The 111,593-nt window shown below is 63.3% G+C and carries 111 protein-coding genes; 42 read left to right on the top strand and 69 right to left on the bottom strand.

Annotated elements, in window-relative coordinates:
• Nucleotides 1-429 precede the first annotated feature (429 nt).
• Complete coding sequence (locus AWB65_RS10415) at nt 430-720, top strand: hypothetical protein (protein ID WP_087657087.1); 291 nt, start codon at nt 430-432, stop codon at nt 718-720.
• A gap of 94 nt (nt 721-814) precedes the next feature.
• Nucleotides 815-1,081: a translation initiation factor IF-1 gene (gene infA, locus AWB65_RS10410; protein ID WP_035928093.1), complete on the top strand. Its 267-nt coding sequence runs from the start codon at nt 815-817 to the stop codon at nt 1,079-1,081.
• A 143-nt stretch (nt 1,082-1,224) separates the two neighbouring features.
• On the opposite strand, the gene AWB65_RS10405 is transcribed toward infA, so the two are convergent.
• From AWB65_RS10405 to zwf, 3 genes are read right to left on the bottom strand one after another with little or no spacing between them, the layout of a single operon-like run.
• Complete coding sequence (locus AWB65_RS10405; protein WP_087667077.1) at nt 1,225-2,115, bottom strand: Cof-type HAD-IIB family hydrolase; 891 nt, start codon at nt 2,113-2,115, stop codon at nt 1,225-1,227.
• Nucleotides 2,112-2,900, bottom strand: coding sequence for an ROK family protein (locus tag AWB65_RS10400; RefSeq protein ID WP_087667076.1), 789 nt, complete (start codon nt 2,898-2,900; stop codon nt 2,112-2,114). Before AWB65_RS10400 ends, AWB65_RS10405 begins: the two co-directional genes overlap by 4 nt.
• Complete coding sequence (gene zwf, locus AWB65_RS10395; RefSeq protein ID WP_087667075.1) at nt 2,897-4,444, bottom strand: glucose-6-phosphate dehydrogenase; 1,548 nt, start codon at nt 4,442-4,444, stop codon at nt 2,897-2,899. Before zwf ends, AWB65_RS10400 begins: the two co-directional genes overlap by 4 nt.
• A 218-nt stretch (nt 4,445-4,662) precedes the next feature.
• On the opposite strand from zwf, the gene AWB65_RS10390 reads away from it, so the two are divergent.
• The 6 genes from AWB65_RS10390 to AWB65_RS10365 all read left to right on the top strand — a co-directional run bounded on the left by AWB65_RS10390 (nt 4,663) and on the right by AWB65_RS10365 (nt 8,988).
• On the top strand, nt 4,663-5,499 hold the full coding sequence (locus AWB65_RS10390; RefSeq protein ID WP_087667074.1) for an arylamine N-acetyltransferase family protein: 837 nt from the start codon (nt 4,663-4,665) through the stop codon (nt 5,497-5,499).
• A 10-nt stretch (nt 5,500-5,509) separates the two neighbouring features.
• Nucleotides 5,510-7,216: a peptidoglycan D,D-transpeptidase FtsI family protein gene (locus tag AWB65_RS10385; protein ID WP_087667073.1), complete on the top strand. Its 1,707-nt coding sequence runs from the start codon at nt 5,510-5,512 to the stop codon at nt 7,214-7,216.
• A gap of 122 nt (nt 7,217-7,338) precedes the next feature.
• The gene (locus AWB65_RS10380) at nt 7,339-7,671 is read left to right on the top strand and encodes a hypothetical protein (protein ID WP_025527808.1); all 333 of its coding nucleotides are present in this window, start codon (nt 7,339-7,341) and stop codon (nt 7,669-7,671) included.
• A gap of 12 nt (nt 7,672-7,683) precedes the next feature.
• Nucleotides 7,684-7,962 carry a hypothetical protein gene (locus tag AWB65_RS10375; protein WP_087667072.1) on the top strand — a complete coding sequence of 93 codons (279 nt, stop codon included), beginning with the start codon at nt 7,684-7,686 and terminating at the stop codon, nt 7,960-7,962.
• 246 nt (nt 7,963-8,208) lie between these two features.
• Nucleotides 8,209-8,517: a hypothetical protein gene (locus AWB65_RS10370; protein WP_025527806.1), complete on the top strand. Its 309-nt coding sequence runs from the start codon at nt 8,209-8,211 to the stop codon at nt 8,515-8,517.
• A gap of 144 nt (nt 8,518-8,661) precedes the next feature.
• Nucleotides 8,662-8,988: a hypothetical protein gene (locus AWB65_RS10365; protein WP_087667071.1), complete on the top strand. Its 327-nt coding sequence runs from the start codon at nt 8,662-8,664 to the stop codon at nt 8,986-8,988.
• An 8-nt stretch (nt 8,989-8,996) separates the two neighbouring features.
• On the opposite strand, the gene AWB65_RS10360 is transcribed toward AWB65_RS10365, so the two are convergent.
• Nucleotides 8,997-9,851, bottom strand: a complete 855-nt coding sequence (locus AWB65_RS10360; RefSeq protein WP_087667070.1) for a formate/nitrite transporter family protein — start codon at nt 9,849-9,851, stop codon at nt 8,997-8,999.
• Nucleotides 9,852-10,067: 216 nt separating this feature from the next.
• Between AWB65_RS10360 and AWB65_RS10355 the strand changes: the two genes are divergently transcribed.
• From AWB65_RS10355 to AWB65_RS10335, 5 genes are all read left to right on the top strand, one after another.
• The gene (locus AWB65_RS10355; RefSeq protein ID WP_087667069.1) at nt 10,068-11,099 is read left to right on the top strand and encodes a fatty acid desaturase; all 1,032 of its coding nucleotides are present in this window, start codon (nt 10,068-10,070) and stop codon (nt 11,097-11,099) included.
• A 55-nt stretch (nt 11,100-11,154) separates the two neighbouring features.
• Nucleotides 11,155-11,970, top strand: a complete 816-nt coding sequence (locus AWB65_RS10350; protein ID WP_087667068.1) for a phosphate/phosphite/phosphonate ABC transporter substrate-binding protein — start codon at nt 11,155-11,157, stop codon at nt 11,968-11,970.
• Between the two features lie 119 nt (nt 11,971-12,089).
• The gene (locus AWB65_RS10345; protein WP_087667067.1) at nt 12,090-13,085 is read left to right on the top strand and encodes a luciferase-like monooxygenase; all 996 of its coding nucleotides are present in this window, start codon (nt 12,090-12,092) and stop codon (nt 13,083-13,085) included.
• 201 nt (nt 13,086-13,286) lie between these two features.
• Complete coding sequence (locus AWB65_RS10340; RefSeq protein WP_025527800.1) at nt 13,287-13,532, top strand: hypothetical protein; 246 nt, start codon at nt 13,287-13,289, stop codon at nt 13,530-13,532.
• A gap of 317 nt (nt 13,533-13,849) precedes the next feature.
• A complete protein-coding gene (locus tag AWB65_RS10335) occupies nt 13,850-14,167 on the top strand; it encodes an H-NS family nucleoid-associated regulatory protein (RefSeq protein WP_087667066.1) in 318 nt (105 codons plus the stop codon).
• A gap of 90 nt (nt 14,168-14,257) precedes the next feature.
• On the opposite strand, the gene AWB65_RS10330 is transcribed toward AWB65_RS10335, so the two are convergent.
• From AWB65_RS10330 to AWB65_RS35525, 4 genes are all read right to left on the bottom strand, one after another.
• A complete protein-coding gene (locus AWB65_RS10330) occupies nt 14,258-14,677 on the bottom strand; it encodes a hypothetical protein (protein ID WP_087667065.1) in 420 nt (139 codons plus the stop codon).
• Between the two features lie 20 nt (nt 14,678-14,697).
• Complete coding sequence (locus tag AWB65_RS10325; protein WP_235007573.1) at nt 14,698-15,651, bottom strand: SphA family protein; 954 nt, start codon at nt 15,649-15,651, stop codon at nt 14,698-14,700.
• A gap of 60 nt (nt 15,652-15,711) precedes the next feature.
• Nucleotides 15,712-17,043 carry a DUF1254 domain-containing protein gene (locus AWB65_RS10320; protein WP_087667063.1) on the bottom strand — a complete coding sequence of 444 codons (1,332 nt, stop codon included), beginning with the start codon at nt 17,041-17,043 and terminating at the stop codon, nt 15,712-15,714.
• Nucleotides 17,044-17,524: 481 nt separating this feature from the next.
• Nucleotides 17,525-17,704, bottom strand: coding sequence for a hypothetical protein (locus AWB65_RS35525; protein WP_125474107.1), 180 nt, complete (start codon nt 17,702-17,704; stop codon nt 17,525-17,527).
• Between the two features lie 47 nt (nt 17,705-17,751).
• Here AWB65_RS35525 and AWB65_RS10315 point away from each other — a divergent pair, with 47 nt between their 5' ends.
• Complete coding sequence (locus AWB65_RS10315) at nt 17,752-18,156, top strand: helix-turn-helix domain-containing protein (protein ID WP_087667062.1); 405 nt, start codon at nt 17,752-17,754, stop codon at nt 18,154-18,156.
• A 47-nt stretch (nt 18,157-18,203) separates the two neighbouring features.
• A complete protein-coding gene (locus AWB65_RS10310) occupies nt 18,204-18,812 on the top strand; it encodes a copper-binding protein (protein ID WP_087667061.1) in 609 nt (202 codons plus the stop codon).
• A 271-nt stretch (nt 18,813-19,083) separates the two neighbouring features.
• Here the strand turns inward: AWB65_RS10310 and rhaS are convergent, their stop codons facing one another.
• The 6 genes from rhaS to rhaM all read right to left on the bottom strand — a co-directional run bounded on the left by rhaS (nt 19,084) and on the right by rhaM (nt 25,031).
• Nucleotides 19,084-20,097 carry a rhamnose ABC transporter substrate-binding protein gene (gene rhaS, locus AWB65_RS10305; RefSeq protein WP_087667060.1) on the bottom strand — a complete coding sequence of 338 codons (1,014 nt, stop codon included), beginning with the start codon at nt 20,095-20,097 and terminating at the stop codon, nt 19,084-19,086.
• Nucleotides 20,098-20,165: 68 nt separating this feature from the next.
• A complete protein-coding gene (locus tag AWB65_RS10300) occupies nt 20,166-21,170 on the bottom strand; it encodes an ABC transporter permease (RefSeq protein WP_025527864.1) in 1,005 nt (334 codons plus the stop codon).
• Complete coding sequence (locus AWB65_RS10295; protein WP_125474105.1) at nt 21,163-22,203, bottom strand: ABC transporter permease; 1,041 nt, start codon at nt 22,201-22,203, stop codon at nt 21,163-21,165. The genes AWB65_RS10300 and AWB65_RS10295 overlap by 8 nt, the downstream gene beginning before the upstream one ends.
• Complete coding sequence (locus AWB65_RS10290; RefSeq protein WP_087667059.1) at nt 22,200-23,723, bottom strand: sugar ABC transporter ATP-binding protein; 1,524 nt, start codon at nt 23,721-23,723, stop codon at nt 22,200-22,202. The genes AWB65_RS10295 and AWB65_RS10290 overlap by 4 nt, the downstream gene beginning before the upstream one ends.
• Before the next feature lie 67 nt (nt 23,724-23,790).
• Nucleotides 23,791-24,681 (bottom strand): amidohydrolase family protein, encoded by an 891-nt coding sequence (locus AWB65_RS10285; RefSeq protein WP_087667058.1) that lies wholly within the window; start codon nt 24,679-24,681, stop codon nt 23,791-23,793.
• Between the two features lie 35 nt (nt 24,682-24,716).
• Entirely contained in the window at nt 24,717-25,031 is a 315-nt protein-coding gene (gene rhaM / locus AWB65_RS10280; RefSeq protein ID WP_087667057.1) for an L-rhamnose mutarotase, read from the bottom strand.
• Between the two features lie 148 nt (nt 25,032-25,179).
• Between rhaM and AWB65_RS10275 the strand changes: the two genes are divergently transcribed.
• Nucleotides 25,180-26,130, top strand: a complete 951-nt coding sequence (locus tag AWB65_RS10275) for a LysR family transcriptional regulator (RefSeq protein ID WP_087667142.1) — start codon at nt 25,180-25,182, stop codon at nt 26,128-26,130.
• Here AWB65_RS10275 and lra1 read toward each other — a convergent pair.
• The 4 genes from lra1 to AWB65_RS10255 all read right to left on the bottom strand — a co-directional run bounded on the left by lra1 (nt 26,117) and on the right by AWB65_RS10255 (nt 30,283).
• Nucleotides 26,117-26,899 (bottom strand): L-rhamnose 1-dehydrogenase Lra1, encoded by a 783-nt coding sequence (gene lra1 / locus AWB65_RS10270; protein WP_087667056.1) that lies wholly within the window; start codon nt 26,897-26,899, stop codon nt 26,117-26,119. The two genes, AWB65_RS10275 and lra1, sit on opposite strands and share 14 nt — an antisense overlap.
• Before the next feature lie 10 nt (nt 26,900-26,909).
• Nucleotides 26,910-28,088, bottom strand: coding sequence for an L-rhamnonate dehydratase (rhmD, locus tag AWB65_RS10265; RefSeq protein ID WP_087667055.1), 1,179 nt, complete (start codon nt 28,086-28,088; stop codon nt 26,910-26,912).
• 31 nt (nt 28,089-28,119) lie between these two features.
• Nucleotides 28,120-29,442 carry an MFS transporter gene (locus AWB65_RS10260; protein ID WP_087667054.1) on the bottom strand — a complete coding sequence of 441 codons (1,323 nt, stop codon included), beginning with the start codon at nt 29,440-29,442 and terminating at the stop codon, nt 28,120-28,122.
• Nucleotides 29,443-29,530: 88 nt separating this feature from the next.
• Nucleotides 29,531-30,283 carry an SDR family NAD(P)-dependent oxidoreductase gene (locus AWB65_RS10255; protein WP_087659563.1) on the bottom strand — a complete coding sequence of 251 codons (753 nt, stop codon included), beginning with the start codon at nt 30,281-30,283 and terminating at the stop codon, nt 29,531-29,533.
• A 202-nt stretch (nt 30,284-30,485) separates the two neighbouring features.
• On the opposite strand from AWB65_RS10255, the gene AWB65_RS10250 reads away from it, so the two are divergent.
• Both AWB65_RS10250 and AWB65_RS10245 read left to right on the top strand, forming a co-directional pair.
• Nucleotides 30,486-30,776, top strand: coding sequence for a hypothetical protein (locus AWB65_RS10250; RefSeq protein WP_087667053.1), 291 nt, complete (start codon nt 30,486-30,488; stop codon nt 30,774-30,776).
• Between the two features lie 203 nt (nt 30,777-30,979).
• Complete coding sequence (locus AWB65_RS10245; protein WP_087667052.1) at nt 30,980-31,834, top strand: helix-turn-helix domain-containing protein; 855 nt, start codon at nt 30,980-30,982, stop codon at nt 31,832-31,834.
• 7 nt (nt 31,835-31,841) lie between these two features.
• On the opposite strand, the gene AWB65_RS10240 is transcribed toward AWB65_RS10245, so the two are convergent.
• The 4 genes from AWB65_RS10240 to AWB65_RS10225 form a co-directional block, all read right to left on the bottom strand.
• Nucleotides 31,842-33,647: an ATP-binding response regulator gene (locus tag AWB65_RS10240; RefSeq protein WP_087667051.1), complete on the bottom strand. Its 1,806-nt coding sequence runs from the start codon at nt 33,645-33,647 to the stop codon at nt 31,842-31,844.
• The gene (locus AWB65_RS10235) at nt 33,644-34,126 is read right to left on the bottom strand and encodes a putative pterin-binding protein (RefSeq protein ID WP_087667050.1); all 483 of its coding nucleotides are present in this window, start codon (nt 34,124-34,126) and stop codon (nt 33,644-33,646) included. Before AWB65_RS10235 ends, AWB65_RS10240 begins: the two co-directional genes overlap by 4 nt.
• On the bottom strand, nt 34,126-35,763 hold the full coding sequence (locus AWB65_RS10230) for an ATP-binding domain-containing protein (protein WP_087667049.1): 1,638 nt from the start codon (nt 35,761-35,763) through the stop codon (nt 34,126-34,128). The genes AWB65_RS10235 and AWB65_RS10230 overlap by 1 nt, the downstream gene beginning before the upstream one ends.
• An 80-nt stretch (nt 35,764-35,843) precedes the next feature.
• Nucleotides 35,844-36,515, bottom strand: a complete 672-nt coding sequence (locus tag AWB65_RS10225; protein WP_087667048.1) for a glutathione S-transferase — start codon at nt 36,513-36,515, stop codon at nt 35,844-35,846.
• A gap of 130 nt (nt 36,516-36,645) precedes the next feature.
• On the opposite strand from AWB65_RS10225, the gene AWB65_RS36650 reads away from it, so the two are divergent.
• Entirely contained in the window at nt 36,646-36,816 is a 171-nt protein-coding gene (locus AWB65_RS36650; RefSeq protein ID WP_181505566.1) for a hypothetical protein, read from the top strand.
• Between the two features lie 52 nt (nt 36,817-36,868).
• Here AWB65_RS36650 and AWB65_RS10220 read toward each other — a convergent pair whose 3' ends face one another.
• From AWB65_RS10220 to AWB65_RS10195, 6 genes are all read right to left on the bottom strand, one after another.
• The gene (locus AWB65_RS10220; protein WP_087667047.1) at nt 36,869-37,282 is read right to left on the bottom strand and encodes a response regulator; all 414 of its coding nucleotides are present in this window, start codon (nt 37,280-37,282) and stop codon (nt 36,869-36,871) included.
• A 323-nt stretch (nt 37,283-37,605) separates the two neighbouring features.
• On the bottom strand, nt 37,606-38,331 hold the full coding sequence (locus AWB65_RS10215) for an AraC family transcriptional regulator (protein ID WP_235007580.1): 726 nt from the start codon (nt 38,329-38,331) through the stop codon (nt 37,606-37,608).
• A 169-nt stretch (nt 38,332-38,500) separates the two neighbouring features.
• A complete protein-coding gene (locus AWB65_RS10210) occupies nt 38,501-39,775 on the bottom strand; it encodes an FAD-dependent oxidoreductase (protein WP_087667046.1) in 1,275 nt (424 codons plus the stop codon).
• Nucleotides 39,772-40,020 carry a (2Fe-2S)-binding protein gene (locus AWB65_RS10205; protein ID WP_087667045.1) on the bottom strand — a complete coding sequence of 83 codons (249 nt, stop codon included), beginning with the start codon at nt 40,018-40,020 and terminating at the stop codon, nt 39,772-39,774. The genes AWB65_RS10210 and AWB65_RS10205 overlap by 4 nt, the downstream gene beginning before the upstream one ends.
• Nucleotides 40,013-41,131, bottom strand: a complete 1,119-nt coding sequence (locus tag AWB65_RS10200) for an NAD(P)/FAD-dependent oxidoreductase (protein ID WP_087667140.1) — start codon at nt 41,129-41,131, stop codon at nt 40,013-40,015. Before AWB65_RS10200 ends, AWB65_RS10205 begins: the two co-directional genes overlap by 8 nt.
• On the bottom strand, nt 41,128-42,081 hold the full coding sequence (locus tag AWB65_RS10195) for a 4-hydroxyproline epimerase (RefSeq protein ID WP_087667044.1): 954 nt from the start codon (nt 42,079-42,081) through the stop codon (nt 41,128-41,130). Before AWB65_RS10195 ends, AWB65_RS10200 begins: the two co-directional genes overlap by 4 nt.
• A gap of 187 nt (nt 42,082-42,268) precedes the next feature.
• Here AWB65_RS10195 and AWB65_RS10190 point away from each other — a divergent pair, with 187 nt between their 5' ends.
• Entirely contained in the window at nt 42,269-43,174 is a 906-nt protein-coding gene (locus AWB65_RS10190; RefSeq protein ID WP_087667043.1) for a dihydrodipicolinate synthase family protein, read from the top strand.
• Between the two features lie 60 nt (nt 43,175-43,234).
• On the opposite strand, the gene AWB65_RS10185 is transcribed toward AWB65_RS10190, so the two are convergent.
• Nucleotides 43,235-43,969, bottom strand: a complete 735-nt coding sequence (locus AWB65_RS10185; RefSeq protein ID WP_087667042.1) for a response regulator transcription factor — start codon at nt 43,967-43,969, stop codon at nt 43,235-43,237.
• 404 nt (nt 43,970-44,373) lie between these two features.
• Between AWB65_RS10185 and AWB65_RS10180 the strand changes: the two genes are divergently transcribed.
• The 3 genes from AWB65_RS10180 to AWB65_RS36310 all read left to right on the top strand — a co-directional run bounded on the left by AWB65_RS10180 (nt 44,374) and on the right by AWB65_RS36310 (nt 47,805).
• Entirely contained in the window at nt 44,374-45,675 is a 1,302-nt protein-coding gene (locus AWB65_RS10180; protein ID WP_087667041.1) for an MFS transporter, read from the top strand.
• A 125-nt stretch (nt 45,676-45,800) separates the two neighbouring features.
• Nucleotides 45,801-47,246, top strand: a complete 1,446-nt coding sequence (locus tag AWB65_RS10175) for an MFS transporter (protein WP_087667139.1) — start codon at nt 45,801-45,803, stop codon at nt 47,244-47,246.
• 403 nt (nt 47,247-47,649) lie between these two features.
• A complete protein-coding gene (locus AWB65_RS36310) occupies nt 47,650-47,805 on the top strand; it encodes a hypothetical protein (protein WP_159907594.1) in 156 nt (51 codons plus the stop codon).
• Between the two features lie 246 nt (nt 47,806-48,051).
• Here the strand turns inward: AWB65_RS36310 and AWB65_RS10170 are convergent, their stop codons facing one another.
• Both AWB65_RS10170 and AWB65_RS10165 read right to left on the bottom strand, forming a co-directional pair.
• Nucleotides 48,052-48,324 (bottom strand): hypothetical protein, encoded by a 273-nt coding sequence (locus tag AWB65_RS10170; protein WP_087667040.1) that lies wholly within the window; start codon nt 48,322-48,324, stop codon nt 48,052-48,054.
• Between the two features lie 91 nt (nt 48,325-48,415).
• On the bottom strand, nt 48,416-49,246 hold the full coding sequence (locus AWB65_RS10165) for a helix-turn-helix domain-containing protein (RefSeq protein WP_087667039.1): 831 nt from the start codon (nt 49,244-49,246) through the stop codon (nt 48,416-48,418).
• Between the two features lie 133 nt (nt 49,247-49,379).
• Between AWB65_RS10165 and AWB65_RS10160 the strand changes: the two genes are divergently transcribed.
• The 3 genes from AWB65_RS10160 to motB all read left to right on the top strand — a co-directional run bounded on the left by AWB65_RS10160 (nt 49,380) and on the right by motB (nt 51,793).
• A complete protein-coding gene (locus AWB65_RS10160; RefSeq protein WP_087667038.1) occupies nt 49,380-49,757 on the top strand; it encodes a nuclear transport factor 2 family protein in 378 nt (125 codons plus the stop codon).
• A 173-nt stretch (nt 49,758-49,930) separates the two neighbouring features.
• Nucleotides 49,931-50,800, top strand: a complete 870-nt coding sequence (gene motA, locus AWB65_RS10155) for a flagellar motor stator protein MotA (RefSeq protein ID WP_087659017.1) — start codon at nt 49,931-49,933, stop codon at nt 50,798-50,800.
• A 24-nt stretch (nt 50,801-50,824) separates the two neighbouring features.
• Complete coding sequence (gene motB, locus AWB65_RS10150) at nt 50,825-51,793, top strand: flagellar motor protein MotB (protein WP_087667037.1); 969 nt, start codon at nt 50,825-50,827, stop codon at nt 51,791-51,793.
• 6 nt (nt 51,794-51,799) lie between these two features.
• Here motB and AWB65_RS10145 read toward each other — a convergent pair whose 3' ends face one another.
• The 4 genes from AWB65_RS10145 to AWB65_RS10130 all read right to left on the bottom strand — a co-directional run bounded on the left by AWB65_RS10145 (nt 51,800) and on the right by AWB65_RS10130 (nt 56,296).
• Nucleotides 51,800-52,087 (bottom strand): DUF6723 family protein, encoded by a 288-nt coding sequence (locus AWB65_RS10145; RefSeq protein ID WP_374729740.1) that lies wholly within the window; start codon nt 52,085-52,087, stop codon nt 51,800-51,802.
• A 264-nt stretch (nt 52,088-52,351) separates the two neighbouring features.
• Nucleotides 52,352-54,559, bottom strand: coding sequence for a hybrid sensor histidine kinase/response regulator family protein (locus tag AWB65_RS10140; RefSeq protein ID WP_087667036.1), 2,208 nt, complete (start codon nt 54,557-54,559; stop codon nt 52,352-52,354).
• Nucleotides 54,560-54,695: 136 nt separating this feature from the next.
• Complete coding sequence (locus tag AWB65_RS10135) at nt 54,696-54,968, bottom strand: hypothetical protein (RefSeq protein ID WP_087667035.1); 273 nt, start codon at nt 54,966-54,968, stop codon at nt 54,696-54,698.
• A 125-nt stretch (nt 54,969-55,093) separates the two neighbouring features.
• Nucleotides 55,094-56,296 carry an ammonium transporter gene (locus tag AWB65_RS10130; RefSeq protein ID WP_087667034.1) on the bottom strand — a complete coding sequence of 401 codons (1,203 nt, stop codon included), beginning with the start codon at nt 56,294-56,296 and terminating at the stop codon, nt 55,094-55,096.
• Nucleotides 56,297-56,540: 244 nt separating this feature from the next.
• On the opposite strand from AWB65_RS10130, the gene AWB65_RS10125 reads away from it, so the two are divergent.
• Entirely contained in the window at nt 56,541-57,227 is a 687-nt protein-coding gene (locus tag AWB65_RS10125; RefSeq protein WP_087667033.1) for a phosphoribosyltransferase, read from the top strand.
• On the opposite strand, the gene bluB is transcribed toward AWB65_RS10125, so the two are convergent.
• A complete protein-coding gene (gene bluB, locus AWB65_RS10120) occupies nt 57,218-57,883 on the bottom strand; it encodes a 5,6-dimethylbenzimidazole synthase (protein ID WP_087667032.1) in 666 nt (221 codons plus the stop codon). The two genes, AWB65_RS10125 and bluB, sit on opposite strands and share 10 nt — an antisense overlap.
• Before the next feature lie 51 nt (nt 57,884-57,934).
• Nucleotides 57,935-60,637, bottom strand: coding sequence for an alpha-ketoglutarate dehydrogenase (gene mdeB, locus AWB65_RS10115; RefSeq protein ID WP_087667031.1), 2,703 nt, complete (start codon nt 60,635-60,637; stop codon nt 57,935-57,937).
• Between the two features lie 140 nt (nt 60,638-60,777).
• On the opposite strand from mdeB, the gene AWB65_RS10110 reads away from it, so the two are divergent.
• The 3 genes from AWB65_RS10110 (at nt 60,778) to AWB65_RS10100 (ending at nt 62,419) form a co-directional block, all read left to right on the top strand.
• Nucleotides 60,778-61,308: an Lrp/AsnC family transcriptional regulator gene (locus AWB65_RS10110; protein WP_087659009.1), complete on the top strand. Its 531-nt coding sequence runs from the start codon at nt 60,778-60,780 to the stop codon at nt 61,306-61,308.
• Nucleotides 61,309-61,408: 100 nt separating this feature from the next.
• The gene (locus AWB65_RS10105) at nt 61,409-62,221 is read left to right on the top strand and encodes a mechanosensitive ion channel family protein (RefSeq protein ID WP_087667030.1); all 813 of its coding nucleotides are present in this window, start codon (nt 61,409-61,411) and stop codon (nt 62,219-62,221) included.
• Nucleotides 62,222-62,254: 33 nt separating this feature from the next.
• Nucleotides 62,255-62,419, top strand: coding sequence for an FmdB family zinc ribbon protein (locus AWB65_RS10100; protein ID WP_087667029.1), 165 nt, complete (start codon nt 62,255-62,257; stop codon nt 62,417-62,419).
• A 6-nt stretch (nt 62,420-62,425) separates the two neighbouring features.
• Here the strand turns inward: AWB65_RS10100 and AWB65_RS10095 are convergent, their stop codons facing one another.
• The 8 genes from AWB65_RS10095 to AWB65_RS10060 form a co-directional block, all read right to left on the bottom strand.
• Complete coding sequence (locus AWB65_RS10095) at nt 62,426-62,794, bottom strand: DUF2784 domain-containing protein (RefSeq protein WP_087667028.1); 369 nt, start codon at nt 62,792-62,794, stop codon at nt 62,426-62,428.
• A gap of 27 nt (nt 62,795-62,821) precedes the next feature.
• Complete coding sequence (locus AWB65_RS10090; RefSeq protein ID WP_087659024.1) at nt 62,822-63,586, bottom strand: ParA family protein; 765 nt, start codon at nt 63,584-63,586, stop codon at nt 62,822-62,824.
• A gap of 159 nt (nt 63,587-63,745) precedes the next feature.
• Complete coding sequence (locus tag AWB65_RS10085) at nt 63,746-64,255, bottom strand: DUF1269 domain-containing protein (protein WP_087667027.1); 510 nt, start codon at nt 64,253-64,255, stop codon at nt 63,746-63,748.
• A 64-nt stretch (nt 64,256-64,319) separates the two neighbouring features.
• On the bottom strand, nt 64,320-65,438 hold the full coding sequence (locus tag AWB65_RS10080) for an ABC transporter ATP-binding protein (protein ID WP_235007571.1): 1,119 nt from the start codon (nt 65,436-65,438) through the stop codon (nt 64,320-64,322).
• Nucleotides 65,435-66,472, bottom strand: a complete 1,038-nt coding sequence (locus AWB65_RS10075) for a carbohydrate ABC transporter permease (RefSeq protein ID WP_087667026.1) — start codon at nt 66,470-66,472, stop codon at nt 65,435-65,437. Before AWB65_RS10075 ends, AWB65_RS10080 begins: the two co-directional genes overlap by 4 nt.
• Nucleotides 66,469-67,623: a carbohydrate ABC transporter permease gene (locus AWB65_RS10070; protein ID WP_087667025.1), complete on the bottom strand. Its 1,155-nt coding sequence runs from the start codon at nt 67,621-67,623 to the stop codon at nt 66,469-66,471. Before AWB65_RS10070 ends, AWB65_RS10075 begins: the two co-directional genes overlap by 4 nt.
• A 3-nt stretch (nt 67,624-67,626) precedes the next feature.
• Nucleotides 67,627-69,108 (bottom strand): ABC transporter substrate-binding protein, encoded by a 1,482-nt coding sequence (locus AWB65_RS10065; protein WP_087667024.1) that lies wholly within the window; start codon nt 69,106-69,108, stop codon nt 67,627-67,629.
• A 68-nt stretch (nt 69,109-69,176) separates the two neighbouring features.
• Entirely contained in the window at nt 69,177-69,914 is a 738-nt protein-coding gene (locus tag AWB65_RS10060) for a GntR family transcriptional regulator (RefSeq protein WP_235007570.1), read from the bottom strand.
• A 139-nt stretch (nt 69,915-70,053) separates the two neighbouring features.
• Here AWB65_RS10060 and AWB65_RS10055 point away from each other — a divergent pair, with 139 nt between their 5' ends.
• Nucleotides 70,054-71,352 carry an L-fuconate dehydratase gene (locus AWB65_RS10055; protein WP_087667023.1) on the top strand — a complete coding sequence of 433 codons (1,299 nt, stop codon included), beginning with the start codon at nt 70,054-70,056 and terminating at the stop codon, nt 71,350-71,352.
• A gap of 4 nt (nt 71,353-71,356) precedes the next feature.
• Here the strand turns inward: AWB65_RS10055 and AWB65_RS10050 are convergent, their stop codons facing one another.
• Nucleotides 71,357-72,811 carry a sensor domain-containing diguanylate cyclase gene (locus AWB65_RS10050; RefSeq protein ID WP_235007569.1) on the bottom strand — a complete coding sequence of 485 codons (1,455 nt, stop codon included), beginning with the start codon at nt 72,809-72,811 and terminating at the stop codon, nt 71,357-71,359.
• A gap of 166 nt (nt 72,812-72,977) precedes the next feature.
• Here AWB65_RS10050 and AWB65_RS10045 point away from each other — a divergent pair, with 166 nt between their 5' ends.
• The 5 genes from AWB65_RS10045 (at nt 72,978) to AWB65_RS10025 (ending at nt 78,360) form a co-directional block, all read left to right on the top strand.
• On the top strand, nt 72,978-74,072 hold the full coding sequence (locus tag AWB65_RS10045; protein WP_087667021.1) for an FUSC family protein: 1,095 nt from the start codon (nt 72,978-72,980) through the stop codon (nt 74,070-74,072).
• 64 nt (nt 74,073-74,136) lie between these two features.
• Nucleotides 74,137-75,027, top strand: a complete 891-nt coding sequence (locus AWB65_RS10040; RefSeq protein ID WP_087667020.1) for a LysR family transcriptional regulator — start codon at nt 74,137-74,139, stop codon at nt 75,025-75,027.
• A gap of 418 nt (nt 75,028-75,445) precedes the next feature.
• Nucleotides 75,446-76,138 carry a FadR/GntR family transcriptional regulator gene (locus AWB65_RS10035; RefSeq protein WP_087667019.1) on the top strand — a complete coding sequence of 231 codons (693 nt, stop codon included), beginning with the start codon at nt 75,446-75,448 and terminating at the stop codon, nt 76,136-76,138.
• A gap of 211 nt (nt 76,139-76,349) precedes the next feature.
• Complete coding sequence (locus AWB65_RS10030; RefSeq protein WP_087667018.1) at nt 76,350-76,823, top strand: ferritin-like domain-containing protein; 474 nt, start codon at nt 76,350-76,352, stop codon at nt 76,821-76,823.
• Nucleotides 76,824-76,998: 175 nt separating this feature from the next.
• Nucleotides 76,999-78,360, top strand: a complete 1,362-nt coding sequence (locus AWB65_RS10025; protein WP_087667017.1) for an MFS transporter — start codon at nt 76,999-77,001, stop codon at nt 78,358-78,360.
• Nucleotides 78,361-78,410: 50 nt separating this feature from the next.
• On the opposite strand, the gene AWB65_RS10020 is transcribed toward AWB65_RS10025, so the two are convergent.
• Nucleotides 78,411-79,067 (bottom strand): peroxiredoxin, encoded by a 657-nt coding sequence (locus tag AWB65_RS10020; RefSeq protein WP_087658994.1) that lies wholly within the window; start codon nt 79,065-79,067, stop codon nt 78,411-78,413.
• Between the two features lie 229 nt (nt 79,068-79,296).
• On the opposite strand from AWB65_RS10020, the gene AWB65_RS10015 reads away from it, so the two are divergent.
• Nucleotides 79,297-80,790, top strand: a complete 1,494-nt coding sequence (locus tag AWB65_RS10015) for an amino acid permease (RefSeq protein WP_087667137.1) — start codon at nt 79,297-79,299, stop codon at nt 80,788-80,790.
• A gap of 12 nt (nt 80,791-80,802) precedes the next feature.
• Here AWB65_RS10015 and AWB65_RS10010 read toward each other — a convergent pair whose 3' ends face one another.
• The 10 genes from AWB65_RS10010 to AWB65_RS09965 form a co-directional block, all read right to left on the bottom strand.
• Nucleotides 80,803-82,806: an acyl CoA:acetate/3-ketoacid CoA transferase gene (locus AWB65_RS10010; protein WP_087667016.1), complete on the bottom strand. Its 2,004-nt coding sequence runs from the start codon at nt 82,804-82,806 to the stop codon at nt 80,803-80,805.
• Between the two features lie 72 nt (nt 82,807-82,878).
• On the bottom strand, nt 82,879-84,804 hold the full coding sequence (locus AWB65_RS10005) for a potassium transporter Kup (protein ID WP_087667015.1): 1,926 nt from the start codon (nt 84,802-84,804) through the stop codon (nt 82,879-82,881).
• 131 nt (nt 84,805-84,935) lie between these two features.
• On the bottom strand, nt 84,936-85,772 hold the full coding sequence (locus AWB65_RS10000) for a shikimate dehydrogenase family protein (protein WP_087667014.1): 837 nt from the start codon (nt 85,770-85,772) through the stop codon (nt 84,936-84,938).
• A gap of 204 nt (nt 85,773-85,976) precedes the next feature.
• Nucleotides 85,977-86,711 (bottom strand): ABC transporter ATP-binding protein, encoded by a 735-nt coding sequence (locus AWB65_RS09995; protein ID WP_087667013.1) that lies wholly within the window; start codon nt 86,709-86,711, stop codon nt 85,977-85,979.
• A gap of 48 nt (nt 86,712-86,759) precedes the next feature.
• A complete protein-coding gene (locus AWB65_RS09990; RefSeq protein ID WP_087667012.1) occupies nt 86,760-88,697 on the bottom strand; it encodes a branched-chain amino acid ABC transporter ATP-binding protein/permease in 1,938 nt (645 codons plus the stop codon).
• 7 nt (nt 88,698-88,704) lie between these two features.
• The gene (locus AWB65_RS09985; protein ID WP_087667011.1) at nt 88,705-89,580 is read right to left on the bottom strand and encodes a branched-chain amino acid ABC transporter permease; all 876 of its coding nucleotides are present in this window, start codon (nt 89,578-89,580) and stop codon (nt 88,705-88,707) included.
• Nucleotides 89,581-89,674: 94 nt separating this feature from the next.
• Entirely contained in the window at nt 89,675-90,889 is a 1,215-nt protein-coding gene (locus tag AWB65_RS09980; RefSeq protein ID WP_087667010.1) for an ABC transporter substrate-binding protein, read from the bottom strand.
• Between the two features lie 306 nt (nt 90,890-91,195).
• On the bottom strand, nt 91,196-91,387 hold the full coding sequence (locus tag AWB65_RS09975; protein ID WP_087667009.1) for a DUF2934 domain-containing protein: 192 nt from the start codon (nt 91,385-91,387) through the stop codon (nt 91,196-91,198).
• Between the two features lie 145 nt (nt 91,388-91,532).
• Nucleotides 91,533-92,237, bottom strand: coding sequence for an anti-sigma factor family protein (locus AWB65_RS09970; RefSeq protein WP_087667008.1), 705 nt, complete (start codon nt 92,235-92,237; stop codon nt 91,533-91,535).
• Nucleotides 92,227-92,880, bottom strand: a complete 654-nt coding sequence (locus AWB65_RS09965) for an RNA polymerase sigma factor (RefSeq protein ID WP_087667007.1) — start codon at nt 92,878-92,880, stop codon at nt 92,227-92,229. The genes AWB65_RS09970 and AWB65_RS09965 overlap by 11 nt, the downstream gene beginning before the upstream one ends.
• Before the next feature lie 269 nt (nt 92,881-93,149).
• Between AWB65_RS09965 and AWB65_RS09960 the strand changes: the two genes are divergently transcribed.
• Nucleotides 93,150-94,118 (top strand): metallophosphoesterase family protein, encoded by a 969-nt coding sequence (locus AWB65_RS09960; RefSeq protein ID WP_087667006.1) that lies wholly within the window; start codon nt 93,150-93,152, stop codon nt 94,116-94,118.
• A gap of 5 nt (nt 94,119-94,123) precedes the next feature.
• The gene (locus tag AWB65_RS09955) at nt 94,124-94,447 is read left to right on the top strand and encodes a cupredoxin domain-containing protein (RefSeq protein WP_087667136.1); all 324 of its coding nucleotides are present in this window, start codon (nt 94,124-94,126) and stop codon (nt 94,445-94,447) included.
• Nucleotides 94,448-95,559: 1,112 nt separating this feature from the next.
• Here the strand turns inward: AWB65_RS09955 and AWB65_RS09950 are convergent.
• Complete coding sequence (locus AWB65_RS09950) at nt 95,560-96,330, bottom strand: PP2C family protein-serine/threonine phosphatase (RefSeq protein WP_087667135.1); 771 nt, start codon at nt 96,328-96,330, stop codon at nt 95,560-95,562.
• A gap of 131 nt (nt 96,331-96,461) precedes the next feature.
• Nucleotides 96,462-96,749 carry a hypothetical protein gene (locus tag AWB65_RS09945; RefSeq protein WP_087659917.1) on the bottom strand — a complete coding sequence of 96 codons (288 nt, stop codon included), beginning with the start codon at nt 96,747-96,749 and terminating at the stop codon, nt 96,462-96,464.
• A gap of 467 nt (nt 96,750-97,216) precedes the next feature.
• Here AWB65_RS09945 and AWB65_RS09940 point away from each other — a divergent pair, with 467 nt between their 5' ends.
• The 3 genes from AWB65_RS09940 to AWB65_RS09930 all read left to right on the top strand — a co-directional run bounded on the left by AWB65_RS09940 (nt 97,217) and on the right by AWB65_RS09930 (nt 99,328).
• Entirely contained in the window at nt 97,217-97,714 is a 498-nt protein-coding gene (locus AWB65_RS09940; protein WP_087667005.1) for a lecithin retinol acyltransferase family protein, read from the top strand.
• Between the two features lie 29 nt (nt 97,715-97,743).
• Nucleotides 97,744-97,980 carry a hypothetical protein gene (locus tag AWB65_RS09935; protein WP_087667004.1) on the top strand — a complete coding sequence of 79 codons (237 nt, stop codon included), beginning with the start codon at nt 97,744-97,746 and terminating at the stop codon, nt 97,978-97,980.
• A 244-nt stretch (nt 97,981-98,224) separates the two neighbouring features.
• Nucleotides 98,225-99,328 (top strand): 4-hydroxyphenylpyruvate dioxygenase family protein, encoded by a 1,104-nt coding sequence (locus AWB65_RS09930; RefSeq protein ID WP_087667003.1) that lies wholly within the window; start codon nt 98,225-98,227, stop codon nt 99,326-99,328.
• A 12-nt stretch (nt 99,329-99,340) separates the two neighbouring features.
• On the opposite strand, the gene AWB65_RS09925 is transcribed toward AWB65_RS09930, so the two are convergent.
• From AWB65_RS09925 to AWB65_RS09880, 10 genes are all read right to left on the bottom strand, one after another.
• A complete protein-coding gene (locus AWB65_RS09925) occupies nt 99,341-100,642 on the bottom strand; it encodes a sigma-54 interaction domain-containing protein (RefSeq protein WP_087667002.1) in 1,302 nt (433 codons plus the stop codon).
• A complete protein-coding gene (locus AWB65_RS09920) occupies nt 100,639-103,698 on the bottom strand; it encodes a peptidase domain-containing ABC transporter (protein WP_087667001.1) in 3,060 nt (1,019 codons plus the stop codon). Before AWB65_RS09920 ends, AWB65_RS09925 begins: the two co-directional genes overlap by 4 nt.
• A gap of 17 nt (nt 103,699-103,715) precedes the next feature.
• Nucleotides 103,716-104,468: a peptidylprolyl isomerase gene (locus tag AWB65_RS09915; protein ID WP_087667000.1), complete on the bottom strand. Its 753-nt coding sequence runs from the start codon at nt 104,466-104,468 to the stop codon at nt 103,716-103,718.
• 52 nt (nt 104,469-104,520) lie between these two features.
• A complete protein-coding gene (locus tag AWB65_RS09910; RefSeq protein ID WP_087666999.1) occupies nt 104,521-105,894 on the bottom strand; it encodes an HlyD family secretion protein in 1,374 nt (457 codons plus the stop codon).
• On the bottom strand, nt 105,872-108,358 hold the full coding sequence (locus AWB65_RS09905) for an FHA domain-containing protein (protein WP_087666998.1): 2,487 nt from the start codon (nt 108,356-108,358) through the stop codon (nt 105,872-105,874). Before AWB65_RS09905 ends, AWB65_RS09910 begins: the two co-directional genes overlap by 23 nt.
• Nucleotides 108,359-108,578: 220 nt before the next feature.
• Nucleotides 108,579-109,976: an efflux transporter outer membrane subunit gene (locus AWB65_RS09900; RefSeq protein WP_087666997.1), complete on the bottom strand. Its 1,398-nt coding sequence runs from the start codon at nt 109,974-109,976 to the stop codon at nt 108,579-108,581.
• Nucleotides 109,977-110,195: 219 nt separating this feature from the next.
• Nucleotides 110,196-110,474: a hypothetical protein gene (locus AWB65_RS09895; RefSeq protein WP_087659927.1), complete on the bottom strand. Its 279-nt coding sequence runs from the start codon at nt 110,472-110,474 to the stop codon at nt 110,196-110,198.
• A 53-nt stretch (nt 110,475-110,527) separates the two neighbouring features.
• Complete coding sequence (locus tag AWB65_RS09890) at nt 110,528-110,806, bottom strand: hypothetical protein (RefSeq protein WP_087659928.1); 279 nt, start codon at nt 110,804-110,806, stop codon at nt 110,528-110,530.
• Nucleotides 110,807-110,891: 85 nt separating this feature from the next.
• Complete coding sequence (locus AWB65_RS09885; RefSeq protein WP_087666996.1) at nt 110,892-111,167, bottom strand: hypothetical protein; 276 nt, start codon at nt 111,165-111,167, stop codon at nt 110,892-110,894.
• Nucleotides 111,168-111,214: 47 nt separating this feature from the next.
• Nucleotides 111,215-111,478: a hypothetical protein gene (locus AWB65_RS09880; RefSeq protein ID WP_087666995.1), complete on the bottom strand. Its 264-nt coding sequence runs from the start codon at nt 111,476-111,478 to the stop codon at nt 111,215-111,217.
• Nucleotides 111,479-111,593: the final 115 nt, after the last annotated feature.

Here is a 111,593-nt window from a genome sequence, read left to right as displayed (position 1 = left end):
ATTTTCCGGTTTACGCTGTCTAACAAGACTTGACGCGCCACGGCGCAGCAAACTTTCCCCGGCAGTAGCGACCACCCAGCATGTCAGCGCGCACGCGACACACCAGATTACAAGCGCTGAATGTCATCGCCCCGGCAATGTCGGCAGCAGTTTCGCGGCATTCGTCTTCAAGTTTGGCTCAGGTTTGAGCATTAGCGACGTCGGCGGTCATGTGACCTCCACGTTCTTCATCACCTAAAGCACATCGAGCGACCGCGCCCCAAGCGCTGCGCTCTTGTTTTTTTGCTCGCGTATCAACCGGGCCCCGGCAGGAGCCGCTTGTAGCCGTTTTGCCGCTTGGCGGACGTCTCGCGGCAGGAGCACCGTTCAATGCTCGCGCAAGAAGTGCGAATGGCCCCGGATCGAGCGCAACACAGGACACCAGGAAACATGAAAGACACAGTCAAGACGTATAAGGGTTACGAGATTCATCCGCTGATCTATCCGCGGGGGGCGCGTGATGGCGTCGCGGTGCGCGCGGCGGACGCGGGCTACGAGGCATCGGTGCGGATTCGCCGCGCGGTGCCGGAAGGCGAGGAAGCGGCGGGCGACAGCCGCGTCTTTCGCGTGACGCAGCCGGGTGCGTTCGAAAACGGCGGTCAGGCGCGCCGCGCGTGCATGTTGCATGCAGAGAAACTGATCGACGGACAAATCGACGGGCAGACGGTCGCCGATCTTTGATGTTGCGTTGAAAACGCAATACGCATAATGGCCGAGGCGTAAAGCCCGTGCGTCACCTACAATCTCATTATTATTGTTTAGTCAGGAGCTATATATGGCGAAAGAAGAACTCATCGAGTTGGACGGCATTGTCGACGAAGTGCTTCCCGATAGCCGCTACCGCGTGACGCTCGATAACGGCGTCGTGGTCGGTGCATACGCGTCGGGCCGCATGCGCAAGAACCACATCCGTATTCTCGCGGGCGACCGCGTGACGCTGGAACTGTCGGTGTATGACCTCACCAAGGGCCGCATCAACTTCCGGCACAAGGACGAACGCGCAGGCGGCGGAGCACCGCGCCCGCAAATGCGCCGTCGTTGATGCATTGCTGATGCATCGTCGCCCGCCCGGCATCCTTTAGCCGGCAGGCGCCAGGAAGAGCACGGTTCGACGCCGCTGGAGCACTCTGCCATGCAGCAGTGCGCGCGCGTCGAGGCCGCTCTCCGCTCTCCCTCTCTCCCGTTTTATCCCGTCACGGCATCGCGCGCCGCCAGAATCGCGTCGATCGCGACTGCAAATCCCTCTTCATCGTTGCTCGGCGACACCAGGCACGCCCGCGCCTGCACGGCCTCCGACGCCTGTCCCATCGCGATCGCGAGCCCCGCGACATCGAACATCGGGACATCGTTCGACATGTCTCCCAGCACCGCCACGCGCCCGAGCGGCACGCCCGCATGTCGCGACAGCTCGCGCGCCGCTTCGCCCTTGTTGGCGAGCACGCTTGTGATGTCGAGATAGTAGGTCTGCGAGAGCGCGGCGAGCGCCTGGCCGTGCAGCGTCGCCTGCAATTCGTGCTCGATGCGCGCGAGCAGCGGCTCGTCCGCCGTCGATCCGACGATCTTGTCGACCGCCGCGAGATCCAGCTCGTCGAAGCGCTTCACGACCACGCCGTCATAGCCGACTGTGCGGCGCTCGAGCGCGACATAGGTGCCCGCGGGGTTGGTCAGATACCAGTTGTCGCCGATGAACACCCACGCGTCGATGCCCTCGCCCGCCAGGCGCCCGAGCACGGTCTCGACGGCCTCGCGCGGCAGCTTATGCGCGCCGAGCACGTCCCACGACCCCGGCGCGACGATGTTGCCGCCGTTATACGACGCGAACGGCAAGTCCACATCCAGCGCCTCGACGATATGCCGCATGCCCTTGCCCGGCCGGCTGCTCGCGACCGCGAACTTGACGCCCGCCGCGTGCAGGCGTCGCACGGCATCGATAGCGGCGGCCGAGAGCGACTTGTCGGTGTGCAGGAGCGTGCCGTCGCAATCGGTGATGACCAGGTCGATCTGCGCGAGTTGATCGAACGCGGCCTGGCCGTCGCCGATCACCGGGCGCAATCCGTATTTACGGTAGGGACTCATTCGAACGCTCCCGTGCGCAGGTTGGCCGCTGGCAGTTGCCGCGATTCGCGCACCGAACGCGGATGCCAGAGCTTCGCGCCGCCCTCGATGCCCGCCGCGTTCGAGACGACCGCCACGTTCGGCGGCAGGTCGAATTTGAGATGCGCCGCATTGCCGCCGCCGATCCATAGCTTGTCGTAATTCACGAGCGACGCCAGCACGCCGATGATCTTCTCCACCCGTTTATTCCAGCGCTTGCCGCCCGCCTTCTCGCGCGCGGCGTTGCCGATATATTCATCGTAGGTCTTCTTTTTCGCGACCGGATGATGCGCGAGTTCCAGATGCGGCATCAGTTCGCCGTCACGGAAAAGCGCCGTGCCCGCGCCCGTGCCGAGCGTCAGGACGAACTCGATGCCGTGGCCTTCGATCGCGGCAAGCCCCTGCATTTCTGCGTCGTTGATCATGCGCACGGGCGGGTTGCCGAGGCGCTCTGCGATCATGTCAGCGAGCGGTATGTCGTGCCAGTTCTCGTTGCCGAAGTGCGGCGCCGTCAGCACGTGGTTGTTGCGCACGACGCCGGGGAAACCGATCGAAATATGCGTCGGCGGCGGGTCGGCGAGCGGTGCGACGAGCTTCACGAGCGCATCGACGATCACGTCCGGCGTGTACGGCGCAGGCGTCTCGACGCGCAGGCGCTCGGTTTGCATGTGCCCGTCGGCGCTGACGATCGCCGCCTTCAGTCCCGTCCCGCCTACGTCGATCGCCAGAATCCGCTCGACTTTCTTATGTCCCTTTCCGGTTGTCACGCTTTGTCCTCCTGTTTCTTATTGCTTTTGTCGATAAGTGACCGCCACGCGCGCCCGTCGGCCGCGAGCAGCGCGTCCGCTTCCGCCGGACCTTCGCTGCCGGCGGCGTACCCATGCACGTCGATCGGCGCGCCTTGCGGATGCAGCACCGGATCAACCGCGGCCCACGCCGTTTCGATGCTGTCGGCGCGCTGAAACAGCGTCTCGTCGCCGAGCATGCAGTCGTACAGCAGCGTCTCATAGCCGACGTTCGCCCGCTCGTCGAAGAAGTCGCCGTAATTGAACGACGACTGCACCGCGCCGACCTGCATCACCGGCCCCGGCACCTTCACGTTGAAATCGAACGTCGTGCCGTGCGCCGGATCGATGCGCAGCGTCAACACGTTGGGCGTCAGCGCATCGACGGGTGTGTCGCGAAACAGCCGGAACGGCACCGCCTTCAACTGCACCGACACCTCCGTGCGCCGCGCCGCGAGCCGCTTGCCCGTGCGCAGATAAAACGGCACGCCGGCCCAGCGCCAGTTCTCGACGTACACACGCGCCGCCGCGTACGTTTCCGTGCGGCTCTCCGGCGCGACGTCCGGCTCCTCCCGATACCCCGGACCCGCCGCTCCCTTCTCATACTGCCCGAACACGACGTCGCGTGCGCCGAGCGGCTGGATCGCGTCGAAGACTTCGGCCTTCTTGTCGCGCACGGTCTCGGCATCGAAGGAGTTCGGCGGTTCCATCGCGATCATGCCGAGCAACTGGAACAGGTGATTCGGCACCATGTCGCGGAACGCGCCGGTCTGCTCGTAGAAGCGCCCGCGCCCTTCCACGCCGATCGTCTCGGCCGCCGTGATCTGCACGTGATCGATGTATTCGCGCCGCCACATCGGCTCGAAAAGCGCGTTGGCGAAGCGCACGGCGAGAATACTCTGCACCGTGTCCTTGCCGAGAAAATGGTCGATGCGATAGACCTGCGATTCGCTCGCGTAACCGAGGATGTGCGCATTCAGGTCACGCGCGGAGGCGAGATCGGTGCCGAACGGCTTTTCGATCACGATGCGCCTGAAGTTGCCGCCCTCTTCCTTCAGCAGCCCGGCGCGGCCGAGATGCTCCACGATCGGCTTGAAAAAGCGCGCCGTCACGGCTAGATAGAAGACGACGTTGCTGGTTTTCATCGTCGCGATGAGTTGGGCGAGCTGGCTGAATGTTTCGTCCGATTCGAACTCGCCCGCGAAGTACTGCAGCCGCTGCGAGACCCAGTCCCACGCCTTCTCGTTCAGTTGCGATGTGTGGAACGTGCTCGCGCGGTCGGCGGCGAACTTGCGCAGCGACTCGGACAGTTCGTCGCGCCATTCGCTCGTCTCACGCTGGCCGTGATTCACGCCGATGATCTGCATCTTGTCGTCGAGCAGGCCGTCGGAGGCGAGGTTGTAGAGCGCCGGCATGAGCAAGCGCTTCGTCAGGTCGCCGCCCGCGCCGAAGATCACGAGCGTGCAAGGCGGCGCCGGATGCTTGCCGGCAAGCGGCGCGGCGGGTTGGTCTTTATCCGTTGGCATGGCGATGCGTTTTCCGTGAAGAAGTGATGAAGCGGACAAACCAAACTCGAATCAGGAAAGACCTCGTTTCGCGCGGCACAGTTCAATAAAGGCTCGACGACTGCTCGCAGCAAGCGGAGTGCCGTAGGTATTTTGTAATTTTTAACCTTACGTGTCGTAAAATATGCGCCATTTGGCGCTCGCGTTTCTCGCGCTTATTCAAGGGCAGGACTTCGAACATGAACGCAAAAACCTCTCCGATCGACCTTGACGCCTACTTCGCCCGCATCGGTTTCGACGGCCCGCGCGACGCCTCGATCGAGACGCTCGACGCGCTGCATCTGCTCCATCCGCAGGCGATTCCCTTCGAAAACCTCGATCCGCTGCTCGGCCGTCCGGTCCAGCTGGATGCGCAATCGATCCAGCGGAAACTCGTCGGCGCGCGGCGCGGCGGCTACTGCTACGAACACAATCTGCTCTTTCGCGGCGTCCTCGATGCGCTCGGGTATCGCACGCGCAGCCTTGGAGCGCGCGTCGTATGGGGCAGGACGGATGCCGAAATGCCGGCGCGCACGCACATGCTACTGCTGGTCGATCTGGAAGGCCGCACTTATCTCTCCGATGTCGGCTTTGGCGGCGTGACGCTCACCGCGCCGATCGTGCTGGAAACCGGCCGTGAGCAGGTGACGCCGCACGAACCTTTCCGCCTCGACAGCATCGGTGAGAACGACTTCCTGCTGCAAGTGAAGCTCAACGACGCCTGGACGCCGCTCTATCGCTTCGACCTCGAACCGCAGTTCGACATCGACTTCGAAGTGGCGAACCATTACGTATCCACCTACCCGCAATCGATTTTCCTGCACAACCTGCTGGTCGCGCGCGTCGCGGGTGAATCGCGCTACGGCTTGTTCAACCGCCGCCTGAACATCCACGGCGCGACTGGCGGCCAGCGCGAACTGACGACCGTCCAGCAGATGCGCGACCTGCTGCAAAACGAAATCGGCATTCGTCTGCCCGATGAGGCGGGCGATGTCACTTCGTCTGAACTCGACGCAATGCTCGCCCGCCTGCCCTGAAGAATCCGCAATGCTCAACAAGAATAAAACGCCCAGCCGCGACGTTTATCAGACGCCGCATCAGAATCCGATGCTCGCGAGCCGCCTGCCGAAGTGGCGCTCGACGCTCGTCGTCGTTTTCATGTCCTGCGCGTTCATCGCGCTCGCGGGCCGCGCGCTATGGGTCCAGGTGCTCAACCAGGATTTCTACATCAACGAGGGCCAGAAGCGCTACCAGCGCACGCTGGAACTCACGGCAACGCGCGGCCGGATCGTCGACCGGAACGGCGCGATGCTCGCCGTGAGCCTTGCCACGTATGAGGTCTGGGCGTCGCCCAAGCAGTTCGATACCCAGCACGCGCCCGATGTCGCCCGGCTGCTCGACATTCCGCCGAAAGAATTGTTGCGGCGCGTGAACGCGGGCCGGTCGTTCGTGCTGCTCAAGCGTCAGGTCGATGCCGACACCGCCACCAAGGTCGCCGGGAAGGCGCTCGCCGGCATTACGCTCGTGCCGGACACGAAGCGCTTCTACCCGGAAGGCGAATCGGCGGCGCATATCGTCGGCTTCACGAATAACGAGGACAACGGCCAGGAAGGCATCGAACTCGCGGCGAACGCCCGGCTCACCGGCGAGCAGGGCCAGCGCGAGGTGATCCGCGACCGGCTCGGGCGCGTCATCTCGGAAATCGGCGAATCGGACCCCGCGCACAACGGTGAAGAGATCCAGTTGACGATCGATCGTCGCATCCAGGCGCTCGCGCACGCGCAACTGAAGGCCGCGATCACGAAACATCAGGCGAAAGCGGGAAGCGTCGTCGTGCTCGATGCGCGCAACGGCGAGATTCTCGCGCTCGCGAACTATCCGACCTTCGATCCCAACGACCGCGCGCGCCTGACCGGCGAGCAGTTGCGCAATCGCGCGCTCACCGACACCTTCGAACCCGGCTCGACGATCAAGCCGCTCGTCGCCGCGCTTTCAATCGATCTCGGCAAGGCGCGGCCGGATACGCGCATCGACACGTCGCCGGGAAGCTTCAAACTCGGTCCGAACGTGATCCACGATACGTCGAATCACGGCGTGATCACGGTCTCGCAGGCGGTGCAGATGTCGAGCAACATCGCGCTTACCAAGCTCGCGCTGCAGCTTCGGCCTGAAACGATGTGGCAAAAGTATCGCGAGTACGGCATCGGCAGCGCGCCCGAGCTGACGTTCCCCGGCGCCGCGACCGGCCGGCTGCGCGCCTACGAGCGCTGGAAGCCGATCGAGCAGGCGACGATGGCCTACGGCTACGGCCTCTCGTTGTCGCTGTTGCAAATTGCGCAGGTTTACACCGCGTACGCCGGCACCGGCCATTTCCACCCCGCCACGCTCGTCCTCGACGACAAGCGCCATGCGCCAGTCGCCGTCACGAAGCCCGCGACGGCCGCCGCGATCCGCACCATGCTCGAACTGGCGATGGGCCCGGAAGGCACGGGCCGCGCGGCGAACGTGGAAGGCTATCGCGTCGGCGGCAAGACGGGCACGGCGCGCAAGCAGGTCGGGCGCGCGTACGCGAAGAACAAATATCGCGCGTCGTTCGTCGGGATGGCGCCGATGAGCGAGCCGCGCGTGATCGTCGCGGTGATGATCGACGAGCCGTCGGGCGCGTCGTATTACGGCGGAACGGTGGCGGGGCCGGTATTCGCAGGCGTCGTCGGAGGGACGATGCAACTGCTCGGCGTGCCGCCCGACGCGTGAGGCAGCAGAAAGCGGGCGCGGCCCTTGCTGCCCCGTTTCTGCCAAAACCGTAAGGGGGCTATGCTCTAATGTCATGTCCAGAACGAGACAATCGCGAAAATCGTCAACAACGCAAAGGGACCATGAAAAAACTCGTAGCCGCGCTCGCACTGCCGCTTCTGCTCAACGCGTGCGCCTATTTCCATAACGAAGACGCCGGCCAACCGGAAGTGGAAAAGGCGTCGTCTCAGAATAACGTCGACAGCATCGTGCAATGCATCAGCGACGAAGCGAAGAAACATGACGCCACCTTCAAGAAAACGTCGATTCCGCAGGGCGTGATGCTCGAATTTGGCGATTCGAACGTCGTCAAGGTCCGCTTCGACAACGGCGAAACGACCTATCGCTTCTATCCGGGTCAGCGCCACGCGTCGAATATGTGGATCGAAGGCGCCAGCAAGAAGTGCGCGCCCTGAGTCCCGTAGACCATGCGCTCCACCAAGGCAATCAACGCGGTCGAACGGCTCAAGACGCGTAGCGGCAATCCGCACTATGCGGCCGTCAGCCTGAGCGGCGGCCTCTTCTACCTCGTCGACAGAGCGGCGAGCGGCGACCAGAAAGTCTCCCAACCGCTGCCGATGGACGACTTCGTCGCATTCGTCAACGCGCTCAAGCCCGAAAAGCCGCGCAAGGTCAGCAAGCTCGACCTCGCGATGGAAGCGCAGATCAAGCGCAGCGGTAAAGCGCGCGAATCCGGCGAAAACTGACCTTTTTCACCCTTGCATCGCACCCGACGCACGGCACAGCATTGTGCTGCTCAATAGCCCTTCGGCGAAACAATGTGCGATGACAGACGGTGCACCCCCGCCTGCGTTGCGTACATTTTTGATAACGGTCGCAGAACCAAAGGGCCGCCCAGAACGACGACGAGCGTTCGGGCGAACGGGGTGCCTGCGCGGCGTCGGACGAGCTTTCAGCGTCCTCCGCCGCGTGGCTCGAAGGGTGACGAGTAAATGAAAAAGAAGAAAACCGAGACCACGGGCAGTTTGCTGCCTTCGGCCATGGCCGACGTAGAACTCCAGCATATCGAGCGCGCGCTCGCTCAGCTCAGAACGATGAGCAACCAGTCATCGGGAACCTTGAACGTCGAATACTGGCGCGAACGGCTGAACGCCGTCAGCGCCGGGCACGCGCTCGTGCCGGCGCAGAAGCGTCGCATCGAGTCGCTGCGCGCGGCGCTCGACGCGGTCGGCAAAGGTCCGCGCGACACGACGCCCGGGCGCCGAAAGACGACCAACAGGCTTTGGGCGAAAGCGGCCTGACCCGCCGCTTTCGCCATCTCGCGCCACGGCGCGACCAGGTTGCGCCGTCGCGGTTGCGACGGCGCGCGTACGCTTGCTGGAATGGTTTCAGGCATTGAACGTGCTGTACCGGAAGGGCCTTTAGCCGTCTTCCATGGAGCACGCATGACCCATTCCAATTCGATTCTCCGGTTCGTCACGCAGCGCCGCGTGGTGTCGGTCGCGCTCGCTTCGTCGATCGCGGTGTGCAGCACCTACGGCTTCGCGCAGATCACGAGCGGCGGCGGCTCCGAGCAGCAGGAAAGCCGCAGCACCGCGACCGGCACACAACCCGCCGCCGCGAACGCGACGGTCCACGAATCGCAGAAACCGCAATCGCAGGATGCCGCCGGCAAGAATCGCGGCGTCACCGCCGGCAAAGGCCACAAAACCGAAGGCGCCGGCGGTTTCAACAACGGCCTTTACGGCACCGGCGCGGGCAGCAACAAATAAGCGTCGAATCAATCCTGCCGCGTCGGCATGCCCGTGATCTCGGGCGCGATCGCGGCATGATTGATGATCGCGACGAGCGAAATCCCGCCGATCATGTTGCCGATGAACGTCGGCACGAGAAACACGCCGAAGTAGTCACGAATGGTCGCCGCCCCGATCATTACCGCGTACGACGCCTCCACCGATCCCGCGATCACGTGCGTCAGCTTGCTCACCGCGACCGTGTAGGTAATCAGCACGATCGTCAGCAGGCGCGCCGAGCGGGCGCTCGGGAGCAGCCACACCATCAGCGCGATCAGCCAGCCCGAGAAAAATCCGCGCACGACCGTCACGCCGAAGCTGCCGGAGAGCGGCAGCATCGCGACTTTGGCGAGCGAATCGTCGACCTCCGGTGAAAACACGCCGTCGATTTGCAGGATCGCCGCGAAAATCACCGTGCCAACCAGGTTGAACAACAGCACGATCGCCCAGAGGCGCAGCGTTTTGAAAAGCGTCTTCAGGTCGCGTCGCGTGAGGACGGGCAGCACGGCGGTCAGCGTGCTCTCCGTAAAAAGCTGCTGGCGGCCGAGAATCACGATCACGAAGCCGATCGTGTAGCCGAAACTCGACACGAGACCGCGCCAGCTCGTCTCGGGCAGCGCGCTTTCGAGAATTGACTGCACGAGAAACGAAAATCCCATCGACAACCCCGCCGCGAGCGCCGACCACATCAGCGCGGCGGCGGTGCGGTCCATCGCGGCTTCGCCCTCCTCGCGCACGATTTCGTGGACGACGAGCGCCTGCGGGATCGAATGCTCGGCGGCCTGATCCTGCTCTTCGCTGCTGAGGTTGGGGGAATTGGAACCGGCTTGCTGTTCTGCCATGACCTTCTTTTCTCCGGAGTGCCCGTCGCTTTTCGGCGGTGATCGGAGCCAGCTTTTTCGGCCGGCTTGTCCGCTCGTGCGGACGCATCGTTAAAGCACGAACGATGCCCGCGCGACGCCTTTTATCAGCCTGCGGCATATCGTCAGGCGCAATCGTTGGTTGGGGCGGGCGGGGCGCGTCGCTACTATTTGGGCTCGCCATGACTCCGACTGCCCATGTCCCTCTACCTCGATGACGCCCAACGCCAGGAAATCCAGCGCATGCGCGCGTCGATGCGCTGGCGCAGCGAATGGCCGACGTGGCTGTTGATCGCGGGCGTGTATGGCGGATGGTTCGGAGTCGCGCTGAACGCCCAGGCGCTTGGAATGCCGCTCGCGCTCGGAGCGCTGGCGCTTTTGTCGTGCTGGTACATGTCGCTGCAGCATGAGCTTCTGCACGGCCACCCGACGCGTTCTCCGCTCGTCAACGCGCTCTTCGGCATCGCGCCGCTCGCCGTGTGGTTTCCATACGCGGTTTATCGCGAGTCGCACCTGCGCCATCACGACGACGATCATCTCACCGACCCCGCCCGCGACCCGGAAAGCTATTTCGTGTCGCCGGAGCGCTGGGCATCGGCTGGCCCGACGATGCGGCTGTTGCTCGCGCTGCGCAATACGCTCGTCGGCCGCGTGCTGCTCGGCCCGGCGTTTTCGATTGCGGGTGCGTTGCGCGGCGTCGCCGTCGCAGTCGCGCGCGGGGACGTCCGCGTCGCGGCGAGCTGGGCGCTGCATCTCGTGCTACTCGCCGCGCTCGTTTACTGGCTGGAGCATCGCTGTGGCATCCGCTGGTTCGCGTTCATGTTCGGCGTCGGCTATCCGGCGCTCGCGCTCGGCGCGGTGCGCTCGTTCCACGAACACCGCGCAGTCGCCGATGCGCCGCAGCGCACCGTCATCAACGAAGCGGGATGGTTCTGGCGGCTGCTTTTTCTGAACAACAACTATCACGCGGTCCATCACGACCTGCCCGGCGTGCCGTGGTTCGCGCTCGGGACGGTCTATCATCGGCGGCGTGAGGCTTATGCCGAGCGGACGGGGCGGTTTGTGGTGCAGGGATATGGCGAGTGGCTGAAGCGGTTTGCGCTTGCGATGGTCGCGCCGGTCGTGCATCCGTTTGCGGGTCACAAGGTTCCGGCTGCACGCGTCACGCGCATCCGCGATACGTTCGCGCGGCCTACCGCGAACGATGCTTCGAATCGCCTTGCGGGATGATGCACCCGCTCGAGTACCTCATGGAGCCGCTCCAGTTTTTCAAGATAGCTCGCCTATGAACTGGGTCGCCGCCTTGCCGATGTACAACGTGACGCCCGCTCTCGCCGCTGACTGGCGCGCGTTGCTCGCGCACGTTCACACGGAACTCGCGGACTGGCTCGCCGCGCACGGCGAAACGCTCGAAATCGTCGATGCCGGCGCTGCGCTCGAACCTTTCTGGCTGCGCGACGATCTGCTGCTCTCGCAGACCTGTGGCTATCCGCTGGTCCACGCGCTCGACGGCCGCGTGCGCGTCATCGCGACGCCCGATTTCGCCGTCGATGGCTGCACGAACGGCACCTATCGCAGCGTGCTCGTGACGGGCGCGCACGTAGATGCGCCATCGCTCGAAGCCTGCCGGGGCGTGCGCGCCGCCTACAACGACGACGATTCGAACAGCGGCATGAACCTTCTGCGCGACGCCGTCGCGCCGCTCGCGCGCGGCTCGCGGTTCTTCGCCTCGGTGCACAAAACCGGCGGACATCTGGCGTCGCTCAGGGCGCTCGCGATCGAGCAGAGCGCGGACGTCGCCGCCATCGACTGCGTGACGTTCGCGTTCGTGCGCGAGCATCTGCCGGAACTGGCGGCCGGCGTGCGTGAAATCGGCGTGACGAAGAGCACACCGGGGCTGCCGTTCATCGCATCGAACGCGTTACCGGCCGATGCAGCCGCCCTCCTCGCCGATGCCCTCGACGATGCCGTCTCCGCCAATCCGTCGCTCGCGACACGCCTGAAACTCAAGGGTTTCGTGCGCCACCCCACCGCCGATTACGCATCGATCCTCGAGATCGAACGCGCCGCGATCGGCCTGGGGTATCCGCGCCTCGCCTGAAAAACCCTACCGCCCGCGCAATGGGCAGGTTTTCGCGACATTCGGCACAATCGGCTTTTAAGTACGCATTGCAGCGCGCATCGCACGCGCCTCGCAGCGTCAAGCCACCGGACAGCCGAATGATCCCCTTCTCAGTACTTGATTTATCCCCGATTCCCGCCGGCTCGACCGCCGCCGACGCCTTCCGCCACTCGCTCGACCTGGCGCAGCACGCCGAAAAATGGGGCTACCAGCGCTTCTGGCTCGCCGAGCATCACAATATGACGGGCATCGCGAGCGCGGCGACGTCGGTCGTGATCGGCCACATCGCCGGCGGTACGAAGACGATTCGCGTCGGCTCCGGCGGCGTCATGCTGCCGAACCACGCGCCGCTCGTGATCGCCGAGCAATTCGGCACGCTGGCGTCGCTGTATCCGGGACGCATCGACCTGGGCCTCGGCCGCGCGCCCGGCACCGACCAGACGACCGCCCGCGCGTTGCGCCGCGACCTCCAAGGCAGCGCGGACAATTTCCCCGACGACGTCGTCGAACTGCAGCGCTATTTCGCCGATCCCGTCGAAGGCCAGCGCGTGCGCGCGGTGCCGGGCGCGGGCCTGAACGTGCCGATCTGGCTGCTCGGCTCGTCGCTGTTCAGCGCGCAGCTCGCCGCCGCGCTCGGGCTGCCGTTCGCGTTCGCGTCGCACTTCGCGCCCGATTACCTGCTCACCGCGCTGCAGGTTTATCGCGCGCAGTTCAAGCCCTCGAAGACGCTCGCGAAGCCTTACGCGATGGTCGGCGTGAACGTCTTCGCCGCCGACACCACCGACGAAGCCGAGTTGCTCTTCACCTCGCTGCAGCAGCAGTTCATCAACCTGCGGCGCGGCACGCCCGGCCAGTTGCCGCCGCCCAGGCGCGACATCGCGTGGAGCGAGGCCGAGCGCGCGGGCGTCGAGCATTCGCTGGCGTGCTCGGTGGTCGGCACGCAGGAAGACGTGGAAGCGGGACTCGCGTCGCTGATCGAACAGACGCAGGCCGACGAGCTGATCGTCACGGCGCAGATCTTCGATCATGCCGCGCGCCTGCATTCGTTCGAGATCACTGCGGCAGCGCACGCAACGCTCGCACGCGCGAACTGAGCGCGCGCCGACGCCTTTTACTCCGCGCGGCGCTGGACGCGCGGAGTTTTGGCAAGCAATAATGAGATGGCCGCCTTGGGTAGGACAAATGGGATCGGCGCGCCACTCATGTGGCCATCATGTGCCACTCACGCGCACGCTCAGCGTGCATGCACGGCGCGGCGGCCACGACAACAAACGGAAACGGAACGGAGAATGCTGATGCCGATAAGTGCCGCCACAGGATCGATGACCTTGCTGACGGAGCTGGACGAAGCAAGCGGACAGGAATTGCGCACGCTGCGCCTCGTGCCGGCGGAGGACGGCAAGGCTGTTGTGCTGATCGAAATCGACGAACGCAAAGCCGGCATTCACCGTGAAGTGCGCTATGAAATCACGACGGCAGAATTGATTGCGGCGATTCGCGCGCATGGCGCCGAATTGCCGGGTGAACAACATAATCGCTAGAATCGATTTAGCGCTTACAATAAGCGGCATACAATAGAACACATCGAGGTTTTGAAGCGCCTTGGTGTCGCTGGCCGGCTTCCCGGATTTCGTAAAAAGCACCCTTTACGTGCCTGTCTTTCGCAACGCCCGCCAGCCGTGCCAGAGCGCCGCCGTCCCTTTTTCGGGGTATTTCGGCATTTGCGGTATTACACTAATTGACGCGCGGTTCGCCGCGCGCCACGCTTTGTAAAAATCACTTAACTCATCGAACCGCCCGGTCCGCGCGGGATATCGGTTCGCCCTCCAGAAAGTTAAAAAGCTGAATCAGGACAGCCGTGGACGAAAGAAAGCGAGACAGCATCATTGCCTATTTACGCAGCCGAATGGCTGAGTTCGGCATTACCGAAACCGCGCTGGCCGAGGCACTGGCCGAAGCACCCGTGGCGGCGGCACCCATTCCCTCGAAAGCCAACGGCAACGGCCTGCCCAAGCGGCCTATGCCGCAAATGCCTTCCCTGCCGCGCGCCGAGAATGGCGCGACGCCCGCATTCAGGAACGCCAGCGGCGATACGTGGGACGGCGTCGGCGATATGCCCGAGTGGCTCAAGCGTGCGGTTCACGCGGGGCAGGACATCGAGTTTTATCGCGTGTGACGCGGTTTTGAACGAAGGCTGTCAACAGGCATCCCGGGGCCCCGTGTTATCGGCGCGGGCGGTGGCTGCGTTGTTCCCTGCGATTTGCCTTTACGCGCACGCCCTTTCCGTGCGTCCCGCCTGCTCGCGCGCGTGCTCATAGACGCGCGCGCGTTCCGCCGATGCAATCAGCCGCTTCTGCTTCATCGTCACGTACTGAAGCGGCGACGATCCGACCACCGCCGCATATTCGCCGTTGCGAAATTTGCGAAAGCGCTGGAAGAAGTCGGGGCCGGGCAGGCCGTTGTCGCAGGCGAGCAGCACGCCGTAATCCACCGCCGATACATCCGCGAGCGTGCGCACCGCGCTCTCCAGCACGCGATATCGCTCGGTGAGCGGCACCGTGCGCTCGAACATCGCGTGGAATCTCACGTAGGGCAGCACGCCATCGGCGGCCGCTGCGCGTACGAGCGCGCGGGTGATGCGTTCGGCGATCGGCCGTGAGGTTGCCCCGTTCGTCGTTGTGTTCATGATGGCTCCTTTACGTGTTCTCACTCGAAGGTCGCGCTGACCGATAGCTGCACCGCGTTGCCGCGCGGGCGCTTGTGCGCCTCGACTTCGTTCACCCAGCGAAACGCCGCCGATACCGGCGTCTTGCCGACCTTGCCCGCCCACGTCACGATCGGCCCCAAGCCCACCGAGTTGCCGCTCGCTCCGCCCAGACGGTCCGCGAGGCCGCCGGTGTCGTCGCCGAGCTGCTGGATCCAGCCGCCCACGACGCCCACGCCCCAGCCGCCCTTGAAGCGTTTAAGCGCGAGCACGTCGAGGACGGAGAGCGGCGCGTTGTGGTAATCAGTCGCGTTGTTGGTCGTGTAGAAGTTCACGCCGTAGTTCACCGACAGTTCCACGTCCTGCGCCGGGAAGAGCTTCGTGTACGACACGGTCGGGATGAACGTCCACGTGTTTTGTCCGGCATTCGCGAGGCGGTTCTCGTTGTACGCGCCGCTCGGCGCATACATCTGCACACTGAACGCGATGTGGTCGGTCTTCGTCAGGTGGTAGCCCGCGATGACCGGCACGAAGAAGAGGTCGGCGAACTCGGTCGAGTGGTCGTTGGGCAGGATGCCGTTGAACGACGACGCGTTCGTGTACTGCACCGGCACACCGATTGACGATGCGAAGTTCCAGCCGCCCGCCGTGATTCCCCAGGTCTTGATGAGGTTCGCCTGCACGTAGACGACGTTGTAGTCGAGACCCGCCGTGACCGTGCCCGCGATCGGAATCGTCTTGCTCGCGCCGAGCTTGCCTTCGTAGAAGATCGTCGTCAGCGTGACGATCCAGTCGGAGGTCGGCGGCACGACGCCCGCGTAAGGCGTCACCTGCTGGCCGGTGATCGGCCGGCCGATGCCGCCTTCGGTTGCATGGAGCGGCATCGATGCGACGAGCGCCGCCGATACCGCCGTCGTCACGATTGCCGCCTTCGATGTTGAGCACCATGCGTTCATGACGACCTCCCGGGCCATCGGTTGGGATTCGAGCCAGAGTGCGTGCGTGGTTTCATTCGATCAACCGCCCGCCTTGACCGGCTTGACGATCTGCCAGCTGCCGTCGAAGACCGGTGCCTCCGGACCATAGATGCGCATGATCACCGTGTAGGCGCCGGCCGGCGCGGGCAGCCAGTTCGACGCCTTATCCTTGCCCGGCGAGACGTGCTGCACGTAGAGATCGAGCGAGCCATCGGCGCCGTACTTGAGGCCCCGCGTGCGATCGCCGATCGAATAGCGATTGATCGGATTCGCGACGAGACCGCGCCCTGGCAGTTCGTACATCGTCATCGACCAGAAAAAGCGCGCGGGCGGCAGGTCTTTCTTGTCGAAATGCAGCACGTAAGGCTGCGTGCCAACGAGCGGCCTGTGCTCAGCGTCCTCGTGATAGCCGACGTAGACCGCCTCGTCTTTCGTATTCCCGTAGATGCCCATCGCGGCCGCGACGGCGCGCTTCATGTAGTCGTTCTTCATCTCCTCGCGCGTGCCGAAGAGATCGTAGGAACTCGTCGTCGCCTTTATCGACGTGGCCAGCGCGGCCTTGCCGTCCTGCACGCCAGCCGCGATCGCGTCGCGCGTCGGTGCATCGAGCTTCGCGGCATCGAAAGGCCTGCCTGCGCCGATGCCGATCTTCTCGAAGCGCTGCATCAGCGCCACTTCAGACGCATTCGCCGGCTGCGTGAATTGCAGCAGGAAGTTCAGGTAAGCAATGAAATCGATGGACGTCGCGCGCGCCTCGTCCCACTTCGGAAAGCTGACAGCGGGCATGGGCGGCGGCGGCGCCTTGTGCTCGAACGCGGAAAGCGGCGCGACCTTGTACTGCTGCTGGATGCGCTGCACGTTCTTGACATCCGACGGACCATCGAGCGCGGTACGCCCGAGCGCGACGATAAAATCCGTTTCCGAGCGGAACACGCGGTCGATGCCCGGCGGAGTCTCACCGTTCCAGTGCGGTCCGGCGAAGAGATAGTGACCTGCCTTCTCACCCGTCGTGCGCGATCCGACGTACGCGAAGTTGTACGTGAAGAGGTCGATCCACTGAAACACGTAGTAGCGCTTGTCGGGAATCGCCGGCACGCTCAGCACCCACGGTTCGTGGCGCAGATCGAGCCACACCCATGAATAGGGCGTGTCGTTGTTAGGCGTGACGATGTCCTTGTTCTGCGGACCATACGGTTGCGAATAATGACGGAACCTCCCGAAGCCGCCAACGTACGAATTCGATTGCTTGTCGACGGTCTGCTGATAGAGCGTCTTGTAGTTGAAGAGCATCGGATACGCATAAATGAACGCTTCCTTTGCGGTTGCCCGCGTCTCATCCGGCGCGGCCTGCGCATGCGCCGCGCTGCTCATGATCAGGCATGCGCATAAAGCACCGAGCAATGGCGCGAATATTCGACTCAACAGTTCGAGTGCACTTCGTCGAATTGCGTTCATCTCGACCCTTCAGGTTTCCATTCGATCTTCGCAAATAAAAAGGCGCAGGAATCTACCCGTCCTTTTGAAAAGGGCGTTTAGAGAAATACGATCGAATTCTGGCGGCGCATGGCTGCGCCGATTCGGCAGAGGTCCGGCCGAAAGTGCTGCGTCAATCGAACAGCAGGTCCCGGCTAGCGGGCAGACAGGGAAGCACGGCCATACACGTTCCTCGGAAAACGTGGGCAGACGCGCGATTTTCAGCGTTCGCGCGGATGGATGCTTACAGCGAGCTTATGCTTGATTGTTGATAGATGCTAACAAACGTTTTTCGCCGATGCCAAGAACATTTTGTGACTGACGCCAAATTTGCAACGCGAGCGCTATCCATTTCATTAAGCGTTTTCACCTGCTTAATTCATTCGTTGACGCGGTACCCATAGGAAAAATGAAATGAAAATTCAAGAACAAAATTTAAATGCCATTTGCCCAAATCTCCGATAAAACGTTTATTGATACATGCTGTAAGGAGCTTCGGGAAATCGGCGTCGGCAATACGGAATGCGCTTCTTTCGACTCGCGGCATGGCGCTCTTCATGACCGGCGCCAGTCCGATGCAAGGCAATCACAACGGCGAGTGCGCAGATGCTTTCTCGACCAGAAAACCTTCCGAGCGTCGTGAGGCGAATGACCGCCGGCAGGATGCTGCTCGACGGTGCATCGGTCGAAGACGTCGCCGAGCGTCTGCATCTGTCGATGCAGACGGTCAAGCGCTATCAGGCGATCGTATCGGCGGGCGGGCTCGAAGCGCTGCAGAAGATGGGCGTCGGTGGACGCGCGTCCGCGCTCGACCAGCAGGCGCTCGAATGGATCGCGGCTGCGCTAAAAGGCTCGGCCCGCGAGCATGGCTTCGAAAGCGATGCGTGGACCAATGCGCGATTGCGCGCGTTGATCGAGCGGCGCTTCGGCGTGCGCTTCTCGCGCGTCTACATCTGGCAGATCGCAACGAATCTCGGGCTGGGGCATTTGCTGTCGAAATCACGGCGCTAGGCGGCATGGCGCCAAATCTTCTCTCACCTCCATCGAAGGAGCACCGCATGTCATTTCAAGCTCAATCACGCGTCCTGCACGCGGTCCTCGTCCGCAGCGTGGCTGTTGCTACGCTCGCGCTCGCTTACCCGGCGTTCGCGCAGGACGCGGCATCGGGCGCGAGTACCGATGCGCGCGGTGCTGCCGCGATTGCGGAGGTGCAGGCGCATGTCGTCGGCATCGATCCGGCGACGAACAGCGTCGCGTTGCAGGGGCCGCAGGGACGTATCGTCGAGATCGCGGTGAATCCGGAGGTCGGCGATGTGAAGAAACTGCGTATCGGCGATACGGTCAACATCCAGTATCGCAATGCGCTGCTCGTGCGCGCGACGAAGGTCAAGTCGAACGGTATTCGCGAGCGTGTCGAGACGGAGGCGGTGATTCCTGCTTCGGGCGGCGTGACGGCGACGGCGCGCAGTGTGCAGATCCTTGCGACGATTCAGAAAATCGATGCGAAGAAGCGGCTGATCACGATGCGTGGGCCTTCACGTACGGAGGTATTCGAAGTTTCGCCGGATGTTTCGCTCAAGGACTTGAAGGTGGGCGATTCGGTGCAGGCGGAGTTCGTGTCGGCCACGGCGGTACAGGTGCTGCGGAGTGGGACGGCGGTGAAGTGAGGGGAGTGGTCCGCTCAGCTGTGGGTACATCACACCCTGTGATTAATCGGCCTGCCGCATAAGCGTTTGCGGGCGGCGGGCGGGTGGGGAAAATTTTGTTCCCCACCGCCCCGTCAAGCATCCATTTCCCTACATTTCCCACAGGCTGCGGCGCGGGAAAACCACCGTCCTTAAGTTGCAAGCTATCTCAACTGCTAACGGAGCGCCGCCACCGGAAAAACGCAAAAGCCAACAGGTAAGCCGGAACAACCCGCTTGCCTGCTCAATCAGCCTAGAAATTGAAACTATCAATATTCGCGCTATCAAACGTAGTCGGCGGTCCGAGAATCACTTCGCCGCTCTTGCCGACCGTACGCTTGCCGAGCTTGCCCGCTTCAAACGACTCACCTTCCTTGCCCGAGATCGTCCCCGATGCGAGATTAGCCGCCGCGAACGCTGCGAGATAGCCGAGTTGACCCGGATCCCACAACTGGAAAGCCTTCACGGTACCGTTCTTCACGAACGCGCGCATCTGGTTCGGCGTGCCGAGCCCGGTCACCGCAACCTTGCCCTTCGACGGCGACGACTGGATATAACGCGCCGCCGCCGCGATCCCGACCGACGTCGGCGCCACAATCCCCTTCAGGTTCGGATAAGCCTGCAACAAGCCCTGCGTCTCGACGAACGACTTCTGATCATCGTCATTGCCATAAGCGATCTTCACGAGCTTCAGCTTCGCATACTCGGGCTTCTTCAATTCCTCCTGCATCCACTTGATCCACGTGTTCTGGTTCGTCGCATTCGGCGTCGCGGAGAGAATCGCGAACTCGCCCTCGCCGCCGACGAGCTTCGAGAGCAACTGGATCTGTCCGCGTCCGATCGATTCCGAATCGGCCTGGTTCACGAAGATCTGACGGCCTTCCGGCGCGGTATCGGAGTCGAACGTCACAACCTTGATCCCTTGCGACATCGCCTTCTTCAGATACGGCACGACCGCGTTGGCATCGTTCGCTGCGATCACGACCGCGTCCTGCTTCTGCGTGATGAGCGTGTTGATGTACGACACCTGCGACGACGCACCCGCATCCGAGGGCCCCACCACCTTGCCCTGCCCCTTCATCTCCTTGATGGCCGCCATGCCGCCATCGTCGGCGATCACTTCATACGGGTTGTTGATCTGTTTGGGCACGAAGGCGATCTTGAGACCGCTCTTGAGTTCGGCAGCGTTGGCCGTCATCGCCACGCACGCCGCCAGCAACGCAGCGGCCAGCACCGGCTGGCGGATCGATCGTAATGGTCTGAACATGTGCTGAGTCTCCTGATGTCGCGCGCGGCTTCTACGAAGTCTTCGACGCGCGGTTATGAAAAACTTCCTTAAAGCGTTTGCGCCATCAAGCGCTTTTCACGCGTCGCCCTCCAGCGCGCGACGAGGTTAGGGATCAATACCGACGAAAGCAGCAGCGCGCCGGTCACGATGGTGAGCGTTTCGCTCGATACGTCAGCGAGCGTCAGCGCGTTGCGCAACACGCCGATGATGAGCAGCGACAGCAGCACGCCGATCATCGATCCGCGTCCGCCAAAAATGCTCACGCCCCCGAACAGCACCGCCGCGATCACCGAGAGCTCGAAGCCTTCGCCGTTGTCGCCGCGCGCGCTCGTGAAGCGCAGCGTGTAGACGACGCCCGCAAGCGCCGCCATCGCGCCCGAAAGCATAAAGAGCCTGAGCTTGGTGCGCGCGACGTCGATGCCCGAAAACTGCGCGGCCACCGGGTTCGCGCCGATCGCATAGAGGCTGCGGCCAAAGGGCGTCGCCTGCAGCAGCACCGTGAAGACGATGGCGCCGAGTATCACAAGGATGAACGGCATCGGCAGGAAGGTGGCCGCAATCGTTTCGATGCCGAACGCCGTGTACGACGCCGGAAAATCCGCGATGGCCTGATCGCCGAGCAGCACGTAGGCGAGCCCGCGAAACAGCGCGAGCGTGCCGATCGTGACCGCGAGCGACGGCAGGTTGAAGCGCACGATCACGAGGCCGTTGAGCAGCCCGGCCAGCGTGCCGGCAACGAGCACGATCGCGATGACGAGCGGCATCGGCAACCCCATGTGCCACAGCACGCCCATCAGCGCGCTCGATGCACCGAGCACGGACGCCACCGACAAATCGATCTCCGCCGCGATGATGATGAGCGTCATCGGCAAGGCGATCAGCGCGATCTCGGTGAAATCCGCGAGCATGTTGGAGAGGTTGGCGCCGGAGAGGAACATCGGCGAGAGCACGCGTCCGCCGATCAGCGAGACGGCGAGCACGATCACGAGCATCGCTTCCCATTGCAGGTGGCGGCGCTTCGTGGTGGACAGAGCGGAATCGGGTTTAGCCATGATCGCGTTTCCTCATCATGCGTTTTGCGACGGAGCGGGCAAGCAGCGTATCGAGCGTGATCGCCGCGACGATCAACGCGCCTTGAATCGCTTGCTGCCAGAAAGGCGATACGCGCAGCACGACAAGCGCGATGTTGATCACGCCGAGCACGAGCGCGCCGAGCGTCGCGCCGGTCACCGTGCCCACGCCGCCCGTGATCGCGACACTGCCCACGACCGCTGCAGCGACCACCTGCAGTTCGATGCCCTTGGCCGTGCTGGCATCGACGGTGCCGAAGCGCGCAAGCCACAGCACCCCGGCAAGACCGGCGATCGCGCCCGACAGCAGGAAGCCGATCATCACGCGGCGCTCGACGCGAATCCCCGCGAGCCGTGCGGCCTCCGGATTCGAGCCGATCGCGTAATGCTCGCGTCCACCGCGATATTGCTTCAGATACACCGAAAGCGCGATGAGCACGACGAGCGCGATCAATACGAGGTTCGGCACGCCGAAGAGCGATCCCGTCGCGATGAGCGCGAACGCATCGGGCAGGCTCGTTGCGTTGATCTGGCCGCCGTGGACCCACGCATAATCAGCGCCGCGCACGATGTAGAGTGTGGAGAGCGTGGCGACGAGCGACGGCACGCGACCGAACGTAATGAGCACGCCGTTCACCGCGCCAATCGCAAGACCGATGCCGATGCCCGCGAGCATCGCGACGATCACCGGCATCTGCGGAAACATCACGAAGAGGCTGCCGACCGCATACGCGCTCACTCCAACGACCGACGCCACCGACAAGTCGATATGCCGCATCAGCATCACGACGGTCATGCCCGCCGTGAGCAAGCCGATGATCGACACATTGAGCAGGACGTCCCGCAGATTTTGCAGATTGAGGAACTCGGGCTTCACGGCAGCCGTCGCGGCGACAAGCGCGATCAGCACCGCAAAGAGCGTCGCTTCGCGGCTTCTTGCTAGTCCGCCGAGAAGGTTCGGGCGCTTGTGTTTCGGCGCGTGCATCGCGGGCATAGTTGAGGAATGTCGTGTCATGCTGCGCGTCCCAGGGCTTGCGGCGATGCGCCCAATGCGGCGCTCATCACGCGTTCTTCATTCGCATCGGCGCGCGCGATATCGGCGCTGATGCGGCCTTCGTGCATCACGAGCACGCGATCGGCCATGCCGAGCACTTCGGGCAGTTCGCTCGAAATCATCAGCACCGCCATGCCTTCGCGCACGAGATCCGCGAGCGTGCGATACACCTCCGCCTTCGCGCCGACATCGATGCCGCGCGTCGGTTCATCGATGATCAGTACCTTCGGGTTCGTCGCGAGCCACTTGCCGAGCACGACCTTCTGCTGATTGCCGCCTGAGAGCGTGCCGACCGGTGCATCGAGATCGCTCGCCTTGAGGCGAAGACGCTTGCCCCAATCGGCGGCGAGCGTCGATTCGCTTTTCGCGCTGATCAGCCCGTGCTTAACGAGCCTGCCGAGCACTGTGAGCGATGCGTTGCGCGCGATGCTTAACTCAAGCGCGAGTCCTTGCGCGCGACGATCCTCCGGCACGAGCGCGAGGCCCGCGCGAACGGCTGTCGCTGGCTTGCCCAGCGCGAGCGGTTTGCCCGCGATCCTGACCTCGCCTGCATCGACTGGATCGATCCCGAAAATCGCCCGCGCCACTTCGCTGCGCCCCGCGCCGACGAGCCCCGCCAAAGCCACGATCTCGCCCGCGTGAACGTCGAACGAAACGTTCTTGAACACACCCTCGCGCGTGAGACCGCGCACCGACAGCCGCACTTCGCCGCGTGCCACATCGGCTTTCGGATAGAACGTGTCGAGATCGCGGCCGACCATCTTGCTGACGATCGCATCGATGGTCATGTCGGCGGTGAGTGCGTCGAAGACCTTCACGCCATCGCGCATGATCGTCATGCGCTGCGTCAGCGCAAACACTTCGTCGAGCCGATGCGTGATGAAAAGGATCGCGACGTCGCGTTCACGCAGCGCGCGCACGATTGCAAACAGGCGCTCGACTTCGGGCAGCGACAGCGCGGCCGTCGGTTCGTCCATGATCAGCACGTTTGCATTCAGCGACAGCGCCTTCGCAATCTCCACCACCTGCTGATCCGCAATCGATAAACCACGCACGAGTCGCTCCGCGCGCAGGTTGACGCCGAGCGTAGAAAGCAGCGCATCGACTTCGCGATTCATCTCGTCATAACGAATGCGGCGCAGTCCATCGCGCGGCTGGCGGCCCATGTAGATATTCTCCGCGATCGAGAGATCGGCGAAGAGCGTCGGCTCCTGGTAGATCACAGCGAGCCCGGCATCGCGCGCCTCGGCGGGATTGGCGAAACGTCGCGCGATGCCTTCGACGAGCAGTTCGCCCGAGTCCGGCTGGTGCACACCTGCGAGAATTTTGACGAGCGTCGACTTGCCCGCGCCGTTCTCACCGAGCAATGCATGGACTTCGCCGGGCCATAGTTGCAGGCTGCCGTCGCCGAGTGCGCGCACGCGCCCGAACGACTTGCTCGCATGCCGCAGTTCAAGCCGCGGCGGTTTGTTGTCTGTCATGCTGTCTCCGTGTCGGCCAGAGTTGGCCCTTTAGGGCCTTACTCCGGCCCCACGCAACGAAGTTGCGCTAGATGCGGTAAATGCGTTCCGCGTTGCGCCTGAAGAGCGCATCCTTTTCGCTATCGGTTGCGTCTGCAACTATTGACGCATACGCGCTCCAAAGCGCGCCGTAGGAACCAAACAACCGGTCCACCGGAAAGTTCGATGCAAACATCGCGCGTTCGCAGCCGAACGTATCGATGGTTTCGAGCACATACGGCCGAAAGCTCTCTACGGTCCACGCGTGATCGAACATCGCGAGGCCGCTGATCTTCACCGCGACGTTTTCACAAGCGGCAAGCGTGCGCATGCCTTCGCGCCACGCGCGATAACCCTGCGGCGACGTCCGGTCGGCAAACATGCCCGCGTGATTCACGATGAACTGCGTCTCGGGATGTTCATGCGCAAGCGCCGCAGCATCTCCCATCTGCGACGGATATAGTTGCATATCGAACGACATCGCGTGCCGCTTGAGCAACGCAAAGTTCCGGCGCCACGCGGGCTCACGCATGTAATGACGCCCCACGTAGTCATAAAGCGGCTTCTCATGCACGTTGAGAATCTGCCGAATGCCACGCATATTGCGGAAACCCGCATGCGCTTCGAGCACGGCCTCGGCGTTATCCGCCGACAAATCCGCATACGCGACGATTCCATTCGGCATGCTGCGCCCTTCCCCGTCGGCGATGCCTTGCAACCAGCGCGTCTCTTCGACTGGATCGGCCGGATCGTGATTCGCATCGACGTGCACGACCTTGAGTACCTCGACCTCGCCTGCCTCACGCAGCAAATCGCTGATCAGGTAATCGTGCTTCAGGTCCCGCGCATCGCCGACGAACGACGTCTGAGGATTCGCGAGCCACGGATAGTGATGCGTCTTCAAGTCCCACAGGTGAATATGCGGATCGACAACCTGCATGTTGGTGCCCTCGTGCCGCTCGATGAAAGACAGGTTCAGGGAAGATGAAAGACAGGAACGAGCGGCGTCGTGACGGGCGAATTGTCCGCGTTCGTCTCCATCAGCTCGGCCATGTAATCCCACCATTTGCGCATGATCGGAAGTTGCGGCAGCGCATCGGTCGAATGCGATGCTTCGCGCTTGAACGTGGCAAACAGATGGTTCGTCGATTCGTCGAGAAAGATCCAGTAATCGCGAATGCCGGCAGCGACGAGCGCGTCGGCGAGCACGGGCCATATCTCGCGATGGCGCCGTTCGTATTCATCGCGTTTGCCCGGCTTGAGCGTCATTCGAAACGCAAGTGTCTCCATTGCGGGCCGCCCTTTGATCGTTTTTTCGACCGTTGAAAGTATGTTTATCCAGGCTCTTGTGCTGCGACTATAATGCGCCGACCGATAACATCACAATCCGATTGCAGGATTGGCCGATCGCAAAACCGTATCGCTCGAGCGCGCCGCAATGAACGAAAACGTCTCCCCGCTTGCACTCGTCAACCGCCTCAAATTCAAGCACCTCGCGCTGCTCGTCGCGCTCGACGACGCCCGCAATCTGCACCAGGCCGCCGATGCGATCAATGTCGCGCAGCCGAGCGCGAGCCGCATGCTGTCCGACATCGAAGAGGCCTTCGGCTTCCTGCTCTTCGAGCGCAACGCACGCGGCATGCAGCCCACGCCGCTGGGCACTGCGACGCTGGCGTACGCGCGCCGCTCGCTTGCGGACCTGACGCGCTTCGCTGCCGACCTCGACAGCAAGCGACGCGGCGGCCACGGCCAGTTGACGGTCGGCGCGATCATGGGCGCGGCCCCCGATGTTCTGGCGATGGCGGTGACCGAGCTGAAATCCGAGCGGCCGCTCCTCAACGTGCGCATCCTTGGCGAAACCAGCGACCAGGTCGTGCAACTGCTGCATCGCCGCGAAGTCGATCTTGCGCTCGGACGCCTTACCACACCGCTGCAACACAACGACTTCGATTTCGAGCCGCTCGCGCGCGAAGCGATGCGGCTCGTCGTGCGCGCATCGCATTCGCTCGCGGGCAAGGCGCCTCTCTCGCTCGACTCGCTCATCGCGTGGCCCTGGGTGCTGCAACCAATCACGAGCCCGGCGCGCGGCCTCTTCGAAGAAGAACTCGCACGCGCAGGGCTTTCGTCACCGTCGAACGTGGTCGAATGCGCATCGATCTTCGCCACGCTTCAACTGCTGCAAAACAGCGACGCCGTCGCGATGCTGCCTGAATCCGTCGTGCGCGATTATTTGCGCGCACACTTGCTGATCGAATTGCCCATCGAGATCGGCAAGAGTCTCTCGGGCTTCGGCCTCTTGCGCCGCAAACATGAAACGCTGAGCGAGCCCGCCGAATACTTCATCGCGCTGTTGCGCAAATACTCGGCGGCATCGCTTACTGCAGGTTGACGAACAAGCCGCCATCGACGAGCAGCGACGCGCCTGTCACATAGCGCGCGCGATCGGAGGCGAGAAACACCACGCATTGCGCAACGTCGTCGGGGGCGCCGAGCCGGCCGAGCGGGATGCGCTTTTCCATGTACTCGCGCTTCGACGTATCGGCGAGATCGTCGGCATTGAGGTCGGTCGCGATCGTGCCCGGCATTACCGAGTTGCAGCGGATGCCGTAAGGCCCAAGCGCAATCGCGCACGACTGCATCAGCGAATGCACGCCTGCCTTGGTTGGCGTGTAGTGCGTCTGCATGCCGCCGCCGACGAGCGCGCTGATCGAACTCGTCGCGACGATCGCGCCGCCCGTCCCCTGCGCCTTCATCTGGTTCGCGACCGCCTGCGTCACGTAGAACGCGCCGTTCAGATTGACCGCGACCGTCGTCTCGTAGACCGATGCGGGCATGTCGAGAAACGCATGAAACGGGCAGATGCCTGCGTTGCTTGCGAGCACGTCGACGTGTCCGAACGCATCGACCGTTCGCTGCACGAGCTCGATGCCCGTCTCGCGCTCCGCGACGTTGCCTTCGACCGCGATCACGCGACGCCCCAGCGCCTCGATTTCGCCGACCACTTCCTCGACCGCCGAAAGCCGTCCATACGATTTGTCGTTATCGCCCCAGTAATTGAGCGCGACGTCCGCACCCTCCTTCGCGCAGGCCACCGCGATCGCGCGTCCGATACCACGCGAGCCGCCGGTGACGATTACGACCTTGTCTTCAAGCAACACGATGTTTTCCTCAGTGTGAATAAGGCCGCGTCAACGCACATTCCGGATTCAGCCGCACGCCGAAGCCCGGCGTCTCCGGCACCTTCATGCGGCCGTTCACGGGCACGGGTTCGTCGAGCAGAAGCGGTGTGAACATCGGCACGACTTCATCGGCCTTGGGCGCCATCATCAGGAACTCGGCGAACGGCGAGTTGTGACGCGTAACGACGAAGTGATAGCTGTACACCGACGAGCCATGCGGCACGACGAGCACGTTATGCGCGTCCGCCAGCGCCGAAATCTTGATGAGCTCCGTGATGCCGCCGCACCAGCCCACGTCCGGCTGAATCAAATCTGCGCATCCCATCTCGAGCAGCATGCGAAAGCCCCAGCGCGTCGCCTCGTGCTCGCCGGTCGTCACCATCATGCCGCGCGGCACCGAGCGGCGCAGTTCGGCGTAACCCCAATAATCGTCTGGAGGAAGCGCTTCTTCGATCCACTTCAGGCCGTGTTCGCGCGCGGCGTTCGCCAGGCGCTTCGCATAGGTCACGTCGAGGCTCATCCAGCAGTCGAACATCAGCCAGAAGTCGTCGCCGACTTTCGAGCGCATGTCCGCGAGCTTCGCGATGTTCTTCGCCAACCCTTCCTCGCCTTCGGCAGGACCGTGCTGCAACGGCATCTTCCCGCCAATGAAGCCCATCTCCTTCGCGAGATCGGGGCGCGCGCCCGTCGCGTAGAACTGCAGCTCGTCGCGCACGGGTCCGCCGAGCAACTGGAACACCGGTTCCTTGCGCACCTTCGCGAGCAGATCCCACAACGCGAGATCGACGCCCGAAATCGCGTTCAGCACGATGCCCTTGCGCCCGTAGTAGAGCGTCGCGAAGTACATCTGGTCCCACATCTTCTCGATGTCGGTCACGCGCTGGCCTTCGAGAAAGCGCGCCAAATGCTTCTCGACGATGAACGCGCCGACTTCGCCGCCTGTGGTCACCGCGAAGCCGACAGTGCCGTCGCTTGCTTCGATTTCGACGACGAGCGAGCCGAGCACGTTGATGCCGAACGACTGGCGGCTCTGGCGATACTCGGGGTAGCGGGCCATCGGCGTGGAAATGTGATCGTCGATCCAGTGGCCGGCGCCCTGGTCGTGATAATCGGCGCCGCCGCCCCGGACGGTGAAGGCGCGCACTTGCCGGATGGTTGGCATGGACATGATGATCGGACTCCGTTTGTAGGATGTGTGGTTATGACGCTTTGGCGGCTTTGCTTTGCCGCGCAAAATCGGCGGCTTTCGGCTGGCGCACGAACACGACGATCACGAGCGCCGCCAGCACGCTCGCCACGCCGAGCACGACGAGCCCCGCACTCTTCGATGCATACGCCTGCTCCGCCGCCGTGCGCAGCATCGGCGCGACGAAGCCGCCCAGGCTGCCGAGCGAATTGATCAGCGCGATACCGGCCGCGGCCGCTGCGCCGGCGAGATAACGCGTCGGGAAGGTCCAAAAGAGCGGCTGTGCGCTGATGAAACTGCTCGCGGCGAAGCAGAGCGCGATCATCGAGACGAGCGGATGGCTCGCGAGCCCCGACACCGCGATGCCCGCGCCGGCGATCACGAGCAGCGTCACCGCGAGCCGCCGATGCAAGCCGGTGCGATCGGCGTAGCGCGGCACGAACCACGTCACGACGACGGCGCACAGCCACGGAATCGCGGTCACGAGGCCGACTTGCAGGCCGACTTTCGTGCCGAGGAGCGCCGCGACCTGTTGCGGCAGATAGAAGATCACGCCATACACCGCGATCTGGATGAGGAAGTAGACGCTCGAAAGAATCAGCACGCGCACGTCGACCAGCGCGCCGAGCACGCTATGCGGTCCGTGCGAGCCGGCCGCGCGTGCATCATGTTCGATGCGCGCGGTGAGCAACTGGCGCTCGTCGTCGCGCAGCCATTTCGCCTTCGACGGCTCGTTGTCGAGATACCAGAACGCCCACACGCCGACGATCGACGCCAACCCGCCTTCGACCACGAACAGCCATTGCCAGCCCGCAAAACCGAGCGCGCCATGCAGATCGAGCAACAAGCCCGACAGCGGACTGCCGAAGATGAACGCGAGCGGCGCGCCAAAATAAAAGACACCGAGCGCACGCGCGCGTGCCGATTGCGGAAACCAGCGCGTGAGGTAATAGACGATGCCGGGAAAGAATCCCGCCTCCGCCACGCCGAGCAGAAAGCGCAACACGTAGAACGTGGTCGATGAATGCGCGAACGCCATCGCCGCCGAGACAAGGCCCCACGTCACCATGATCCGGCACATCCAGAGCTTCGCGCCGACGCGATGCAACAGAAGGTTGCTCGGCACCTCGAAGAGCGCATAGCCGACGAAGAACACGCCCGCGCCGAACGCGAACGCGGCGTTCGAGAGCCCCGTGTCCTGCTGCAGCGCCTTCTGCGCGAAGCCGATGTTCGCGCGGTCGAGAAACGCGAGCACATACATCAGAAGAAGAAAAGGCAGCAGGCGGCGCATGACTTTGGCCGTGACTGCATCCTCCGCGCGTTGCGGATCGCTCATGCTTGTCTCCAGTGCCGGCCACAGTCAGCGCTTTGGCGCTTACCGTGGCCCCATGCAAGATGCTTGCTGTTTTTATGCAGGGCGGCGATCAGTACGTCGCGCGTCCGCCTGAAAGGTCGAACACGGCGCCCGTGCTGAACGCGCAATCCTCGGACGACAGCCACAGGATCAGCGACGCCGCTTCGTCAGGCTGGAGAAAGCGGCTCATCGGAATCTTCGAGAGCATGTAGTCGATGTGCTGCTGCGACATGGAATCGAATATTTCGGTCTTGGCCGCGGCCGGCGTGACCGCGTTGACGAGGATGTTCTTCGTCGCGAGCTCCTTGCCTAGCGACTTCGTGAGCCCGATCAGCCCGGCTTTCGAGGCGCTGTAGTGCGACGCGTTCGGGTTGCCCTCCTTGCCCGCCACCGACGCGATGTTCACGATCCGCCCGTAGCCGTTCTTCAGCATGTGCGGCACGATCGCGCGGCACGTGAGGTACGGGCCGATCAGGTTCACGTCGATGACACGGCGCCACACGTCGGGCGCGAGTTCCCAGGTCGTGCCGTTGCCGCCAGTGATGCCCGCGTTGTTCACGAGCACGTCGATCTTGCCGTGTGCGGCGAGCGTGTTCTGCACGGCGGCTTCGACGGAGGCCTCGTCGGTGAGCTCGACCACTGCCGTGCTGACTTTGCCCAAAGGTGCGAGTTCGTCGCTGGCGCGTTGCAGGCGCTCGGCGTCGATGTCCCACAACGCGACCTGCCCGCCCGATTTAAGCGAGCGCTGAGCGACGGCGTAACCAATCCCGCGCGCGCCGCCCGTGACGACGACCGTCCGTCCCGCCAGATCGATCTGGTTCATGTGTGTCTCCTTCGTTGTGTAGTTGGATTTCGAGTTGAAACAACTATAGAGGCCCGGCAATAGCGGAACAATTCGTCTTCCAGATGGCGTGATAGCGAAAGTGGATCGCATGCCGCGGACGCGGCACGACGATTGCAGTAGACAAACTGCGTAGTCGCATCGACCTCGCATGCGACTTCCAAATCAACTCAAGGAGATAACCATGAAACACGCTACGAAAAGCATGCTGATATCAGCACTTGTGCTGGGCCTGTCCGGCGCTGCCTTTGCGCAGGGCGCGGGCGGCGGTGCGGGCGGCGGATCGGCGGGGGGCAACGGCGCGGGCCAGGGCGGCACCGGTATGTCCACGCCCAATGCCAACGGCACGACAGGCTCCAACTCCACCGCGAGCGGCGGCAACACGATGGGACAGTCGAAGTCCTCCGGCATGTCGCACAAGAACATGAAGAAGAAAGGTTCGTCGACGATGGACGCCCCCGCTTCCGGCGGTTGATCGTCATTGGCTGTGAAGCCCGCGCGCGGCCAGTGCGCGGGTTCGAAACGGGGCACGCTCGTACCCCGTCCAGCACCGCGTTTTTTGCGATCTGTCAAACCGCTTTACAATGTGGCGGCATTCGATAACAACACCCTGCCGTGCGCGCATCGTCTGCACGCTGCCCAAGCAGGAAATCAAGCGCTCTCACCGTCGAATCGGCAATGGTCACTGAAACATCTTCATCGGAATCGCTCGCTGTCGCCGAGCGCGTGCGCGAGCTCATGAGCCGTCATGGTATCGGCAAGCGCCAGCAGACCGCCGAGCTTTGCCGCATCCTCGATCTCAGTTTTTCGCAGGGTCATCGGAAGCTGCGCGGCAACAGTCCGTGGACACTCACACAGATCCGCCGCGTCGCCGATGCCTTCGACGAACCCGCGCTCCAGCTTTTCGATGCAAAGAATGCCGATGTCGACGACACCGAAGGCACCGCGCACGACGCCGTGTTCAAGCTGGGATCGGCGGAGATTCCGTGCATGGCGTGGGTCGGCGCGGCGCTCGATGCGGGCAGCCGGCCCGATTTCATTGCGCAAAAGCTGAACAACCGCTGGCTCGTGACCAAGCATGAAGGCGTGCTGCTGCACGCTGCTTTCGACGTTCACAAGATCGAGATTCAGCCGCGCCGCGCCGATATGGAAAAGCCGGTGATCGCGGTCGTCGACGATGATCAGGCTTCCGCCGATAACCTGCACGACTACCTGGAATGCACCGGCTACACGGCGATCGCGTTCTACAACCTCGACGCGTTCCTCGAATCGCTGCAGACGCAGGTGTTCGACGCGGTCGTGATCGACTGGCTGTTCGGCGTGCATACCTCCGCGGGCGCGATCCGCGCGGTGCGCGAGTCCGACAACCCGGACGCGCCCGTCTTCGTTCTCACGGGCGAACTGACGACCGGCAAGGCAAGCGAATCGGATATCAGCCAGGTGATCCGCGATTACAACGTCGCTTGCTTCGAGAAGCCCGCGCGGCTGGCGATTCTCGTCGCTGATCTTTCCAAGCGGCTATTGCGCTCGTAAAAACCGCTCAGGAAATTCTCCGCGTCGCCGACACCGCGCGTGCCACGGCGCTTCTCAGCACCTCATAGCGCACCGGCTTCAGCAAATAATCGAAGAACAGAATGGCCGCGCCCGGATCGACGAGTTCCGGCGCGTACGCGCTCACCGCGATGATCGGCACGCTCGCGCCCGAGTCGAGCCGTCCGCGATATTCGTTCGCGAACGAATATCCGTCCTTGCCCGGCATGTGCAGGTCGGCGAGGATCACGTCGGCCTCGTTCGCAGCGAGCCAGGCGAGCGCGCTGTCCACGTCGCCCATCGCCACGACGGAATAGCCGAGGTGCGTGAGCATTTCGCTCAGCGATTCGCGGATCGATTCATGATCGTCGATCACGAGGACGCGCGATTTCTGCATCGGTTCGAGATCGGCGGCAATCTCGCGGCTTTCCGGCAGGCTTTCCACCGACGGCGCCGGCAAACTCACGCGAAACGCCGCGCCCTGCCCGACTTCGCTCGACACTTCGATCCTTCCGCCCAGCAGATTCACCAGCCCGCGCACGACCGCGAGCCCCATCCCGGCGCCGTCGAAACGCCGCGTGCTCGACGAATCGAGTTGCGTGAACTCCTGGAAGATCAGCGGAAGCTGCTCGCGCGCGATGCCCGGGCCGGTATCGATCACGGAAATATCGAGACGCTCTTCAAGGTGCTCGAAGCGCACGTCGATGGAGCCGGCGTCGGTATATTTGATCGCATTGGTGACGAGGTTCGTCACGATCTGCCGCAGCCGGTGCGGGTCAGATTCGATCAGCCCGCGTGGCCCGACGAACTGCCCGCGCAACGCGAGCCCCTTCGCGGCCGCGGCCGGCGTGTTCGCATCGACGATCGAGTCGAGCAGTTCGATCGGCTCGAACACCGATATTCGCAGTTCGAGCTTGCCCGCGCCGAGTCGCGCGTAATCGGTCAGGTCGCGCATCTGCGCTTCGAGATGGCGCGCGCCGGTTTCCAGCCGCTGGATGATCTTGCGATCGGCGTCTTCGTGCAGGTTCAGCCCGAGCAATTCCACCGACGATACGATCGCGTGCAGCGGCGTGCGCAACTCGTGGCTGATCATGCCGAGGAACGTGTCCTTCGCGACGCTCGCCTCGCGCGCCGCGCGCGTCGCCTGATGCTCGGCTTCGAGCGCGGCGCGCTGCTGGTCGATCAGGCGCGTGCGTCGATAGCCGTTGAGCAGCAGCAGCGTGGTCGCCGCCGCCGACAGCAGCGCGAGCAGAATGCCGCCGTAGATCAGATAGCGGCGCTTGGTCTCGAAGTCGCTCACGATGTGCTCGCGCTCGGCCACGTCCACCATGCGGCGGCCGTTGGACAGCTCGCTCACCGCCGCGAGGTTCTGACGCAGCACGCCGGTGATGCGCAGCGTTCGTTGCGGCTCCGTCCGGATGTTCTCAACATCGCCCGAGATCGACGCGAGCGCCGTGCCGAGCTGCCGCACGATCTCTTCCTGACGGCTTCTCAACGGCTCGTGCTCGGCCAGCATCTGCGTCGATGCAGCGGCCACGTTCAGCTTCGACTGGAGAATTTCGTAGCGCAGCATCACGCCGGACGCGTCCTCGTCGATGCCATTGCGATACAGCAGCACCTGATTCGCGAAGCGCCCGTAGGCGATCTCCAGTTGCGCGGCGTCCCAGTAGAAACCGTCGTACGGAATGATGACTTGCGGCGGCTGCTTGACCAGCAGGCCGGTATAGAGCATGTAGGCGACCGCGCCGATCGGCGGCGCGATCGCCAGCGCGATCAGGGCCGCGTACCAGAGGCGTCGCAGCGAGGGCGCCTTCATTTGAGAATGAGCGCTTTCACCTGCCACACGAATTTCGCGTCGGCCAGCGCGCCGGTCAGTTCGGACGGGTACGCGTCGCGGGGATAGATCAGAAAGAGCGGGCCGAAGTCACGCACCTCCAGCCGCTTGCCGTTCATGCTGTACGCGAGGATCGCGCCGTAGCGACGCGCGTCGGCGACAGTCACGCTCACCGTGTAGTCGTCGAGTGTGCGCAGTTCCACGACGTCGCCCGTCGCACCGACGCGCTTCAGCACGTCGGTTACGAGCGGGCCGGTGAAGGTCGACTTGGGCGTCCAGCGCGTCGAGGTCGTGATCGTGTGCACGGGCAGGCCCAGCAATTCCGTGTCGGTCATGTGATAGACCGTGTGCGAGACGTCGTTGCTCCTTGTAATTTTTCCCTGCACGTCGAGCGCGAGCGGCGTAGCGTGGGCAGCTTGGGCCATCACAACGAAAAAGAAGCAGAGCAGCCGCGGTTTCATCAGCGCGCCTCGTCGAAAGCCTTCGCGGCGCGTTCCGATGCCACCACGATCAGCTTCATGGTCGCCCGCGTCGAGCCGACAAAAAACTTGCGCGCGGCCTGTTCGTCGAGTGCGTCGAAATCGACTTCGGTCAGGATCACGCACGGCGCCGACTGCCCCTTGAAGCGGTAGATCGATTCGAGCAGCACGTCTCCCTCGCGATACTCCGGGTTGCCGAACAGGTCGTAGCCGCCGGTGAAGCTGCGCAGCCGATGCGGCCCGAGATGCTCGACGGCCGTCAGCACCGAGCCCTCGCGCCCGCGAAACGACAGCACCGCGATGTCCTGCTTCCTGAAGCCGAGCGAGAGCGCCTGCGTGATCGCGCGCTTGGTCGCTTCGATGACTTCTTCAGCGTGGCCGGGCGCGTAGGTCGAAACGCTCACTTCCGAGCCGTCGAACGGGCTGCCCGCGTCGAGCCGCACCCCGCGCCCGACGATTCGCCGGATATACGCGAGCAGATCGCGTGGACTGCGATAGTTGGTGGATTCGCGCAGCGTGGTCCAGCCGGGCAGCGGCACGCTTTCGCGGAAGTACAGGTTCTGCATCGGGTCTTCGAGCCACCACCACGCGCCTTCGGGCTTGAGCAGCCGCGCGAGCGCATCGACCCACGCGGCGTAGAAGTCCTGCCCTTCGTCGACGATCAACACGTCGAATTTCCAGTGCTCCGGCACCGGCACGTTCGCGAAGCGTTCTTCGAGCGTCGTGAACACGTTCGGCTGGCTGAAGTCGGGTGGACTTCCGGCATCGCGCGCGACCGCCGCGCTCAACTGGTGATAGTTCGCGATCTTCGCCTCGGGCGGCGCGACGAGCCGGATGTGATCGGCGAGCGGCCGGTTGAAGCAGATGTACAACACGCTCTTGCCCTTCGCTACCGAATCGCGCATCACCTGCACCGCGAGCTGCGTCTTGCCGGAACCCGCCGTGCCGATCACCCGCAGGCGAAACGGCTCGAATTCAAGGCGTCGCGCCCACGTCGCAAGGCCGCCCGACAGGCGCGTGACGAGCATGTCCGCCTGCCCGACGAGCGCGTTTGTGTCGGGCGTGAGCGCGAGTTCATCGGCGAGAAAATGGTGGATGCGCGCGGCCGAATCGAAGCGCGGTTCGTCGGGCGGAAGGATTTCCAGCACCACGGAAGCGAGCTTGCGCTTGCGGCTTGCATCGACGATGCGCGCGGCCGGTACGCCCGCGATCGACGCGTCCTTCACCGTGTAGTCCGGGCAATACAGCAGCTCTTCGATGCGATACGTGCCCGCGCCGAACGCGGCCGTGAAGCGCCGATGGAGGTTTTCGAGCGTGCGCGCGAGCTGGATTGCGACGTTGCGTTCCTTCTGCAGATAGACCTTGACCAGCCCGGCGCTGGTTTCGCGCAGGAACCCGGCCTTCACTTCGATGACGAGCACGCGTCCCGACGGCGCGACGACCACGAAATCCGCTTCGCCGAAAACAGAAAACCCTTCGTTGATGCGCGTCCAGTGGACGCCGTGATAAACCGTGTAGTCGTCGGGAAGCTTTTCGAGCAGCGAGAGCGTCTCGATTTCGCGAACGGCGGCGCCGGTTGCTTCGAGGTTTTTCCAGTCGTCGGGAACGATTCGAGCCATGCTCAGCCTTTGCGATCAACGCGCTACGTGAATGACGTGTGCGCCATTGTACGCAACGCGCTTCGCTCGCCGGAGCGGTGTCAATCGGCGAAATCGTACTTTCCGCCGCGTTCCAGCGCGCGCCGATACGCGGGCCGCGCGTGGATTCTTTCGAGGAATGCGCGAATGTGCGGCAGCTTCTTCGCACCCGCCCGGTGGCTCGCGGCTTCGAGCGGGAAGCTCATCTGGACGTCGGCCGCACTGAATTCGTTGCCGGCGAACCATTCCGACTTCGCGAGTTCGCCTTCGACGTAGCCGAAGTGCAGCTTGAGCTGCGGATCGATAAAGCTGCTCTGCATCGTCGCGGCGATGCGGCGCGCGACCGGCTTCACGAAGAATGGCATCTTTGCGCTGCCGATGCGCAGCGCGACGAGCTTGAGCAGGAGCGGCGGCATCGCCGAGCCTTCCGCGTAGTGCATCCAGTAGTTGTAACGCACGCGTTCGGGCGATACGCCGGGCGGCGGTGCGAAGCGGCCCTGCCCGTAACGGTCGACGAGATACTCGATGATCGCGCCCGACTCGGCGATGGTCATGCCGTCATCGGTGACGATTGGCGACTTGCCGAGCGGATGCACGGCGCGAAGCTCGGCGGGCGCGAGCATCGTCTTCGGGTCGCGCTGATAACGCTTGATTTCATACTCGACGCCGAGTTCTTCGAGCATCCAGAGCACGCGTTGCGAGCGGGAGTTGTTCAAGTGGTGGACGATGAGCATGGGGATGGGATGGAATGATGTTTGCAGAGCACCTTCCGGCGCCGCTGAACTTATCGCCGCGCAAGCGTCGAACAAGGGAAGGCCTTTCAATAATCACGAAAGACAACGACAGCATGAAAAGGAGAATTCGATGACCCTCGTCATTTATCTGGTGGGCTGGCTGATCTTCATCGGCGGCGTTGCGTGGGCGCTCGTCTCGATGCACGTCGCGCAGCACACGATCTTGATCGTCTGCGTGATTCTGCTCGGCATCGCCGTCATTACGGGCGCCACGCGAGCGCGCAACCGCGACCGGTCATAACCGGGTTAGCAAATAAAGCAGAAGGGGCGCCGCGGCGCCCCTTCTTCATGGCTTACGAAAGCACGCGCGAATTCAGCGAATTGTGGATCAGCGTGACGAGTTCATCCGGATGAGCGGGCTTCGTCATGAAATGCTGAAAGCCCTCGCCAATACTTCGCAATCGATACTCGTCACCGTTGTGGCCCGTCAGCGCGATCGCGACCGAAGGCGGCAAGTTGCCGCGAATCTCGTAGTCGCGCAAACGTTGTATCAGGTAGAAACCGTCCATCATCGGAAGGTCGATGTCGCAGATCACTGCATCGGGCATGAGGCGGATGGCGGTCTCGGCGCCCTCCTCGGCATCGGCGACGGCAACGACATCCGCGCCTTCCTCCTCCAGCAACATCTGCAACGCTTCCCTGCTCTCCGGATCGTCTTCAATCAGCACGATCCGGGCATGCCCCAGTCTTGCTACTTCGTTCATCATTTTGTTTTCAAACTGCCAAAAGCGGAATTCATATGCAAGCGATTCTACTGCGTGGCCGCTCGACCCTCCGTGTATCAGGGTCGCGACATGGATTCCGGCAGCACCATTGTTGATCGGTTGATGGGCCGCGCATGGCCGGTGCGAAGCTAGCGCGGTGCCAGGACACGGAGGTGTCCCGCATCTCTTGCAGCAAAAAGCAGGCCGGGATGGTCACGCGCCGCAAAGCCTTGTGGCGCGGGCGTCGGCGGGCTTCGCGCACACCCTGGGGAGGCGTCGATAAGTACGATCGTGTAATTCCGGGATGATCGTGCCCGCTTTTCTCGTCAGACTTTTTCGGACGTCGCGGCGGCGTGGAGAATCGAACGATATTCGGTGGGCGTGACGCCGACCGTCGCCTTGAACTGACGCGTGAACGCGCTGTGGTCCGTGTAGCCGCAGAGCGCGGCGACATCGGTGACCTTGTCGTTCGTCACCAGCAGCGCGGTCGCGGCATCGAGTCGCGTCTTCAAGAGCACCTGGCGCGGCGTCAGATGGAAGACCTTATGGAAATAGCGCTCGAGCTGCGCGATCGACATGTTCGCCATCGACGCCAGTTGCCGCATGTTCAGCGGCTGCACGTAATTTTCCTGGATGTGCTGCACCACCGCCGCGAGCCTGCTGTAGGCCGGATGCGTGGCTTCGGCCGCCTGCAGGTCGCGCGAAATGCCGACGACGCCGATCACGTTCCCTGATGGATCGTGCAGAGGCTGCTTGCACGTCATGCACCAGCCGGGCTCGCGGCCCGCGTAGAGATGCAATTCGAGTTGGTCGATCAACTGATCGCCCTCCGCGATGATCGCCTTGTCCTGCGCCGTGTAGATGCGCCCGAAGCGGCGCGGAAACACGTCCTCGGCGGTGCGGCCGATCAGCGCCTGCTTGTCCTTCTGGCCGCAGCGTCGCGCGAGCGTGCGGTTCACCATCGCGTAGCGCGCTTGCGCATCCTTCACGAAGAAGACGACGTCGGGCAGCGCGTCGAACACGGGCGCGAGCAGCATGAAGTGCTGGAGCATCGCATCGAGCGTCGATGCGGCGGCCGGCGCGTGCAACGCGGCTACGCTGAGTTCGTCGGCGGGGCGGTCCATCGTGATCGTCAATTCGCGTCTCGCGGGCGTCGTCGGGTCGTGGGGAACGGCTGCGCTCGATTATAGGGGCGCGGTCCGGCGGTCAAAAATTGGGGTTTTACGCGTCGATGCCGGCCGCCGCGATCAGCGTTTCGATGCGCGCGGGCGCCAACGGCGGGCGCGGGGCGGCGGTGTCCCAGCCGAAATACGTCGCGGCCGCCGCGCCGCAGACGCGCCCCTGGCACGGTCCCATGCCGCAGCGTGTATGCAGTTTCGCGTCGCGCCAGTTCGCGTGGCTCCCGACTGCGCCAACGCTCACGTCCTCGCAGCGGCATAGCAACGTCTCCGGCGACGGCAGCGCGCAGGCCGCCTCGCCGAGTTCGAACGCAGCGGCGACACGCGCCGCGAAGCGCCGCCAGCGCTCACGCTCGCGACGATCCCGCGCGGCGCGCTCATCGTCGATGCCGAGCGCCGCGTACGCCGCGAGCGCACCTTCGACGCTCGCCAGTTCCATCCCGCCGACGCCCGTGCATTCGCCCGCCGCGAAAATTTTCGTGACGGTCGTGCGCTGGCTTTCATCGACGCGCACCGCGCCTTGCGCATCGATCTCGCAGCCGAGCGCCTGCGCGAGCGTCACGTTCGGCACGAGGCCGTAGCCGCACGCGATGCGGTCCGTTTCGATCAAGCGCTCATTCTTGCCGACGCGAATCGTCACCGCTTCGACGCGGTTCGTGCCGTGCGCCATCACGACGACCGCGTCAGCCACATATCGCGACCAGCCGATTCCGCGTAACAACTGCACCGCCTGCGCGAGCTTGGCAGGCGTCGCCGTCAGTGACACGCCAAAGCGCAGCAGGCGATGCCACGCCGCCTGCTCGACCACCGCGCGGACGTCGGCGCCGCGCGTGACCGCCGTCGCTGCCGCCGCGAGCAGCAACGGTCCGCTGCCCGCGATCACTACGCGCTCGCCTTTCACCGGCATCCCGCCCTTGATCAGCGCCTGCAAGCCGCCCGCGCCGGTGACGCCGGGCAGCGTCCAGCCGTCGAAGGGAAGCAGGCGCTCGCGCGCACCGGTCGCAAGCAGCAACTGCGCGTATTCGATGCACGCGGGCGCGTCCTCGCGTTCGAGCAAAAGCCGCTTGCCGCCGAGCGTCGCGATGGCTTTCGTGCCGTGCAGAAGCGTGATATTCGATCGCGGCGCGGTGTCGGCGAGCCAGCGTTCGAGCGGCTTCGATGGCGCGAAGCCCGGTCCCTGCCGCCAGATTTGCCCGCCGGCGCGCGGGTTGTCGTCCATCAGCGCGACCCGCGCGCCCGCGCTCGCGGCCACTTCGGCCGCGCGCAACCCCGCCGGACCCGCGCCGACGATAGCGAAATCGAAACGTTCGACGTTCATCGCGCGGTCTCGATCGCGAGGCCGTCGCGGCAGAGCGTCTGGCACGCGAGCACGTGAGCGCGACCGTCGATGCTCACGCGGCATTCCTGGCACACGCCCATGCCACACAGCGCGCCGCGCGGCTCGCCGGACACCGAACGGCGCGTTTGCAACAATCCGTGGATCGCGAGCGCGGCGGCGACCGTCGTGAACGGTTCGACGCTGACCTTTTGGCCGTCGATCGTTATGCAAACCGTATCAGCCATGGGCGTTCTCCATCGAGAAGCGGGCGGGGGAAAACGCGGCGGGATCGATCGGGCAATCGTGCTTCAGCATTTGTGAGACGAGCAGTTTTGCCGTGCCGAGCGACGTCGTCACGCCAAGTCCTTCGTGCCCGACAGCCAGCCAGACGCCATCGGAATACTCGCCGACCAGCGGCAATCCATCCGGCGATGCCGCGCGAAACCCGGTCCACGCGCGGATCGCGTTCATCGCGGGCAAGTCCGGCAGATATCGCGCCGCGCGGGCAAGCATCGCGCCGAGTACCTCCATTTCGACGGCGCCATCGAGCGTGCCGAATTGTCGCGACGATCCGATCAGCAGTTGCCCGGTCGGGCGAGGCTGTGCATTGAACGCGACCGACGTGCCGGTCGCATGATGCGCGCTTTTGATATAGCCGAGTTCGAGCAGTTGATGGCGGATCACGCCGGGATAGCGGTCCGTTATCAGCAGATGGCCTTTTTTGGCTTCGAGTTTAACGCCTGAAATCAAGTCGCGCGCAGCAAGCCCGTTGGCGACGACCACATGCGTCGACGTGCGCGTTTCGCCAGTGGAAAGCGTCACGCGGCCGCGCTCGATCCTCACGGCTTCGCACCCCGTCGATACCCGGATGCGCCCCGCATGCGGCGATTGCGTCAGCAGCCATTCGGCAGCACGCGGCGCGTACACGATGCAATCGTCCTCGATCAGCAAGCCGCCCTGCATCGCGTGACTCAGCGCGGGCTCGCTCGCGCGCAACGCGGACGCATCCAGCATTTCCGCCCGCACGCCCTGCTCGGCGAACGCCTGCTGCATGTCGCGCGCGGCGGCGAGTTCCTCATCGTCCTCCGCGACCCAGAGCGTGCCGCAGCGCGCGAACGCGTCGCACGCGCGCAGTTGCGGCGCGAGCTCGAGCCACAAGTCGCGTGAATAATGCGACAGCGCGAATTCCGCCGGCGAATCGTTCATCACGACAATGTGGCCCATGCCCGCCGCCGTCGCCCCGCCGCCGATACCGCGCGCATCGAGTACCTCGACGTCGAGGCCGTGCGCCGCGAGTTCCGTCGCGCACGCCGCGCCGACGATCCCAGCGCCAACGACGATCGCATCCACGCTCATCGCGCGCCGCTTTTTGGGATGCCCCACGCGAACGGATCGCGCTCGTCGAAGCAGAGGCGGCCTTCGCCCATGATGTGCGCATGGCCGGTTATCGTCGGGATGACCTCTCCGGCGTCGCTCAACGCGTAGCTCGCCTCGAATACGCTGCCGATCACGCTCTCCTGCCGCCACACGCCGTCCGGAGCGAGCAGGCCGTCGGCGGCGAGGCACGCCACTTTCGCGCTCGTGCCGGTGCCGCATGGCGAGCGGTCGTAGGCGCTGCCGGGGCACAGCACGAAGTTGCGGCTGTCGATGCCCTCACGCGGCGAATCCGCGAACAATTCGATGTGGTCGATGTACGCGCCATCCGCGCCCGTGATGTGCTGCGCGTGCAGCGCGTCGCGGATGGCGTCCGTGAACGCGGTGAGCGACGGAATCCGTGCGGGCGCAAGTTCGCGCCCATGATCGGCGACGAGGAAAAACCAGTTGCCGCCCCACGCGATATCGCCCGTCAGCGGGCCGTGGCCCGGCACATCGACCTCCACCGCCCGCCGATGCCGGTACGCCGGCACGTTGCGCACGCTGACGCTGCCGTCGTCGTTGAGCGTCGCCTCGACAATGCCGACCGGCGTCTCAATCCGATGCCGCCCCGGCGCGATCCGTCCCATGTGCGCGAGCGACACGACGAGCCCGATCGTTCCGTGCCCGCACATGCCGAGATAGCCGACATTATTGAAAAAGATGACCGCGGCGGCGCACGTGGGGTCGTCGGGTTCGCACAGCAGCGCGCCGACAATCACGTCCGACCCGCGCGGCTCGGTGGCGATGCCCGCGCGCCAGTCGTCGAATTGCGTGCGAAAGACGTGAAGCCGTGCGCCGAGCGCGCCGCGCCCGAGGTCCGGCCCACCCGACACGACGAGGCGGGTTGGCTCACCGCCCGTGTGCGAATCGATGATGTCGAGGGTTTTCATGCCGTTATCGTAAAAACGCGCGCGCGAAGCGTCTTGGCATGGCTAGCCGGATTTGATGACGATTTCAGCACAACACGACGTGCCGGGAAGCTATGCCGAAATCGGCACGCGAGACGCAAGATTTGCGCAAGACGTGGCCTTTTGTGCTGCTTAAACTTGGCCGTACATTCACTTGAGGAGAGGCGCCGTGGCGCATATCTGGGAAGGCGTGATCCCCGCCGTCACCACCAAGTTCAACGCGGATTTCAGCATAGACCGCGTGTGGACGAAGAAGAACATCGAAGCGCAGATCGATGCGGGCGTCGACGGCATCATCGTGTGCGGATCGCTTGGGGAAGCCTCGACGCTCTCGCTCGACGAAAAGCTCGACGTGCTCGACATCGCCGTCGACGCCTCGCGAGGCCGCGTGCCGGTGCTTCTGACGATCGCGGAAAACAGCACGCTAGACGGCTGCCGCCAGGCCGAACAGGGCGCGGCGCGTGGTGCGTCGGGTTACATGGTGCTGCCGGGGCTGCGTTATCTGTCGGACCGGCGCGAGACGCTGAACCACTTCCGCATGGTCGCCGATGCGAGCCCGCTGCCGATCATGGTCTACAACAATCCGCTGGCCTATGGCGTCGACGTGACGCCGAAGATGTTCGCGGAACTCGCCGAGGAGAAGAAATTCGCGGCGATCAAGGAATCGTCGGGCGACGTGCGCCGCATCACCGACCTCATCAACGAGACCGGCGACCGATACGCGCTCTTCTGCGGCGTCGACAACCTCGCGATGGAAGCGATCCTGATGGGCGCGCACGGCTGGGTCGCGGGGCTCGTGTGCGCGTTCCCGAAGGAAACGGTCGCGATCTACCGGCTGCTGCGCGCGGGGCGCGTCGAGGAAGCGCGCGCGATCTATCGATGGTTCGCGCCGCTCCTCGCACTCGATGTCTCGCACAAGCTCGTGCAGAACATCAAGCTGGCGGAAGCGATCGTCGGATTGGGGACGGAGCCGGTTCGTCCGCCGCGTCTGCCGCTTGCCGGCGACGAGCGCAAGGAAGTCGAAGCGCTGATCCGCCATTCGATCGAAACCCGTCCCGCGCTGCCTTCCCTCTGATCGCACGTTCGACGTGGTCAAGAAAAATGCCGTCTCGCGACGGCATTTTCAGTTTCAGCTTCAGGCGACGATGACTCCATCCGCTTCAAGCTCGGTCTCGATGGCTTCATCGCCATACAGATGAAGCAGGCGATAGCCGCTCTTGTACACCGGCTGCAGCCGGAAATGGTTCACCGGCTCGATTTCCAGCGCAAGGCGAAGCCGCGAGACGTGGCTGTCGATCGTGCGCGTGGTTTCGCGGAATTCGCGGCCCCATACCATCGCGAAAATGTGATCGCGCGACAGCACGCGGCCGACGTTCGAGAAGAACAGCATCGCGAGGCGGAATTGCGTGCCGCTCAACTGCACCGGCTTGCCGCGCACGGTGACGGTCTGCTGGCGCGCGTCGAAGCGATAGCAGCCGACTTCGAGGCTAGTCGACGTCTGTTGTGGATACGCGCGCCGCAACAGTGCCTCGACGCGCGCGCCGAATTCGGCGGCGCGCACCGGGTGGACGAGGAAATCGTCGGCGCCGGCGGTCAGCGCGCGCACGACGTTGTGCTCGGCGCCGTCGGCCGTCACGAACAGCACCGGCACGCGCTCACCGAAGCTCGAACGCACCGACTTCAGCAGATCGAGTCCGCAGAGGCCGGTGGAATGCCAGTCGAGGATCAGCATATCGACGGTGGAGCGCGAGAGCGCCTTGGACATCACGAGGCCGTCGCCGAACACGTGACAGGTATGGCCCAGGCGTTTGACGAGTTCGCCAATGAGAACGCGATGGGTGGGATCGGTTTGAAGTACGGCAACACGCATGAAATCGGGCCCGGTGAGTCTGAAGGATGCGGCGACGTTCGTTTCCCGGGGGCACCGAAGAATTTTCACGAGACCGTGCACAGAGGGCGGATTCTGAACAAGGGCTGTACCGTGTCCCATTAGATAAGTCTTAATTTTTTACATATAAACGGGGCCGGATGATGCGTGAGATGGAGCGTTTGCATACATCCTGTAACATCCGGAGCTTGGCAAAAAACTCCCGCCTTCGCGTGGCCAACAGCCCTTCATGAAGGAAGGTTGCGCCGCGGCTTCCCGCCGCGCCCGCAGCCGCGGTCCTGGCGCTCACCCCGCGCCGCATTTCCGCAGTCGGACGATGCCTGTTCCTGCGCGCACACACTAATTAGTACGGCGCGCGGCTTTTCCATTTACCGACTACTTCAACGATGCAAGCAACACCTTTGGGCGGCACCGTTCCCGCCGCCGGTCGCGCGCTCACGCGCAGCGACTACAAGACCCTGGCGCTCGCGGCGCTCGGCGGCGCGCTCGAGTTCTACGACTTCATCATCTTCGTGTTTTTCGCGCCGGTGATCGGGCAACTGTTCTTCCCCGCGTCGATTCCCGACTGGCTTCGCCAGTTGCAGACATTCGGCATTTTCGCGGCGGGTTATCTCGCGCGGCCGCTCGGCGGAATCGTCATGGCGCATTTCGGCGACCTGCTCGGCCGCAAGCGCATGTTCACGCTAAGCGTGCTGCTGATGTCCGTGCCGACGCTGCTCATGGGCCTTTTGCCGACCTACGCGTCGATCGGACTCATGGCGCCCGTGCTGCTGCTCGTGTTTCGGGTGATGCAAGGCGCGGCGGTCGGCGGCGAGGTGCCGGGCGCGTGGGTCTTCGTCTCGGAACACGTGCCGAACCGGCACATCGGCTACGCGTGCGGCACGCTGACGGCGGGCCTCACCGCCGGCATCCTGCTCGGCTCGCTGATCGCGGCGGCCATCAACAAGAACTTCGCGGCCGCCGAAGTCGCGGAGTACGCGTGGCGCATTCCGTTCCTGCTCGGCGGCGTATTCGGCCTCTTTTCGGTGTATCTGCGCCGCTGGCTGCATGAAACGCCAGTATTCGCCGAACTTCAGAAGCGCAAGTCGCTCGCGGCGGAAATTCCGCTGAAAGCCGTGCTGCGCGACCACGGCCGCGCCGTGATCATCTCGATGCTGCTCACGTGGATGGTGTCGGCGGCGATCGTCGTCGTGATTCTGATGACGCCCACGTTGCTCCAAAAACAGTTCCACATCGCTCCCGCAACCGCGCTGATCGCGAACTGCCTCGCGACGCTGTGTCTGACCGTCGGCTGCGTGCTGGCTGGCGCGATAGCGGGCCGGATCGGCGCGGGCAAGACGATTTTCATCGGCGGCATCGCGCTTGCGATCTCGTACTACACGCTGTTCCAGCAACTGGCCGTCGACACATCCGTGCTGCTGCCGTGGTACGCGTTCACCGGCTTCACGGTCGGCGTGATCGGCGCGATTCCGTTCGTGATGGTCAAGGCGTTCCCGGCCGTCGTGCGCTTTTCGGGCATTTCGTTCTCGTACAACGTCGCGTACGCGATCTTCGGCGGACTCACGCCGATCGTCGTCTCGCTGATGATGAAATCCAATCCGATGGCGCCCGCGCTCTACGTCGCGGCGCTGTGCGTCGTGGGCGCGGTGACGACGCTGTTCATCCGCAACGCGCCGGAAACGCGCTGAGCTTTTCCATCGGCTGAGTGAAATGGCGTGCCCGCGTGGCACGCCTTTTTTTTGCCGCGACGCCGCGCAGTCACGTTTCACCGCAGCCCGAAACATCGGACGCAGCGCATCCGTACGATGGCAGCATGAACTCGAACCTCACCTCCTCCCCCGCCGCGCTCAGTGCGCGCCAGATGCTGATCGTCGGCGCGACGAGCGTCGGTTTCGTCGTGTCGCAGCTCGATGTGTCGATCGTCAATGTCGCGCTCGCGAGTCTCGCGCACGATCTCCACGCGAGCCTGCCGAGCCTCCAATGGACTGTCGATGCCTACGCGCTCGCCTTCGCTTCGCTGATGCTCTCGGCGGGCGCGCTCGGCGACCGCTTCGGCGCGCGGCGCCTGTTCGTCGCGGGGCTCGCGCTTTTCGCGCTGGCGTCGCTCGGCTGCGCGTTCGCGGCCGACGCGCCGCAGTTGATCGCGGCGCGCGCGTTACAGGGCGTCGGCGCGGCGGCGATGCTGCCGAACTCGCTCGCGCTCCTCAACCACGCATGCGGCGACAACCGGCGCTTGCGCGCGCACGCCGTCGGGCTGTGGACGGCGGCGGGCGCGGTTTCGATAGCGGCGGGGCCGATCGTCGGCGGGATGCTGATCGCGGGCTTTGGCTGGCGCGGCATCTTTTGGGTGAACCTGCCGATTTGCGCGCTGGGGATTGCGGCAACCTGCGCCTGGGTCGACGACACACCGCACTCGGGCGATGCACGCAGTATCGATCTGCCGGGCCAGGCGCTCGCGGCGGTCGCATTGGCGGCATTCGTCGGCGCGATGATCGAGTTGCGACCGCTCGGGATCGCGCATCCGCTGGTATGGGGCGGGATCGCGCTGGCGTTGGTCGCGGGCGGCCTTTTCATCGTCGTCGAAAAAAAGAGCGCGGCGCCGATGCTGCCGCTCTCGCTTTTCGCCGACCGCACATTCAGCGCGGCCGTCACGTTCGGCGTATTCGCGAATTTGACCTACTACGGGATGGTGTTCGTGCTGAGCCTTTACTTGCAGCGCGTCCTTGGTCATACGCCGCTTGCCACCGGCCTCGCTTTCTTGCCGCTGACGGGCGGGTTCCTGCTGTCGAATCTTGCGAGCGGGCCGGTCGTTGCGCGCTTCGGGTCGCGCGGACCGATGATCGCGGGCGCGCTTCTCGACGCCGCCGGGTTCGCCGCGCTCGCCTTCGTCGATGCCTCGACGCCCACCATCGCGTTGGTGATCCCGTTCCTGCTGATTCCGTCCGGCATGGGCCTGGCCGTCCCGGCGATGACGACCGCCGTGCTCGGCGTGGTCGCCCGGGAGCGGGCGGGAACGGCGTCGGCGGTGCTCAATACGGCCCGGCAGGCGGCGGGGGCGATCGGCGTCGCGGCGTTTGGCGCGCTGGCCAGTCACGGCGCGGGTGGGGCAGAAGCGGCGCAGATCGTCGCGGGCGTGAAATGGTCGGCGGGGATTTCGGTGGGGCTTTTGATATGCGGGGCGTTGACGGCGCGGTTGGTAGCGGTGCGGCAGACAGGCGGCGAAGGTTCATCCGGGCGGGCGGCGCGGCTGGGGGAATGAGGGATTCTGGCGCGAATTGCGGGTTACGCGGCGTCGACGGCGCGGTTTTCTCGCGGCGCGGCAGAGCGTGTGGAGCGCGCGTGGCTTTGCGGCCCGTGCCGCGCCTCACAAGCCCTCGCGCGTATATCGCGCCTGACACATGAGTCCGCGCATGGCGTCAGCTGCGCGTATTGAAATGCAATCGGCCTCATGGCAACGGGCATCGCATGCCATGCGAAGCCTGTCGGATTATGCTTATCAACGATCGATGGCGTCAGCTCGCGTGTTTCGCAACCGCATACCGCGTGGCAAGCGCATATCGCGGACCGCCTGACGACACCCTACGCGGGAACGCCTGTTGCGCCATCGAATCCGCACACGCCGTGCAACGCCCGGTCCGCAGGCCGTTACGAGGATAGCCACCATGTCAACGCCACACGATCCCGGCCAGCCGCTCGATCCCGATCCCGACACCCTGCTCGATCCGGATGCCGCGCCGAACCCCGACGACCCCGATCTGCCCGACGGTCCCGATTCCGCGACGCCTTTCGCGCCGGGTGACGCCGTGACAGGCGCGTAGTTCCGTCAGCGCGCCCGGGATGAGCGCAAAAACGCCCGCACTGCGACACATCGCAGGCGGGCGTTTTAATCAAAGGGCAATACCAACGCAGGCTCGGTCCAGCGACACCTGCTCATGTTCGATCGCGGGCGCACACGCCAAAACGCCCGCACCGCGAAAATCCGCGTGCGGGCGTTTTAGGTACAAAGCGGGTCAAAAACGCCACAATCAGCCTAAAAATTTAACTTTCCGCGCAATCTCGAATTTCTAAAGACTCGTCGTCTGCACTTCACCCGTCTCCAGCGCCCGTTCGATCAGCGCTTCCTGCTGCGCCTTCCTGACCGCATCGGCGACGAAATTCTCCGGCGCTTCCACTTCCGCCCGAATCGCGCCGATGATGCCCGTCGCATCGACGATCACGAGCGATTCCGCCGAATCCGCGCGGCTGATGATCACGCGGTGCGGCCCTCCGCCGTCGGCGATGCTGGCGCAGAACTGCATCGGCTGCCCGCCGATGGTTTGCTCGAATGTCTGGATCATCGCTCTTTAGCCTCTGGTTGATTGAATGAGGAAACCTGCCAGCGTGTCGGTCGCAAGTCTTGTTCCATTGATCGGCACGCGCGCCGGAGGTTCAAATTTTGTAAGAATCGGCCTGGAGGGACTGGCGCAAGGCGTCGGCCGTCGCGGCATCGGCGGGAAAGAATGCCTCGATCGCCAGCTCCGACAACGTGATGTCCACCGGCGTGCCGAACACGGTCGTCGTGCTGAAAAAAGACAGCACGCCCGAGTGCATGCGCAACTGCAACGGGACGACGACCGCATTGGTTTCGCCGCCGTGCGTCGGCGCGCCGGCATGCGCGGGCGCCGGATACGCCTCCAGTTCGCGCAGCAGCGCGCCGAGCGTTGCGTCGCCGGAAACTTCCACCTGACGCCGCACGCGCGCAAGCAAATGCGCGCGCCACTCGTGCCAGTTGACGATCGCGTTGGCCAGTCCCTGCGGATGCAGGCTCAGCCGCAGCACGTTCACCGGCCCTTCGAGCAGCGACGGATCGGCGAGCGCGACTAGCGGCGCGATCGCGGCGTTGGCCGAAACCATCGTCCAGTGGCGATCGACGGCGAGCGCCGGATACGGCTCGTGCCCTTTCAGCACGAGTTCGACGGCCCGGCGCGCGGCCGACAATTGTGGATCGCCCAGATGGCGCTCGCGGTACAGCGGCGCGTAACCGGCCGCGACGAGCAGCGTGTTGCGCTCGCGCAGCGGCACGTCGAGTTGTTCGGCAAGGCGCATCAGCATCTCCCGGCTCGGCACGGAACGGCCCGATTCGACAAAACTCAGATGACGCGTCGAAACCTCGGCGACGCCTGCGAGTTCGAGTTGGCTCATGCGTCTGCGCTGCCGCCACTCGCGCAGCAGAGCGCCGACGGGCGGGGGCGGCGCGGCGTGGGCAAGGGTCGAGTTCATGAGCCGATCTTAGACGAAGCAGGCGAGCTTTCCATTACTCGCCACGTAATCGACAGCCCGCCGCCGGTTTCCGATAGTGGAGCCACGCAGACGCAAAACGCCGCTGCGCCAATGTCTACTCAAGGAGCCGAGCATGAACACGCAAGCCAATGTCCACGACACGTTGATCGATCGCTACTTCGAAGCCTGGAACGAAATCGACGCTGAACGCCGCGCGTCGCTGATCCGCGAGAGCTACGCATCGAACGCGTCCTACCGCGATCCGCTGTTGCGCGGCGACGGTCACGACGGCATCGACGCGATGATCCGCGTCGTCCACGAACGTTTTCCCGAGCACACGTTCCGCCGCACGACCAGCATCGACGGCTTCGCGAACCATTTGCGCTTCAGTTGGGAACTGCGCACGCCGGACGGCCAATCGATCGTGAAAGGCACCGACTTCGCCACCGTCGATGAAAACGCGCACATCGTCTCGATGACCGGTTTCATCGATGAAGCGCCCGGCATGTAAAAGTAAAAATTACCGCGCAAACGTTCCGCGTAAAGTTTCTCTGTCTATCCCCTAAATCTCCGATTAACCGGGCCGTTAAGAACAAAGACGACTTCGCGCGCCGAGCATGCCTGCAAATGCAGACCCACACGCAGACAGCCCGCCGCGCGAAGCCCTGACTTCCCGGAGAAATCATGTTTGTCGCAATCGGATGGATCGTGGTGATCGCCTCGGTGATCGGTAGTTTTGTCGGCGTCGGCGGCCATCTTGGCGCGCTCGTGCAGCCGTTCGAGTTGCTGTGCATTTTCGGCGCGGCGCTCGGCGCGTTCGTCGTGTCGAATCCGACGGCGACGCTCAAGAAAACGCTCAAGGCCCTGCCGACCGCGTTCAAGGGCGGCGCGTACACGAAGGAAAAGTATCTTTCCCTGATCGCGCTGCTTTACGAACTGCTTCAAAAGGCGCGCAAGGAAGGGATGATGGCGCTCGAAGCGGACGTGGACGCGCCCGAATCCAGCCCGCTCTTCCAGAAGTACGACCACGTGATGAAAGACCATCACCTGCTCGATTTCATCGTCGACTATCTGCGCATGATGTCGAGCGGCAACGTGAACGCGCTCGAAATGCAGGATCTGATGGACGAAGAGCTGGAAACGCACCACACGGAAGCATCGGTTGCCGCGAACGCGATCCAGAAGATGGCCGACGGCCTGCCCGCGTTCGGCATCGTCGCGGCCGTCATGGGCGTCGTGCACACGATGGGTTCCGTGGGCGCCGCGCCCGCCGTGCTCGGCGAGATGATCGCCGGCGCGCTGGTCGGCACGTTCCTCGGCATTCTGCTCGCGTACGGTTTCATCGGGCCGCTCGCCGACCTGCTCAACGCGAAAGGCCAGGCCGAAGCCAAACCGTATCAGTGCGTGAAGTCGGTGTTGCTCGCGTCGATGAACGGCTACGCGCCGACGCTCGCCGTCGAGTTCGGCCGCAAAGTGCTCTTCACCGCCGATCGCCCAAGCTTCAAGGAACTCGACGACGCCGTGCGCGCCACCAAGTCGCCGAAATCGGCGTGACCCTGAGCCCGACGGAGCACGAACATGGCTGAAAAACCTTCCCGCGATCCGCTGCAATCCGTGCTCGCGCCGACCGTCATCGTGCGCCGCAAGAAGAAAGGCGGCCACGGCGGGCATCATGGCGGTGCCTGGAAGATCGCCTACGCCGACTTCGTTACGGCGATGATGGCCTTCTTCCTGCTGATGTGGCTGCTCGGATCGACGTCGAAATACGACAAACAGGGCATCGAGGATTACTTCAATACGCCGCTCGCGGCCGTGTTCGGCGGCAAGGACGGCAGCGGCGCGGCGCGCACGAGCGTGATCGAAGGCGGCGGGCGTGATCTTTCCAGCTCGCGTCCGGGCGAGGCCACCAAGAGCCAGACGCAGCCGGTTCCGCCGTCGATCGCGCGCGCGGCCGTCGCCGCCGAGGACGCGCAGCGCCTGCAGCATCTGAAGCAGAAACTCACCGCGCTGATCGAGAACACGCCGGCTTTGCGCGCGTTCAAGGACCAGATTCGTATCGCGATCACGAGCGAAGGCTTGCGCATCGAGATCGTCGATTCGCTCAAGCGGCCGATGTTCGCCTCGGGCAGCTCGCGTCTCGAAAGCTACGTGACGACGATCCTGTCGCAGATCGGGGCATCGCTGAATGACGTGGACAACCGCGTGTCGATCGCGGGCCACACCGATGCCGTGCCCTACTCCGGTGGCCAGACCGGCTATTCAAACTGGGAGCTCTCGGGCGAACGGGCGAACGCTGCGCGGCGCGCGCTGGTATCGGGCGGCATGAGCGAGAAGAAAGTGCTGCAAGTGCGCGGCCTGGCCGATGTGCTGCCGCTCAACAAGGACGTCGCCGACGAACCGACCAATCGCCGCATCAGCATTCTCGTGCTGAACAAGGCGGCCGAGCAGGCATTCTTCAAGGACGGCGGACGCACGACGGTCGACGAAAACGCGCCTGTGAACGGCGTAGTGCCGGTCGCGGCGACGGCGGGAGGCCGTTCGTCGTAAGGTTGGTCAAGCCTCCGGGTTGCTGATGTCCCCCGCGACGATCCGCGACCCGTAGGTGTCCGCCGCGACGCGCGCTTCCTGCCGCGTCGGAAACGGTCCGATGACCGGCGCGCCCGCAAACGGAAACAGCAGGCGCCCGTCGGTCTTGCGCACGACCTTCAGTGTGCCGATATACAACCCCGCCGCGTTCACCTGATACGACGCGTAGATCTCGAAATCGTCCTCGGTCGGCGGCGCGTGGTGCGCGCCCGGCTTCTGGGCCGCCTTCGAATAGGCCAGTTTGGGTTTTCTCACTTTCTCTCTCCTCAGCCCCTTTTTGCAGTAAGTCGCGCGTAACGCTCTAGCCGAATTGCGATAGCAAACGCTTGCGTCAAACGCACAAGGTCTGCTTTTCGTACGATGGAAAGCTTGGCCTATATGCCTGACGGAGCGATTCCCGCACACGCCGCGCGCCTCCTGCCTGCCCGGAATCGGACGCATGCGCCAAAGGAGATACGCACACAGCGTTCCCTCTCGCGCGATTGCGAGAGAGAACGGGTGCCAAAGGAGAAATTGGGTTTAGTGGACACCCGGCGCGACGAGTTCGCGCAGGTCTTCCATATCGAAGGGCTTCGCGAGAATCAGCACGCCGAGGTGTTTCGCGCGTTCGAGTTCGTCGGCGTAACCGGTCATCAGCACGACCTTCTGCGACGGCAAACGCAGGAGAATCTGCTCCGCGAGGTCGATGCCGTTCATGCTCCCCGGCATCTGGATGTCGGACAGCACGAGGTCGAAGCCGTAGCCCTGCCCGAGAAGTTCGAACGCGGCATCGGCGCTTTCGACGTGATGCACCGCGCAGCCGAAAACCTCCAGCACCGCCGAGACGGCCGCCGCGACATCGGCGTTGTCCTCCACGAGCAGCACCGACATGCCGCGCAGTTCGTGATGGCGATCCGCATCCTGTTCGAGCGTGTTCTCCGCGATGAACGGCTCGGCCTCAGCAGGCGGCGGCGCAGGAGGGAGCGGAACCTCAACCGCCGCCGCATGGTGATGCGGCAGATAGAGCCGCACCGTCGTGCCCGCGCCCGGGACGCTCGTGATGCGCGCCGTGCCGCCCGCCTGCTCGCACGCGGCGAGCACCTGCGCGAGCCCGAGGCCCGTGCCCGCGCCGCGGACCTTGGTCGTGAAAAGCGGTTCGAACGCGCGCTGGCGGACGTCGTCGCTCATGCCTTCGCCATTGTCCGAAACCGAGATCAGTACGTACTCGCCGTTCGGCAGCTCGCTCTCGCCCGCCTTCACGCGCACGTTCTGGCAGCGGATCACGATGCGCCCGCCGCGCGGCATCGCCTCGCTCGCGTTCACGACGATATTCACGAGCGCCAGCTCCAGCTCGACGGGATCGGCGCGCACGGTCCACAAATCCGGCGACAACTCGATCGACACGACGATATTTGCCCGCACCGATGACTTCATCAGCTCCGCGATGCCCGGCAGCCACGCGGCGGGATCGACGAGTTCCTGCTTGAGCGGCTGCTTTCTCGCGACGCTCATCAGGCGGCGCGCGAGCGATTCCGCGCCGGCGGTCGCGCGCTCGACGGCCAGCACTTCGGGTTCGACATCGCTGAAATTCTTGCGCCGCGCGAGCTCCATGTTCGACGCGACGACCATCAGCAGGTTGTTGAAATCGTGCGCGACGTTCGCGACGAGATTGCCGAGCGCGCCCATGCGCCGCAACTGCCGGCTCGACGCCTCGATCGACAGCCGAATCGCGACTTCGGCCTGCCAGCGCTCCCACGCGGCCTGCTCGGAATTCAGCCGGCGGATCGAGAACACGACCAGCAGCCAGACGACTGCGCACGGCACGAGCGCGATCGCCGCGACCAGCGCGCAGTTGCGCCACCAGTTCTGGTAAATCGATTCCATCGCGTAGCCGGCCGCAACGTAGAGCGGATAGTCGGCGACGCGCCGGTAGGCGAGCAGCTTGTCGATGTTGTCCACCGTCGACGTCATGCGCAGGCGGCCATACAGCTCATTGTTGCGAAACGCGTTGGTGAACGGCGTGTTGGTCGCGGGATGGGCGCCTGCGGGCTCCGGCGGATAGCGCACCATGATGCCGCCGTCGCGCCGGTAGAGGCCGATCGTGAGCGCCGGATCGCTCCCCGCGAGTTCGCGGTAGAAGTCGCTGAAGTAGTCGCGTTTCAACGCGATCGATACCGCGCCGAGGAATTGTCCGCCGTGCGACACGCGACCCATCGTCGTCGTGAAGACGTCGGCCTGGCCGACCTTGCCGCGCAGCGGCAGCGAGAAGTACGTGACGGGTGCCATCGCGCGGGTGGAGCGGAAGTCCTCGCGCCCGCCGACGGAAACGCGCGGCACCGGATAGTAGCGGCTGTTCGCGAGCAGGTCGCCGTTCACGCCAAAGACCGAGATCGCCGCCACTTGTGGAAAGCCGCCACCGATATCGTCGAGCGTGCGGTGCAACTGCGACTCGCGGCCCGAGATGTTCTGGTCGTCGCTTTCGCCGAGCATGTCGACGATGCGCGTGACGAGTTGCTGGTTCAGGTCGATGACCTTGACCGCGTGCTCGTTGGCGACACGCACGACGCGCTCGACCAGATCGTCCGCATTGGCGATGCGCCGCTGATAGTCGTAGTAGCCGTAGACGGCGAGGCACACGAGCGGCACCAGAATCGAACCGATGAGCACGAGCAGCAGCACCCGGCGCGTCTCGGCGAAATTGCGCGAGGGCAGCGGCAGGTCGAAGGTCGCAGTCTCTGTTGGATTCAAGCGTCGGCCCCCGGATATGGTCAGTCCATATCATACCGGCGCGCGGGCTGCCTTATCGGACACTCGCGCGTGGCGGAAGGGGATTTTTATGCGGGTTTTGAGAAGCCTCGGCCGTGAGTAGCCAAGGCCGTCGGATTTACTGGCCCTTCGTGTCGCTGCTGGCGTTGGCGCCGGGGAAGTTGGTCGTATCGGTGGCGGCTTTCTTGTGCATCTTGTGCGGCTTGCTCGTCGCCATCGCGCCGGATACGGGGTCGCCGTTTGCCGTCGGTCCGGCCGTCGCGGCGCCGTGCGCGTTGCCGCCTCCCGTGCCGCCCTGCCCGCCCGCGCTGCCGCCGCCGTTCTGCGCCATCGCCGCGCCGCAGCCAAGTGCCAGGAGCGCGGCAAGTGCCACCTTGTTTGCTTGTCTCATGTTTCCTCCGTTGGTTCGAGCGGCCGATGTCGAAAAAGCGCCGCTCCTGCCAAACATTTCAGCAAGCGATGTGCCGCGCGCGATTGGATCGCTTTTTTGAAAGATTCCCGGAGGCAAATGATCGCTCAGCCAGCCAGTTCGCGCTCTGGGGTCGAGGAAACTTGATGGATCGCGAGATCGGCGCCGTTGAACTCGTCCTCGCGATCGAGCCGCAGGCCCACCGTCGCCTTGATCGCGCCGTAGACCAACGCGCCGCCCGCGAGCGCGAGCACGATCGCCCCGGCCGTGCCGATCAGTTGCGACCACACCGACACCCCGCCAATCCCGCCGAGCGACTTCTGCCCGAAGATGCCGACCGCCACGCCGCCCCACGCACCACACAGTCCGTGCAACGGCCAGACGCCGAGCACGTCGTCGATGCGCCAGCGGTTCTGCACGCAGGTGAACATCTGCACGAAGAGCACCCCCGCCACGCCGCCGACGATCAGCGCGCCGAGCGGATGCATCACGTCCGAACCCGCGCAGACCGCGACCAGTCCCGCGAGCGGTCCGTTGTACGTGAAGCCCGGATCGTTGCGTCCGGCGAACCACGCGGTCAGCGTGCCGCCGACCATCGCCATCAGCGAGTTGACGGCGACGAGTCCGCTGATCTTGTCGACGGTTTGCGCGCTCATCACGTTGAAGCCGAACCAGCCGACCGCAAGCACCCACGCGCCGAGCGCGAGAAACGGAATGCTCGACGGCGGATGCGCCGCGATGCGTCCGTCCTTGTGATAGCGGCCGTGGCGCGCGCCGAGCAGCAGCACGGCGGGCAGCGCGATCCATCCGCCGAAAGCATGCACGACGACCGAGCCCGCGAAGTCGTGGAAGGGGGCATCGAATGCGCTTCTGAGCCACGCTTGCACGCCGAGCCGCTCGTTCCACGCGACGCCTTCCAGCAACGGATAGAGGAAACCGACGATCACGAACGTCGCGAACAGTTGCGGGTTGAACTTCGAGCGCTCGGCGATGCCGCCCGAGACGATCGCGGGAATCGCGGCGGCGAAGGTCAAGAGGAAGAAGAAGCGCACGAGCGCGTAGCCGTTGTGTTCGGCGAGGACGTCGGCGCTGTGCATGAACTGCACGCCGTACGCGATGTTGTAGCCGATGAAGAAGTACGCGAGCGTCGAAACCGCGAAATCGACGAGGATCTTGACCAGCGCGTTGACCTGGTTTTCCTTGCGGACCGTGCCGAGTTCAAGAAACGCGAAGCCTGCGTGCATCGCGAGCACCATGGTGGCGCCTAAAAGCAGAAAGAGCGTGTCGGTACTGGATTGAAGTGCCTGCATGGTTCGTCTGTGATTGGCAAAAAAGCGGCTTGATTTGCAAGTTCCGGACCAACGATGGTGCTTTGCGCTCTGCTTCGGTGCGTGACGGGCGTGAGCGCGGTTTGGAATGGTGCAAACACGCTTTACTTCGTGCATGCCGATGGTGCTTCGATCGAAATCTTCGTAAGACTCTGCACCTTATTCGAGCCTCCATGCCCCGCGATGGCGCCTTGCAATCCGTCTGCCGCGAACTAAGTTTCTAAGCATGGATACGGTCTTCGACAATCGCATCGACGCGGGCCGCGCGCTCGCAGCCTTGCTCGGCGCCTACGTCGGCCGCGACGACGTGCTCGTGCTCGGCCTGCCGCGCGGCGGCGTGCCGGTGGGCTACGAAGTGGCGCGCGCGCTCGACGCCGACCTCGACGTGCTCGTCGTGCGCAAGCTCGGCGTGCCGATCCAGCCGGAACTCGCGATGGGCGCGATCGCTTCGGGCGGCGCGTTCTATCTCGACGACAGCATCGTGCGCTACACGGGCGTGACGCAAGCCGAACTCGATGCCGTGATCGCGCGCGAACGCAACGAACTCGCGCGGCGCGAATCGGCATATCGCGGGGCGCGGGGACCGCTCGACGTGGAAGGTCGCGTCGCGATCGTCGTCGATGACGGCATGGCGACCGGCGCCACGATGAAGGCCGCCGCGATGGCGCTGCGCGACCGGAAGCCGGCGCGCATCGTGGCCGCGCTGCCGGTGGCGCCCGCGGATTCGGATGCGCGTATCGAAAGCGCCGTCGATGAATTCGTCTGTCTGAACCGGCCGCGCAACTTCTTCGGCGTCGGGCAGTTCTACGTCGATTTTTCGCAGACGAGCGATGAGGAAGTGTCCAGCTTGCTGAAGCAGGCCCGCGAGGATTCGGAAGCGCGTCGGCGGCGTAGAGGCACTAGTCAGCTCTGAATCGACGCAGGCCAGCGGTTTTCATCGACGCACAACGCCTGCGGCACGCGTTTCGCCCAGCCTTCGGCTTGCAGCATCGGCTCTTCGTAAAAGCGTTCGACGTGCCCGATGCACAGGATCGCGACTGGCTTGGCATCGGCGGGCATGTGCAAGAGGCGCCGCACGGCATCGACATCGAACAGCGAGACCCAGCCCACGCCGAGCCCTTCCGCGCGCGCCGCGAGCCACAGGTTCTGGATCGCGCACGCCACCGAGGCCAGGTCCATCTCCGGCATCGTCCGGCGCCCGAACACGTGGCGCTCGCGATTCTCCATCAGGCCCGCGACCAGCACCTCGCCACAATCGAGGATGCCCTGCACTTTCAGTTTCATGAATTCGTCGGCGCGTTCGTTGAGCGCCTCCGCGGTAGCGCGCCGTTCGGTCTCGACGATATCGTGCAGCGCCAAACGCAACGCGCGATCCGTCACCCGCACGAAACGCCACGGCTGCATGAAACCGACGCTCGGCGCGTCATGCGCGGCCTTTAGCAGACGCGCCAGTTGTTCTGCCGCGACCGGCGCGTCAGTGAAATGACGCATGTCGCGCCGCTCGCGGATCGCACGATAAACGGCGGCGATCTCCGCATCGGAAAAGCGATTGAAAGGCTGATCGGTCATCGGGCTAGGCGTGGACTCGGTGAGTCGCAGCCTAGCAGATTCATAGCGGCTTTAACGCTGCCACGGCGCGTTATCGTGCGTCTTGCCGTAGCGCTCGCGGGCCCGCGCGACGGTCGCCGCATCGATCTCGCCATCATCCGCCAGCGCTTTCAAAGCGGCGATCACGATCGACGCCCGATCGACTTCGAAGAACTCGCGTAACGACTGGCGCGTGTCGCTTCGGCCGAAGCCATCGGTGCCGAGCGTCACGTAGCGGCGCGGCACGTAAGCGCGGATCAGCTCGGGCACGGCGCGCACGTAGTCGGTCGCGGCGATCACCGGGCCGCGCGTTTGCGCCAGCGACGACGTGACGAACGCAGCGGCCGATTCGATGCCCAGCCGCGCGTTGCGCTCCGCCGCCGCGCCATCGCGATGCAGTTCGGTGAAGCTCGTTACGCTCCAGACGGCGGCGTCGATGTTCCAGTCGTCCTTCAGCATGGCTTGCGCCGCGATCACTTCGCCGAGGATCGCGCCCGCGCCGAGCAACTGCACCCGCGCGCGTTCGTCCGACGAAAGCCGGTACATGCCCTTGAGAATATCGGCGCGCAACGCCTCGCTCAGCGCACCGCCCGGCGCCGAAGGATGCGCGTAGTTCTCGTTCATCGCGGTCATGTAATAGAACACGTCGTGCTGGCGTTCGACCATCTCGCGCATGCCTTCATCGACGATCGCCGCGACTTCGTACGCGAACGCGGGATCGTAGGCGCGGCAGTTCGGAATCGTCGATGCCACGAGATGGCTGCTGCCGTCCTGATGTTGCAGGCCCTCGCCGCCGAGCGTCGTCTTGCCCGCCGTCGCGCCGATCAGGAAGCCGCGCGCCCGCTGGTCGGCGGCAGCCCAGATAATGTCGCCGATGCGCTGGAAGCCGAACATCGAGTAGTAGATGTAGAACGGCAGCATCGGCAGATCGTGCACGCTGTAGGAAGTCGCCGCCGCGATCCACGACGACACCGCGCCCGCCTCCGAGATGCCTTCTTCTAGAATCTGTCCGCGCGTGTCCTCGCGGTAGTAGAGCATCGAGCCCATGTCTTCCGGCTCGTAAAGTTGCCCGAGCGGCGAGTAGATGCCGACTTGCCGGAACAGGTTCGCCATGCCGAAAGTGCGCGCCTCGTCGGCGACCACGGGCACGATGCGCGCGCCGAGCGCGGCGTCTTTCATGAGGCTGCCGAGCATGCGCACGATCGCCATCGTCGAGGACATCTCCTTGCCGTTCGATTCGATCGCGAACTGCGCCCAGCTTTGCATCGGCGGGACGGCGAGTCCTTTCGACGCCACCTTGCGCCGGCGCGGCAAGTAGCCACCGAGCGCATTGCGGCGCGCGTGCAGATACTGCATTTCGGGGCTATCGTCGGCGGGTTTGTAGAACTTCAACTGCTCGACGTCCGCATCCGAAAGCGGCAGGCGGAAGCGGTCGCGGAACGCCTTCAGGTCGTCGAAATCGAGCTTCTTCTGCTGATGCGTCGTCATGCGGCCTTGCCCGCCCGTGCCCATGCCAAAGCCCTTCATCGTCTTCGCGAGGATCACGGTCGGCCGGCCTTTGTGCGCGAGCGCCGCCGCGTAAGCCGCGTGCAGCTTGCGCACGTCGTGGCCGCCGCGACGCAAGCGGTCGATGTCCTCGTCGGAGAGGTGCGCCGCGAGCGCGGCAAGCTCGGGATTCTGGCCGAAGAAACGCTCGCGGTTGTAACGGCCGTCGTTGGCCGAGAACGTCTGGAACTGGCCGTCGACCGTATGCGCGAACGCGCGCAGCAACGCGCCCGTGCGATCCCGTGCGAAGAGCGCGTCCCAGTCCGAGCCCCACAGCACCTTGATCACATTCCAGCCCGCGCCGGTGAATTGCGCTTCGAGTTCGTCGACGATGCGGCCGTTGCTGCGCACCGGACCGTCAAGCCGTTGCAGATTGCAGTTGATGACGAAGACGAGGTTGTCGAGTTGCTCGCGCGCGGCGAGTGACAGCGAGCCGATCGATTCCGGCTCGTCCATCTCGCCGTCGCCGAAGAAGCCCCACACCTTGCGGCCGTCGGTTTTTTGCAGGCCACGATTCTGCAGATAGCGCATGAAGCGCGCCTGGTAGATCGAATTGATCGGACCAATGCCCATCGAGCCGGTGGGGAACTGCCAGAAGTCGGGCATCAGCCACGGATGCGGATAGGAACAAAGCCCCGGCCCCGCTATTTCGCGGCGATAGTGCCGCAGATGCGCCTCATCGAGAAAGCCTTCGAGGAACGCGCGCGCATAGACGCCCGGCGACGAATGCGGCTGAAAGTACACGAGATCGCCGCCGTTGCTGCCCTCGCCATCCGCGCGGAAGAAATGATTGAACCCGACCTCGAAGAGATCTGCCGCCGACGCATAGCTCGCGATATGGCCGCCGAGTTCGCCATACGCGCGGTTCGCACGCACGACCATCGCGAGCGCGTTCCAGCGCAGCACGGCGGCGAGCCGCTCTTCGATATCGAGGTTGCCGGGATACGGCGGCTGCCGCGCGACGTCGATCGTATTGCGGTAAGGCGTGATCCGCGCCCGCATCGATTCCACTCCGACCGAAAGCGCATGATCCGACAACCGGTCGAACAGATATTGCGCGCGCTCCATGCCGACATGCTTCACGACTGCATCGAGCGCGTCGAGCCACTCAGCCGTCTCTTGCGGATCGCTGTCTTCGCGACCCTTGGCTATCGAAATGATCTGAGTGGTTCCGCTGGCTAAATCCGTCATGACGCGACTCCGCAAGTGTTCGAGGCGATCGAAACAGGATAGCCATCCTCGTACAGAATGTGCGTCTCTTTTGCCTGGCTGCCGCGCAGCCGATAGTGTATTTATTCTTTATCTCTCGCCATTCACGGAATATTTCGACTATGACGTCCTCGGCCAAGCAGCGGCTCGACCGCATCGATATCGGCATTCTCAATCAGCTTCAGCAGAATGCGCGCATTACGAATGCGGAACTGGCGAGCGCGGTGAATCTCTCGCCGACGCCCTGTTTCAATCGCGTGCGCGCGCTCGAAAAGGCGGGATTGTTCAAGCAGCACGTCACGCTGCTCAATCCTGAAGTGCTCGGGTTGCGCATCAACGTGTTTATCCAGGTGAGCCTGGAAAAGCAGGTCGAAGATGCGCTGCTGCGCTTCGAGGAAGCGATCAGCGCGCGGCCCGAGGTGATGGAGTGCTACCTGATGACGGGCGATGCCGACTATCTGCTGCGCGTGGTCGTGCCCGACGTAATGGCGTTAGAACGCTTCATTCTCGACCGGCTGACGAAGATACCGGGCGTGTCGAATATTCGCTCCAGCTTCGCGCTCAAGCAGGTGCGCTACAAGACCGCGCTGCCGTTGCCATCGGCAGGGCTGACACTTCCAGACCTGCAGGACTCAGCCACTGACTGGACCTGAAACGCCACCGTTCACGTTTCTTGCAGTGGCGCAACCGGTCGCCTATAACTCACCAGGCACAGGGGAAGTATTTCCGATCAGCGCGTAAGGTGAGAAAAATATGAACATCGAAACGGTGCGCGTTTTCATCATGACCCGTGGGGTCGATTTCGCGATCAACGTGATCGCGGCAATCGCACTGTGGATCGTCGGGCGCTGGCTGATCGGCCTCGTGATCGGCGGGATGCGCAAGGTTCTCGCGAAGAACGGCCGCGTCGACCCGACGCTCGCGCACTATCTCGGCTCCATCCTCGGCGCGCTGCTGAATCTCTTCCTGATCCTCGCGATCCTGCAGATTTTCGGCGTTCAGACCACCTCCTTCGCCGCGCTGCTCGCCGGTCTCGGTCTTGCGATCGGCGTCGCGTGGGGCGGGCTGCTCGCGCACTTCGCGGCGGGCGTGTTCATGCAGGTGCTGCGGCCCTTCAAGGTCGGCGACTTCGTGACGGCGGGCGGCGTGACCGGCACCGTCATGGAACTCGGCCTCTTCGGCACGATGATCACGACCCCGGACAACGTCGCGACCATCGTCGGCAACAACAAGATTTTCTCCGACACGATCTGGAACTACAGTCTGTTGCCGACCCGGCGCGTCGAACTGACGGCGAAGATCGCAAACGGCGTCGATCCGCTCGATGCGATCGCGCGCCTGAAGGTGGCCGTCGCGGCGATTCCGAACGTGGCGGAAACGCCGGCGCCCGATGTCGAGATCCTCTCGTTTACGCCTGAAGGGCCGCTCTTGTGCGTGCGTCCGTACACGAGCACGAAAGACTACTGGCAGGTCTACTTCGACACGAATCGCGCGATCGTCGAGACCTTCACGCAGGCGGGCTATCCGACGCCGGAAACGCCGGTCGTGCGTCGCTCGGCGGCCTAGAATGCTTTTTAGGGCTTGTGTTGGAGGAAAGTCATGCCGACCTATCAGTACCGATGCGAAAAGTGCGGCGCCACGTTCGAGCATGCGGAGCATCTCGCGGAGCACGCGACGGTCACTCTCCAGTGCCCCAAATGCGGCAGCGACAAGGTGCAGCACGCCCCGACGCCGTTCGTCGCGCGTACGACGAAGAAGAGTTGAAACGGGTCACATCGCGCGCCGCTTACGCACGATGACGAACGCATAGACCGTTGCGTTCACGGCGATCAGGAGCGACGCGAGCACGTAGCGCAGCGCGGGCGTGAGATCGACGGGATAGAGCACGCGCGAAATCATCCGCTCGATGAAACCGCCCGCATAGCCCGCCTCGCCGGAGAGGCGCAGAAAGTAATTTTCCAACGGCGTCAGCGGACACACCCAGCCCGCCAGTTCGATCGCGATACCCCACGCCAGCGCCGGCAAATGCAGCCAGACCAGCTTGCGATAGCGCAGCACGAGCACGCCGCCGAACACCACGAACAAAACAAACGCCAGGTGCAAGATCAGCACGAAATTGGCGAGCAGGAGGGAGTTCATGCTTCCCGCGCCCGCCTTTGCGGTGCTTTAACCGTTGAGCTCGTTATGCAGCGCGAGATATTCCTGCGCGAGCTTGTGACGAGGTTCCAGATAGATCATCGGCCGGGCATGCTGATGGCTCTCGCGGATTTTCACCGACAGCGAAATATGCGAGTTAAGCACGGGCAGGCTTTCGCTGCGCAATTCGTCGACGAGTTGCTGCGGCAGGCTCGCGCGCGGCTGGAACTGATTGATCACGATACCTTCCACCGCAAGACCGGGGTTGTGGTCGTGGCGGATTTCCTGCACGTTTTCGAGCACCGAATAGAGCGCGCGGCGCGAAAAATCATCGCAATCGAAGGGGATCAGGCAGCGCTCGACCGCGATCAGCGCCGAGCGCGTAAAGAAATTCAGCGCGGGCGGTGTGTCGATATAAACGGCGTCGTAATCCTGCAGACCCTTTAATGCGTCACGCAGCTTATAGATCTTGTAACGCGATTCGAGTTTTCCCATTAACGCATCCAGATTCGGATGCGAAGGAATGATGTCGAGATTTTCGAATGGCGTCGAATGGATGAACGAATTGATTTCGGGTTCGCGAAAGCTGTAGCTCAATGCCGTTTCGAAGAAACTCGCCAGATTCGGCTGGGCGTCCTTCGCATCGGCACCCAGCAAATACTGACTGGAATTACCTTGGGGATCGAGGTCGAGCACGAGCGTGCGCAAACCCTGGGACGCACTAATCGCGGCCAGATTGCATACGATGGTGGATTTTCCGACACCACCCTTCTGATTGAATACGACTCGGCGCATCGAATTATTCATCCTTGATTGAGAACCATCGTTGAAACGAAGTTCGACATTTATTTTCGTATTTTTTAGCGAAATGCTGACTGTTTCGGCGCGCAAGGCGATGCGCATCACGTGCCGGCACGTGATCTTAGCGCATCAGAAAAACCTCGCGGCGAAGGCCTACGGAAACGCGGGGATCGTCGGGTCCGTGCCCTCGACGTCCGCCTCGGGATGGTGGCTCTTGATGACTTCCTCGATCTCCTCGACGCGACCCTTCGGCACGTCGACCATCATCAGCAGCTCGCCGTTCTCGATGGCCTTCTCGAAGCGCCTGAGGCGCGTGTTCGGCACGTCGACGCCGATCATTGTCGCGGTCCATGCTCCGAAGCCCGCGCTCGCGAGCGTCATACACACCACCGCCCCGCCTGCGATCGTCAAGCCCGCCGGCGGAAACGCCATCGCGACGAGTCCCGCGAGCATGCCGGTGACGCCGCCCGCAGCCGTACCGCGCCCGAGCGCGTAAAGCAGGTCGCTGCGCTGCGCGAGCGTCGCCTGCGGCAGGTCTTCGAGCGGCATGTGCGGCCGCGCGAGCACGTGGATGTGCCGCCATTCGACCCGCTTGAGCAGCAATTCGTCGATGATGCCCTTCGCGCTTTTTACGTCGGGCAGGAGAAAATAAATGCGCCGCATGTTGCGCCTCCTTACAGGACGCGCCGTTCAGTCCTGCCCTTTAAATATAGTCGCTTTAGGGCGGTTATTTTTGCCGGATGCGCTGCCCGGTCTGCTGGTCGAAAAAATAAATGCGCTCGCGGTTCACGCGCACGCCCGCCTCGCTGCCGATCTCGCCGGCGAACATGTTTGACACCTTCACGATCACTTTCTGCTCCCCTACATTCAGCGTAACGAGCGAATGGTCGCCGATCAGTTCGACCGAATAGATGCGGCCCCGCATCTCGCCCTCCGATGCCGCGACGAGCGCGCACTCCTCTGGCCGCACGCCGAGTGTGGCATCGCCGCGATGGTCCACGTCGGCGGCGAGTGACAGGTCTTGCGCCTCGAAGCGGTGGCCTCCTAGCGTGCCGCGCAGGAAGTTCATCGGCGGCGAACCGATGAAGCCCGCGACAAACAGGTTCGCCGGGTCGGAGTAGATGCGCGCGGGGGTGTCGAGCTGCTGCAGCACACCCTTGTCGATCAGCGCGACGCGGTGCGCGAGCGTCATCGCTTCGATCTGGTCGTGCGTAACGTAGATCGTCGTGATGTCGAGTTCGTGCTGCATGTGCTTGAGTTCCGCGCGCATGTGGCCGCGCAGCTTCGCATCGAGGTTCGAGAGCGGCTCGTCCATCAGGAACGCCGCCGGCCTGCGGATGATCGCGCGGGCGAGCGCCACGCGCTGGCGCTGTCCGCCTGAAAGCTGGCGCGGATAGCGCGTGAGAAGCGGCTCGAGTTGCACGCTCGCGGCGACTTCGCGCACGGCCGCTTCGATCTCGCCCTTCGCGCGCTTGCGCACGATCAGCGGATACGCGATGTTCTCGAACACCGTCTTGTGCGGATAGAGCGCATACGACTGGAACACCATCGCCACGTCGCGATCGCGCGGCAGGTCGTTCGTTACGTCGCGTTCGCCGACGTGCACCGTGCCTTCGGTCGCCGACTCCAGCCCCGCGATGATGCGCAGCGCCGTGGTCTTCCCACAACCCGATTCGCCGAGCAGCACGAGGAACTCGCCCGCGTGCACGTCGAGCGTGAGATCGCGCAGCACACGCGTCTCGCCGAAGGTCTTGCCGACATTGCGCAGCGACACGCTCTTCGAGTGCTGCGAAGCCGCGATCTGGCCGAGCCTGGCGTCCGCTGCCGGCATGTGCATGTCCGTCATCCCTTGACCGCTCCCACGAGAATGCCCTTCACGATGAAGCGCTGCAGCGTGAGCGTCAGCAACATCACCGGCAGGATCATGATCAGAATCAGCACCGACATGTTCCACCATTGCGGACCGCGCGTCGCGTTCTGCGCAGCCACGAGAAGCGGCAGCGTCTGTGCGTTGGCGGTCGTCAGAAAGAGCGCGAACAGGTATTCGTTCCATGACAGGATCAGCACGAGCAAACTCGTCGCGACAAGGCCCGGCGCCACAAGCGGAAACACGATGCCGAACAGGATCGCGAAACGCGTCGCGCCGTCGATCTGCGCGCTCTCCTCGATCTCCTTCGGCACGCCATCGAAGAAGTCGAACATCAGCCACACGACGATCGGCACGTTCGCCGTCGCGTAGGTGATGATGAGCGCGAGATGCGTGTCGAGCAGGCCAACGCTCTTGAAGGTGAGATAGATCGGGATCACCGTGACGACAGGCGGCAGGATGCGCTGCGAGACGATCCAGAACAGGATGTCGTCGTTGCCGAGATGCCGGCGCGCGCGGCGCACGATCGGACGCAAGAGCAGCACGAAAAACGCGAGGCCCACGGCCGCCGCGATGCGCAAGTCGACTCCGCCCCAGCCCACCGCCGCGATGAGCGCCGCGATCATCACCACGCCGAGGCCAACGGCGGCCACAGGCGGCTTGTATGCAATGCGAGCGAGCGCATACGCCGCCATCGATCCGAAGAAGACGGACGCCGCCGTGCCGCATGTCGCGATGATCAGCGAGTTGAGGTACGGACGGAACGTGTCGGGCCCGAGGTCGACGAAGATGTAGTGCCACGCATCGAGGCTCGGCTTGAAGTCGATGAAGGGCAGATATACCGGGCCGCTCGATACGTCGATGGGCAGTTTGAATGACGTGATAGCCATCCAGTAGAGCGGAAAAAGCACGACGAGCGACCACAGCGCGAGCAGCGCATAAGCGATCACGCGCGAGCCAGGCGGCATCTCGTCGATGCGCGCGCGAACGAACCAGCGCTTGAGCACACTCATGCCGCCTGCCCCCTCGCGCGCCTGACGACGAGCTGAAAGAACGACACGCACGCAATCGTCGAGACGAAGAACAGCATGTACGCCACCGCCGAAGCACCGCCGAGATTCAGCGTGCGCCATTCGATGAACGCGTGCAGCGTCATCGATTCCGTCGCGATGCCGGGGCCGCCGTTCGTCAGCACGTTCGGCAGGTCCACGACCTTGAACGCTTCGATCAGACGGATCAGCACCGCGCTTGCGGCGACCGGCGCGATCGACGGCCATGTGACGTCGCGAAAGATGCGCCAGTTCGACGCGCCGTCGAGCTGCGCCGCTTCGATCTGATCGCGCGACGTGCCTTCGAGCGCGGCGAGCAGCACGAGGAACATGAACGGCACCCATTGCCACGTATCGCCGATCACGACGACCGAGCGCGCAAGCCACGGGTCCGCGGCCCACGCGATCTGCCCGAGCCCGAGCGCCGCCCAGAGCGGCGCGAGCGGACCAACGGAGGTGTCGGCCATCATGCGGAACATGTACGCAATGCCTACGGGCGTGACCATCAGCGGCAGGAAAAAAAGCAGACGGAAGAAGCGCCCGCCCTTGAGCGGCAACGTGCAAAGATAAGCGAGGCCGAGCCCGATGAGAAACTGCAAGGCCACGCCGAACACGACATAGAACATCGTCACCATGAGGCTGCCGAGCGCGCCGCCGTTGCCCGTCGTATTGGTCGCGAGCCAGACGAGCGCGAGGAACAGGACGGCTGAAATCGATCGTCCGATGAAGCCGATGATCGACCGGCGAGCGCCACGCAAATAGCGCACGAACCACCACGCGACGAGCAGCACCGCAACAACCATCACCGCGATGCTTGCGATGCCGGGCGGCCTGAACACGCCGACGAAATGAAACTGCTGCGTGCCGCTGAAGAGCCGCACATAGTTGCGCAGCCCGACGAACGTCAGTTCATAGCCGCCCTCGCCCAGCGAAAAACGCATCAGTGACAGATACGCCGAACTCACGAGCGGAAAGATCGAGAACGCGAGTATCACGAGCACCGTCGGCAGGACGAAAACATACGGCGCCTGCCGGTCGAGCCAGTTCGATACCGACGAGCGCCGCCACGCGCGACGCGGCGCGCCCGCCGACGATGCCTGCGACGAAGATTGCATACGCTACTTCGCTCCGATCGACGCCTTGTACGCGCGCAACTGCGTGTCCTTGTTGAGGTCCTCGGTGATTTCGTCCCAGCCGCTCTGGATCGCCTTCATCGTCGCATCGGCATCGAGTTCGCCCGCGAGGAAGCGCGCCACCGCCGTGTCGAGCACGACCTGTTCATAGCGCTGATTCTGCGGAATGCGCAAGTCGATGATCATGTTCGGGCTTTCCAGGCTCGACTTGATCGCGCCGAGATACGAGTTCGCCGCCGGCTCGCTCATGCCCGCCTTTTTCCACATCGCCATATCGGTGAACTGTGAGCGGCGATACGGATTGAAACCCGTCGCGCCGATCGTCACGTCCACGTTCGATTGCGCCGGCTGGCTCATGTATGAGAGAAACGCGTAAGCGGCCTCCTTCACCTTCGGCTTGGCCTTCGAATTGACCCCGCCCGACCACCCGCCGAACGCGGCGAACGGCGCGTGATTCACGCCATCGACGGCATACGGACACGTGCTCTTGTCGCACGGCACGAGCTTGCCGGTATCGCGGTTCAGCACTTTCGTCGAGCCCGGCAGGATCACGGCGCCGACCTTGTCGATCACCTTCGACTGCTTCGGATCGATCGCCAGCACGCCGACGTCGCCCCAGTCGAGCGTCAACGCACAATGCCCGGAGATGAACGCGCTGCGCGTATCGCCCACATCGAGATTGATTTCGTTGGGCGGCCCGTAGCTCGTCGATTCCTTAAGCACGTTGAGCGCGGCCTTGAACGCGTCGTTGTTCACGAGCGGCTTGAACGTGCGCGGATCGAAGAATGCGCCTTGCGCCGTGCCTTTCGATTGCAGATAGCCGCCCGCGATCGAAATGATCGCCCAGTAAGCCTGCGCGTTGCGCTTCTTCGAAATGCACGATCCCGCTACCGGCTTGCCGTCGCCGCCTTCGAAGGTCTTGCCGTTGGCCGCCTTCGCGATGTCGAGATAGTCGTCCCAGGTTTTCGGCGGCTGCTTGCCGAGCGCTTTCAGGATATCGGTGCGGTAGTAGACCATCTGGAAGTCGCCGTCGAGCGCGACCAGATACGTCTTGCCGTTGAACTTCTGCGAGAAGTCGACGAAGAACGGCATTACGTCGCCCTCCTTCAGCGCCGCATCCTTCGCGATGCGTCCCGAGAGGTCTTCGAGGAAATTGCCCTTCGTGTAATCAACCATCCATTGCGGCGCGAACACGGCGGCGTCCACCGAGTTCGTACCGGAAGCCCAGTCGGTTAGCAGCTTCTGATAGAGATCCGAGAACGGCACCGTCAGGATGTTGACCTTCGCGCCCGTCAGCTTTTCGAACTCGGGCGCACGGCGCTGCAACGGCTCCGCGATCTGCGGTCCGACGAACGTCATCACGTTAACGGTCACGCCCTTGAAATCCTCCGCGGCTTGCGCTGTGCCCGCGATAAGTCCCGCGGCCGCCATTGCAACGGCCGCGCTTGCCAGTCTTAGCAACTTCATTTTTTGTCTCCTCCACACCGGGTTGACTAACTGAGTCATCTCCTCAGTCATGCGTTATGCGTTATTCGTCATTCCCTGAACAAATCCGGCCGTTCGCTGGCGAAGCGCCGCAACTCCGCGACGACTTCATCCAGGTGATGGTGCATCGCATGCGCGGCCGCTTCCGCATCGCGTGTTCGTATGGCTTCGACGATGCGCTCGTGCTCGGCAAGCGTATGCGCGTGGCGTTCGGGGCTCGCCATCAGGCGCCGCGCGCGATCGAGCGCACTGCGCGACACCGCGACGATTTCCTTCACGCGCGGCAAGCCGGTTGCATCGAGCAGAATCTCGTGAAACGCGAGATCGAGCGTATGGAACTCGGGCCGCAAGCCCGCCGCTACGATCTCGCGCTGCCGGTTCAGATTTGCGTCGAGTGCACCGAGCACTTCAATCATTGCATTGGGTGAAGCACTGGTCAGCGTGCGTACCGTTTCCACTTCGAGGGCGCTGCGAATGAACAGATGCTGGCGGATGTCGTGCATCACGATTGGCATCACGCGCGTGCCGCGCTGCGGCAAGACTTCGACGAGTCCCGCCGCCGCGAGCTTCGCGAGCGCCGCCGATACCGGAAAGCGCGACACGCCCATGCGTTCGCACACGGCGAGCTTGTCGATCATCATGCCGGGCTCCATCGCGAGGCTGATGATCGCGCCGCGCAACGCTTCCGCCACGGCATCGGTAAGACTGCCGCGTCCGGCGCCCTGGAGCGTTTCCAGCGCGCGATAGGGGTCGGCGGCAAGACTCGCATCGTCGGTCGAATCGCTCACGCGGCCCCTGATTTCGAACTAACATGCTAGCAGGCTAGGAGGCGGAATCGCGCTTGTCAACGTCGTCCTTCGCGCCGTCATTCGCCTGAACAAATCGACGCGGCTTGCAAGCCGTCATGGTGTTTTCAAGGAGCCGACAATGACCACGATCACCCATCTCTCCGTGCGCGACATTCGCTTTCCGACTTCCCGCTCGCTCGACGGCTCCGACGCGATGAACGCCGCGCCCGACTACTCGGCGACCTACGCGATCCTCGAAACCGATGCGCCCGGAGGGCTCGCTGGTCATGGACTCACGTTCACGATCGGGCGCGGCAACGAGGTGGTCGTGCAGGCCGTGAAGGCGCTGGCGCCGCTCGTCGTCGGCAAACGACTGGAGGACATCGCCGCCGACATGGGCGGCTTCTGGCGGGCGTTCACGTCCGACAGCCAGTTGCGCTGGATCGGCCCGGAGAAAGGCGTGATCCATCTCGCGACTGCAGCGGTGGTCAACGCGGTGTGGGACTTGTGGGCGAAAGCGGAGAAGAAGCCGCTCTGGATGCTGCTCGTCGACATGAGCCCGGAAGAGCTCGTGCGCTGCCTCGATTTCCGCTATGTCACCGATGCGCTCACGCCGTACGAAGCGCTTGCGATCCTGCGCCGTCATGAGCCGACCAAGCGCGAGCGCGAACGCGAGATGCGGGCCGACGGCTATCCCGCGTACACGACATCGGCCGGCTGGCTCGGCTACGACGACGACAAGATCCGCCGCCTCGCGCGCGAAGGCGTCGCGCAAGGCTGGACGCATTTCAAGCAGAAAGTCGGTGGCGATCTCGATGAAGACGTGCGGCGCGCGCGCATCCTGCGTGAGGAGATCGGGCCCGACCGCAAGCTGATGATGGACGCGAATCAAGTCTGGGAAGTCGATCAGGCGATCGCAAACATGCGGCGTCTTGCCGAATTCGATCCGTGGTGGATCGAAGAGCCGACGAGCCCCGACGACATCCTCGGGCACGCCGCGATCCGGCAACGCGTGGCGCCTATCGGCGTCGCGACGGGCGAGCATTGCCACAATCGTGTGATGTTCAAGCAGTTGCTGCAGGCGCAGGCGATCGATTTCTGTCAGGTGGACAGTTGCCGGCTCGGCGGATTGAATGAGGTGCTGATTGTGCTGCTGATGGCCGCGAAGTTCGGCGTGCCGGTGTGCCCGCATGCGGGCGGCGTCGGGTTATGCGAGTACGTGCAGCATATTTCGCTGTTCGATTACGTGTGCGTGTCGGGGTCGCTGGAAAATCGCGTGCTCGAATACGTCGATCATCTGCATGAGCATTTCATCGATCCCGTCGTGATCGCGAATGGCCGCTACATGCCGCCGCAAGCGCCGGGCTACAGCATCGAGATCCATGCCGAATCGCTGGAGCGCTTCACGTTTCCCGACGGCGCGGCGTGGCACGCGTGAGTTTTCACGCCGCGTCTTCTTCCGCCGCGAGGAGGGTCTGGTCGCCGAAAGCGTGCCACGTCGTCGTGCGTCCACCACGGCCGCCCTGCTTCGCCTCGTACATCGCATGATCGGCCTTGCGCACGAGATCGTCGGCCGTCTCGCCGGCGGCGAGCACCGCGACGCCCAGGCTCGCGCGCATGACGTACGGCTTGCCGCGCACACTGATGTCGGCGGCGAGCGCATGCGCGATCGCGTCGGCCGTGCGTTTGGCCGCGAAGAGTGCGTCGTCACATTCGAGCACCACGAGAAACTCGTCACCGCCCAGACGGCCGATCACACCGCGCTCGCCCACCGCCGCGCGCAAGCGTTCCGCGAGCACGGTGAGCACTTCGTCGCCGCATTGATGCCCGTAGGTATCGTTAAGCTGCTTGAAGTTGTCGAGGTCGACGAAGATCGCCGCAACCCTGCCGCATGCATGCTGCCCGGCGGCCGCGTCCTGCAGAAGGTCCTTGATGCGTCCGCGGTTGTAGAGGCCTGTCAGCCGGTCCGTTTCCGAGAGACGGCGCAGCAAGTCCTTGCGGCGATGCAGCGTCGAGACGAGCGCCATGATCCAGATCGCGAAACCGATCAGCATCACGGAGATGACGGCGGCCATCGTCACGTAGACGCGGCGCATGCGGTAGTAGTCGTCGAGCGCTTCGTCGAGCGAGAGCCCCGCGATCACGACGATACCGTAACGATCGATCGTGCTGCTCGCGACGATCCGCTCGATGCCATCGACCGGGTCCACGATCGTGCCGTTCGGCGCGCGTGCAATGTCCTGATAGCTTTCGAGTTGCGGGCCGCCTGTGACGCTGCGCGATTCGCCCGCACGGCGCGACAGCGTGAAGCCCTTGTTCGACACGACCGCGATCAAACCGTGCTTGCCGAGCGCCGCGCTGTTGTAGAAGCCATCGGTGAGATAAGCGGGGTCTTCGGAGATGACGACGACGCCGGCAAAGCTCCCGTCCGGATTATTGAGGCGCCGCGTCGCCTGCACAGACCATTGCTTCGACACGCGCCCGATCACGGGCTTGCTGATGAACAGCCCGACCGAGTCACTCGCGCGATGCACGCGAAAATGCTCCCGGTCGCTGAGATCGACGATACCCTTGACCGGCAATGTCGAACTGAGCACGTGGCCGTTCGGGCCGACGATGGTCACCTGCAGCGCCGTATCGGCGGTGATCAGGCCGTAGGATTGGTAACGCGTGAGATCGAACGTAAGCGGGGAAGTCTCGTAGCCGAACTTCATGAGAAGCGCGATCACGTCGACGTCGTGAATGGTCTTCAACGTGTGCGTCTGGAGCGAATGCGCGATGGTGCGCGCCGCGTCCTGCGTGTCGCGCACGACAGACTCTTTCTCGATCTGCAGTCTCACGAGGATCGTGACCCACAGCACACACAAAACGAGGAGGGTCAGAGCGGGAACGAGCACGAGTGCTCGAAGCCGTGCTTTTTCCCTGTCAATGCCCGGCTGATTCGATTGCATAGTAGCCTTTGGTTCTCTCCCTCGTTGACAGATTCTGCCCACATCGCCGTTGGTGCGATCCGCCAAACAGCGCCCCGTTTGGCGGCTTTTTCGATGAATTGACGACTGCTCGATGAACCCGACCGACGACGACCAATCTGCTCTCAACGCACGATCGTTCGTGACACGTGGCATCGCGTGGATCGAGCGCATTGATCCCGGGACGCATCGCCGGATCAAGGGGCTGCGGCTCGTTACCGCTTACGGCATCGCCGCCTCGCTCGGCACCTTGCAGGACATCACGCACGGCCTGTCCGGCGGCGTGCTGCTCGGCACGCTCGCGAGCGGCTTCGCGCTGTGGGCGAGCGTGTCCGAGGCGCGCACGACGCGCTTCGAATCGAGCCGCGATCTGGCCGTGCTCTGTTTGGCGGCGGGCTTCGGCGCGGCGTTGTTCGTGATCCTCGCGCCGCTGCTGCACGGTGTCGCGCGCGCAGGACCGGAACTCATGCTCGTGACCGGCGCGTTTCTCGTGGGCTATCTGAAGCGCTTCGGCGTGCTCGGCGCGGGCCTCGGCTCGCAGATCTACATCGGGCAACTGCTCGCCTATGGCGTGCAACTCGGCACGGCCGATCTGCCGACGATCGCCGTCGCGTCGGCGATCGCCGCGCTTGCGTCGATCGTGCCGCGCGTCCTGAGCGGCCCTGCCGAGCGGCCGGCGAGCGTCGCTGCGCTTTCGCCTGGACCACCTGCGGGGCGCAACGGGCTATCGGCGGAATTCATCATGGGATTGCAGGCGGCGTGCGGCGCGCTCGTGGTCGTCGCGCTGAACGAGGCGTTCGATCTCGCGGAGTCGGCGTGGGCGATCACGGCCTGCACGTATGTCGTGGCGGGTTCGGCGACCGGCACGGTCGAGCGCGTGCGGCGCAGAATCATCGGGACGCTCGTCGGCGTGCCGATCGGGCTCGCGTGCCTGCCGCTCGCCCTGCACGCGCCGCTTTTGATCTGGTGCGCGGCCGCGATCGCGATGATCATCTACGCGATGGCGCTGCCTGAGCGCTACGACGTCGCGTGCGGAGCGTTCGCGTTCACGCTGATCGTGACGATGGCGGTGAGCGGCCTCCATTCCGTGCCGCTGCTCGCCGCGCGCGCATGGGAGACGCTGATTGGCGGGATGCTCGGCATTATCGCCGCGACGATCATTTTTCCGCTGCGCCTGCCGCGCCAATAATCGCCGCGCTGCGCTACCATCGCTCGGTTTGCTTCAACAATCAGAACGCCAACCAAGAGCACGCATGGACCGCTTTCAGGAGATGCAGGTTTTCATCCGCATCGCGGAGAGGAGCAGCTTCACGCAGGCCGCCGACGATCTGCAGATTCCGCGCGCAACCGTCACGAACCTGCTCAAGCGGCTCGAAGAACGGCTCGGCACGCGCCTCATCGAGCGCACGACGCGTAGCGTGCGCCTCACGCACGACGGCGACGCGTATTACCAGCGCTGCGTGCGTCTCATCGCCGACATGGAGGAAGCCGAGGGATCGTTCCGTCACGTCGCGCCGAAGGGTCTGCTGCGCGTGAATTTGCAGGGCACGCTGGCGAAGAACTTCGTCGTGCCCGCGCTGCCCGGTTTCATCGCGCAGTATCCCGGCATCGAATTGCAGATCGGCGAGGACGACCGGTTAGTCGATCTGGTGCGCGAAGGCATCGACTGCGTTTTGCGCGCGGGCATCCTGCAGGATTCGTCGATGGTCGGGCGGCGCGTCGCACTGCTGGAACAGGTGACGGTTGCGAGTCCCGCGTATCTCGCGCAATTCAGCAGGCCGCAATCGCTCGATGCGCTCGACGGCCATCGCGCGGTGAACTACGTGTCGAGCGCAACGGGCCGCATCCTGCCGATGGAATTCACCGTCGACGACCGCGTGGTGGAAATACCGTTGCCGTCGGTCGTCTCCGTCACGGGCGCGGATCTTTATGCGGGCGCGGCCATCGCGGGGCTCGGCATCGTGCAGGTGCCGCGCTATCGCGTGCTCGGCGAATTGTCGGCGGGCACGCTCGAAATCGTGCTCGATGACTTTCCTCCACCGCCGATGCCGGTCTCCGTGCTGTATCCCCAAAGCCGTCAGCTATCGTCGCGCGTCAGGGTTTTCGCGCAGTGGCTCAGGGACATCTTCCAGCACGTGCGGTGAGCTCGAAATACGCGCAAACGCTTGCGCGACGGGGCCTGGCACGACCTGTGTGGGTTCACGAACGCTCCACGGACGAATCCCGTGTGCACCGTATTGGCAACGAAGCCGCGCGTTGATAGTCTTGCTTTTACCGAACCGCTGACGGTGGACCGAATAAAAATTACCGCGCGGCCCGGTGCTCGTTTGGGGATGTCCGGTCGCGCTTCGCCGCGACCGGATGGCCTCGAAGCCGGTTAAAACAATATAGGGAATACAAGGCGCGACGTCCTCCGTCTGTTCGGAGGAGAACGGCGCTCGCCAGTGGAATACCGCAGCATGTGGCGGCAGAAAAATTTCGCGCCGGCGTTCAGGACCACAGCCACTTCGGGGGAAGTGGCGAACGAGCGGCGCGCGGGGATGACTCTATGAGAAGAAGAACATGAACCATGGATACGAAGCATCGCTCGTGAAGCGTGTGGTGAATCAGTTAGTCACAGGCATCGTCAATGGCGAATACGCGGAGAACCTTTTGCCGCCGCAGGTGATCCTGTCGAAGAAGTACGGCGTCAGCAGGACCATCATGCGCGAGGCGCTGAGCATCCTCATTTCGCGCCGGATGCTCGACGTCCGGCCGAAAACCGGCACGCGCATCAAGCCGTCGAAGGAATGGCTGATCATCGATCACGAGGTCGCGGAGTGGCGCCTGCGCGCGACAACCGACCCCGAGTATCTGCGCGGGCTGATGGAGTTCCGCGCGCTGGTCGATCCGCGTGCTGCGTCGCTTGCGGCGATGCGCGCGGGACGCCAGCAAAGGATCGCGATCGCCATCGCCTATCAGAACCTGGCGCATGCAAGCGCGAATAGCGCGGATTCCTGCGCGGCCGAAGACGCGCTGCTTTGCGCGATCGTCGATGCGAGCGGTGACGAGTTGCTCAAACAGATGAGCAGCGTCGTGCGCATGGGCATGCGGGCGCGGCCGGCCATTCACCCGCACGCGCTCGCTTGCGAAGTGCATCTCGCGCACTTCGCGAAGGTGGTGCGCGCGATCGAGGCGGGCGATGCCGAAGGCGCGAAAGCCGCCATGACGCAATTGCTCGCCAATGCCGCAGAACGTTTGATGGAAGCCGCGTAAAGCGCTTCACCTGGTTCGCTGCACGCCCGCCCTATCTCGCATACGGCGGGCTTTCGTCGTAATGTTGCCTGCGTGGCGCATATATTGCGCACCTCACGTCGCCTGCCGCACGCCTACAATGTCCTGATGCCCTGTCAGGTAGCAACGGCAGCCGAACCAGCGGCGGACCGCGCGATGGCATCCGCCACGGATACACGAACGGAGGCAGCAAATGGCAGAGATCGACAAGGAAAAAGTCGTCGCGGTGCTGAACCAGATTCTCGAATCCGAACTGGCCGGCGTCGTCCGATACACGCACTACTCGTTTCTCGTCTTCGGCTTCGGTCGCATTCCGATCGTGTCGTGGCTGCGCGAGCAGGCCGACGAATCGCTGCTGCACGCGCAGCAGGTCGGCGAATGGATCACGACGATCGGCGCGTATCCGTCGCTTGCGATCGGGCCACTACTCGACTCGCACACGTTCGACATCGCGTCGATCCTGCGTGAATCGCTGCAATCTGAGAACGTCGCGCTCGGCCTCTATCGCGATCTGCTCGCCCTCGTGGAAGACCGCTCCGTCGCGCTGGAGGAATTCGCGCGGCAGATGATCCATACCGAGGAAATGCACGCCGGCGAAGTCGACAAGATGCTGCGCCGCCCTGGCGAGATGACGACATCGGTCGAGCGGCAAACCGGCAAGGCCTGAGTTCGCAGCAGACGAAGCCGCGCTCGTCCGGCGCGACTTCGCGACAATTCAATTAGGGTAATCCTGTGCCGCGGGCGATCGACGCGCATGGAGCCGCCGCTGCACAATCCGGGGAGCAATCGCATCGCCTGATATCTGACCGACCACGTCACCGCTAAACCCACGGGCTATAAAAATGGATAAAGACACGACCGTCAACATACAGACGTTCCTGAACGAGCACCCGTTCTCCGGGTTTCAGTGGCTCATCTTCGTGATGTGCTTCGTGGTCGTTCTGCTCGACGGCTTCGATACCGCCGCGATCGGCTTCATCGCGCCTTCGCTCGTGACGGAGTGGCACATCAGCCGCCCCGCGCTCGCGCCCGTGCTGAGCGCCGCGCTCTTCGGGCTGGCGTTCGGCGCGCTCGCCGCGGGCCCGCTCTCCGACCGTCTCGGACGACGGGTGCTGCTGATGGTCTCAGTGACGATCTTTGGCATCGCGTGTCTCGCCTCCGCATTTTCCGCCGACCTCACGCAGCTCACCGTGCTGCGCTTCGTCACGGGCCTCGGCCTCGGCGCCGCCATGCCGAACGCGGTCACGATGATGAGCGAGTACTGCCCCGACGGCCGCCGCGCCACGATGACCAACCTCATGTTCTGCGGCTTTCCGCTGGGCGCGGCCTTCGGCGGCTTCCTTGCCGCATGGATGATTCCGCACTTCGGCTGGCGCAGCGTGCTCATGCTCGGCGGCGTGACGCCGCTGATTCTCGCAGTGTTCCTTCTGCTCGTCTTGCCCGAATCGGTTCGCTACATGGTCGCGAAGAACCAGCCGGTCGAGAGGATTCGCGCGGCGCTCTCGCGCATCTCCGCAACGGCCTCGCGCGCGACCGCCTTCGTGATGACCGAGCAGGCGCCGCGCACCGATGCGAAAGGCGGCTTGAGCGTCGTGCTCTCCCCGTCATACGTGGTCGGCTCGATCATGTTGTGGCTCGCTTACTTCATGGGCCTCGTGATCTTCTACGCATCGATCAACTGGATGCCGATCCTCTTCAAGGAAGCCGGCCTCGCCCCGCAGCGCGCGACGCTCATCTCCGCGCTCTTCCCGCTCGGCGGCGTGGGCGCCGTGCTGTTCGGCATGTTGATGGATCGCTTCAACCCGAACCGCGTGATCGCAGTCGGCTATGCACTCACGGCCGTGACCGTGTATGCGATCGGGCAATCGATCGGCAACGTCGGCTGGCTCATGGTCAGCGTGTTCGCGGCAGGCATTCTGATGAACACAGCGCAATCGTCGATGCCAGCGCTCGCGGCCGCGTTCTATCCGACGCAAGGGCGCGCCACGGGCGTCGCGTGGATGCTCGGCATCGGGCGCTTCGGCGGGATCGCGGGATCGTTTCTCGTTGCCGAACTCACGCGCCGTCAGTTCTCGTTCGCGGGCATCTTCACGGTGGTCGCGGTGGCGGGCGTGGTCGCGTGCGTCGCGCTGCTGATCAAGCAGGCCGTGCATCCCGTCGATGCCGCCGCGGCGCCTGTCGATCGCTCGGTTTCGGCGCACTGAAAAAAAATGGCCGCTCCTTCCGGAGCGGCCATTGATGTGTCGAGCGCGATTTACTTCGGCTGCTCGACAGTACGCAGATACGGCTTCAGCGTCTTGAAGCCTTGCGGATACTTCTTCTTCGCATCCTCGTCCGACACCGACGTCGGGATGATCACGTCCTCGCCCGGCTTCCAGTTCACCGGCGTCGCCACCGCGTGCTTCGCGTTCAGTTGCAGCGCGTCGAGCAAGCGCAGCACTTCGTCGAAGTTGCGGCCCGCGCTCATCGGATACGTGAACGTTGCCTTGATCTTCTTGTCCGGTCCGACGATGAACACCGCGCGGATCGTTGCGTTGTCGACCGCGGTACGCGGACCGCTGCCGCTAGCATTCGGATGGATCATGTCGTAGAGCTTCGCGACGTTGAGGTCCGCGTCGCCGATCATCGGATAGTTCACCGCCGTGCCTTGCGTTTCCTCGATGTCCTTCGCCCACTTCGCGTGGTTGTCGACGGGATCGATGGACAGGCCGATGACCTTCGTATTGCGCTTCTCGAATTCGGGCTTGAGGCGCGCCATGTAGCCGAGTTCGGTCGTGCACACAGGCGTGAAATCTTTCGGATGCGAGAACAGGATCGCCCACTGGTCACCGATCCACTCATGAAAGCGGATGGTTCCTTGAGTCGTTTCTGCGGTGAAGTCAGGCGCTTCGTCACCGATACGGATGGTCATATTCATTCTCCACAATGTGATTGAACCGGCGCCTTCCAGGAGCTTCGCCATGAACGCGACAGGGCGCCGGGGCCGGGTTGATCAAACTGACAAACAGATTATAGTGCGCGCCGGGCGCAAGTCTTGCTGCCTTTTAGACCTCGAATTCTCCGATGAAATCTGCTATCACGGAACTGGGGCGCATTCGGTCCCGATGACTCCATCGAAGGGAGAACCCATTGTGACCATGATGCAAAGAAAGTCCATCGATTCATTGCAGGCCGAAGCCGATGAAACAGACGAAGCGTTGCAGGAGCATGGGGCGCATACGCTGAAGCGTTCGCTTTCGGGGCTGGACCTGACGATGCTCGGCATCGGCTGCATCATCGGCGCGGGGATTTTCGTGCTCACGGGTCACGCGGCCGCGACCAATGCGGGCCCTGGAATTACCATCTCGTTCGTGCTGGGCGGCATCGTCTGCGGCCTCGCAGGATTGTGCTATGCGGAAATGGCATCGACCGTGCCCGTGTCCGGCAGCGCGTACACGTATGCGTACGCGACGATGGGCGAGTTCATCGCGTGGCTCATCGGCTGGGACCTGATTCTCGAATACGCGGTGGGCGCAACGACCGTTGCGATCGGATGGTCGGGCTATGTAGTGAGCTTTCTGCATTCGCTCGGCATCGACATACCGGCGGCGCTCGCGCAGGCGCCCTTCGTCTTCGATCCCGCTCACGGCTGGAGCCATTCGGGCGCGCTCTTCAACGTGCCGGCGATGCTGGTGGTCGGGTTGATCACGATCCTGCTCGTCTTCGGCATTCGCGAGTCGGCGCGCGTGAATAGCGTCATCGTGATCATCAAGGTAGTGATCGTGATCGCGTTCATTGCGGCGGGCCTCACGTTCGTCGACACCCGCAACTGGGTGACGGGCACCAATCCGCACGGCGCGTTCATACCGCCTAACACGGGCGAATCCGGCGTGTATGGCTGGAGCGGCGTGATACGCGGCGCGGCGGTCGTGTTCTTTGCGTACATCGGCTTCGATTCGGTATCGACGGTCGCCCAAGAGACGAAGAATCCGCGGCGCGACATGCCGATCGGTTTGCTCGGATCGCTTGCGATCTGCACGCTGCTTTACGTGCTCGTGTCATATGTGCTGACTGGCATCGTGCCTTACGACAAACTTAACGTTGCCGACCCGATTGCCGTCGGCGTCGATGCGATCGGCATGAAGTGGCTCTCGCCGATCGTCAAGATCGGCGCGATCTTCGGGCTGACGTCGGTGGTACTCGTGCTGTTGTTGAGCCAGCCGCGCATTTTCTATTCGATGTCGAAGGACGGCTTGCTGCCGCCATTCGCATCGAAGATCCACCCGCGCTTTCGCACGCCTTACATCACGACGATCATCACGGGCCTCATCGTCATGGTGCTCGCGGGGCTTCTGCCGATCGGGCTCGTCGGAGAACTGGTGAGCATCGGCACGCTGTTTGCGTTCGCGGTCGTGTGCATCGGCGTGATGGTGCTGCGCATCACGCAGCCCGAACTCAAACGCGCGTTCAAGACACCGGCCGTGTTCATCGTGGCGCCGCTCGGCGCGCTGTCATCCGTGTTCCTGATGGCAGGCCTCCCCGGCGATACGTGGATACGGCTCATCGTGTGGATGGCGATTGGAGTCGCGATTTATTTCGGTTACGGCATCCGGCACAGCAAGCAGCGCGCGAAGGCCGAAGGGCGTCTGCGATAAAACGCTGAGCCGTCACTGCGATGACGGCTTCGCCGCATGCTCCTGCGCTTCCTCCGGGCTCTCGTAGATGTATGCCGCGACGCCGCGCTTCTTCAGCGCGTCGCCGAGCTTCAGGCGCAGGAAGCTGCTGGTCGTGTAGCGCGTCACGCGTTCGTAGAAGTTGTTCACGAGTTTCATCACCATCTCCGAATAGGCATCGAGCATGTCGGGGCGGATGGAGAAGTTGTCGTAGTTCACGATCGCGTGCGGCTTGAGCGCCAGGCCGCCGACCTTCGCCACGACTTCGCGCCGGATCGCTTCGACGTCTTCGAGCGTCGCGACCTCATGGCCTTCGAAGTTGATGAAGATCATGTTCTTTTCGGCGTCGTAGCTGAAGCGCTCGCTAAGCCGCAAACCCAGCAGGATATTGCGCAGGCCCATCGGCGCATTCTGGAAGATGCGCGCGTCCATCAGGCGCGGCGGCGTGTTGATGATCGGCGCGAACCCCATCTGCGCAACGATGTCCCGCTGCACGTCGACACCCGGCGCCACTTCGATCAGTTCGAGGCCCGCAGGCGTCAATGAAAATACGCAACGCTCGGTGATGTAGAGCACCGGCTGCCCGCGTTCGGCCGCATACGTGCCGCTGAACGTGCGATGCTCGACCGCATCGACGAATTTCTGGCAGTTGCCATCGCGCACGATTTTAAGGCGCCCGCCCTCGATCGCGATATCGAGCTTGCCCGCGTTGAACGTGCCGACGAACACCACCTTCTTCGCGCTCTGGCTGATGTTGATGAAGCCGCCCGCGCCCGCGAGCTTCGGGCCGAATTTGCTGACGTTGAGATTGCCGTCGCGGTCCGCCTGCGCCAAGCCGAGGAACGCGATGTCGAGGCCGCCGCCGTCGTAAAAGTCGAACTGGTAGGGCTGATCGATGATCGCCTGCGTGTTGGTCGCGGCGCCGAAGTTGAGGCCACCGGCCGGAATACCGCCGATCACGCCGGGCTCGGTCGTCATCGTGAAGAGATCGATCACCTGCTCTTCGTTCGCGACGCTCGCGATGCCCTCCGGCATGCCGATGCCGAGATTCACGATGCTGTTCGCCATCAATTCGAACGCTGCGCGCCGCGCGATCACTTTGCGTTCCGTAAGCGGCATCGGCGGCACCGAACTCGCGGCGACGCGCAGTTCGCTGGAAAACGCTGCACTGTACGGCTCGCCGAAGGTCTGCCAGTGATGTTCATGCGGCGCCACGACGACGCAATCGACCATCACGCCCGGAATCTTCACCTGCCGCGAGTTGAGCGTGTTCGACTCGGCGAGCCGCTCGACCTGCGCGATCACGATGCCGCCCGAATTGCGCGCGGCCATCGCAATCGATAACCCTTCGAGCGTCAGCGCTTCCTTCTCCATCGTGATGTTGCCGTTGACGTCAGCAGTGGTGCCGCGCACGATCGCGACATCGATCGGGAAGGTCTTGTAGAACAGATACTCGGCGCCGTCGATGTTAATCAGCGTGACGAGGTCGTCTCTCGTGCTCGCGTTGAGCTTGCCGCCGCCGTTGCGCGGATCGACGAACGTGCCGAGCCCGACCGTCGACAGATGCCCCGGACGATGCGCGGCGATATCGCGAAAGAGCTGTGATATCACGCCTTGCGGCAGGTTGTACGCCTCGATGCGGTTTTCGATAGCGAGCCTTTGCAGCCCCGGCACGAGGCCCCAATGTCCGCCGATCACGCGGCGCACGAGGCCTTCGTGCGCGAGGTGATTGAGCCCTTTCGTCTTGCCGTCGCCCTGGCCCGCCGCATATACGAGTGTCAGGTCACGCAGCGCTTCGCCGCCGGGCACGTCGCCTTCGAGGAAGCGTTCTTCGAGCGCGATCGCGACCGCTTCCGCAAAGCCGATGCCGACGAAGCCACTCGTCGCGAGCGTATTCCCCGAGCGGATCAGTCTCACCGCCTCGCGCGCCGTGACGATCTTGCCGCGCTCGACCGTGCGTGCCGTGGCGGGAAAGTGAGGCCGGGACCCTTCGCTCATGATGTCTCCGTTGCGCACGTATGAGGCGAACCTCCGTGCTTTTCAGTGTTCGATAGACAGCAACCGCACGGCTCAAATCTCGACGCGCGCGCCCAGTTCGATCACCCGATCGGCGGGCAGTTTCAGATAAGCGGCGACGTTCCCCACATTGTGCAGCATCACCGCGAAAAGGCGCTCACGCCACAGCGCCATGCCCTTGCCCGGCACCGGCACGACGGTCGCGCGACTCAGGAACCACGATATCTGCGTCCGATCGAACGTGAGGCCCGACGACGCGCACGCTTCGAGTGCGGCGGGCAGATCGACTTCGTCCTTGAAGCCGTAATGCACCGTCACCTGATAGCAGCCCTGGCCGAGTGCCTGCACGGCGACACGCTCGCTGGCTGGCACCCACGGCACTTCGCTGCTCGATACCGTAAGAAACACAACCGTCTCGTGCAACACGCGGTTATGCACGAGGTTGTTCAGCAGTGAATGCGGCACGCCGTGCGGATCGGCGTTCATGAAGATCGCCGTGCCTTCCACGCGTACTGGCGGGCGCGCCAGCAGCGTCGCGAGAAACGGCTTGAGCGGCGTCGTACCGGCGCGCAGGCGCGCTTCGGCGAGCATCATCTCCCAGCCGCGTCCCCAGGTCGCCATGATGGTGAACATGAGCAGGCCGATCGCGAGCGGGAACCAGCCGCCCTGCCCGATCTTCAGCAGGTTTGCGGAGAAGAACGTCGCGTCGATCACGAAGAAGAAGGCTGTCGCGAAGATGCACAGCCCCCAGTTCAGGTGCCACGCATAGCGGATCACGAAGAAGGTCAGCACGGTCGTGATCAGCATCGTGCCCGTGACGGCGATACCGTAAGCGGAGCCGAGCGCCGTCGACGAACCAAAGGCCAGCACGGCGGCCACCACCGCGATCAGCAGCGTCCAGTTGATGCCGGGCACGTAGATCTGGCCGATCTCCTTCGCCGACGTGTACACCACGTTCATGCGCGGCAGGAAACCGAGTTGCATCGCCTGTTTGGTCATGGAATATGTGCCGGAGATCACGGCCTGCGAGGCGATCACGGTCGCGATCGTCGAAAGGCCGACCATCGGATAGAGCATCCATCCCGGAAACAGGCGATAAAACGGATTTTGCAGCGCGGACGGGTCCGCGAGCAGCAGCGCTCCCTGTCCGAGATAGTTGAGCGCGAGAGCGGGAAAGACGACGGCGAACCACATCAGGCGAATCGGCCGCGCGCCGAAGTGGCCCATGTCGGCATAGAGCGCCTCGGCACCCGTGAGCGACAGCACGACCGCGCCCAGCGCAACGAACGCGAGCCAGCGATGATGCAGGCAGAACGCAAGGCCCGCGAGCGGATCGAGCGCTTCGAGGATGCGCGGCGCGTCGAAGACGTTGATCAGGCCCGAGATCGCCAACACGACGAACCACACTACCATCACAGGCCCGAACACCGCGCCGATGCCAGCGGTGCCGCGCTTTTGCATCACGAAGAGCGCGATCAGCGCGACGAGCGTGATCGGAATGACGTAAGGCTTGAGCAAGGGCGTGGCGACTTCGAGCCCTTCGACCGCGCTCAGCACCGAGATGGCGGGCGTGATCACGCCGTCGCCGTAGAAGAGCGCGGCGCCCATCACACCGATGGCGAGCAGCAAGTGACGCAGCCGCGGCTTGTTCGCCACCGACGATGCCGCGAGCGCGAGCAGCGCCATGATGCCGCCCTCGCCGTGATTATTCGCGCGCAGGATGAGCGTGACGTACTTGAGCGAGACGACCACCGTCAGCGACCAGAAAATCAGCGAGACGATGCCGATCACATTGAGGGGTTCCAGCGGCAAGCCGTTCTCGGAATCGAAGACGGTCTTGAGCGTGTACAGCGGACTCGTGCCGATATCACCGTAGACGATGCCGAGCGCCGCCAGAGAAAGGCCGAGGAGGGCTGGATGATGTGGAGCGGGCTCGCCCGCCTTGCCGCCTGCCGGCGCGCCGGATGCAATCAATCCCATGATGCCTCCCAGATTTACGCTTTTCCGCGCGCCGGTTTATTCGTCAGAGGATGAGCGCTGCTGCGTTTGCTTTGGGTATCAGTATAGGGAACGGTAGAGCGCGGTGTGCTCGTACACCGCGCTCTATGGGTTTACGCGTACTTGATCTGCGATACGGCGCGCAGTTCATCGGCCGTTGCCGTGCCGAAGCCGAAGAACTCCAGGTACGCCGGGATCATCTCGTAGAGCATGTCCGTGCCCACTTGCACGCCGCATCCCTTGTCCTTCGCCGCGCGCAACAACGGCGTGTACTCCGACTTCATCACCACTTCCCCAACGAACGTGCTCGGCGCGATGCGGTCGATGTCGAACGGCAACGGGTCGCCTTCGTTCATGCCGAGCGGCGTCGCGTTGACGATCAAGTCGAAGCCCGCCGGGTCTTTCGAACCCGTCGTCACGACGAGCTGCGCATAGTGCTCGCGCAGCCGCCCCGCGAGCGCCTCGACCGACGGCGTATTCGTATCGAAGAGCGCCATCTCGCCAACCCCCGCCGCCGCGAGCGATGCAGCAATCGCCGAGCCCACGCCGCCGCTGCCAAGCACGAGCACGCGCGCGCCTTTCAGTGCACGGCCTTTGCGCTCGACGCCGCGCACGAAGCCCGCGCCGTCGAACTGGTCGCCGACGAGCTTGCCGTCTTCGCGCTTGAGGATCGCGTTACATGCGCCCGCGATACGCGCGGTGGGCGTGACTTCATCGACGAGGCCGACGGTGGTGACCTTGTGCGGCATCGTGACGAGCGCGCCACGGATGTTGCTCAGGCGGAACAGCAGCGGCAGGAACGCCGCGTAGTCCTCGGGCTTGACGCCCATCGGCATGACGACGGCATCGATGCCGTTTTTGTCGAACCAGGGGTTGTAAATCATCGGCGCCTTGAACGCCTCGGTCGGGAATCCCAGATGGGCGATTAGCGTCGTCTTTCCGCTGATCATCGCAGCGCTCCTTTTCTAACGAGTTCCTGGATCAGGCTTACGATTGCCTGCGGCTCGTGCCGGCCGCGGCAAACGTCATAGTGCGCCTGCCAGCAATGGCACGCCAGTCATTTGCATGCCGGCACGCCATTGTGTACCAGATGGTACATTCTGTGCAAATCGCATCGGCCCTTTCTCAAGACATCGCTTTAAGCGTCTGCCGAATTAGTGACTCGTCCCCAGATAAGCCGCCTTCACCGAAGGATCGTTGCGCAACTGCTCGGCCGGGCCGTGCGTCGCGATCCGGCCGTTCTCCAGCACGTAGCCGTAATCCGCGACGTTGAGCGCGGCAGCCGCGAACTGCTCGACGAGCAGCATCGTCACGCCTTCTTCCTTCAGCCGCGCGATGATGCGGAACACTTCTTCGACGAGAATCGGCGCGAGGCCCATCGACGGTTCGTCGAGCAGCACGAGGTCCGGGTTGAGCATGATCGCGCGCGCCATCGCGAGCATTTGCTGCTCGCCGCCCGAGAGCGTACCCGCGAGTTGATGACGGCGCTCTTTCAGGCGCGGGAAGAGTTCGATCGCGCGTTCGAGGTCGGCTGAGACATCGCCCTTCGGACGCGCCCACGTCAGGCGCGGGAAGGCGCCGAGGATGAGGTTGTCGGTCACCGACATCGTCGCGAAGACGCGCCGGCCTTCGGGTGAATGCGCAAGACCCAGGCGCGCGATCTTGTGCGAATCCATCGCATCGATGCGCTTCGCGTCGCTGCCGAGGCCCATCGTGATCTCGCCTTCGGTCGCCTTGATCATGCCGGAGATGGCACGCATCGTCGTGGTCTTGCCGGCGCCGTTCGAGCCGATCAGCGTGACCACTTTCGCCTTGGGCACATCCATTGATATGCCGTGCAGCACTTTCACTTTGCCGTAGCCGGCGTGCAGGTTTCTGATCGATAGCATTTTTTATTTGGGTCCGTGTTGGGTGGTTGAGCGCCGGCGTCGCTGGCCTTAAACGACCTCTGCCGCCTGCCCGCCCAAATAAGCCTCGATGACCTTGTCGTTCGCCTGAATCTCCGCAGGCTTGCCTTCCGCGATCTTCTGCCCGAAGTCGAGCACCGACACCGTATCGCAGACGCTCATCACCACGTCCATGTGATGCTCGATCAAGACCAGCGTGATGCCGTGATCGCGCACCTTGCGAATGATCGCGACGAGTTCGCGAATGTCCGGCGCGGTGAGGCCCGCTGCCGGTTCGTCGAGCAACAACAGTTGCGGATCGAGCGCCAGAGCGCGTGCGATTTCCAGCAGCCGCTGCCTTCCGTAAGGCAAGTTGCGCGCTTCCTCGGTCGCCACGTCTTCGAGGCCGACGAAGCGCAGCAGATTGAACGCCCGTTCGCGCGCGAACCGCTCTTCACGTCGATAGCGCCCCGTCATCAAGCCGACATCGGCAAAATTCGACTTGAACGTGTGATGCAATCCGACCAGCACGTTCTCCAGCGCAGTCATCTCGCCGAAGAGTTGCACGTTCTGGAAGGTCCGCGCGATACCCGAGAGCGCGATATTCGCCGACGTGCGCCCGGCAAGTGAATTTCCGTCGCATTCGATCGAACCCGCGGTCGGCACATAGATACCGGTCAGCACGTTCATCATCGTGCTCTTGCCCGAACCGTTCGGTCCGATCAGGCCGTGAATCGTGCCGCGCCGCACTGTCAGATTGACGTCGTTGAGCGCCTTGAGGCCGCTGAACTGCATCAGGATGTTGCGCAGATCGAGAATCGTCTCCGCTCCTTCGGGACGCACCTTGAGCAATGCATCGGCTTGTGCGTTCTTCAGATCGGCGGGATCGATCTTCGTCACGCGCACGCGACCGAGGCTCAGAATCTTGCGCACGAAACCGACGATGCCGTCCTGCAGGTAATAAACGACCAGCAGGATCATCAAGCCGAAGATGGTCAGGCGCCAGTCGGTCAGCGCGTCGATCCAGTACGAGAAGATCGCGAGACCCGCCGTGCCGATCACCGGAATGGCCACCTTCTGCGGCGTGCTGATGCGGCGCGCGAGCGCAATCACCGCGCCGATCACGACCACTACCGCGAGCGCGGTCGAGACCATGCGGAACATCGCGATATCGTCGAGCAGTTTCGGCAGGAGCACGATGATCGTCGAGCCGAGCACGGCGCCCGTGCGCGTCTTGCGTCCGCCCATGATGATCGCGAGCAGGAACAGGATCGTCAGCTCGAAGTTGTAGGTATTCGGCGAGATGTATTGCTCCGAATACGAATAGAGGCAGCCGGCGAGACCCGCGAAGCCCGCGCTGATCACGAACGCGTAGACCTTGTACTTGTAGACCGACACACCCATGCAGTCCGATGCGATCGGGCTGTCGCGCAACGCCTCGAACGCGCGCCCGAGATGCGACTTCAGCACGCGATGCACGACCACGAGCGACACCACGAGCAGCGCCGCGACGAGCCAGTAGTACTCGACTTCGTTCAGCGCATGACCCGCGAGCGTGGGCTTCGGAATCTTGAGGCCCATCGGTCCGTTGGTCAGGAAGTCCATTTCGTTGATAAGGATCTGGATGATCGTCCCGAACGCGAGTGTCACCATCGCGAGGTACGGTCCCGAGACACGCAGCGCGGGCAACGCGAGGATCGCGCCGAACGCCGACGTCACCACGATCGACAGCGGCACGGTGACGTAGAACGGCATGCCGAGCTTGATGAAGAGCACACCCGCCGTGTACGCGCCGACACCGAAAAGCCCCGCGTGCCCGAGCGACACCTGCCCCGTGTAGCCCACGACGATATCGAGACCGAACAGCAGGATCGCGTAGATCATGATGGTCTCGACCAGGTGGATGTAATACGGATTGCCCGAGAGCACCGGGAACACCGCGAGTGCGGCGAGCCCGACGGCGGCCGCGACGATTTTGCTTGTTTTCACGCTGGCCTCAGACTTTCTTGATGGCGGTCTTGCCGAAGAGACCGGCAGGCTTCATCGCCAGCACGATCAACAGCAGCACGAGTCCCGGTACGTCCTTGTAGCCGGTCGAGATGTAAAACCCGGTCGTCGTCTCCGCGATGCCGAGGATCATCCCGCCCACGATGATCCCCATGCCGCTCGACAACCCGCCGATGATCGCCACCGCAAATGCCTTGAGGCCGAGGACCGCGCCCATCGTCGCGCCGGTCAGCGTGAGCGGCGCGATCAGCACGCCCGCGAACGCGGCCGTCAACGACGAAAGCGCATACGAAAACGTGATCACGAGGCCAGTGTTGATGCCCATCAGCGAAGCCGCATCGCGATCATTCGCGGTCGCGACCACGGCCTTGCCGAAGATCGTCTTGCGATTGAAGAACTCGACGGCGAGCATCAACACAAGCGCGCCGCCGACGACCAGCAGTTCCATCGGCAGCACGTTCGCGCCGAACACCTTGATCGGCGCTTCGGGCAGCGGCGAAGGAAAGCGCAGGTCGTCGCGGCCCCAGACGTTTTCCGCGACGTTCTTGAAGATGATGCCGAGCGCTATCGTCGACATGATCCAGCCGAATTCGGATTTGATCTTGATCGCGGGCCGCACGCCGATGCGTTCGACGAACGCGCCCTGCGCGAGACCGAAGAGGCATACGAGCGGAATCATGAGCCAGTAGTTCACGCCCATCGTGACGAGCGTGAGGCCGACGAGCGCGCCGAGCATCAGCGCATCGCCCTGGCCGAAGTTCAGCGTGCCGGAAGTGGCGAAGGTGAGTTGATAGCCGAACGCGATCACGGCGTAGATCATGCCGAGCGCGATGCCGCTATACACAAGCTGTAAAAGGATGGCCATCGTCGAGTCGCCTACGGTTCGAACGGTCAGACAACAAAGCAAAGCCGCGCCCGCCATCAGGCGGGCACGGCTCCAACATGCACGAAGAACGGCCTTAGTTCGAGGCGGTCGACTGCTTGGCGCGCAGCGTGCTGCCGCCCTTCTTGTCCGTGTCGTACGCGTAGACCACGCGGCCGCCCTTCACTTCGCCGACAACCGGCACGTTCGGGCTGATCGCATCGTGATCGCCCTTCGTGAAAGGCTTGTCGTAGACCATCACGACGCCTTCCACTTTCGTGTTCAGGCTCTCGAGCGCCGCGCGGATCTTCGGACCTTCGGTCGAGTTGGCCTGCGTGATTGCCGCTGCGAGCAGGTAGATGGAGTCATAGCCTTGCGCCGCCGACACCGGCGAATCGATGCGGTTGTTCTTCGGCTTGAACTCTTTCAGATAGGCTTCGATGAACGCCTTGCGCTTCGGCGTGTTCTCTTCCTGAATGAAGGTCTGCGGCATGCGCGCGCCTTCGCCGTTCGCGCCGGCGTTGTCGATGTAGTTCGCCATCGAAAGCGTCCAGCTACCGATGAGCGGCACCTTCCAGCCGAGCTTCGCCATGCCGTTCGCGATCTGCGCGAGTTCCGGTCCGATGCCGTAGGTCAGCACGGCTTCGGCGCCCGCTTCCTTCGCCTTCAGCAACTGGGCCGTCATGTCGACGTCTTTGATGTTGAACTTCTCTACGGCCACCGGCTTCACGCCCTTCGCCGACAGCGCCTTTTCCAGGTCTTCGCGGCCGAGCTGGCCGTAGTTGGTCGAATCGGCGAGGATCGCGACCTTCTTGAAGCCGCGCTTCGTAACGGCTTCCTCGACGATCATCGGCGCCTGAATGCGGTCAGCGGCGGAATTGCGGAACACATAGTTGTCGGGTTGATCGTCGAATTGACGCGTGATGACGGTGCCCGTGGCGACGTTGTTGAAGACCGGCACCTTCGCTTCCTGGAAGAAGCGCTGCGACGCGAGCGCAACACCCGTGTTGATGTAGCCGACCACCGCGACGACCTTCTCCTTGTTGATCAGCTCCTGCGCGATCTGCACGCCGCGCTCGTTCTTCGCTTCATCGTCGCGTTCGACCAGCACGATCTGCCGGCCGAGCACGCCGCCCGCCTTGTTGATCTCGGCGGTCGCGAGACGCACGCCGTCGCGCATGCTCACGCCCATCGACGACGAACCGCCGGTGAACGGCCCGTCGACGCCGATCTTGATCGGGTCCGCAGCAAAGGCCGAGGCGAACATGCCGAACGCGAGCGCACCCGCGATGAGCTTCAGTTTGATACCCATTTTTTCAGTCTCCGTCGCATGAATCGATTACAGCGTGACGCGGTCGCATCACTCGCTGCCTGTCGCTTTTTTAATCCGAACGTTTGTTCAATACTTATCGGTGTCCGAGTGTAGAAATTGTAAGAATCAGACAATATTCGGAGTTACCCGAGTGTAGGGAGTGCTGGCGCACATTGAAAAAGCGGCGGCTCCGCCGGGGAGTCGCCGCTTTTGCTTGATTCAATTCATTTCGAGCGAAGGCGTTTAGGCGTGCACTGTCTGTGCGCGTCTCAGGCTATGCGATGCGCGGCGTCCGCGCGATGCGTGTCACGTCTTCGTCAGGGCCTCGCCGGCGGGTCCGGTGTCGCTTTGATCCGACGACACGGGTTCCGCATCGTCGCCCACTGCCGCACGCGCCTCTTCCCAAAACTCTTCGGAGCGTCCTTCCGGGCTGCCGGCCTCCTCCCAAAGTTCATACGCTTTCCTGCGAATTTCCTCGTCCTTCGACGTATTGTCCATGCGGCGCTCCATTCAGACATTCGGGACGGATGCACGTTTCGTCGACGTCCGCGAGCCGCTGGCTTTCGGGCGTGCCGCGACGCCATCCGGGATCGCTGCGGCGTAGCCACTACAGCAATCGCTATGCCGATGGAGTCACGTGGGCTCAGCGCGCCTCGTCCGCCTGGAGCGCCTGCGCGAACTGGCGCAGGACAGAGGTCGACGCGTCGCTCACCGCCCAGTAGCTCATGCCGTTGCTATGCCAGTTCGCCAGGCCGTAGCCGTCGTCGGATTGCGTAACGGCGGTCGTCGGCTTCGACGGGGCGTTCGGCGCGCGGCTGTTGTCCGGGAATACGTAGACGTCGATCGGATGCTTCAGGTAGTGGTACACCAGCACCGCGACCGGCCGATGCCCGACGTAGTCGAGCCGTCCGCCGACGAGCGCGAACCCCGGCGTCGCCGGATCGACCACAGGCGGCGCGTAATCGATACGCCCGTTGAACCACGGCTTCACCGTGTGCTTGTCGCTCGATTCGACGTCGATCGTGCGCGTTGAAAGCAGCGCGCGGACGTGGCTCGACACGATCTCCTGCGCGATGGGGTCGGTGGGTGCCGGGCGCTGGAACGTGAGCACGGCGGTGAAAATGAGCGCACAGAGGGCACCACCCGCCAGCCCGCCGCCGGCGAACTGCCACGGCATGCTCCAGGCGGGCCACATCCAGCGCGAGCGAGCGCGCGCCGGACGCGCGGGCGGGGCCTCATTCCAGATACGCGTGAGCACTTGCGCGCGCAGGTGGTCCGGTGCCCGCTCGTAGAGCGAGCCGTCGCGCAGTCTCGTACCGAGCGACGCGATGTCGTTGTCATTGTCCATTGCGCGATTCCCCCGATTCGGCCGATCCCGCCGATGGTTTTTTTACGAGCCTGACACCCGGCCGTTCTCCCGCCGCACCCTGCGCCGCGCGCACTGCCGCGGCAAGCAAGGGCCGTGCACGCGAAAGCCGCGACATCACCGTGCCGATCGGCACGCCGATGACCGCCGCGACGTCGCGATAACTCATGTCCTCCAGTTCGCGCAGCACGAGCACCTCCCGATAGGCGACCGGCAGCGCCTCCAGCGCGCGATGAATCAGATGGATCTCGTCGCGCCTGACGGCCAGCGTCTCCGGATCGTTCCCCGATTCGTCGATCCAGCCGGGCAGCGAGTCGTCGGTGTGCAGTTCGTCGTCATAGGAGACGCTGTCCGCCTTGTGCAAGCGGCGGCGCCATTCCGTAAACCACGTGTTGCGCACGATGCGCAGCAGCCACGCGCGCGCGTTCGCCGCTTCTTCGCCCTCGAAGCCATCGAAAAAGCGGAACGCGCGCAGAAACGCTTCCTGCACGACATCGTCGGCGTCGCTTGGACTGCCGGTCAGCCAGCGCGCGAGGTTGTACGCGGCGTCGATATGCGGCAGCAGCGCCGCTTCAAAGCGCGCCGGCTTCGCGTCCTTCTCCTGCGCGGATTTCTGATGCCACATCGCGCGGCTCTCCAGTCGCCAAGCATGTTCATCGGACGGCGCGAGGCGTAGCGTGCCGCGCGTTCTCATCGATCAATACTGCCGCCGCACCCGGTTTATTCCCGAATTTCATCGCCGATACAAAAAATATATCCGGAATAAGCGCGTCCCGCCGATGGTTCGATGGACGGAAGCCGCACGTCTCGCTCGAAACGGCTCCCTCGTGCCGAAGCTGCTGCGTGCACGAGCCCCACATTTCATTGTTGCAGCCCGCTTCGAGGAGAACAGACATGACCGACGATACACCCCGCGTCCCAGGCGCGGACGAAGAACTCAGCGCGCACGGCCAGCGACGCCGCACGGCGCTCTCCTGCATGGCGTGGGCCGGCGCGGGCGTCGTATGGACGTTGAGCGGCGGCATTCCGGGCTCGCGGCTCATCGGCGGCGCGGAAGCCGCGACCACCGACAGCCGCGCGTTCAGCTTCGTGCAGATCAGCGACAGCCACATCGGCTTCGCGAAGGACCCGAACACGGAGCCGACGAGCACGCTTGCCGACGCCATCGGCCGGGTCCGCGCCATGCCGCAGCGGCCCGCGTTCATGATCCACACCGGCGACATCACGCATCTGTCGAAGCCAGCCGAGTTCGATACTGCCGCGAAGATCATCGACGGCGCTGGTCTCGACGTGCACTACGTGCCGGGCGAACACGACGTGCTCGTCGACAATGGCGATCCGTATTTCGAGCGCTTTTCGAAGCAGAACGGCGGCACGAAGTGGTACAGCTTCGACCAGGGCGGCGTGCATTTCATCGGCCTGGTGAACGTGATCGACCTGAAAGGCGGCGGCCTCGGTTTTCTCGGCGACGAGCAGCTCGAATGGCTCAGGCGCGATCTCGAAGGAAGGTCGAGCAGCACGCCGATCGTCGTGTTTGCGCATATTCCATTGTGGTCGCTGTATCCGCAATGGGGCTGGGGCACGGATGACAGCGCCCGGGCGCTGGCTTATCTGAAGCGCTTCGGGTCGGTGACGGTATTGAACGGCCACATTCACCAGGTGGCGCAGAAAGTGGAGGGCACGCTGAGCTTCTACACGGCGATGTCGACGGCGTTTCCGCAACCCGCGCCGGGCGCTGCGGCCGGACCTGGGCCAATGAAAGTGCCTGCGGACAAGCTGCGTTCGATGCTTGGGCTGCGCTCGGTCAATTACGTGGCCGGACGTGAGCAACTCGCGATCGTCGATTCGACGCTGGGAGCGTGATCATCATGAAACGTGTGACTTTGCTTGCGTTCTTTACGGCGCTCGTGCTGTTCGGCAGCGCGCCCGCCCGTGCCGCCGATGCGACGATTCATATCGACAACTTCGCCTTCAATCCGCCGACCTTGCGCGTGTCGGCGGGGACGAAGGTAACCTGGGTGAATCGCGACGACATGATCCATACGACCGTCGATGCGGCTACGCCAAGGTCGTTCAAGTCGGACCCGATGGATACGGATCAGTCGTACTCGTTCGTCTTCGCCAAGCCCGGCACTTATCACTATTTTTGTTCGATGCATCCGCAGATGATGGGGACGATCATCGTGGAGTAACGCTGCGTTTGCACTTCGCTTCGGGGTTTGGGGACACCGTTTGATGCACTCGTGCTTCGATGGAGCTTGTTTTCTGAGCGGTCTATCTGCTCTGCCCCTGTCCGGGGCGGGAGTCACTTTCTTTGCACGAGGTTTTACGCTCGCGCTTGAGGTGGTTTAGTTTTTTTCTTAGCACCGTTTGATGTGCTTGAGCTTCTAGGGAACTTGCTTTCTTAGCGGTCTATTTGCTCTGTCCCTGTCCGGGGCGGGAGTCACTTTCTTTGCACGAGGTTTTACGCTCGCGCTTGAGGTGGTTTAGTTTTTTTTAGCACCGTTTGATGCGCTTGTGTTCCGATGGAACTTGCTTTCTTAGCGGTCTATTAGCTCTGCCCCTGTCCGGGGCGGGACTCACTTTCTTTGCTGCTGCAAAGAAAGTAAGCAAAGAAAGCAGCTTCCAACCGCCAGTGCTACCAAACCCTCACTTGAGCCTTGACGGATTGGCGCTGGAGAGTAAGTGTCGCCCTCACGGTAGAACCCGGCTTGGCTCGCGGACCCACTGTGTCAACTCGCAGTACACCGGACCGGTGCAGCAGTCATACATCCGTCCTCGCGCTATGCGCTCAGACGTCGGGTGCACCGCGCAGGGAAGCAAGGCAGGCAGGGAGCTTGAGTTTGTGAACCCCACATCTGCGCGAAGCGAAGACGGCGCGATCCTCGCGCTACGCGGTCAGACGTTGGGTGCACCGCGCAGGGAATCCAAGGTAACAGGAAGCGCAAGCACAAGATGGTTTTGGTGAACCCGACGTCGGAGCGAAGCGAGGACGGAGCCAAACGGAGTGCATACCACTCAGAGGAAGTGCGCGTTGTCACAGTGGGTCCGCGAGCCAAGCCCGGTTCCACCGTGAGGGCGACACTTACTCTCCAGCGCCAATCCGGTTTTACGCGAGTGATGGACCGTTAGCACTGGCGGTTGGAAGCTGCTTTCTTTGCTTACTTTCTTTGCAGCAGCAAAGAAAGTGAGTCCCGCCCCGGACAGGGGCAGAGCTAATAGACCGAAAAGAAAGCAAGTTCCTTAGGAGCACAAGCGCATCAAACGGTTTAAACCCCACTCCCCACGCCAACACCAACGAACTTCAAACCGCCGGATTCAACTGCGTCTTATCGGAGCAAAAAAGATCCTGCGCATGGACGACGACGGCAGAAATATTATCTCGCCCCCCGCGCGCCAGCGCGATATCGACCAGTCGTTCCGCCGCCCTCTGGCAATCCCCCGAAGCAAGCTCCCCGAGAATCTCCTGCTCGGACAGCTCGTTACTCAGCCCGTCGCTGCAAAGCAGAAACGTATCGCCATCGTTGAGCGCGACGGCATCTTCATCGAGCTGAAGCGTATCCATCGCACCGACCGCGCGCGTGATCAGATGCTGTGCCGGATGATGCAGCGCTTCCTCAGCGGTAATCTGCCCACGCGCCTTGAGCTCTTCGACATGACTATGATCGCGCGTCAACTGACGCAAACGCCCGTCGCGGCAAAGATAGATGCGGCTATCCCCAGCCCACAAATATCCGCAGAAACGCTCGCGCGCCACCAGCAGCACGACCGTGCTTCCGATGCGCTGAACCTGTCGCTTGGCCGCCTCAAGACGAAGCTGTCCATTCACCCGCACGAGCCGGTCGCGCGCATCGGCGACGAGGCTCGCAAGCCCGTCCGGCGACGACACGCCCGTCAAACTCTCGATGACAAGACGGCTAGCGAGATCGCCGACCGCGTGCCCGCCCATGCCGTCGGCAACGGCCCAGACGCCCAGATCGGGCTGATCAAGGAACGCGTCCTCGTTGATGTGCCGCACGCGCCCAGCATCCGTGCGAGCGGCCGACGTCCATCGAAACTCAGTGGTAAAGGTCACGACAACCTCTCCGATCTTCAATAGCGCGTGACGGCAAACGGCACCGGCAGCCAGTCAATTGTGCACCAACGCGCCACGCCACGAATGGCATTTTCCGGCCCCGCGCGAGTGAGCCGGCAGGCGCGCCACCGCTATCCCTTGGTGTTGCCGGCGATCGCGTTCGGGCTCACGTTGATATTCGAATTGGCGCCGCTGTTGTGAACATCGACCGACTGGAACTGGTTGATCATCTGGTCCGCGGTGAAGTTGTTTGTAATGTCGTAAATGTTCACGACACCGCCGAACCCCGGCTGCGACGGCGAGTACGGCGTGATCCAGCCGTAGATCCAGGGCGCGCCGCCGCCTCCGCTGATGGAGGCCATCGCTTTCTGATCGAGCTCGCGATCGTATTCAAGGTCGGTGACGGTAAGGGCGCTCATTTGGGATCTCCAGGGCATGTGCGACGGGGAACGCGCTTCTTCTTGCAAAGCTCATGCCGGTTTCACAGATGCAACCGCAGATCGTCCTAAGCGCTTGATTTATTGAGCTTTGCTCGACCGGCGCCATCGAACATATCCTTCTCCCGGCCTGCAATCCGTTGGCTTGCAGCCAACACAAGTGTCTGGCCGCCACACGGCGTACCAACACTCCGTTTCTAGCCTCTCCTATGACTTCGCCGCTAAACATGTGCTGAAAGCGGTGGTGGTCAACACCCAACAAACACCGTCAAAAAGTGTTGGTCCACCCAACACACTCATTGGCTTACCGTAGCACATAAATTCGATATTTTCCTTTTAAATCATTAACTTGAAAACACTGGCCCGATTGATGCAATGGAGTTGGCAACGAGGCGTCAAAACAAACACATCGACGCTTCGGACCCAGCTAAAACAAATCGGAGCGAGCCATGTCTATCAACCAACTTTCCGCACTGTTCGAACACCAAGGCACCGCCTTTTCGTTCGACACGGAACCGGCTCTGGGAACACAACTCGTCACGCTTCGCTCCGGCTACGAACACCACGGCATCTATATCGGCAACGGTCGCGTCATCCACTATGCGGGCTTCGCGAAGTCGCTGCATCGCGGTCCGGTCGAAGAAATCTCGATCGAGCAATTCGCCGCCGGCCACGACGTGTCGCTCCGCCTCAACCCCGCCGCGAAGTTCGTCGGGCTCGAAGCGGTGCGCCGCGCGCAAAGCCGCCTTGGCGAAGACAACTATCGGTTGCTGACCAACAACTGCGAGCATTTCTGCACGTGGTGCCTGTTCGGTGTGAATCGCAGCCAGCAAGTGGAAGCCTGCTTCGCCAGCCCGCGCGTCGCGATTCATGCGGTCGCGGGACTTTTCCGGGCGTTCATCGAAGCCAAGCGCAGCCGGTTCTTCACCGGCGCGCAAGCCGCTTAACAGCGCTCTGAAGGATCAAGGGGAAGATCATGCACACCGCCGAAAAGTCACTCCGCTCCGCCGTCGACAAATGGCTCGCGCCGACTCCGGCGATGCCGGCCCGCGTCGTGCGATTCTGCGTGCGAGCGCGCTACGTCTGCGTGGAAGCGCTGCGGCCGACCGGCGTGCTCGCGATCGTCTTCTTCCGCCACGACGACGGCTCGTGGAACGTGTTTCCGCCGCAGATCAAGCGGCCGGCGATGGGTGTCGAGCGGCTGGCTGCCTGAGCCGCGCGAGACGGCATGCTGCTTGCAAGTACAGTCTCGCACTGTCTTGCGTGCCCCTGAAGCGATCGCCGGCTTTGACATTCCGAGCGCGCAACCGCTACTCTACGGGCAACTTTTCCAGCTTTGCAGGATCAGCCGCGCCGTACGGAGCTGCGCGCCGCGAATGCGGGCCTCTTGGGCTGCGCCGCGGTGCAGCACCCGCTGCCGGCGCCGCACGCATGCCGACCCTTTCGAGACCCAGCAGATGACGCATCCCGACTCCGATTCCTCCGCCGATCCGACACCCGACGATGGCGCTCCTGACAACCCGCTCGGCATCGCGGGTCTGGAGTTCGTCGAATTTTCGAGCCCGAACCCCGAGAGCCTCGCTACGCTCTTCGAGCGGCTCGGCTTCGTACCGGTCGCGCGTCACGTGAGCAAGGCGGTGACGCTGTTCCGCCAGAACGACATGCGCTTCCTCCTCAACGCCGAGCCGGATTCGTTCGCGTCGCGCTTTGCCGAGACGCACGGCGTGGGCATTTGCGCGATCGGCATCCGCGTGCTGGATGCGCAGACAGCGCACGAGCGCGCCGTCGATTACGGCGCCTGGGATTTTGAAGGCGAGAAGATCGGCCCGAACGAACTCGCGATTCCGGCGATCCAGGGTATCGGCGATTCGCACATCTATTTCGTCGATCAATGGCCGGGGAAGCATTCGGGAAGCGCGAGCGAAACGTCGATCTACGACGTCGATTTCCGTCCTATCGAAGGTGCGCCGGGAAGCAGCACGGGACTGCTCGAAGTCGATCACTTCACGCAGACGGTCGGCGCGGGGCGAATCCTGGAGTGGCTGGAGTTTTATCGCGAGGTGCTGCACTTCGAGGAGATCCATCAGGTGCATCCGGACTGGCATGTCTCGCAGGATTCGGCGGTGACGGTGTCGCCGTGCGGCTCGATCCGCATCCCGGTCTACGAGGAAGGCACGTATCGCACGGACCTCATGCAGCAGTATCTGCCCGATCACGCGGGAGAAGGCGTGCAGCATATCGCGTTGGCATCGTCGGATATTTTTGCTTCCGTCGATGCGTTGATCCAGCGCGGCGTGCGGTTCGTCGAGCCACCCGCGCGCTATTACGATCAGCTCAATACGCGCTTGCCGGGGCATGGACTCGATGTCGAGCGGCTGCGTGCGCGAGGGATTCTCGTCGATGGCGAGATCGGCGAGGATGGGACGCCGCAGTTGTTCCTGCAAACTTTCCTCGAGCGCGAGCCGGGGGACATGTTCTTCGAGATCGTCGAGCGGCGCGGGCATCACGGGTTCGGTGAGGGAAATCTTGGCGCACTCGCGCTTGCTCGGTCTATGGGATAGAGAGAGCTGGCGTCAAGCCTTGTCGGCCGCCTGATGCCTGAAATCCTTCGAATGAAGTCCATGCTTCTTGAGCAGCATCTGCAGGTGCGACCGGTTCATCTCGAACCTTCGCGCCAGCTCCGCCACCGTCCCTCCGACTTCCTGCAAACCTCGCTCAAGAAACGCGCGTTCGGCCTCATCACTCGCCGTGCGCTTGGCCTCGCTGAGCGACGTCGCACCCGCGATGACGCCCCCGCCCGCCTGCACATCGTTCATCACGGCCGATAGCGCCGACTTGGGCCGGATATCGATCGGCAGATGCTCGACGTCGGCCATGTCGCCCGCAAGGCAAGCGATGCGATAGATGATGTTGCGCAACTCGCGGATATTCCCGCGATAGTCATAGCCCTTGAGAAAATCACGCAGACGCGGCGACAGCTTCACCGGCCGCCGCTTGAGCGTCGCCGCCGCTTCATCGCCAAAGTAAGCGAGCAAAAGCGGTATCTCATCGCGACGTTCACGCAACGGCGGCAGCGTCAAATGAATCACGCTAAGCCGATAGTAAAGGTCCTCGCGAAACCGTCCCTCATCGCAGAACTGCCGCAAGTTGCGATTGGTCGCCGCGACGATGCGCGTATCCACCGCGATCGGCTCATCCGACCCGACGCGCTGAATCTCATGCGCCTCCAGAACACGCAGCAACTTCACCTGCCCCGACAACGGCAACTCGCCGATTTCATCTAGAAAGATCGTGCCCGTGTGCGCACTTTCGAACTTGCCCTTGCGATCGTTCGATGCGCCCGTGAACGCGCCCTTCTTGTGCCCGAAGAGTTCCGATTCGAGCAGATTGTCCGGAATCGCGCCGCAGTTGACCGAGATATACGGCTTGTCCGCGCGCGAGCCGTTCGCGTGGATCACCTTCGCCATCAACTCCTTGCCGGTGCCGCTCTCGCCATCGATGAGCACGGGCAGATCAGTCGGCGCGGCCTTTTCCGCGATTTCCAGCGCTTCGAGCAGCTTCGGGTTATCGCCGAACGTGCCCTCGAAGATGAAGCTGCGTTCGAGCAAGCCTTGCCGCCGCGCTCCAGGCGTCAGATCGACGCGCTTCGGCTCCGCGACTGCCGCCTGCACGAAGCGCTCCTTATGCGACAACTGCATGACCTCGTCGCGCAACGAACTCGCCTGCTTAAGGAGTTTCTCGATCTCGGGCCGTTCGAGCTTGGACGACCATCGCAGCGTCGAACGAAGAATCTCGATCTTCTCGATGAGGCCGGCGTATGAGATCGCCGAGCCTGGCGACGGTGCGCTTTCTTCGGGTTGGTCGAGTATCTTCATGCTGCGCTCAGTTGCTTTTGCACCAGTTGATAGTACATGCCCTTCCTCGCCACGAGTTCATCGTGCTTGCCCTGTTCGACAATGCCGCCTTCGTACAGCACGAGGATCTTGTCCGCGCGCATGATCGTGGAGAGCCGGTGCGCGATGATCACCGCCGTGCGGCCCTTCAATATCTCCTGCATGTTGCCGAGGATGTTGCTCTCCGATTGCGTATCGAGCGCGGAGGTGGCTTCGTCGAACACGAGCAAACGCGGATCGTGATAGAGCGCCCGTGCGATGCAAAGCCGCTGTATCTGTCCGCCCGACAACCCGACGCCCCGTTCTCCGACGATCTGTTCATATCCCAGCGGCATCTTCGCGATAAACGCGTGCGCGTCGGCCATCTTCGCGACTTCTTCGATGCGCCTTCGGTCCGGCGCTTCGTCGCCACTGGCGATGTTCTCCGCGATCGTTCCCGAGAACAGCAGGTTGCTCTGCATCACATAGCCGATCTGCGCGCGGTAGTAGCCCTTGTCGATCACGCCAAGGTCGTACCCGTCGACGACCATCTTGCCCTCGGTCGGCGCGTAGAAACCGACGAGCAGTTTCGCAAGCGTCGTCTTGCCCGAACCACTGCGCCCGACAATGGCAATCAGTTCGCCCGGCTTGATGTCGAAGCTGATGTTTTCGAGCACGTAGTCCGTGTCCGACTCGCCATACTTGAAGTAGACGCCGTTCAGGCTGATCTCGCCCTGCAAATCCGGCAGCATCACGCGCGACGCCACCTCCCCCGGCTTCTGCTCGGGCTCCATGTCGAGCACGTCACCGAGCCGTTCCATCGCGACGCCCGCATCGTTGAGCAGACTCCACAGGCCGATGAGCCCCATCAACGGCGAGAGCACGCTGCCCATGAAGGCGTTGAACGCGATCAGCTGCCCGATCGTCATCTCGTGCGTGAGCACCATGTTCGCGCCGACCCAGAGAATTGCGATCGTCGTCGCCGTGTTGAGGATCTGGCTCGCCAGTCCGACGCCGATATTGAAGGTCTGCGCTCGGTACTGCACCTCCAGCGACTTCGCGTATTTCTTCTCCCACTTGATGCGAACCGGCCGCTCGATGCCCATGCCCTTGATGGTCTCGACGCCGCCGAGCGCTTCCATCAGGAAAGACTTGGCATCGGTGGCGGCGGCGAACACCTCGCGCGCGTAATGCTTGATGCGCGGCGTGGCGACGGCGGTGAGCACCATGATCGGTATCACGAACACGATCAGGATGATCGTCATCTTCACGTTGTAGAGGAACATGATCGTGAAGTAGATGAAGATCATCAGCAGGTTCAGCACGGTCGTGACAGTCGATTCCGTGAGGAACGCGCGGATCGTGTGATTCTCCTGGAAGCGCGCGAAGATGTCGCCGGTCTTGCGCTTCGCGAAAAAACCGAAGGGCAGCGAAAGCGTGTGCTTGAAGAACTGCGACATCATCGCGAAGTCCATGTTGCGCACCATGAAGTTCGCCAGATACGCGCGTATCGTCGACATCAGTTGCGAGAACAGGTTCGAGATGATGAGCCCGACGATGAGCACATGCAGCAAGCCGACGTTCTGATGGACGATCACACCATCGAGGATGTTCTGGATGATGACCGGCGGTATCACGCCGAGCACCTGGATCACGAACGTCGCAAGGAAAAGATGCAGCAGGATCTTGCGATACGGCTTGAGATAGCCGACGAACCTGATCCAGGGCGAGCGCGACACCGACTTCTGCGCCATGTCCTGTCCTGCCGTGAACAGCAGGCACGTGCCGCTCCAGCCGCGCTCGAATTCGCCGACGGTCATCTTCTTGAAGCCGATTGCCGGGTCCGCCACCCATACGCATTCCTTCGAGACGCCATACACGACGATGTAGTGGTAGCCCTCCCAGTGCACGATGAACGGCAGGTCGAAGCCACGCAGCGACTCGAACGTGCACTGCACGCCGCGCGCCGTGAAGCCGAGCGATTCACCCGCGCGCGCGAGGCTGTCGAGCGTTGCGCCCTGCGTCGTGACGTTCGCGAGTTCGCGCAGCTTGCCGAGCGTCATCGAGATGCCGTAGTGCTTGCAGATCATCGCCAGACACGCCGCGCCGCAATCCATTTCCTCAGCCTGCTCGACCCACGCGAAGCGCTTGATGATGCGCTCGCCCATCTCGGGCTTCGTGTGCAGGTCGAGCATCGAAGGAATCGTGCGGCGCTCGGCGAGCTTCTTCTGCCGCTGCAATTCGCGCTCGGTGAAGCGGATGCGTTCCTCCAGCACCTCACGCAGCTTCACGTTGCGTTCAAGGATGAAGTGGACTGTTTTCTCGGGAATCACGAGCAGGCGCGTATCAGCGCTCGCGACGGCCGACGTCATCTGCTCCTGGCGCATCACGCACGCCTTCTCGCCGAAGATTTCGCCGGGGCCGAGCGTCGCGAGCAGATGCTCGGCGTTGCCTTCGTTGCGCACGATGCGCACTTCGCCTTGCCGCACGACATAGAGGCGACGGTCTTCGCGCGAGTCCTGCTTGAGAATCTCCTTGCCTGCGCCGACGCGCTTCACGCCGACGCTGCGCACACACTCCTCGAGTTCGCTCTTGTTGAGCTTGCCGCGCAAATCGAAGAGACGCGCAACGAAGCCGCCCGCCGAGTTGATCGCTACATAGCTCGTGACGAACGCGAGCGCCGCCGGATTGCGCGTGATGATGGGCTCGATGATGCTGCGTGGAATGAAGAGCAGTTCGGTCTTGCCCGACGAACGCACCGACGATTCATGCCGGTATTCGCGCAGCATCGCGATGTCGGCGAAGACTTCGCGCTCCTTCCTCACCCCCATGCTGATTTCCTTGCCGTGCTCCTCCGTGAAGATGCGCACGGACCCGGACTTGATCACGAAGAGTCCGTCGGCGGCATCGCCCGCGTTGCACACGGTCTCGCCGAACGCGAAGAAACGCGACTGCGCGTGCTCGGCCAGCAGTTCGATTTCCTCGCGCGCGAACGGCGACAGAAGCTCGACTGTCGCGAGAAAGTCGGCGGGCGAATCCAGTTTGGGTGGCGCGTCCATGTAGTCTCAGGCCCTCGTCAACGCGCTTCGATGATGTGTTCCTGCGCCCGCGCGATCAGCCAGTCTTCGCGCAGGAGGCGCCGGATCTCGCCGGCAACGTCTTCATCGAGCGTCGCCGGATGCTTGGCCGTTACCGAGAAAATCTCGAACTGCGATCCGTCGCCGGCGGGGAACGGTCCGAGCAGATCGCCGGCGTTCGCGTTGAACACCTTCGCTTCGATATCCGCCTTCAACTGCCCGCGCAAAACGCGACCGATCACACCGCCTTCATCGCGCGTATCGGCGAGCGAATGTTCGCGCGCCATCTCGGCGAATGCGTCGGGGTCATCGTTGAGATAGGAGATCATCTCCTTCGCCTTGCCCTCGGTATCGAGCACGATGTGGCTCACTTCGATGCTGTCGAACTTCGGCGAATTGAGCTTGAAGTATTCGTCGATGGCGTCGTCGGTGCCGACCTGTTCCAGCATCTTCTCCTGATAGAGCGTATCGGTGATGAAGACCTCGAACTCGTCGAGGCTCACGCTGAGCGCGCCGAGATAGTTGTTCATGTCGGCGGCCCGGTGCAGGCCACGGATGCGGCGGAACTGGTCGGCCCGCGTCTGAATGTCGTCGGCGGTCACCACCACGCCGTGCTGCTTCGCGGCGCGCACCGTGATCTTGTCCCGCACGAGCTGTTCGATGAGGGTGTCGAACTGCCCGTTCAGCTTGAGCAGCCTCACGAACTCCCCGACGTCGACCACTTCATCATCGATTCGCACAATCGCCGTCATCTCATTCGCTCCTTGAAAGTGGGACACGCGCTTTTCAAGCGCAGTGGATACGTTATCCAGCCATGTTCCTGAACGGGTCGAGCCCGAGGTCGATCAGCCGCCGCTCGCGCACGACGACCTCAGCCGTCGCCGTCATGCCGTAGCGCAGCGGGTATTTCGTTTCCGACACCTGGTAGTAGTCGCGATTGAGCGTCACGCGGCCTTCGTACACCGGCTGCTTGGTGGTGGGGCTTGGCTTGGTCGCAGGAGAAATGAACGCGAGCGTCCCGTCGATCAGCCCATAGCGCTGATACGGAAACGCGTTGAACTTGAGCTTGACTGGCTGGCCTTCGCGCAGGAACGCGCGGTCCTGTTCTGCGATTTCGATCTTCAGCACGGCCTTCGCGTTCTTCGGCGCGATGCCGCCGAGCGGCGTGTTCGCCTGGATCTTGTCGCCGGGCTGCGTCGAGGTGACGTCAGTGATGACGCCCGATACGGGTGCCAGGATAAGCAGGAAATTGTCCTTGTCGATGTTCTCGAAGCGAATGCGCGCGGCGGCATCGGCGACGAGGCGTGCCGTCTGTAGTTGCAGACGCAACTTGTCCTGCGTGCTCGCGATCTCGCGCATCGCCGATTCGTATTGCAAGCGCAGGTTGATCGCTTCCTGTCCGCTCGTTTCCAGTTGCGCCTTGGCCTGCGAATACTCGTGGCTTAGGCGAAAGTCGAGTTCAGAGAGCTTCGACTGCGCGACGCGAAACGCGCTGTCCGCTTCGAGATACACGTTGCGCTTCTGCTCGACCTGCGATTCCGCGATCCCGCCGCCGCCCGGCAGCGCGAAGAGGCGCGCGAAGCGGTCGAGGTCGATCTTCGCGTTATCGCGGGCACGCCTCGCACTTTCCAGCGCGCTGCGTGCTTCCTGCAACTGCGCCTTCTGCCCTTCGGCGAGCTTGGTCGTGCCTTCGGATACGCGGTTCTGATGCAGCCGTTCTTCCACTTCCATCTGATCCTTGAGCGCCGCCGCCTTGCGTTCCATCAGCAGCTTCTTCTCGGGGAACTGCTTCCATTCGCGCTCGGCGTCGTCGAGCTTGAGGCGCGCTTCGAGCGCGTTGCTCGCCGCCTCGATCGCACCGCGCGCGTTGATGCGCGCGAGCACGTCGTCCTTCTGCACCGGCTGCCCTTCGGCGATATAGAGGTCTGCGAGCTCGCCGTCGATTGGCGCGTAGATGCGGCGCACATCGGACTCGGGCGAGAGCGTGCCGACTGCGGTCACGATCACGTCCGCGCGTCCAATGAACGACCACAGCACCGCCGACACGACTAGCGCCACCATCCCGAGGACGAGCGCCTGCGTGAGTTTCCACGGCTCGGCCGTGAGGATCGCAATGCCCTCAGGCCCGTGATCCTCCAGCGCCTCGGCGAGCGGCTTAAGGTGCGCGTCGTTCTTCACTGGCCGGCCCTCCTATCAACGCGAGCTTCGATTTGAGGAGCCCGGGTTCGAGCACCATGCGCAATTCCTGCAGCGAGCGCCGCTGCAGGAGCGCTTCGGCATCGATCTCGTCGGCCAGCTTCTGCCACTTCGCGGCACCGTCGGCCTTCATCTGCTTGAAGATGCGCATACCATGCTGCGCGCCGGTCTGCGCGTCCGCGAGCAGGCGCGCCTGTGTGCGGAACGTGTCGGAAATGCCGGCTTCGAGCCGCTGCGTGCCGCCGATCGATCCGTTTTCGCGATACTGCGACCATTGCGACTGCGCCTGCGTCATCAGGCTTTGCGCACGCGCGAGGGCCTTGTCCTTAAAAGCCGCGACATCAGGATCGACGGCCTTCGCGAAGAACGCATCGTCCTGCGGATCGAGCGTTTCGTAGAACGACAGCAGCGTGTCTTCGTAGCCCTTCGTACCGCGCGCCTTCTGCACATCGGCGAACTGCGCGGCTACGGCCTTCTTGTGCGCGAGTTCGGTCGCGACCACATCGGACCACGGCCCGGCAGGCATCTTCTGCAAGCCGTCGATGGCCTGAGCGCTCTGGCCATTCTTCCATGCATCGCGCACGGCCTGGTACTGAGCAATCGCTTCCGGCGACGGCAGACGGTTCGCGCTCATCTGCCGGAACTGCTCCTGAAACGGCGGCGTGGTGAACTTCACCTTGTCGAGCGTCGCGACGAGCGGCGCGAGACTCGTGCCACGCGCCTGCGTCTGCAGATCGAGGTACTGGCGCAAATCCTCACGCACACGATCGAGTCCGCCGAGGCGCGGGTACTTGTCCGCGTAATCGTTGAGCACCGGTTGCAGCGCTTCCGGATGATCCTGCGCCAGTTCCTTCGCGATGCTCGCCTTCAATCGCTCGATGGCGGCGAGATACACCGAGTCGTCGCTTTGCAGCTTGCGCAGATGACTGAGCGCTTCGGCGTAAGGCGTCGCGAACTCGGGCACGTAGGACGCAATGCGGTCGAGCGAGCGCTGATGGCTGGAAGCATCGTCGTCCCAGTGCTTGAGGATTTCGCCGATACGGTCCTCGTCGGCATAGATGCGGATCGGCGCATCCGGGCCGCCGCGGCCCAGCACGAAACTTTCGAGCTTGCCGATCCAGTTCAACTCGTTGATGAGTGGCCGCACGTCCGCGTTGTTCGCACCCAATTGATCCATCTGCGCGATCAGGGCGTTCGCGCGTTCGAAATCGCCCTTTTTCAGCGCGGCTAGCCATTCAGGCACCTTCGCCTTCAGCAACGCCTCTGTGTTGAGCGCGGCAAAGCGCGCATCGTTCGGGTGCCGCTTCAGATAATCGTTCGTGACGTTCGCCGCCTGCTCGAACTGACCGCTCGCGATGAACCCTTTCGCTTCCCGCTCCGTCGATCCGCTGAAGTAGATCGTCCCGGCGATCGCCACAATCACCGCGACCAGTGCGCCGACGACGATCAGCCCGCGCCGTGTCGTCACACGCTCGTTGCCGGTGAAGGCCGTGCGCAATTCGCCGAGCATCAACGCGAGCTTGCTGCGCTCGCGGCGGCGCTCGCCGTCCTTCTTTGCATCGGCGGCGTCGGGCAGCGCTTCCTGATTGACCTCGTCCTCCTGCGCGAGCGGCTGATCGACGCAGAAGATATCCAGGAACGAATGCGCGGAGCCAACGAAGGTTGTCTTGTCGTTATCCTCATCCGCGTTGGCCGACGCTTTCAGTTGCGTCAACGTCGAATCGCCTTCCGATTCCTTGTGCACGGCGACGCGATAGACGAAATGCGTCCCGCCGAACGCGACGACATCGCCGTCCTTGAGCGGCACCGCCGACGCGTCGAGCCGCGTGCCGTTGACGAACGTTCCGTTGGTGCTGCCGAGATCCTCGACGAACGGCGCGCCGCTCTTGAGGAACACGTGCGCGTGACGCCGCGACACGTAATTGACCTGATGCGGATACGGCTCGCGATAGCGCGCGAAGAGCGCATCGGCCTTGCTGACGAGAAACGGAAACTGCACGACGTCGATCGGTTGCAGGCCGAGATCGTCGCGCTGGGGCGTGAGCGTAAGCGTGGTCGGACGCGCAAGCGCCGCGCGCGCCTTCACGCGCGGCACGAACTGCACGCGATAGCAGAGCTTGCTGCCGAAGCAGATCGTGTCGCCGCTGCGAAGCTGCGCCGGCTTTTGTCGCACCTCGGCGCCGTTCAGCGACGTGCCGTTCTTGCTGTCGAGATCGGCGAGATAGACGACGCCGTGCTCCGTGAAAATACGCGCATGACGTCGCGACAGTTGCGCAACGGCTTCGGGCGCGCAGGTATCGAACGGTGCTTCGGCCCGGCCGATCGCGAACAGGTTTTCGTCGATGCGGATCTCGGACAGTTCCGGATGCGACAGCGGCTTGAGGACGACATCGAATGCCTCGCCCACGCTCGCGTGCACCTCTGCTATCGAATCGCCTGGAGCCATGTCCACGTCACAGGGAACGTCTAGCCTCTGACGCCCGCGCGTCAGTGGAAAGCCCGCAAACGGCCGGGCAAATAGACTTTGTTGGACTGATCCGCCCGCCGGGCGGCAACTTTAGAAAGTGTAAGTCACGCATTGCCGTAGTCAATCGCCGGGCACTGGCTCGCGACGCCATATCCGAGCCGCTATCGCGTTTCTTGAACCTCATACGAAAACACGTTTTTTATTTCAGCGTTTCTTTAACAGCGTTCTGCACATTCGTGGTCGGCCAGCCGCCGCCGAGGGCCTTGTAAAGCGTCACCGTGTCCGACAGCATCTGCTGATGATTCGCGAGCAGGGCGAGTTGCGCGGCGAGCAGCGTGCGCTGCGTCTCGAACACCTGAAGCTGCGAGATGACGCCTTCCTTCAATTGCGCATCGATCTGCGCCGCGACGATCGACAGATGATCGACTTCCTGCTGTAACTCGACGCGCTGCTTCGTATGCGAATCGAGATTCACGAGCGCGTTCTCGACCTCTTCGAACGCGGCCATCACGGTCGCGCGATATTGCTGCTCGGCGACAGTCGTCTGCGCTTCAGTCGTCTTGACGTGCGCGCGCACGCTCGGATCGAGGATCGGAATGTTGATGCTCGGCAGGAAGCTGAACGTGAAGCTCTTCAGCAAGTCGGTCAGTTGAAAGCTCGCGCTGCCGCCACGGCCCGTCAGGCTGATGGTCGGCAGTTGCGCGAGCTTCGCTTGGCCCACCAGGTCATACGCTTCGAGCACGCGAAACTCCGCCGCGATCAGGTCGGGCCGGCGCGCGAGCAGTTGCGAAGGCAAGCCCTGCGGCACCACCGGAATGTTCACGCGTTTCTGCAAGTGACCGTCTGGGACCTTGAATTCGCCGGCCGGCACGCCGATCAGCGTGGCGAGCGCGTTGTCGGCGAGATCGCGCGAACGTTTCAGTTCAAGCATTTCGCGCGTCAGCCGGTTCAGTTCAGCGCGCTGCGACAGCACCTGCGTCTTCGGCACGAGTCCATTCGTCTGCATGCCCTCGAAGATCGTCAGGATCTTCTGGTTGGTTGCGATCGTCTGCTTCTGCTGCTCGATCTGATCCTCGAATTGGAGAATCTGGAAGTACGTCGTCGAGACGTCCGAGACGAGCTTAAGGTAGCCCGCGCGCCAGTCCCATTCGGTGGCGCGAAACTCGGCCGTCTGCGCCTGCACGCCTTTTTCGACCGCGCCCCAGATATCGATGTCCCAGTTCACCTGCGTGCCGAGGTTGAACTGCTTCGAGAACGGCTGGCCGGTCGTCTTTTCGAAACTCGCGCCGGCGCCGACGTCCATCGTCGGCAACGCGCCCGCGCGCGCCTCGCCGATCTGCGCGCCCGCCACCTGGATGCGTGCGGCGAGCACCTTGATATCGAAGTTGCTGTCGATCGCCTTCTTGACGAGCGAGTCGAGGTAGGGATCGTGGAACTGCGTCCACCAGTCGGGCTGAATCGTTTCGCTCGCCGTGACGACGGGCTTCGAATACGCGGTTTTTTCGGGCGTATCAGGGCGCTTGTAGGTCGGAACCTTCACATCGAAGCAAGCGGTCAGCAGCGTCGCGCACATCGCGCCGCACAACATGAGCTGCATGCCGCGCGTGATTGCGGAGCGCCACGAAGGCAACAAGGCTTGCACGATCTCTCCCCGATGAACGGACCGAACTGTGCGTGATGGACGATGAAACTCAAGTAGAGCACACGGCGCGCGGCGACTCCATACAGGTTCGTCACTAGATGCTTGTCTGCCGCGGGAGTTTCTTTGAGGAAGGAACGCGAGGGTCCCCGGACCCTCGCGTTTTTGCTGCTTTTTTTACAGCGCGCCGCCGCCGTACACGTTGATCGTGTTCGAGTTGTCGGCCTTCTGGATCGGCTTGACCTTCGAGTCGATGTCGGTAGCAAACGCGACGTTGTTGCCATTCAGGTTGTGAACGTTTTGCGTCTGACCGATCGCTTGTTGCGTGTCGAACGAGAAGTCGGTCTTCGAGACGCTGTAGCCGGGGAAGTAGAACGTGCCGCCGCGCACTGCGGACATTTCGGCGCGGCCGAGTTCGGTGGCGTTGGACAGATCGCGGATCGTGAGTTTGGACATGGTGGTGCTCCTTGCGCTATGGATTGGGAAAGTACTGACTGATCAATCGTGCCTTAGACCGGAACGCCGCCGAACACGTTGATGGTGTTCGAGTTGTTGGCTTTCTGGACTGGCTTGACCTTCGAATCGATGTCGGTGACGAACGCGGCGTTGTTGCCATTCGCGTTGAACACGTTTTGCGTCTGGCCGATGGCTTGCTGCGTGTCGAACTTGAGGCTCGTCGAATATTCGCTGTAGCTCGGCAGGAAGAGCGTGCCACCGCGGACGGCGGACATTTCGTTGCGGTCGAGTTCGGCGCTGTGCGAGAGATCGCTGATCGAGAGAGTGGTCATGGAAGTGCTCCTTGCGTTTCGGATTGAGGGTTTGGGTTTGCGCGAAGGTCCCCGGACCTCCGCGCGGTGCATCTGAGTTCTACGTTCAGGCGACGCCGCCGTAGACGTTGATCGTGTTGGAGTTGTTGGCCTTTTGAATCGGCTTGACCTTCGAATCGATGTCGGTGGCGAACGCGACGTTGTTGCCGTTCGCGTTCGAGACGTTTTGCGTCTGGCCGATGAGTTGCTGCGTGTCGAACGAGAAGTCGGTCTTCGAGACGCTGTAGCCGGGGAAGTAGAACGTGCCGCCGCGCACTGCGGACATTTCGCGGCTATCGAGTTCGGCGCTGTGGGACAGGTCGCGGATCGTGAGGGTCGACATGGTGGTGCTCCTTGCGTTTATGGTGGTGTGGGTGGGTTTTAGCCAGCTCAGAACACGTTGATCGTGTTGGAGTTGTTGGCCTTTTGAATCGGCTTGACCTTCGAGTCGATGTCGGTGGCGAACGCGACGTTGTTGCCGTTTTCGTTGACGACGTTCTGCGTCTGGCCGATCAGTTGTTGCGTGTTGAAGGTGAAGTCCGTCTTCGAGACGCTGTAGCCGGGGAAGTAGAAGGTGCCACCGCGAACGGCGGACATGGCGCGGCTGTCGAGTTCTTCGGTCACGGCGAGGTCTTTGATCATCAGCGAGTTCATTTCAGTGCTCCTTGGGAGGGATGAGGCTTTCGGGTTGGTCGAGCATTTCTTGTCTGCTCGGGTGGGATAAATGCATCAGCCGTGCCAAGCGATGCCAGGCAACCGAAAATAGTTT

The organism is Caballeronia humi (assembly GCF_001544475.1).
GTDB classification, from domain to species: Bacteria; Pseudomonadota; Gammaproteobacteria; order Burkholderiales; family Burkholderiaceae; genus Caballeronia; species Caballeronia humi.
This window is presented reverse-complemented; position numbering and strand designations above follow the sequence as displayed.

Bases quoted from the DNA above. Each gene is read 5' to 3' on its own strand.
- rhaM (WP_087667057.1), bottom strand. From the start codon at position 25,031: ATGGAGACACTTGCGTTTCGAATGACGCTCAAGCCGGGCAAACGCGAT.
- AWB65_RS10285 (WP_087667058.1), bottom strand. From the start codon at position 24,681: ATGCAGGTTGTCGATCCGCATATTCACCTGTGGGACTTGAAGACGCAT.
- AWB65_RS09940 (WP_087667005.1), top strand. From the start codon at position 97,217: ATGTCTATCAACCAACTTTCCGCACTGTTCGAACACCAAGGCACCGCC.
- AWB65_RS10415 (WP_087657087.1), top strand. From the start codon at position 430: ATGAAAGACACAGTCAAGACGTATAAGGGTTACGAGATTCATCCGCTG.
- AWB65_RS09925 (WP_087667002.1), bottom strand. From the start codon at position 100,642: ATGAAGATACTCGACCAACCCGAAGAAAGCGCACCGTCGCCAGGCTCG.
- AWB65_RS10325 (WP_235007573.1), bottom strand. From the start codon at position 15,651: ATGAACGCATGGTGCTCAACATCGAAGGCGGCAATCGTGACGACGGCG.
- AWB65_RS10240 (WP_087667051.1), bottom strand. From the start codon at position 33,647: ATGAAGGCGCCCTCGCTGCGACGCCTCTGGTACGCGGCCCTGATCGCG.
- AWB65_RS10350 (WP_087667068.1), top strand. From the start codon at position 11,155: ATGAACTGGGTCGCCGCCTTGCCGATGTACAACGTGACGCCCGCTCTC.
- AWB65_RS10170 (WP_087667040.1), bottom strand. From the start codon at position 48,324: ATGATCCAGACATTCGAGCAAACCATCGGCGGGCAGCCGATGCAGTTC.
- AWB65_RS10345 (WP_087667067.1), top strand. From the start codon at position 12,090: ATGATCCCCTTCTCAGTACTTGATTTATCCCCGATTCCCGCCGGCTCG.
- AWB65_RS09905 (WP_087666998.1), bottom strand. From the start codon at position 108,358: ATGGCTCCAGGCGATTCGATAGCAGAGGTGCACGCGAGCGTGGGCGAG.
- AWB65_RS10380 (WP_025527808.1), top strand. From the start codon at position 7,339: ATGAAAAAACTCGTAGCCGCGCTCGCACTGCCGCTTCTGCTCAACGCG.
- AWB65_RS09960 (WP_087667006.1), top strand. From the start codon at position 93,150: ATGACCGACGATACACCCCGCGTCCCAGGCGCGGACGAAGAACTCAGC.
- AWB65_RS09985 (WP_087667011.1), bottom strand. From the start codon at position 89,580: ATGGCCATCCTTTTACAGCTTGTGTATAGCGGCATCGCGCTCGGCATG.
- AWB65_RS10045 (WP_087667021.1), top strand. From the start codon at position 72,978: ATGAACCCGACCGACGACGACCAATCTGCTCTCAACGCACGATCGTTC.
- AWB65_RS10070 (WP_087667025.1), bottom strand. From the start codon at position 67,623: ATGCAATCTTCGTCGCAGGCATCGTCGGCGGGCGCGCCGCGTCGCGCG.
- AWB65_RS10100 (WP_087667029.1), top strand. From the start codon at position 62,255: ATGCCGACCTATCAGTACCGATGCGAAAAGTGCGGCGCCACGTTCGAG.
- AWB65_RS09980 (WP_087667010.1), bottom strand. From the start codon at position 90,889: ATGGGTATCAAACTGAAGCTCATCGCGGGTGCGCTCGCGTTCGGCATG.
- AWB65_RS10095 (WP_087667028.1), bottom strand. From the start codon at position 62,794: ATGAACTCCCTCCTGCTCGCCAATTTCGTGCTGATCTTGCACCTGGCG.
- AWB65_RS10135 (WP_087667035.1), bottom strand. From the start codon at position 54,968: ATGAGACAAGCAAACAAGGTGGCACTTGCCGCGCTCCTGGCACTTGGC.
- AWB65_RS09930 (WP_087667003.1), top strand. From the start codon at position 98,225: ATGACGCATCCCGACTCCGATTCCTCCGCCGATCCGACACCCGACGAT.
- AWB65_RS10385 (WP_087667073.1), top strand. From the start codon at position 5,510: ATGCTCAACAAGAATAAAACGCCCAGCCGCGACGTTTATCAGACGCCG.
- AWB65_RS10235 (WP_087667050.1), bottom strand. From the start codon at position 34,126: ATGAAACCGCGGCTGCTCTGCTTCTTTTTCGTTGTGATGGCCCAAGCT.
- AWB65_RS10225 (WP_087667048.1), bottom strand. From the start codon at position 36,515: ATGCTCATCGTCCACCACTTGAACAACTCCCGCTCGCAACGCGTGCTC.
- AWB65_RS10175 (WP_087667139.1), top strand. From the start codon at position 45,801: ATGAACTCGAACCTCACCTCCTCCCCCGCCGCGCTCAGTGCGCGCCAG.
- AWB65_RS10290 (WP_087667059.1), bottom strand. From the start codon at position 23,723: ATGACAGACAACAAACCGCCGCGGCTTGAACTGCGGCATGCGAGCAAG.
- AWB65_RS10260 (WP_087667054.1), bottom strand. From the start codon at position 29,442: ATGAGCGATCCGCAACGCGCGGAGGATGCAGTCACGGCCAAAGTCATG.
- AWB65_RS10340 (WP_025527800.1), top strand. From the start codon at position 13,287: ATGCCGATAAGTGCCGCCACAGGATCGATGACCTTGCTGACGGAGCTG.
- bluB (WP_087667032.1), bottom strand. From the start codon at position 57,883: ATGACCGATCAGCCTTTCAATCGCTTTTCCGATGCGGAGATCGCCGCC.
- AWB65_RS10315 (WP_087667062.1), top strand. From the start codon at position 17,752: ATGCTTTCTCGACCAGAAAACCTTCCGAGCGTCGTGAGGCGAATGACC.
- AWB65_RS35525 (WP_125474107.1), bottom strand. From the start codon at position 17,704: ATGAAGAGCGCCATGCCGCGAGTCGAAAGAAGCGCATTCCGTATTGCC.
- rhaS (WP_087667060.1), bottom strand. From the start codon at position 20,097: ATGTTCAGACCATTACGATCGATCCGCCAGCCGGTGCTGGCCGCTGCG.
- AWB65_RS10075 (WP_087667026.1), bottom strand. From the start codon at position 66,472: ATGAGTGTGCTCAAGCGCTGGTTCGTTCGCGCGCGCATCGACGAGATG.
- motB (WP_087667037.1), top strand. From the start codon at position 50,825: ATGGCTGAAAAACCTTCCCGCGATCCGCTGCAATCCGTGCTCGCGCCG.
- motA (WP_087659017.1), top strand. From the start codon at position 49,931: ATGTTTGTCGCAATCGGATGGATCGTGGTGATCGCCTCGGTGATCGGT.
- AWB65_RS10250 (WP_087667053.1), top strand. From the start codon at position 30,486: ATGAAACACGCTACGAAAAGCATGCTGATATCAGCACTTGTGCTGGGC.
- AWB65_RS10210 (WP_087667046.1), bottom strand. From the start codon at position 39,775: ATGAACGTCGAACGTTTCGATTTCGCTATCGTCGGCGCGGGTCCGGCG.
- AWB65_RS10215 (WP_235007580.1), bottom strand. From the start codon at position 38,331: ATGCTCCAGCACTTCATGCTGCTCGCGCCCGTGTTCGACGCGCTGCCC.
- AWB65_RS10130 (WP_087667034.1), bottom strand. From the start codon at position 56,296: ATGCAGGCACTTCAATCCAGTACCGACACGCTCTTTCTGCTTTTAGGC.
- AWB65_RS10180 (WP_087667041.1), top strand. From the start codon at position 44,374: ATGCAAGCAACACCTTTGGGCGGCACCGTTCCCGCCGCCGGTCGCGCG.
- AWB65_RS10300 (WP_025527864.1), bottom strand. From the start codon at position 21,170: ATGGCTAAACCCGATTCCGCTCTGTCCACCACGAAGCGCCGCCACCTG.
- AWB65_RS10295 (WP_125474105.1), bottom strand. From the start codon at position 22,203: ATGACACGACATTCCTCAACTATGCCCGCGATGCACGCGCCGAAACAC.
- AWB65_RS10185 (WP_087667042.1), bottom strand. From the start codon at position 43,969: ATGCGTGTTGCCGTACTTCAAACCGATCCCACCCATCGCGTTCTCATT.
- AWB65_RS09895 (WP_087659927.1), bottom strand. From the start codon at position 110,474: ATGTCCAAACTCACGATCCGCGATCTGTCCAACGCCACCGAACTCGGC.
- AWB65_RS10310 (WP_087667061.1), top strand. From the start codon at position 18,204: ATGTCATTTCAAGCTCAATCACGCGTCCTGCACGCGGTCCTCGTCCGC.
- AWB65_RS10275 (WP_087667142.1), top strand. From the start codon at position 25,180: ATGAACGAAAACGTCTCCCCGCTTGCACTCGTCAACCGCCTCAAATTC.
- AWB65_RS10010 (WP_087667016.1), bottom strand. From the start codon at position 82,806: ATGAGCGAAGGGTCCCGGCCTCACTTTCCCGCCACGGCACGCACGGTC.
- AWB65_RS10085 (WP_087667027.1), bottom strand. From the start codon at position 64,255: ATGCGGCGCATTTATTTTCTCCTGCCCGACGTAAAAAGCGCGAAGGGC.
- AWB65_RS10220 (WP_087667047.1), bottom strand. From the start codon at position 37,282: ATGATGAACGAAGTAGCAAGACTGGGGCATGCCCGGATCGTGCTGATT.
- AWB65_RS09935 (WP_087667004.1), top strand. From the start codon at position 97,744: ATGCACACCGCCGAAAAGTCACTCCGCTCCGCCGTCGACAAATGGCTC.
- AWB65_RS10005 (WP_087667015.1), bottom strand. From the start codon at position 84,804: ATGGGATTGATTGCATCCGGCGCGCCGGCAGGCGGCAAGGCGGGCGAG.
- AWB65_RS09900 (WP_087666997.1), bottom strand. From the start codon at position 109,976: ATGCAGCTCATGTTGTGCGGCGCGATGTGCGCGACGCTGCTGACCGCT.
- AWB65_RS10040 (WP_087667020.1), top strand. From the start codon at position 74,137: ATGGACCGCTTTCAGGAGATGCAGGTTTTCATCCGCATCGCGGAGAGG.
- AWB65_RS10375 (WP_087667072.1), top strand. From the start codon at position 7,684: ATGCGCTCCACCAAGGCAATCAACGCGGTCGAACGGCTCAAGACGCGT.
- AWB65_RS10200 (WP_087667140.1), bottom strand. From the start codon at position 41,131: ATGAGCGTGGATGCGATCGTCGTTGGCGCTGGGATCGTCGGCGCGGCG.
- AWB65_RS10080 (WP_235007571.1), bottom strand. From the start codon at position 65,438: ATGACGGACATGCACATGCCGGCAGCGGACGCCAGGCTCGGCCAGATC.
- AWB65_RS09955 (WP_087667136.1), top strand. From the start codon at position 94,124: ATGAAACGTGTGACTTTGCTTGCGTTCTTTACGGCGCTCGTGCTGTTC.
- AWB65_RS10000 (WP_087667014.1), bottom strand. From the start codon at position 85,772: ATGATCAGCGGAAAGACGACGCTAATCGCCCATCTGGGATTCCCGACC.
- AWB65_RS09945 (WP_087659917.1), bottom strand. From the start codon at position 96,749: ATGAGCGCCCTTACCGTCACCGACCTTGAATACGATCGCGAGCTCGAT.
- AWB65_RS10230 (WP_087667049.1), bottom strand. From the start codon at position 35,763: ATGGCTCGAATCGTTCCCGACGACTGGAAAAACCTCGAAGCAACCGGC.
- AWB65_RS10110 (WP_087659009.1), top strand. From the start codon at position 60,778: ATGACGTCCTCGGCCAAGCAGCGGCTCGACCGCATCGATATCGGCATT.
- AWB65_RS09915 (WP_087667000.1), bottom strand. From the start codon at position 104,468: ATGACGGCGATTGTGCGAATCGATGATGAAGTGGTCGACGTCGGGGAG.
- AWB65_RS10205 (WP_087667045.1), bottom strand. From the start codon at position 40,020: ATGGCTGATACGGTTTGCATAACGATCGACGGCCAAAAGGTCAGCGTC.
- AWB65_RS10405 (WP_087667077.1), bottom strand. From the start codon at position 2,115: ATGAGTCCCTACCGTAAATACGGATTGCGCCCGGTGATCGGCGACGGC.
- AWB65_RS10370 (WP_025527806.1), top strand. From the start codon at position 8,209: ATGAAAAAGAAGAAAACCGAGACCACGGGCAGTTTGCTGCCTTCGGCC.
- AWB65_RS10065 (WP_087667024.1), bottom strand. From the start codon at position 69,108: ATGAAGTTGCTAAGACTGGCAAGCGCGGCCGTTGCAATGGCGGCCGCG.
- AWB65_RS10165 (WP_087667039.1), bottom strand. From the start codon at position 49,246: ATGAACTCGACCCTTGCCCACGCCGCGCCGCCCCCGCCCGTCGGCGCT.
- AWB65_RS09885 (WP_087666996.1), bottom strand. From the start codon at position 111,167: ATGTCGACCCTCACGATCCGCGACCTGTCCCACAGCGCCGAACTCGAT.
- AWB65_RS10390 (WP_087667074.1), top strand. From the start codon at position 4,663: ATGAACGCAAAAACCTCTCCGATCGACCTTGACGCCTACTTCGCCCGC.
- AWB65_RS36310 (WP_159907594.1), top strand. From the start codon at position 47,650: ATGTCAACGCCACACGATCCCGGCCAGCCGCTCGATCCCGATCCCGAC.
- AWB65_RS10125 (WP_087667033.1), top strand. From the start codon at position 56,541: ATGGATACGGTCTTCGACAATCGCATCGACGCGGGCCGCGCGCTCGCA.
- AWB65_RS10245 (WP_087667052.1), top strand. From the start codon at position 30,980: ATGGTCACTGAAACATCTTCATCGGAATCGCTCGCTGTCGCCGAGCGC.
- AWB65_RS10255 (WP_087659563.1), bottom strand. From the start codon at position 30,283: ATGAACCAGATCGATCTGGCGGGACGGACGGTCGTCGTCACGGGCGGC.
- AWB65_RS10090 (WP_087659024.1), bottom strand. From the start codon at position 63,586: ATGCGCCGAGTCGTATTCAATCAGAAGGGTGGTGTCGGAAAATCCACC.
- AWB65_RS10195 (WP_087667044.1), bottom strand. From the start codon at position 42,081: ATGAAAACCCTCGACATCATCGATTCGCACACGGGCGGTGAGCCAACC.
- AWB65_RS10330 (WP_087667065.1), bottom strand. From the start codon at position 14,677: ATGAACACAACGACGAACGGGGCAACCTCACGGCCGATCGCCGAACGC.
- AWB65_RS09965 (WP_087667007.1), bottom strand. From the start codon at position 92,880: ATGTGGCATCAGAAATCCGCGCAGGAGAAGGACGCGAAGCCGGCGCGC.
- AWB65_RS10105 (WP_087667030.1), top strand. From the start codon at position 61,409: ATGAACATCGAAACGGTGCGCGTTTTCATCATGACCCGTGGGGTCGAT.
- AWB65_RS10365 (WP_087667071.1), top strand. From the start codon at position 8,662: ATGACCCATTCCAATTCGATTCTCCGGTTCGTCACGCAGCGCCGCGTG.
- AWB65_RS09975 (WP_087667009.1), bottom strand. From the start codon at position 91,387: ATGGACAATACGTCGAAGGACGAGGAAATTCGCAGGAAAGCGTATGAA.
- AWB65_RS10015 (WP_087667137.1), top strand. From the start codon at position 79,297: ATGCAAAGAAAGTCCATCGATTCATTGCAGGCCGAAGCCGATGAAACA.
- AWB65_RS10035 (WP_087667019.1), top strand. From the start codon at position 75,446: ATGAACCATGGATACGAAGCATCGCTCGTGAAGCGTGTGGTGAATCAG.
- AWB65_RS09920 (WP_087667001.1), bottom strand. From the start codon at position 103,698: ATGGACGCGCCACCCAAACTGGATTCGCCCGCCGACTTTCTCGCGACA.
- infA (WP_035928093.1), top strand. From the start codon at position 815: ATGGCGAAAGAAGAACTCATCGAGTTGGACGGCATTGTCGACGAAGTG.
- AWB65_RS10020 (WP_087658994.1), bottom strand. From the start codon at position 79,067: ATGACCATCCGTATCGGTGACGAAGCGCCTGACTTCACCGCAGAAACG.
- AWB65_RS09970 (WP_087667008.1), bottom strand. From the start codon at position 92,237: ATGGACAATGACAACGACATCGCGTCGCTCGGTACGAGACTGCGCGAC.
- mdeB (WP_087667031.1), bottom strand. From the start codon at position 60,637: ATGACGGATTTAGCCAGCGGAACCACTCAGATCATTTCGATAGCCAAG.
- rhmD (WP_087667055.1), bottom strand. From the start codon at position 28,088: ATGTCCATGCCAACCATCCGGCAAGTGCGCGCCTTCACCGTCCGGGGC.
- AWB65_RS10030 (WP_087667018.1), top strand. From the start codon at position 76,350: ATGGCAGAGATCGACAAGGAAAAAGTCGTCGCGGTGCTGAACCAGATT.
- AWB65_RS10055 (WP_087667023.1), top strand. From the start codon at position 70,054: ATGACCACGATCACCCATCTCTCCGTGCGCGACATTCGCTTTCCGACT.
- AWB65_RS10025 (WP_087667017.1), top strand. From the start codon at position 76,999: ATGGATAAAGACACGACCGTCAACATACAGACGTTCCTGAACGAGCAC.
- AWB65_RS09880 (WP_087666995.1), bottom strand. From the start codon at position 111,478: ATGAACTCGCTGATGATCAAAGACCTCGCCGTGACCGAAGAACTCGAC.
- AWB65_RS09995 (WP_087667013.1), bottom strand. From the start codon at position 86,711: ATGCTATCGATCAGAAACCTGCACGCCGGCTACGGCAAAGTGAAAGTG.
- zwf (WP_087667075.1), bottom strand. From the start codon at position 4,444: ATGCCAACGGATAAAGACCAACCCGCCGCGCCGCTTGCCGGCAAGCAT.
- AWB65_RS10360 (WP_087667070.1), bottom strand. From the start codon at position 9,851: ATGGCAGAACAGCAAGCCGGTTCCAATTCCCCCAACCTCAGCAGCGAA.
- AWB65_RS09890 (WP_087659928.1), bottom strand. From the start codon at position 110,806: ATGACCACTCTCTCGATCAGCGATCTCTCGCACAGCGCCGAACTCGAC.
- AWB65_RS10355 (WP_087667069.1), top strand. From the start codon at position 10,068: ATGTCCCTCTACCTCGATGACGCCCAACGCCAGGAAATCCAGCGCATG.
- AWB65_RS10160 (WP_087667038.1), top strand. From the start codon at position 49,380: ATGAACACGCAAGCCAATGTCCACGACACGTTGATCGATCGCTACTTC.
- AWB65_RS36650 (WP_181505566.1), top strand. From the start codon at position 36,646: ATGACCCTCGTCATTTATCTGGTGGGCTGGCTGATCTTCATCGGCGGC.
- AWB65_RS10320 (WP_087667063.1), bottom strand. From the start codon at position 17,043: ATGAGCAGCGCGGCGCATGCGCAGGCCGCGCCGGATGAGACGCGGGCA.